Source organism: Arenicella sp. 4NH20-0111 (assembly GCF_040366405.1).
Taxonomy (GTDB): domain Bacteria; phylum Pseudomonadota; class Gammaproteobacteria; order Arenicellales; family Arenicellaceae; genus Arenicella.
In genome coordinates this window covers 807,400-912,195 of record NZ_BAABWF010000001.1, presented here as the reverse complement: position 1 = coordinate 912,195, position 104,796 = coordinate 807,400, and the positions used below count along the sequence as shown (strand labels likewise).

Annotated in this window: 110 protein-coding genes; 54 read left to right on the top strand and 56 right to left on the bottom strand. The window is 45.5% G+C overall.

Annotation, left to right across the window (positions count from 1 at the left end; translation table 11 throughout):
• Positions 1–111 precede the first annotated feature (111 nt).
• The 10 genes from ABWW54_RS04010 to pyrE form a co-directional block, all read right to left on the bottom strand.
• Positions 112–471 (bottom strand): hypothetical protein, encoded by a 360-nt coding sequence (locus ABWW54_RS04010; RefSeq protein ID WP_353410350.1) that lies wholly within the window; start codon positions 469–471, stop codon positions 112–114.
• 98 nt (positions 472–569) lie between these two features.
• Positions 570–890 (bottom strand): hypothetical protein, encoded by a 321-nt coding sequence (locus tag ABWW54_RS04005; RefSeq protein ID WP_353410348.1) that lies wholly within the window; start codon positions 888–890, stop codon positions 570–572.
• A 20-nt stretch (positions 891–910) separates the two neighbouring features.
• Positions 911–1,393 carry a carboxypeptidase regulatory-like domain-containing protein gene (locus tag ABWW54_RS04000; protein WP_353410345.1) on the bottom strand — a complete coding sequence of 161 codons (483 nt, stop codon included), beginning with the start codon at positions 1,391–1,393 and terminating at the stop codon, positions 911–913.
• Positions 1,394–1,452: 59 nt separating this feature from the next.
• Positions 1,453–1,833 carry a hypothetical protein gene (locus ABWW54_RS03995; RefSeq protein WP_353410343.1) on the bottom strand — a complete coding sequence of 127 codons (381 nt, stop codon included), beginning with the start codon at positions 1,831–1,833 and terminating at the stop codon, positions 1,453–1,455.
• 108 nt (positions 1,834–1,941) lie between these two features.
• Complete coding sequence (locus ABWW54_RS03990; protein WP_353410340.1) at positions 1,942–2,337, bottom strand: hypothetical protein; 396 nt, start codon at positions 2,335–2,337, stop codon at positions 1,942–1,944.
• A 90-nt stretch (positions 2,338–2,427) separates the two neighbouring features.
• Positions 2,428–2,838: a hypothetical protein gene (locus ABWW54_RS03985; RefSeq protein WP_353410338.1), complete on the bottom strand. Its 411-nt coding sequence runs from the start codon at positions 2,836–2,838 to the stop codon at positions 2,428–2,430.
• A 79-nt stretch (positions 2,839–2,917) separates the two neighbouring features.
• Positions 2,918–3,322, bottom strand: coding sequence for a hypothetical protein (locus tag ABWW54_RS03980; RefSeq protein ID WP_353410336.1), 405 nt, complete (start codon positions 3,320–3,322; stop codon positions 2,918–2,920).
• 72 nt (positions 3,323–3,394) lie between these two features.
• A complete protein-coding gene (locus ABWW54_RS03975; RefSeq protein ID WP_353410334.1) occupies positions 3,395–3,844 on the bottom strand; it encodes a hypothetical protein in 450 nt (149 codons plus the stop codon).
• A gap of 383 nt (positions 3,845–4,227) precedes the next feature.
• On the bottom strand, positions 4,228–5,454 hold the full coding sequence (locus ABWW54_RS03970; RefSeq protein WP_353410396.1) for a multifunctional CCA addition/repair protein: 1,227 nt from the start codon (positions 5,452–5,454) through the stop codon (positions 4,228–4,230).
• Positions 5,455–5,474: 20 nt separating this feature from the next.
• The gene (gene pyrE, locus ABWW54_RS03965; protein ID WP_353410332.1) at positions 5,475–6,134 is read right to left on the bottom strand and encodes an orotate phosphoribosyltransferase; all 660 of its coding nucleotides are present in this window, start codon (positions 6,132–6,134) and stop codon (positions 5,475–5,477) included.
• Positions 6,135–6,232: 98 nt separating this feature from the next.
• Here pyrE and ABWW54_RS03960 point away from each other — a divergent pair, with 98 nt between their 5' ends.
• The 5 genes from ABWW54_RS03960 to ABWW54_RS03940 all read left to right on the top strand — a co-directional run bounded on the left by ABWW54_RS03960 (position 6,233) and on the right by ABWW54_RS03940 (position 11,482).
• Positions 6,233–6,727 carry an invasion associated locus B family protein gene (locus tag ABWW54_RS03960; RefSeq protein ID WP_353410330.1) on the top strand — a complete coding sequence of 165 codons (495 nt, stop codon included), beginning with the start codon at positions 6,233–6,235 and terminating at the stop codon, positions 6,725–6,727.
• 96 nt (positions 6,728–6,823) lie between these two features.
• Positions 6,824–7,639 (top strand): exodeoxyribonuclease III, encoded by an 816-nt coding sequence (locus ABWW54_RS03955; RefSeq protein ID WP_353410328.1) that lies wholly within the window; start codon positions 6,824–6,826, stop codon positions 7,637–7,639.
• A 128-nt stretch (positions 7,640–7,767) separates the two neighbouring features.
• Positions 7,768–9,342 (top strand): AmpG family muropeptide MFS transporter, encoded by a 1,575-nt coding sequence (locus ABWW54_RS03950; RefSeq protein WP_353410326.1) that lies wholly within the window; start codon positions 7,768–7,770, stop codon positions 9,340–9,342.
• A 3-nt stretch (positions 9,343–9,345) separates the two neighbouring features.
• Positions 9,346–10,923 carry a protein adenylyltransferase SelO gene (locus tag ABWW54_RS03945; RefSeq protein WP_353410324.1) on the top strand — a complete coding sequence of 526 codons (1,578 nt, stop codon included), beginning with the start codon at positions 9,346–9,348 and terminating at the stop codon, positions 10,921–10,923.
• Positions 10,924–10,951: 28 nt separating this feature from the next.
• Entirely contained in the window at positions 10,952–11,482 is a 531-nt protein-coding gene (locus ABWW54_RS03940; protein ID WP_353410322.1) for a glycine cleavage system transcriptional repressor, read from the top strand.
• Positions 11,483–11,517: 35 nt separating this feature from the next.
• On the opposite strand, the gene ABWW54_RS03935 is transcribed toward ABWW54_RS03940, so the two are convergent.
• Positions 11,518–13,791 carry a primosomal protein N' gene (locus tag ABWW54_RS03935; protein WP_353410320.1) on the bottom strand — a complete coding sequence of 758 codons (2,274 nt, stop codon included), beginning with the start codon at positions 13,789–13,791 and terminating at the stop codon, positions 11,518–11,520.
• A gap of 560 nt (positions 13,792–14,351) precedes the next feature.
• On the opposite strand from ABWW54_RS03935, the gene ABWW54_RS03930 reads away from it, so the two are divergent.
• The 3 genes from ABWW54_RS03930 (at position 14,352) to mscL (ending at position 16,657) form a co-directional block, all read left to right on the top strand.
• Positions 14,352–15,158 carry a class I SAM-dependent methyltransferase gene (locus ABWW54_RS03930; protein WP_353410318.1) on the top strand — a complete coding sequence of 269 codons (807 nt, stop codon included), beginning with the start codon at positions 14,352–14,354 and terminating at the stop codon, positions 15,156–15,158.
• Positions 15,159–15,206: 48 nt separating this feature from the next.
• On the top strand, positions 15,207–16,013 hold the full coding sequence (locus ABWW54_RS03925) for an endonuclease/exonuclease/phosphatase family protein (RefSeq protein ID WP_353410316.1): 807 nt from the start codon (positions 15,207–15,209) through the stop codon (positions 16,011–16,013).
• A gap of 206 nt (positions 16,014–16,219) precedes the next feature.
• The gene (gene mscL / locus ABWW54_RS03920; protein WP_353410394.1) at positions 16,220–16,657 is read left to right on the top strand and encodes a large conductance mechanosensitive channel protein MscL; all 438 of its coding nucleotides are present in this window, start codon (positions 16,220–16,222) and stop codon (positions 16,655–16,657) included.
• A gap of 85 nt (positions 16,658–16,742) precedes the next feature.
• On the opposite strand, the gene ABWW54_RS03915 is transcribed toward mscL, so the two are convergent.
• Both ABWW54_RS03915 and ABWW54_RS03910 read right to left on the bottom strand, forming a co-directional pair.
• Positions 16,743–17,948, bottom strand: a complete 1,206-nt coding sequence (locus tag ABWW54_RS03915) for a tetratricopeptide repeat protein (RefSeq protein ID WP_353410314.1) — start codon at positions 17,946–17,948, stop codon at positions 16,743–16,745.
• On the bottom strand, positions 17,945–18,733 hold the full coding sequence (locus tag ABWW54_RS03910) for a glycerophosphodiester phosphodiesterase family protein (protein ID WP_353410312.1): 789 nt from the start codon (positions 18,731–18,733) through the stop codon (positions 17,945–17,947). The genes ABWW54_RS03915 and ABWW54_RS03910 overlap by 4 nt, the downstream gene beginning before the upstream one ends.
• A 65-nt stretch (positions 18,734–18,798) precedes the next feature.
• Here ABWW54_RS03910 and ABWW54_RS03905 point away from each other — a divergent pair, with 65 nt between their 5' ends.
• Both ABWW54_RS03905 and ABWW54_RS03900 read left to right on the top strand, forming a co-directional pair.
• Positions 18,799–19,818 carry a serine/threonine protein kinase gene (locus tag ABWW54_RS03905; protein ID WP_353410310.1) on the top strand — a complete coding sequence of 340 codons (1,020 nt, stop codon included), beginning with the start codon at positions 18,799–18,801 and terminating at the stop codon, positions 19,816–19,818.
• 39 nt (positions 19,819–19,857) lie between these two features.
• Entirely contained in the window at positions 19,858–20,451 is a 594-nt protein-coding gene (locus ABWW54_RS03900; RefSeq protein ID WP_353410308.1) for an HAD family hydrolase, read from the top strand.
• A 26-nt stretch (positions 20,452–20,477) separates the two neighbouring features.
• On the opposite strand, the gene ABWW54_RS03895 is transcribed toward ABWW54_RS03900, so the two are convergent.
• Positions 20,478–20,954, bottom strand: a complete 477-nt coding sequence (locus ABWW54_RS03895) for a hypothetical protein (protein WP_353410306.1) — start codon at positions 20,952–20,954, stop codon at positions 20,478–20,480.
• A 15-nt stretch (positions 20,955–20,969) separates the two neighbouring features.
• Positions 20,970–21,452, bottom strand: a complete 483-nt coding sequence (locus ABWW54_RS03890; protein WP_353410304.1) for a hypothetical protein — start codon at positions 21,450–21,452, stop codon at positions 20,970–20,972.
• Positions 21,453–21,569: 117 nt separating this feature from the next.
• Between ABWW54_RS03890 and ABWW54_RS03885 the strand changes: the two genes are divergently transcribed.
• The 5 genes from ABWW54_RS03885 to ABWW54_RS03865 all read left to right on the top strand — a co-directional run bounded on the left by ABWW54_RS03885 (position 21,570) and on the right by ABWW54_RS03865 (position 26,238).
• Positions 21,570–23,351, top strand: a complete 1,782-nt coding sequence (locus ABWW54_RS03885; protein ID WP_502907752.1) for a GspE/PulE family protein — start codon at positions 21,570–21,572, stop codon at positions 23,349–23,351.
• Positions 23,352–23,397: 46 nt separating this feature from the next.
• Positions 23,398–24,111 carry a monofunctional biosynthetic peptidoglycan transglycosylase gene (mtgA, locus tag ABWW54_RS03880; RefSeq protein WP_353410392.1) on the top strand — a complete coding sequence of 238 codons (714 nt, stop codon included), beginning with the start codon at positions 23,398–23,400 and terminating at the stop codon, positions 24,109–24,111.
• A 112-nt stretch (positions 24,112–24,223) separates the two neighbouring features.
• A complete protein-coding gene (gene hemB, locus ABWW54_RS03875) occupies positions 24,224–25,222 on the top strand; it encodes a porphobilinogen synthase (RefSeq protein ID WP_353410300.1) in 999 nt (332 codons plus the stop codon).
• Positions 25,223–25,245: 23 nt separating this feature from the next.
• Complete coding sequence (gene gloA / locus ABWW54_RS03870) at positions 25,246–25,692, top strand: lactoylglutathione lyase (RefSeq protein ID WP_353410298.1); 447 nt, start codon at positions 25,246–25,248, stop codon at positions 25,690–25,692.
• Positions 25,693–25,722: 30 nt separating this feature from the next.
• Positions 25,723–26,238, top strand: a complete 516-nt coding sequence (locus tag ABWW54_RS03865) for a class IV adenylate cyclase (protein ID WP_353410296.1) — start codon at positions 25,723–25,725, stop codon at positions 26,236–26,238.
• Between the two features lie 45 nt (positions 26,239–26,283).
• Here ABWW54_RS03865 and ABWW54_RS03860 read toward each other — a convergent pair whose 3' ends face one another.
• Entirely contained in the window at positions 26,284–27,249 is a 966-nt protein-coding gene (locus ABWW54_RS03860; RefSeq protein ID WP_353410294.1) for a carbon-nitrogen hydrolase family protein, read from the bottom strand.
• 132 nt (positions 27,250–27,381) lie between these two features.
• Between ABWW54_RS03860 and ABWW54_RS03855 the strand changes: the two genes are divergently transcribed.
• The 4 genes from ABWW54_RS03855 (at position 27,382) to ABWW54_RS03840 (ending at position 31,760) form a co-directional block, all read left to right on the top strand.
• Complete coding sequence (locus tag ABWW54_RS03855; protein ID WP_353410292.1) at positions 27,382–28,152, top strand: AMP nucleosidase; 771 nt, start codon at positions 27,382–27,384, stop codon at positions 28,150–28,152.
• A 209-nt stretch (positions 28,153–28,361) separates the two neighbouring features.
• Positions 28,362–30,809: a M1 family metallopeptidase gene (locus ABWW54_RS03850; protein ID WP_353410290.1), complete on the top strand. Its 2,448-nt coding sequence runs from the start codon at positions 28,362–28,364 to the stop codon at positions 30,807–30,809.
• Between the two features lie 128 nt (positions 30,810–30,937).
• Positions 30,938–31,429, top strand: coding sequence for a DUF6702 family protein (locus ABWW54_RS03845; protein ID WP_353410288.1), 492 nt, complete (start codon positions 30,938–30,940; stop codon positions 31,427–31,429).
• A gap of 79 nt (positions 31,430–31,508) precedes the next feature.
• A complete protein-coding gene (locus ABWW54_RS03840) occupies positions 31,509–31,760 on the top strand; it encodes a hypothetical protein (RefSeq protein WP_353410286.1) in 252 nt (83 codons plus the stop codon).
• A 42-nt stretch (positions 31,761–31,802) separates the two neighbouring features.
• Here the strand turns inward: ABWW54_RS03840 and ABWW54_RS03835 are convergent, their stop codons facing one another.
• A complete protein-coding gene (locus tag ABWW54_RS03835; protein WP_353410390.1) occupies positions 31,803–32,126 on the bottom strand; it encodes a DUF2834 domain-containing protein in 324 nt (107 codons plus the stop codon).
• A 203-nt stretch (positions 32,127–32,329) separates the two neighbouring features.
• Here ABWW54_RS03835 and ABWW54_RS03830 point away from each other — a divergent pair, with 203 nt between their 5' ends.
• Complete coding sequence (locus ABWW54_RS03830; protein ID WP_353410284.1) at positions 32,330–33,025, top strand: hypothetical protein; 696 nt, start codon at positions 32,330–32,332, stop codon at positions 33,023–33,025.
• Between the two features lie 23 nt (positions 33,026–33,048).
• Here ABWW54_RS03830 and ABWW54_RS03825 read toward each other — a convergent pair whose 3' ends face one another.
• Together ABWW54_RS03825 and ABWW54_RS03820 are read right to left on the bottom strand one after the other, a co-directional pair.
• Positions 33,049–34,236 (bottom strand): acyl-CoA dehydrogenase, encoded by a 1,188-nt coding sequence (locus ABWW54_RS03825; protein WP_353410282.1) that lies wholly within the window; start codon positions 34,234–34,236, stop codon positions 33,049–33,051.
• 20 nt (positions 34,237–34,256) lie between these two features.
• Positions 34,257–35,357 carry a saccharopine dehydrogenase family protein gene (locus ABWW54_RS03820; RefSeq protein ID WP_353410280.1) on the bottom strand — a complete coding sequence of 367 codons (1,101 nt, stop codon included), beginning with the start codon at positions 35,355–35,357 and terminating at the stop codon, positions 34,257–34,259.
• Between the two features lie 140 nt (positions 35,358–35,497).
• Between ABWW54_RS03820 and ABWW54_RS03815 the strand changes: the two genes are divergently transcribed.
• A complete protein-coding gene (locus tag ABWW54_RS03815) occupies positions 35,498–35,929 on the top strand; it encodes an Lrp/AsnC family transcriptional regulator (RefSeq protein ID WP_353410278.1) in 432 nt (143 codons plus the stop codon).
• A gap of 33 nt (positions 35,930–35,962) precedes the next feature.
• Here the strand turns inward: ABWW54_RS03815 and ABWW54_RS03810 are convergent, their stop codons facing one another.
• Complete coding sequence (locus tag ABWW54_RS03810; protein WP_353410276.1) at positions 35,963–36,910, bottom strand: MipA/OmpV family protein; 948 nt, start codon at positions 36,908–36,910, stop codon at positions 35,963–35,965.
• A 90-nt stretch (positions 36,911–37,000) separates the two neighbouring features.
• Between ABWW54_RS03810 and ABWW54_RS03805 the strand changes: the two genes are divergently transcribed.
• From ABWW54_RS03805 to ABWW54_RS03765, 9 genes are read left to right on the top strand one after another with little or no spacing between them, the layout of a single operon-like run.
• Positions 37,001–38,182, top strand: a complete 1,182-nt coding sequence (locus ABWW54_RS03805) for a beta-ketoacyl-ACP synthase (RefSeq protein ID WP_353410274.1) — start codon at positions 37,001–37,003, stop codon at positions 38,180–38,182.
• The gene (locus ABWW54_RS03800) at positions 38,179–39,000 is read left to right on the top strand and encodes a beta-ketoacyl synthase chain length factor (protein ID WP_353410272.1); all 822 of its coding nucleotides are present in this window, start codon (positions 38,179–38,181) and stop codon (positions 38,998–39,000) included. Before ABWW54_RS03805 ends, ABWW54_RS03800 begins: the two co-directional genes overlap by 4 nt.
• Positions 38,993–40,564 carry an NAD(P)/FAD-dependent oxidoreductase gene (locus ABWW54_RS03795; RefSeq protein ID WP_353410270.1) on the top strand — a complete coding sequence of 524 codons (1,572 nt, stop codon included), beginning with the start codon at positions 38,993–38,995 and terminating at the stop codon, positions 40,562–40,564. Before ABWW54_RS03800 ends, ABWW54_RS03795 begins: the two co-directional genes overlap by 8 nt.
• A gap of 3 nt (positions 40,565–40,567) precedes the next feature.
• The gene (locus tag ABWW54_RS03790; RefSeq protein WP_353410268.1) at positions 40,568–41,179 is read left to right on the top strand and encodes a COG4648 family protein; all 612 of its coding nucleotides are present in this window, start codon (positions 40,568–40,570) and stop codon (positions 41,177–41,179) included.
• Between the two features lie 47 nt (positions 41,180–41,226).
• Positions 41,227–41,634, top strand: a complete 408-nt coding sequence (locus tag ABWW54_RS03785; protein ID WP_353410266.1) for an ApeI family dehydratase — start codon at positions 41,227–41,229, stop codon at positions 41,632–41,634.
• The gene (locus ABWW54_RS03780; RefSeq protein WP_353410264.1) at positions 41,631–42,377 is read left to right on the top strand and encodes a glycosyltransferase family 2 protein; all 747 of its coding nucleotides are present in this window, start codon (positions 41,631–41,633) and stop codon (positions 42,375–42,377) included. The genes ABWW54_RS03785 and ABWW54_RS03780 overlap by 4 nt, the downstream gene beginning before the upstream one ends.
• Positions 42,378–42,385: 8 nt before the next feature.
• Positions 42,386–43,408: a lysophospholipid acyltransferase family protein gene (locus tag ABWW54_RS03775; protein WP_353410262.1), complete on the top strand. Its 1,023-nt coding sequence runs from the start codon at positions 42,386–42,388 to the stop codon at positions 43,406–43,408.
• 2 nt (positions 43,409–43,410) lie between these two features.
• Positions 43,411–43,881, top strand: a complete 471-nt coding sequence (locus tag ABWW54_RS03770; protein WP_353410260.1) for a hotdog family protein — start codon at positions 43,411–43,413, stop codon at positions 43,879–43,881.
• Positions 43,882–43,901: 20 nt separating this feature from the next.
• The gene (locus ABWW54_RS03765; RefSeq protein ID WP_353410258.1) at positions 43,902–45,164 is read left to right on the top strand and encodes a beta-ketoacyl-ACP synthase; all 1,263 of its coding nucleotides are present in this window, start codon (positions 43,902–43,904) and stop codon (positions 45,162–45,164) included.
• Positions 45,165–45,180: 16 nt separating this feature from the next.
• On the opposite strand, the gene ABWW54_RS03760 is transcribed toward ABWW54_RS03765, so the two are convergent.
• Positions 45,181–46,077, bottom strand: a complete 897-nt coding sequence (locus ABWW54_RS03760) for a cupin-like domain-containing protein (RefSeq protein WP_353410256.1) — start codon at positions 46,075–46,077, stop codon at positions 45,181–45,183.
• Positions 46,078–46,255: 178 nt separating this feature from the next.
• On the opposite strand from ABWW54_RS03760, the gene ABWW54_RS03755 reads away from it, so the two are divergent.
• The 3 genes from ABWW54_RS03755 to ABWW54_RS03745 all read left to right on the top strand — a co-directional run bounded on the left by ABWW54_RS03755 (position 46,256) and on the right by ABWW54_RS03745 (position 48,481).
• Positions 46,256–47,119, top strand: coding sequence for an alpha/beta hydrolase (locus ABWW54_RS03755; protein WP_353410254.1), 864 nt, complete (start codon positions 46,256–46,258; stop codon positions 47,117–47,119).
• A gap of 94 nt (positions 47,120–47,213) precedes the next feature.
• On the top strand, positions 47,214–48,008 hold the full coding sequence (locus ABWW54_RS03750) for a hypothetical protein (protein WP_353410252.1): 795 nt from the start codon (positions 47,214–47,216) through the stop codon (positions 48,006–48,008).
• A 35-nt stretch (positions 48,009–48,043) separates the two neighbouring features.
• The gene (locus tag ABWW54_RS03745) at positions 48,044–48,481 is read left to right on the top strand and encodes an excinuclease (protein ID WP_353410250.1); all 438 of its coding nucleotides are present in this window, start codon (positions 48,044–48,046) and stop codon (positions 48,479–48,481) included.
• Between the two features lie 117 nt (positions 48,482–48,598).
• Here the strand turns inward: ABWW54_RS03745 and ABWW54_RS03740 are convergent, their stop codons facing one another.
• Together ABWW54_RS03740 and ABWW54_RS03735 are read right to left on the bottom strand one after the other, a co-directional pair.
• Entirely contained in the window at positions 48,599–49,300 is a 702-nt protein-coding gene (locus ABWW54_RS03740; RefSeq protein WP_353410248.1) for a hypothetical protein, read from the bottom strand.
• A 58-nt stretch (positions 49,301–49,358) separates the two neighbouring features.
• Positions 49,359–50,729: a S41 family peptidase gene (locus ABWW54_RS03735; RefSeq protein WP_353410246.1), complete on the bottom strand. Its 1,371-nt coding sequence runs from the start codon at positions 50,727–50,729 to the stop codon at positions 49,359–49,361.
• A gap of 96 nt (positions 50,730–50,825) precedes the next feature.
• Here ABWW54_RS03735 and ABWW54_RS03730 point away from each other — a divergent pair, with 96 nt between their 5' ends.
• Positions 50,826–52,013, top strand: a complete 1,188-nt coding sequence (locus tag ABWW54_RS03730) for an AraC family transcriptional regulator (RefSeq protein WP_353410244.1) — start codon at positions 50,826–50,828, stop codon at positions 52,011–52,013.
• 113 nt (positions 52,014–52,126) lie between these two features.
• On the opposite strand, the gene ABWW54_RS03725 is transcribed toward ABWW54_RS03730, so the two are convergent.
• Genes ABWW54_RS03725 through ABWW54_RS03690 form a run of 8 tightly spaced genes read right to left on the bottom strand, consistent with a single transcriptional unit; the run spans position 52,127 to position 59,860 of the window.
• Positions 52,127–53,494, bottom strand: coding sequence for an NAD(P)/FAD-dependent oxidoreductase (locus ABWW54_RS03725; RefSeq protein WP_353410242.1), 1,368 nt, complete (start codon positions 53,492–53,494; stop codon positions 52,127–52,129).
• 38 nt (positions 53,495–53,532) lie between these two features.
• Positions 53,533–54,261 (bottom strand): 3-ketoacyl-ACP reductase FabG2, encoded by a 729-nt coding sequence (locus ABWW54_RS03720; RefSeq protein ID WP_353410240.1) that lies wholly within the window; start codon positions 54,259–54,261, stop codon positions 53,533–53,535.
• Positions 54,251–56,599: an MMPL family transporter gene (locus tag ABWW54_RS03715; protein WP_353410238.1), complete on the bottom strand. Its 2,349-nt coding sequence runs from the start codon at positions 56,597–56,599 to the stop codon at positions 54,251–54,253. The genes ABWW54_RS03720 and ABWW54_RS03715 overlap by 11 nt, the downstream gene beginning before the upstream one ends.
• A gap of 11 nt (positions 56,600–56,610) precedes the next feature.
• Positions 56,611–57,351, bottom strand: a complete 741-nt coding sequence (locus tag ABWW54_RS03710; RefSeq protein ID WP_353410236.1) for a LolA-like protein — start codon at positions 57,349–57,351, stop codon at positions 56,611–56,613.
• Entirely contained in the window at positions 57,348–57,758 is a 411-nt protein-coding gene (locus ABWW54_RS03705) for an acyl-CoA thioesterase (RefSeq protein ID WP_353410234.1), read from the bottom strand. The genes ABWW54_RS03710 and ABWW54_RS03705 overlap by 4 nt, the downstream gene beginning before the upstream one ends.
• A gap of 16 nt (positions 57,759–57,774) precedes the next feature.
• Entirely contained in the window at positions 57,775–58,029 is a 255-nt protein-coding gene (locus ABWW54_RS03700) for an acyl carrier protein (protein ID WP_353410232.1), read from the bottom strand.
• A gap of 60 nt (positions 58,030–58,089) precedes the next feature.
• Positions 58,090–58,875: a lysophospholipid acyltransferase family protein gene (locus tag ABWW54_RS03695; RefSeq protein WP_353410230.1), complete on the bottom strand. Its 786-nt coding sequence runs from the start codon at positions 58,873–58,875 to the stop codon at positions 58,090–58,092.
• 19 nt (positions 58,876–58,894) lie between these two features.
• Positions 58,895–59,860, bottom strand: a complete 966-nt coding sequence (locus ABWW54_RS03690) for a chorismate transformation FkbO/Hyg5 family protein (protein WP_353410228.1) — start codon at positions 59,858–59,860, stop codon at positions 58,895–58,897.
• A 244-nt stretch (positions 59,861–60,104) separates the two neighbouring features.
• On the opposite strand from ABWW54_RS03690, the gene ABWW54_RS03685 reads away from it, so the two are divergent.
• Positions 60,105–60,368 carry a phosphopantetheine-binding protein gene (locus tag ABWW54_RS03685; protein WP_353410226.1) on the top strand — a complete coding sequence of 88 codons (264 nt, stop codon included), beginning with the start codon at positions 60,105–60,107 and terminating at the stop codon, positions 60,366–60,368.
• Between the two features lie 118 nt (positions 60,369–60,486).
• Entirely contained in the window at positions 60,487–61,887 is a 1,401-nt protein-coding gene (locus tag ABWW54_RS03680) for an AMP-binding protein (RefSeq protein ID WP_353410224.1), read from the top strand.
• Positions 61,888–61,904: 17 nt separating this feature from the next.
• On the opposite strand, the gene ABWW54_RS03675 is transcribed toward ABWW54_RS03680, so the two are convergent.
• On the bottom strand, positions 61,905–62,546 hold the full coding sequence (locus ABWW54_RS03675; protein ID WP_353410222.1) for a 4'-phosphopantetheinyl transferase family protein: 642 nt from the start codon (positions 62,544–62,546) through the stop codon (positions 61,905–61,907).
• A 186-nt stretch (positions 62,547–62,732) separates the two neighbouring features.
• Between ABWW54_RS03675 and ABWW54_RS03670 the strand changes: the two genes are divergently transcribed.
• From ABWW54_RS03670 to ABWW54_RS03645, 6 genes are all read left to right on the top strand, one after another.
• On the top strand, positions 62,733–63,908 hold the full coding sequence (locus tag ABWW54_RS03670) for an MFS transporter (RefSeq protein WP_353410220.1): 1,176 nt from the start codon (positions 62,733–62,735) through the stop codon (positions 63,906–63,908).
• Between the two features lie 32 nt (positions 63,909–63,940).
• The gene (gene pyrF / locus ABWW54_RS03665; protein WP_353410218.1) at positions 63,941–64,756 is read left to right on the top strand and encodes an orotidine-5'-phosphate decarboxylase; all 816 of its coding nucleotides are present in this window, start codon (positions 63,941–63,943) and stop codon (positions 64,754–64,756) included.
• A 22-nt stretch (positions 64,757–64,778) separates the two neighbouring features.
• Complete coding sequence (locus ABWW54_RS03660) at positions 64,779–66,488, top strand: SWIM zinc finger family protein (RefSeq protein ID WP_353410216.1); 1,710 nt, start codon at positions 64,779–64,781, stop codon at positions 66,486–66,488.
• Positions 66,489–66,556: 68 nt separating this feature from the next.
• Positions 66,557–66,745, top strand: a complete 189-nt coding sequence (locus ABWW54_RS03655; protein ID WP_353410214.1) for a hypothetical protein — start codon at positions 66,557–66,559, stop codon at positions 66,743–66,745.
• 14 nt (positions 66,746–66,759) lie between these two features.
• Positions 66,760–67,833 carry a hypothetical protein gene (locus ABWW54_RS03650; protein ID WP_353410212.1) on the top strand — a complete coding sequence of 358 codons (1,074 nt, stop codon included), beginning with the start codon at positions 66,760–66,762 and terminating at the stop codon, positions 67,831–67,833.
• Positions 67,830–69,509, top strand: a complete 1,680-nt coding sequence (locus ABWW54_RS03645) for a hypothetical protein (protein WP_353410210.1) — start codon at positions 67,830–67,832, stop codon at positions 69,507–69,509. The genes ABWW54_RS03650 and ABWW54_RS03645 overlap by 4 nt, the downstream gene beginning before the upstream one ends.
• A 9-nt stretch (positions 69,510–69,518) precedes the next feature.
• Here the strand turns inward: ABWW54_RS03645 and ABWW54_RS03640 are convergent, their stop codons facing one another.
• Together ABWW54_RS03640 and ABWW54_RS03635 are read right to left on the bottom strand one after the other, a co-directional pair.
• Positions 69,519–72,110 (bottom strand): M1 family metallopeptidase, encoded by a 2,592-nt coding sequence (locus tag ABWW54_RS03640; protein WP_353410208.1) that lies wholly within the window; start codon positions 72,108–72,110, stop codon positions 69,519–69,521.
• Positions 72,111–72,174: 64 nt separating this feature from the next.
• The gene (locus tag ABWW54_RS03635) at positions 72,175–72,648 is read right to left on the bottom strand and encodes a MarR family winged helix-turn-helix transcriptional regulator (RefSeq protein WP_353410206.1); all 474 of its coding nucleotides are present in this window, start codon (positions 72,646–72,648) and stop codon (positions 72,175–72,177) included.
• Between the two features lie 78 nt (positions 72,649–72,726).
• Here ABWW54_RS03635 and ABWW54_RS03630 point away from each other — a divergent pair, with 78 nt between their 5' ends.
• From ABWW54_RS03630 to ABWW54_RS03605, 6 genes are all read left to right on the top strand, one after another.
• Positions 72,727–73,068: a hypothetical protein gene (locus tag ABWW54_RS03630; RefSeq protein WP_353410205.1), complete on the top strand. Its 342-nt coding sequence runs from the start codon at positions 72,727–72,729 to the stop codon at positions 73,066–73,068.
• A gap of 154 nt (positions 73,069–73,222) precedes the next feature.
• Positions 73,223–74,302: a 4-hydroxyphenylpyruvate dioxygenase gene (hppD, locus tag ABWW54_RS03625; RefSeq protein ID WP_353410204.1), complete on the top strand. Its 1,080-nt coding sequence runs from the start codon at positions 73,223–73,225 to the stop codon at positions 74,300–74,302.
• Positions 74,303–74,325: 23 nt separating this feature from the next.
• Entirely contained in the window at positions 74,326–75,645 is a 1,320-nt protein-coding gene (gene fahA / locus ABWW54_RS03620) for a fumarylacetoacetase (protein ID WP_353410203.1), read from the top strand.
• Between the two features lie 2 nt (positions 75,646–75,647).
• The gene (locus ABWW54_RS03615) at positions 75,648–76,187 is read left to right on the top strand and encodes a VOC family protein (RefSeq protein WP_353410201.1); all 540 of its coding nucleotides are present in this window, start codon (positions 75,648–75,650) and stop codon (positions 76,185–76,187) included.
• Between the two features lie 7 nt (positions 76,188–76,194).
• Positions 76,195–76,833, top strand: coding sequence for a maleylacetoacetate isomerase (gene maiA, locus ABWW54_RS03610; protein WP_353410388.1), 639 nt, complete (start codon positions 76,195–76,197; stop codon positions 76,831–76,833).
• A 34-nt stretch (positions 76,834–76,867) separates the two neighbouring features.
• A complete protein-coding gene (locus tag ABWW54_RS03605) occupies positions 76,868–78,604 on the top strand; it encodes an aromatic amino acid hydroxylase (protein ID WP_353410199.1) in 1,737 nt (578 codons plus the stop codon).
• On the opposite strand, the gene ABWW54_RS03600 is transcribed toward ABWW54_RS03605, so the two are convergent.
• Both ABWW54_RS03600 and ABWW54_RS03595 read right to left on the bottom strand, forming a co-directional pair.
• Positions 78,601–79,260, bottom strand: a complete 660-nt coding sequence (locus tag ABWW54_RS03600) for an HAD family hydrolase (RefSeq protein ID WP_353410197.1) — start codon at positions 79,258–79,260, stop codon at positions 78,601–78,603. The genes ABWW54_RS03605 and ABWW54_RS03600 overlap by 4 nt on opposite strands.
• Before the next feature lie 124 nt (positions 79,261–79,384).
• On the bottom strand, positions 79,385–79,588 hold the full coding sequence (locus tag ABWW54_RS03595) for a hypothetical protein (RefSeq protein ID WP_353410195.1): 204 nt from the start codon (positions 79,586–79,588) through the stop codon (positions 79,385–79,387).
• A gap of 414 nt (positions 79,589–80,002) precedes the next feature.
• Here ABWW54_RS03595 and cysK point away from each other — a divergent pair, with 414 nt between their 5' ends.
• The 3 genes from cysK to ABWW54_RS03580 all read left to right on the top strand — a co-directional run bounded on the left by cysK (position 80,003) and on the right by ABWW54_RS03580 (position 82,891).
• Positions 80,003–81,049, top strand: coding sequence for a cysteine synthase A (cysK, locus tag ABWW54_RS03590; protein ID WP_353410193.1), 1,047 nt, complete (start codon positions 80,003–80,005; stop codon positions 81,047–81,049).
• A gap of 25 nt (positions 81,050–81,074) precedes the next feature.
• A complete protein-coding gene (locus ABWW54_RS03585) occupies positions 81,075–81,728 on the top strand; it encodes an START domain-containing protein (RefSeq protein ID WP_353410191.1) in 654 nt (217 codons plus the stop codon).
• Between the two features lie 191 nt (positions 81,729–81,919).
• A complete protein-coding gene (locus ABWW54_RS03580; RefSeq protein WP_353410189.1) occupies positions 81,920–82,891 on the top strand; it encodes an alpha/beta fold hydrolase in 972 nt (323 codons plus the stop codon).
• Between the two features lie 20 nt (positions 82,892–82,911).
• Here the strand turns inward: ABWW54_RS03580 and ABWW54_RS03575 are convergent, their stop codons facing one another.
• Both ABWW54_RS03575 and ABWW54_RS03570 read right to left on the bottom strand, forming a co-directional pair.
• Positions 82,912–84,060, bottom strand: coding sequence for a DUF2891 domain-containing protein (locus ABWW54_RS03575; protein WP_353410187.1), 1,149 nt, complete (start codon positions 84,058–84,060; stop codon positions 82,912–82,914).
• Positions 84,061–84,236: 176 nt separating this feature from the next.
• Positions 84,237–85,949: a hypothetical protein gene (locus tag ABWW54_RS03570; protein ID WP_353410185.1), complete on the bottom strand. Its 1,713-nt coding sequence runs from the start codon at positions 85,947–85,949 to the stop codon at positions 84,237–84,239.
• Positions 85,950–86,251: 302 nt separating this feature from the next.
• Here ABWW54_RS03570 and ABWW54_RS03565 point away from each other — a divergent pair, with 302 nt between their 5' ends.
• Positions 86,252–87,622: a hypothetical protein gene (locus tag ABWW54_RS03565; protein WP_353410183.1), complete on the top strand. Its 1,371-nt coding sequence runs from the start codon at positions 86,252–86,254 to the stop codon at positions 87,620–87,622.
• Positions 87,623–87,641: 19 nt separating this feature from the next.
• Here the strand turns inward: ABWW54_RS03565 and ABWW54_RS03560 are convergent, their stop codons facing one another.
• Positions 87,642–88,337 (bottom strand): alpha/beta fold hydrolase, encoded by a 696-nt coding sequence (locus ABWW54_RS03560; RefSeq protein ID WP_353410181.1) that lies wholly within the window; start codon positions 88,335–88,337, stop codon positions 87,642–87,644.
• Between the two features lie 307 nt (positions 88,338–88,644).
• Between ABWW54_RS03560 and ABWW54_RS03555 the strand changes: the two genes are divergently transcribed.
• Positions 88,645–90,675 (top strand): extracellular catalytic domain type 1 short-chain-length polyhydroxyalkanoate depolymerase, encoded by a 2,031-nt coding sequence (locus ABWW54_RS03555; RefSeq protein WP_353410179.1) that lies wholly within the window; start codon positions 88,645–88,647, stop codon positions 90,673–90,675.
• Between the two features lie 130 nt (positions 90,676–90,805).
• Here ABWW54_RS03555 and ABWW54_RS03550 read toward each other — a convergent pair whose 3' ends face one another.
• A complete protein-coding gene (locus tag ABWW54_RS03550) occupies positions 90,806–91,132 on the bottom strand; it encodes a hypothetical protein (protein ID WP_353410177.1) in 327 nt (108 codons plus the stop codon).
• A 523-nt stretch (positions 91,133–91,655) separates the two neighbouring features.
• Positions 91,656–92,021: a hypothetical protein gene (locus ABWW54_RS03545; protein ID WP_353410175.1), complete on the bottom strand. Its 366-nt coding sequence runs from the start codon at positions 92,019–92,021 to the stop codon at positions 91,656–91,658.
• A gap of 170 nt (positions 92,022–92,191) precedes the next feature.
• Between ABWW54_RS03545 and ABWW54_RS03540 the strand changes: the two genes are divergently transcribed.
• Positions 92,192–92,848 carry a class I SAM-dependent methyltransferase gene (locus ABWW54_RS03540; protein WP_353410173.1) on the top strand — a complete coding sequence of 219 codons (657 nt, stop codon included), beginning with the start codon at positions 92,192–92,194 and terminating at the stop codon, positions 92,846–92,848.
• 69 nt (positions 92,849–92,917) lie between these two features.
• On the opposite strand, the gene ABWW54_RS03535 is transcribed toward ABWW54_RS03540, so the two are convergent.
• The 15 genes from ABWW54_RS03535 to ABWW54_RS03465 form a co-directional block, all read right to left on the bottom strand.
• Positions 92,918–93,373: a hypothetical protein gene (locus ABWW54_RS03535; RefSeq protein ID WP_353410171.1), complete on the bottom strand. Its 456-nt coding sequence runs from the start codon at positions 93,371–93,373 to the stop codon at positions 92,918–92,920.
• 565 nt (positions 93,374–93,938) lie between these two features.
• Positions 93,939–94,520 carry a tetratricopeptide repeat protein gene (locus tag ABWW54_RS03530; protein WP_353410169.1) on the bottom strand — a complete coding sequence of 194 codons (582 nt, stop codon included), beginning with the start codon at positions 94,518–94,520 and terminating at the stop codon, positions 93,939–93,941.
• Positions 94,521–94,602: 82 nt separating this feature from the next.
• Entirely contained in the window at positions 94,603–94,899 is a 297-nt protein-coding gene (locus ABWW54_RS03525; protein WP_353410167.1) for a hypothetical protein, read from the bottom strand.
• Between the two features lie 158 nt (positions 94,900–95,057).
• A complete protein-coding gene (locus ABWW54_RS03520; RefSeq protein ID WP_353410165.1) occupies positions 95,058–95,351 on the bottom strand; it encodes a putative quinol monooxygenase in 294 nt (97 codons plus the stop codon).
• Between the two features lie 47 nt (positions 95,352–95,398).
• A complete protein-coding gene (locus tag ABWW54_RS03515; protein WP_353410163.1) occupies positions 95,399–95,758 on the bottom strand; it encodes a MerR family transcriptional regulator in 360 nt (119 codons plus the stop codon).
• Positions 95,759–95,845: 87 nt separating this feature from the next.
• Positions 95,846–96,259, bottom strand: a complete 414-nt coding sequence (locus ABWW54_RS03510) for a hypothetical protein (protein ID WP_353410161.1) — start codon at positions 96,257–96,259, stop codon at positions 95,846–95,848.
• Positions 96,260–96,363: 104 nt separating this feature from the next.
• On the bottom strand, positions 96,364–96,675 hold the full coding sequence (locus tag ABWW54_RS03505; RefSeq protein ID WP_353410159.1) for a hypothetical protein: 312 nt from the start codon (positions 96,673–96,675) through the stop codon (positions 96,364–96,366).
• A gap of 102 nt (positions 96,676–96,777) precedes the next feature.
• Positions 96,778–97,203 (bottom strand): PQQ-binding-like beta-propeller repeat protein, encoded by a 426-nt coding sequence (locus tag ABWW54_RS03500; RefSeq protein ID WP_353410157.1) that lies wholly within the window; start codon positions 97,201–97,203, stop codon positions 96,778–96,780.
• Positions 97,204–97,584: 381 nt separating this feature from the next.
• Entirely contained in the window at positions 97,585–97,995 is a 411-nt protein-coding gene (locus ABWW54_RS03495) for a hypothetical protein (RefSeq protein WP_353410155.1), read from the bottom strand.
• A 113-nt stretch (positions 97,996–98,108) separates the two neighbouring features.
• Entirely contained in the window at positions 98,109–98,507 is a 399-nt protein-coding gene (locus tag ABWW54_RS03490; protein ID WP_353410153.1) for a barstar family protein, read from the bottom strand.
• Positions 98,508–98,589: 82 nt separating this feature from the next.
• On the bottom strand, positions 98,590–99,180 hold the full coding sequence (locus tag ABWW54_RS03485) for a hypothetical protein (RefSeq protein WP_353410151.1): 591 nt from the start codon (positions 99,178–99,180) through the stop codon (positions 98,590–98,592).
• 103 nt (positions 99,181–99,283) lie between these two features.
• Positions 99,284–99,580, bottom strand: a complete 297-nt coding sequence (locus ABWW54_RS03480; protein ID WP_353410149.1) for a hypothetical protein — start codon at positions 99,578–99,580, stop codon at positions 99,284–99,286.
• A gap of 384 nt (positions 99,581–99,964) precedes the next feature.
• Complete coding sequence (locus ABWW54_RS03475) at positions 99,965–100,828, bottom strand: alpha/beta fold hydrolase (RefSeq protein WP_353410147.1); 864 nt, start codon at positions 100,826–100,828, stop codon at positions 99,965–99,967.
• Complete coding sequence (locus ABWW54_RS03470) at positions 100,821–102,386, bottom strand: class I adenylate-forming enzyme family protein (protein ID WP_353410145.1); 1,566 nt, start codon at positions 102,384–102,386, stop codon at positions 100,821–100,823. The genes ABWW54_RS03475 and ABWW54_RS03470 overlap by 8 nt, the downstream gene beginning before the upstream one ends.
• 83 nt (positions 102,387–102,469) lie before the next feature.
• Positions 102,470–104,746, bottom strand: coding sequence for a TonB-dependent receptor (locus ABWW54_RS03465; protein ID WP_353410143.1), 2,277 nt, complete (start codon positions 104,744–104,746; stop codon positions 102,470–102,472).
• Positions 104,747–104,796 lie beyond the last annotated feature (50 nt).

Genomic DNA, 104,796 nt, shown 5'->3' with positions numbered 1-104,796 from the left:
GCATATAACGCTCAGCAAACGGGCGCGTTGAAAACGCGTCCCGCGCAGTGAGTGAAACGAACGAAGTAAACTTGGCAAACTTGTTAGCTGTCATTTTCACATGCTGAGTTATTAAAGACCTAAACTCTTCGCGCGCATAGAGCGCGAACACATAGAGATTAATGGCACATTATCGTTAAAACCATAAATCACATATCGCTCGCCAATCTCTATATCAATTTGACATGATGTTCCTTTCATAGGGGATATTTCAACTTCATTAGTTTTAGGTTCGCCTTCTAATATTTTTTCGATCTCCATATATCCTTTATACCCACTGTTTCCATAGCCATCTTCACTAATCTTTTCAGTACTCTTGAGTTCAGCAATGTAAACATAATCGTATTTTTCATTAGGATCATGCGCTATACAGGAGCAAGCGAATAACTCAGATGGAATGCTTAAAATTGCTACTAATATAAAATATTTCATGAGCAGATACTTCGTACAGCTAACGCCAATAACACAGGCGCGGTTTACCGCGTCCGAGCGCTGGAAGCGCGTTTGTGTTTATTCTTGTTAGATGCCAGTTATTTACGTATGACAAGATCACCACCAGAGAATTGTATTTTGCCTTTTTCAAACTCTACTTCAACCCAGTTCTCTGGGTTCGTTGATTCGTTTTCATGGGCAACAACATAACAAAAATTTGGGTTCTCGATTTTAGGCAAGACACTAACCAAAGAGCCGCCGTTAATTCCATGTTTATCACACAGTTCGAGTTGGCTGATAGCGTTTATGACCAAATTTATATTCCCTATGTGTTTCGCCTTTTCTTCGATAGTCTCGAATTCAGAAACACCTTCTAACTCTGATAAGTATTCGGCTAATTTGTCTATTGCAGGATTCATTTTAGTAGTGCATCTAACGCCTAGCGAATGGGCGGCTCGACAGAGCCGTCCATTTCATTTCGCTCCTTGTTATGAATTATTTGAAGCCCGCCTTCGGGGCATTCTGATGAAACGCCTTCTTTTAGTACGACCTTCATCTTTTTGCTAAAACTTAAGTCTCCATAATGCGTATGCTCTGTTTCGTAGCCATTCTTTCTCACACACCAATGCCAAAAATAATACGCGATACCGTGAATATTTAACGATTCAATTCTCCATTCTTTAATTTCTGGAAATTTTAGAAGCCCAGTATTTCTGGTTTTTTTGATCATTCTAAATTCTTCTCTGGGATGAGGATGAGAACTAGCTACAAGGTGTACCTCCGCATTACGAACAGGCTCACCGGCTTCATCAACAACCTCTATTGTGGCTTTAGGTTGGATTCGTTTATTTATGGGATAAGCTAAACATGCGCTTAGAAGAAAACAAAGAACAACCAAACTGACGCACTTACTCATATTCATAACGCCGCGAACATGGGCGCGTGAAACGCGTCCGAGCGAAGCGGCAGTGTTTTGCCTTGTTATATCGTTTTGTCACTCTCAATTTGCGCCCTTCTGTCATTAAGAATTGCTTTGATATAAATGATCGCCCCTATTAAAAAGCAAATAATTCCAAGCAATGTAGAATAAAATAGCCAATAAGTTAGCTTCTTCATTGAGTCATTTAGAACTGCATCCATGTATACAGCGGTTTTACATTTTCCTAAGTAATCTTTCGCAAGCTCTGGAATGCAAACTTCTTCATTTGGCCGTTTACCAATTTTTTCTTCTACCTCATAGATTAGAACTCTAGATTCTTTTCCATAGTCCATAAGAGGAATTCCAATTGATGCTATTGATGCCCCCGCCCCAATAAAGGCAAAAACAGATACTTTAATAAAAAATATTCCTAAGTCTTTCATATTAACCCGCTATCGATATAACGCCTTGCCAAGGGGCACCGCGTCGTATGCGGTGTCCCGCGGAACGACCGCAGGGAGTGGAGTGCACTTTGGAAACTTGTTAGTGATTTAGCCAATTTCTACGTCCTTAATTTGAGGCTCTTCTTCAAAATACTTTTTGAAGAAGAGAAAGCATGGATCATTCTTTGTCATTTTTTCTTTTCCAAATATTACTTCTTTAAACGAACGGGTTTTATCCACTTGGAATATCCAATCGGTATCCATATTGGGATCATCACCTTCTTCAAAATGAGCTATTGATCCAATTAAGTACTGCCTGCCCTTCCAGTTGATATAACAATACCAGCCCCAATCTTCGGTACCGATTTCAGAGAACTCTAGTTCACTACCAAGCTTATCTCGAAGCCAAATTAGCAATGATTGGCCGTAGATAGGGTTTATATCATTTTCATCTTCCTTTGAAGGGTCAAAAAGTGATGTCTTAAAATAAATTGCTTTGTTCATTCAGAACTCTCGTATCACTAACGCCCGCTTAACGGGGCGCGTTGAAAACGCGTCCCGCCCGACCAGCGGGAGGGATATTTAAAGCGCTTGTTAGGCGAATTTAGGTTCATACCATTGCCCCTCATCATTTGAGCCGGGTTGACTAAAAGATATGCCTCCAATTATGTCTTGCATAGTTGAAGGCAAACAACATTGTGGCTCCAATTCATCCCAGCAATAGTACTCACTTTCCGTGGTCGCCCCTTTCTCATGGCCCTCCAGAATCAAAGGTACTCTGTGAACCTTCCACCCGAATAATCTAAACAGTGCTTCTGCGGATGCATCACCTACTCTAAGGTTAGGTTGGTTATACCAATCTCCCCCACTGAGGTGTATGTCTTCGCCTAGTGAGTTAAATTGCTCAGTTGCATTCTTATAATCTATTCCTTCTTTAAATCGAACTACTATTTCGATTAAGGGCACATTAGAGGCCGCTAACTGGTTTAGTAAGGATTCTCCCATGACTTTATGCGCTTAACGCCAAGCAAACGGGCGCGTTGAAAACGCGTCCGAACTGCCGTAGGCAGCGTTTTGGTTCTTGTTAGCTTCTGATTTCATGCAGGACTTCCTTACTGAGACAACCAAACGACTTACCAACGCCATGTAAATGACAAGATGTTTCAATAGATACTTTACCAAAGTTTTCAACATACTCTATGTTCGTTTCACGAACATTAAGGTCAAACTCAAATCCTATGAAATCTTCATCATTTGTGATTAGTATTCCTGAGTATGACATTTGGTATTGTGCTGGACCTCCGTGATATTCAATTAGGAGAGCATTGTCTCTATTAATGCCTTTTTCATTAAGGTATTTCTCTATTGGCTTAGGTAATTTTTCACCGTTGAGCCAGTTCTCAGCACAACAAGAAATTTTATGTTTAAGGACAGCGTTTTGTTGTTGGACGGATTTCTGCCGCTTCCTTTTCAGATACTCGATATCCATCGTGAAGCTAACGCCTCTCAAACGGGCGCGTTGAAAACGCGTCCGAGCCGAAGGCGTTTGTTTTGAGACTTGTTAGCTAGTTTTTCCACGCTCTATCTCTCCTTGCCAAAGACAACCTATTAAAAGTGTATTTGTAGTGTATGGGCATTTTCCATCGCGGGTAAATGACCATTGCCAATCAACCATATCCATATCAGTAGGACATGTTATTGATATATCATTTTCGTAATTTATCTCTAGGTTTTTCTTTGTATCTAATTTTATATCCCGAATCTTTTGTCTGAGACAACAAGACATTATCGTGGATTTAGCGACGTCTCCTTTATCAGCAGTTTTACTAACTACGGGAAAATTCTTTTGATAGAGTTCGTTAAGTAGAGCTTCAACTGGTGAAGCTAGATTTTGCGCCAAAAGCACATATTCACATTCCGAAAATTGAATTGACCACCCAGTCGAACCAACAGAGAAACTGGTAACAAAGTCACCGACAAGATGAGCTTTGATTAAATCGACATCATTCATCTAGCTAACAGCGTATTAGTGTGCATGCGCGTTTACGCGCTAAGAGCGGCCTCAAAAAAGATTCGCAAGCCATTGAATTAGTAAAGTATTTCAAAAATATCTCCTTTTACTTTGGAATGAAAATGAGCATGCTCATTTTTGTCCGAGTCAGCGCACATTAACATTCCCAGCTTCTTTTATAAAGTCTTGTTTATACTGCGTTATTCGGTTTGTGAATGGACAAAAATGCGCGCATAGAGGCGGCAAAGTTAACTAGCCACCGCAGATTCTGCGAAAGTACTGGGTAAACCGGCGCTGTATCAACGTTTCAATTGCGAGAAAAGACTCGCGAATTTTGCCTCTCCATTCACGGCCACACTAGTTGCGATTGAAGCCAAAAATCTTTACGAAGGGGAGGGGTATTTAGCTTTAACGGCCTTAATTGCGTTGAGTCTTTCTACCCGTATTGCCGCTTGGATTTGATCCCCACTTGAATACTTTTTGGCAATCGCACCAGCGTCAACGCTTTTGGCCGCTTGCTGAAAACGGATATACATTTTGGCTTGCGAGTAATCACGGTCTTCAAATCCCGTTCTTCCACGTGCATCGGCTACGCATGCCGTGGCTATTTGTTCTGTGCGATCATCGTCCATGAGGCTACGGGTTTTTTCCAACATTGTTAAAACAGTACTTGCCTTGAGTTCATACATCTTGTGCATGTGCAGGTGATACTCACCCACCGCAAGAGCCAATGACAGATACTTTTTAGGTACTCTTAGTCGTTCGGAGAATTCACGAATGAGCGGCAACCCAGCTTGTTCGTGCCCTCGGTGCGACGGCAAAATGTCCTCAGGCGTCACTCCTTTGCCCAAATCGTGCACCAGTGCCGCGAATCGCACCATAGGATCTTGAGTCAGTTTTGCGGCTTGTTCAACCACCATCAAGGTGTGAATACCCGTGTCTATTTCTGGATGGTAGCTTGCCGTTTGTGGCACTCCAAAAAGCGCGTCAACTTCAGGCATTACTCTTGCAAGAGCACCACAGTCTCTTAGCACTTTAAAAAACAGATGCGGCGACTCAGTCTTAAGTGCCTTAAGTGTTTCAGCCCATACGCGTTCTGGCACCAACGCATCGACTTCGCCTGCGGCCACCATGGACTTCATTAAATCTTGAGTTTCTGGCGCAATTTTAAAATGAAAGCGCGCGGCAAAACGGGCTGCGCGTAATATCCGAACAGGGTCTTCGATGAACGCGTCCGAAACATGGCGTAGTACGCCGCTTTTTAAGTCTGCCTGACCACCAAAAGGATCGATTAAGTTGCCATCATCGTCTTCTGCAATGGCATTGATCGTTAGGTCTCGGCGCTCTAGGTCATCTTCTAAGCTGATGTTCGGAGAAGTAGAAAACGCGAACCCTTGGTAGCCTTTTGCGGTTTTACGTTCGGTTCGAGCCAGTGCGTATTCTTCGCCTGTTTTTTTATTGATAAACACCGGAAAATCTTTTCCTACAGGCTCGTAGCCGAGGCTTACCATGTGATCTGGTGTGGCACCCACCACGACCCAATCTCGATCTAGAATAGGCAGATCCAGCAATCGGTCTCGAACGGCTCCGCCAACAAGATACGTTTTTATTTTCGAACTCAAGCTACACCCTATTTGATGCCGTACTGTGACCGATATGCCATCATTTTAGCGAGGTTCTCTTCTTGGTCGCCCTGCTTTTTCAGGTAGTCAATCAAGTCATTCATTGTGGCGATTGCCACCACCGGCAACCCGAACTCTTCTTCTACCTGTTGAATTGCTGACATTTCGGTAGGTTCGCCGTCCTTCTGGCCAAGCTCTTGTCTATCAAGCGCTAAGAAGACGGCCTTGGGGGTTGCTCCGGCCTGGCTTATCATCTCAAAAGATTCTCGTATCGCCGTGCCCGCTGTGATGACATCATCGATGATGGCAATGTCTCCAACTAGGTCTGCACCAACCATAGTGCCACCTTCGCCATGATCCTTCTTTTCCTTACGATTGAAAGCAAAAGGAACGTCGTCACCCGTGGCTTCAGAGATAGACATGGCCGCGCCGCACGCCAAGGTTATGCCTTTGTAGGCAGGCCCAAAGAGCACATCAAAACCGATGTCGGAATTGATGATACTCTGCGCAAAGAACCGACTGAACTGCAGCATCGTGCCGCCGCTGTTAAACAAGCCTGTGTTAAAAAAGTAGGGGCTAGTTCGGCCAGATTTGAGCGTGAACTCACCAAATCGCAACACACCCGTTTCTAACGCAAATTCGATAAATTTTTCTTGATAAGGCAACATAGTGTTTTCGTCGATGGCGACCTATAGTATTTGATTGTGCGTATGATACTCACAATGTTCTAATGAACAAGGCAAGAAATAGATAATATGACCTGTTTATGAGGCTAACAAAGCGATTCTTTTCAATGGCGTCTGTCTCTTTTTGCTGGCTCGCGGCCATCAGTGCAGCAGAGCCAAAGAGTTTTGGCGACTGGGTTGTCGAGTGCGAACCTAGCTCGGCACTCTGCACCATGTCTCAAGTAGCGATGATGACAGACAGCCGTGAAAGACTGATGCAGGTGGATTTTGTGTTTAGCGAACAAGGCAATGCTCTAAGTACAGACATGATCGTAATCTTACCGCTCGGATCGGCACTGGATATCGACCCAGAACTTTATATCGAAAGCTCATTAATTGGACCACTACAAGCTCGCTATTGCTTAATCGATGGCTGTTATTATTTTAAAACCGTAGACCGCGCTCTACTAGAACGCTTTTTGAGAATGCACTCGGGCTACGTTAAAATTCATAGCCGCATGGGTGAAAGCCTAAACGTGCCTATTTCTGGCAAGGGCTCACGAGCCGCTTTCAATTTTCATTATGAAGGTTTCTAATTGAGCCCCGCATTACACGCTCAGGTGCACGCTGTCGTAGGCTCACCTAACTATAACCAATACGATTAAGCTTCGTATTTACTGCATGAAGAAACAATGAAAGTAGCATCAATTAATGTAAATGGTATCCGCGCCGCCGCCCGTAAAGGGATGTTCGAGTGGCTCAAGACATTGGACGCAGACGTAATCTGCTTGCAGGAGTTAAAAGCACAGCCGGATCAAATCGAAGGTGAACCATTTCATCCGGAGGGCTACCACACGTATTTTCATTCGGCCGAGAAAAAGGGCTACAGCGGCGTTGGCATTTACTGTAAGCAAAAACCCGACCGCGTTCAAATAGGGTTGGGCGAAGGCTTCGAAGATGTTGATTTTGAAGGTCGTTATTTGCAGGTGGATTTTGGCAATCTAAGTGTTGCTTCTCTCTATATGCCATCTGGATCCAGCAAAGAAGAACGCCAAGCGTTTAAGATAGACATGATGGGCCGATTTGAGAAAACGTTGACCGAACTCGCTCAATCTGGTCGACAAGGCATTATTTGCGGAGACTGGAATATATGCCACAAGAAACGCGACATAAAAAACTGGCGTGGCAACCAAAAGAATTCTGGCTTTTTACCCGAGGAACGACAATGGATGGATTGGTTGTTTGGCGACGCGGAACCAGAAACTGAAGGCGGCCGCGGCGGTAACGCCGGTTTAGTCGACGCGTTTCGAATTATCAATGATCAAGACGACGAATACACGTGGTGGTCTAATCGTGGGCAGGCGTGGGCAAACAACACGGGCTGGCGTATTGACTATCATGTAATTACCGAAAACTTAAGAGACAAAGTGATTGCTGGGTCTGACCTAATCTACAAGGAGGAACGATTCTCTGACCATGCTCCGCTGGTAATTGAATACGATATTTAGAGAAATACCGAAACGGGCTTAATAGATTGTCACACGGGACCAATGTCATAAATAGCTTGCTATAGTTTCCGCCCACACTTCTTGCGGGCACGCCATCCAAGCAACAACATACAAAATAGAATCGCACCATGACCAACATTGAAGACGCCAACACCGCTGAGGTTAAGTGGTGGCAAGAAAAGCCCGTGTGGGTCATGCTATTTTTGGGGTTCTCGGCAGGAGTACCCATTCTGCTCATCTTTGGCACTCTGTCTTTGTGGTTACGAGAAGCTGGTGTTAGCCGATCAACGGCCACATTTTTTTCTTGGGCTATTTTGGGGTATTCGTTTAAATTTATTTGGGCTCCACTGATAGACCAACTACCCATCCCGGTATTAACCAAAATGCTTGGTCGGCGTCGCAGTTGGATTCTGTTTTCACAAATGACCGTCATTAGTTCCATTACGTTAATGGCCTTCACCGACCCTAAGACCAATCTTACGGCCATGGCAATAGCGGCGGTCTGTCTTGGCTTTGCCTCTGCCACGCAAGACATCGTTATTGATGCTTATCGAATCGAATCAGCGCCCCCACGCCTGCAAGCGATGTTGGCGACCACGTACATCACCGGCTACCGGATAGGCATGATGATGGCTGGCGCGGTGGCATTATCCTTGGCAGAAGGGTTCGGCAGTACGGCAGATTCCTACAGCTATCTGGCTTGGCAAAAGACTTACCTGATTGTTGCTGCGACCATGCTCATTGGTGTGCTCACCACCTTATTCATCCGTGAGCCGACTATTACAGCCAAGAAAAAAAACTACGCCAACCGAGATTACTTTAGCTTTATTGGTACGTTTATTGTTTCCATTGCGGCCTTTGCGGGGATTTTATGGCTAAGCCCCAAAGCGCCTGAGCTCTTTTCAGGCGGCACCCAATCTCTGTTTAAATTTATCTACAATACCGTCATCTTGTTTACGGGGCTTGGCACCGCCTATGCAATGGCACTGTTATCTTCGAAACGTGGGCTAATCAACCAACGCATGGTTGACGAAAGCTACATTCAACCCGTGCAGGACTTCTTTAGTCGTTACGGTAAGCTCGCGGTATGGATGCTGATGCTGATATTGTTTTATCGAATTTCCGATATTGTGCTGGGGGTGATCGCTAACGTTTTTTATCAAGATATGGGGTACAGCAAAACTCAGATTGGCGCGCTTTCAAAAGCCTTTGGTCTCGTTGTCTCTATTTTCGGAAGTTTTATAAGCGGTATCGTAGCGCTTAGAATTGGAGTGTTGAAAACGCTGCAAGGCGCAGCCGTGTTTGTGGTTGCTACCAACTTACTGTTTTGCTGGCTAACCTTAGTGGGCCAGGATCACACCAATATTAATCTAACTCTGCCGTTCTATGGAACGGTCAACTTCCCTCTGGAACTTGCCGTTGTCATCACCTTCGACAACCTCGCTCAAGGTTTTTCCACCGTGGCATTTATAGCGTGGATGTCCAGCCTAACGAACATTTCTTTCACGGCGACCCAATACGCCATTTTTAGCTCGATCATGACACTGTTTCCAAAAATTGTCGGTGGCTATTCTGGGACTCTTGTGGATACCTTTGGTTACACTCAATTTTTCCTTTTTGCCAGTGCCATTGGCATCCCAGTTATCTTTCTAATTCACTTTCTAAAAGGGCAGTTAGAATACAGCGACAATCAATCCAAATAGAGTATGAAGCTAAATTTCGACAACCGTTTCACTGAAGAGCTGCCAGCCGACAGTCAAACCACCAATCAGCGACGCCAAGTTAACAACGCCTGTTTTTCGTATGTTGCTCCAACGCCGGTAAGCGGCCCAAAGATCGTTAGCGTTTCGGCAGAGGCTGGTCAGCTTATAGGCTTGTCTGATGCCGACCACGCAAGCACGCCGTTTTTGGAAGCCTTTAGTGGAAACAAATTACTCGACGGAATGAAGCCATACGCCATGTGTTACGGCGGGCACCAGTTTGGCAATTGGGCGGGCCAACTCGGTGATGGCCGAGCCATCAACCTCGGCGAAGTTGTCAATGAGAACCGCGCACGCTGGGCTTTACAGCTTAAAGGCGCTGGGCCTACCCCGTACTCAAGAACAGCCGATGGCTTAGCGGTTTTACGCTCTTCAGTAAGAGAGTACATCTGCAGTGAAGCCATGCACCACTTAGGCGTACCAACAACGCGTGCATTAAGCCTAATGACGACGGGTGAACAGGTAATGCGAGACATGCTCTATGATGGCAACGCCGCTTACGAGCCCGGTGCCGTCGTGTGTCGTATGGCACCGAGCTTTATCCGTTTTGGCAGCTTTCAAATTTTTGCATCGCGCAACGAATTAGACGAACTTCGCGCGCTCACCCAATACACTATTCGTCACTATTACCCCGAATTACTAGAGCAATATCCTGCGGATGAATCAGGGTACACAAAAGACTGCATCGTCGCATTCTTTTCTAAAGTATGTGATCTCACGGTCACCATGATCGTTGATTGGATGCGAGTGGGTTTTGTGCACGGCGTGATGAACACCGACAATATGTCAATCCACGGTTTAACCATAGATTACGGCCCTTACGGCTGGTTAGACGACTACAACCCAGACTGGACTCCGAATACAACCGACGCTAACCAAGCCCGCTACCGCTTCGGTGATCAAGCGAATATCGCATTGTGGAATTGCTACCAGCTTGCGAATGCACTCTATCCTCTTATTGAGGAAACCGAACAGCTTGAGCAAATACTCACGGATTTTCAATCCAGCTACTCTGAGCAATGGCAACGGATGATGGCCACTAAGCTAGGTTTGAATGAGGTTATGGCCGGTGATTCCGAACTGCTTAAGCAGCTTGAAAGTCTGCTTGTTGCTACGGAAACTGACATGACTCGGTTTTACCGTGCATTGGCCCACGAAAATTTAGATTACGATCACTTCTGTCGGCATGGCGTTTTCTATCAATCCGAACACAGTTCGGAATACAAATCACAACTGGAAGCTTGGCTAACAACCTACCAAACTCGCACGGACGGCTGTTCCTCGTCAAACGAAACTCGGTTTGCGCTCATGAATAGCGTTAATCCTAAATACGTATTCCGAAACTATTTAGCACAACAAGCCATTGATAAATCGGAGAACGGTGACCATTCTATGGTCAATGAGCTGTTGAACGTATTGCGCAAGCCTTACGACGAACAGCCAGAATTCGAAGTCTATGCACAAAAACGCCCTGAATGGGCGCGCACCAAAGTTGGCTGTTCAATGTTATCCTGCTCATCGTAATAAACGACTACATAAACAAATTATTCTTATGAACGCATCAAATTTAAAAACGGTTGTTATTACCGTCTTCGCCGAAGATCGCCCTGGAATCGTCAGAAGCCTGTCAGATACAGCACTTAAGCACAACGCGAGTTGGCAAGAGAGCAGCCTGTCTCGGCTGTGCGGTCAATTTACTGGCATCGTTCACTTTGAAGTCACCGAAGATAAACGAGACTCACTATCCGCCGCGCTTGCAAACTTAAGCGAGGAAGGCATCAACATCACCGTACATCACGATGCCAGGATCAAGAGCGACGATGATGAAGTGAATGCCCTGTATATCATGGTCGAAGCCAACGACCGTCCAGGCATTGTCCAAGAAATAACCCAAGCCTTAGCTGAAAATAACGTAAACGTTGACAACATAGACACCGAAGTCAGTAGCGCATCGATGGCCGGCTACATGCTGTTCAAAGCACACCTTTCATTGGCCATGCCCGACGACATGAGTGAATCAAACTTGGAAGAAATATTAGAGGACGTATCGGATGACCTGATGGTCTCCGTGCTTGAAGAGTAAGCCAACCAACGAAATCAGGTCATTACTGCGATCGTCTAATAGTGATCTAGTGGGTCTATATCCAAATTCCATCGGACCGATGAGGCTGCTTTTTTAGCCTCTTTGTCTGTCGCTATGTAGTGTAACCAATTCGATAACATGGCGTTTAGAGAAGAGCGTTGCGAAGACATAAACAATAGTTGAGCACGAAACCGGCCTGCTTTTCTCTCCATGGGAGCTGGCACCGCATCCATCACGATGACACCATCTTGTTGACCACAATCAGATTTAGCTCTGCGCAAAAATTGTAAGGCTTTCGCTTGATGCGTTGATTCGGCCCTAAGTAAGGCAAAATACCCAAACGGTGGAAAGCCCACTGATTTGCGTTCAGCAAGCAGGTTATCCGCAAACCCATCAAAGTCATGTTGCTTAATATAGTCAAAAAATGGGTGTTCGGGAAATCTCGATTGAATGTACACTCGCCCGACGTCCTGACGGCGACCGGCCCGACCCGAAACTTGAAGAACTTGCTGAAACAAAGTTTCAGTAGCTCGATAGTCTGTGCTGTACAGACCGTGATCACACTCTAATATTCCAACCATGCCAACGTTAGGGAAGTCATGGCCCTTAGTAATCAATTGGGTACCTAAGATAATGTCGACTTCGCTGTTTCTGGCTTTCTCTAGCACGGCCGTTAATGCACCCTTGCGTTGGGTATTATCACGATCAATACGTTGAACTCTTGCCTCAGGAAAACGCGTGGCCAATGCCGATTCAACTCGTTGCGTGCCATCCCCAACCTCAAGCATCGAATCTTTGGTGTGGCAACTACGGCAATCATTAAGCAACCGCCCCTCATAACCACAATGGTGGCAACGAAGTCGATTAGCACGCTGATGCACAGTAAGGTTACTATCACAACGATGACATTTAGCCGCTTGTTTGCATTCTCCACAATAATGAACGGGAGCATACCCACGCCGGTTTAAGAACAGCATGACCTGTTTACCGGTTGATAACGTATGTTCAACCGCCTCGGTCATGGCAGGGCAAAGTCCGTCAATAACCGGCTGCGTGTTTAAATCAAACAGTTCAATTTTTGGCAGAGCCACATCACTGGCTCGTTTTGTTAATCGTAGGTGTAAATACCTTCCTGCCTTTGCATTGGCGTAGGTCTCCATTGACGGAGTCGCCGAGCCCAGCACTATTGGCACGTTTGCTTGCTTTGCCCGGTACACGGCCAAATCCCGCGCCTGATAACGAACGCTGTCTTGTTGTTTAAACGACCCATCGTGCTCTTCGTCCACCACAATGAGTCCCAGTTTGGGAATCTGTGTAAAGACCGCCGAACGAGTTCCAAGCACAATTTTTGCATGCCCCTGACTCGCGTGCCACCAAGCTGTGTGTCGTTCAGTATCATTAAGGCCTGAATGCAATACGGTCATCGGTTGCTCAAAACGTCGCTGTATTCGCTCAAGCAATTGCGGTGTGAGGCCAATTTCAGGCACAAGCACTAAAACCGTTTTACCCTTTGCCAACGTTTTTCCAATGATGTCAAAGTAGACTTCGGTTTTCCCGCTTCCAGTCACACCGTGCAATAGTGAACAAGAAAACTCTTCGGCGTTCATCAAGTCTGTCAATGCTTCGGTCGCGACACTCTGTTCATTGGTTAACGTAACGCTACTTTTCTCACAAATATCAGAGCCCAATAAAATAGGCTCTTGAGTAAACTCTTCTAACCAACCTTTATCAACAAGACTCTTAACTGGTGAATGCCAATTGCCAGACTCTTGTTTAAACTCTTTAGAACTGAGTGTGCTTTGCTTCATGAAACGGCGAACTATTGCTAGCTGCAAGGGTGCTCTATTTAACTCGTCTACCGCCGAACTACGACCGTGCTCTGAAAGTCTCCAGACTCTTTCGGACGAAGGCGTTAACTCATTGCCTTTTCTAAGAGAAACCGGCAAGGCCGATTCCAAAACCTCGCCTATCGGCGCCAAGTAATAACGAGAAAGCCACAGCAAACTATTCCAGAGAGCATCGTCAAAGAGAGGTGGGTCCCTGAACAATTCAACGATTGGCTTAAGCCTACTCAACGGAAAATCAGACTCGGTTTTCACCTCTACAATGACACCGATCAATGTCCGGTTTGCAAACGACACCTTAACGCGCGTTCTTGCCGCCACATTCACCTCCCCCCCAGGCGAGTCTGACATGGGCGGATCGAGCAAACTTTTAGGCACCAAAAAGTCAAACGTTTGCCTAAGAGGGACAGGAACTGCCACCGAAACTATCAGGTCTTTATGCGGACGGTTTTCCTGCAAACTCATGTTTTATGCGGCTTTAGCGGAGTCAAGTTTTTTTTAGATATTTTACCCACAAAGTTACTCACACAACCTGTGGATAACTTTGTGGGTAAAATGCGTTTCGGCACTGTAACACGGCGTAAACATTGGCCTCACAGAGTCTGCTCATTTTTTAAGCAGTTTAAATTATCGTTTAATATCAATAGCTTATGGTGTTAATAAATATTTCAAAGACATTACAGTGATCAGACTCAAGATTTTTAAGGGCAATTCAAATTTTGTGTATAACTCATATTTTTTGAAAAATATGTTGACAAAAGCACTTGCCAAAAAATTCAATAACTTACGTGATGTTATTAAAATAGACACTCAAAAGTGCAGTGTTAATCTACCCCAAATTACAACGTGAACTTGCAACCAAATTACAGCTAAGCACACATCATAGTCGTTTGTGAAAACAGAAAAAACCACTCATCGGCAAGGAGTGCTAAATAGTAAAGTAAAGCGTCTAATTCATGCCTACTTCCGTGGGCTCTTTTCAGCTAAACTCTTGACATAAATTCATAGCCAAAACAGCCAGCAGTATGGGAAAGAAATTTACCGCTAAAACAGCAGACAAATACGTCTTGTATCAACGCGCTGTGCAATCAGCAGAACAAGATGCAGACTTTTTGTTTGATACATACAAAGAGGTGCGCGGAAAAAAACCCAAACACTTCAGAGAAGATTTTTGCGGCACTTGCCTACTGTCCTCTTATTGGGTCCGACTGGGCAAACACTGTACAACCGAATCTTACGACATTGATCCAGAACCATTAAGGTGGGGAAAAAAGCACAACCTTGCGCCGTTAGGAAAAGACGCTGATAGAGTCCAACAATTTGAAGAAGACGCGCGTAACCCGAGCAGGAAATCACCTGACGTAAGATGCGCGCAAAATTTTTCGTATTGGATTTTTAAGACTCGAGTAGAAATGCTTGACTACTTTAAACGGGTGTATGAAGACTTGGCGGACGATGGCATTTTTATTTGTGATCTCCATGGCGGGCCTGAAAGCATCCAAGAAATGGAAGAAGAGACCGAGCAAGACGACGGCAGCTTTACCTACGTTTGGGACCAAGATTCAATCAATCCGATCACTGGTGAGGCGCGCTTACATATTCATTTTCGGTTTCCAGACGGAACAGAGATGCAAGATGCTTTTACCTACGATTGGCGCCTATGGGGCCTGCCTGAATTACGTGAAATATTAATCGAGGCTGGGTTTGCCTCAGCCGACTGTTATTGGGAAGGCACTGACGAGGATGGCGAAAGCGGCGACGGCATATTCACAAAAACCGAAGAGGGCGAAGCATGCTTATCTTATGTAGCGTACTTAGTCGCCTGCAAATAACCAACAAAACTCAACAAATCTAACTAATCGAGCATAAGAGACTCCGTCATGATTAAAATAATTGCTCTCATTGTCATCTTTGCCATTGCGCTGTGGGCTCGAAAGGCGACGCCAGCGGGAAACAAATCAGGTAAGGAGTTGAGAGGAAAATTTTCAGAAAATTATTCTCCCGATAAACTCCGAGTAGCCACGTACAATATTCAAACAGGCAAGAGTGATGACGGAAAACGAAACATAAACGCTTCCGCCGACGTAATCAAAGACGTCGACTTAGCTGGTATTCAAGAGGTCTATGCTCCCAGTCTACTTAATCTATTTGGTGTAGGTGGTCAGCAGAGTGAACACCTCTCGAGTCACGGCGGCTTTGCGTGGATATTCAACGCAACAAGAAGGAGATGGCTGCGAGAACATCGAGGAAATGCCCTGCTTAGTAAGATAAATGTTGTTGAATGGCACACCATTATGCTTCCAGACCAGTCTGGCAAAAGCTTTCGTAACATGACGGTTGCAAAAGTAGAATGGCAAGGCAGGAGTTTTCATTTTATCAACACCCATTTACACACCAAAAATGGACGTGAAGAGCAATTAGACGTCGTTCTAAGGGAGTTTGCGAAATACCCTCTAGCGGTGTTGGTTGGTGATTTTAACAGCAAAGCCCAAACACAAGCGCTGGCTAGCGCATTAAAAGATATTGAGATCACCGACGCCATCTCTGTTGCCGGGATAGACGCCAATGATCCAGATCGAATCGATTGGATTCTGACTAAAGGTTTTAACGTGCATGAAGGTCGAACACTGGAAGTTGGTGTGTCAGATCACCCGTTTTATGAGGTGTCGTTGAGCTATAAACAGTGAAATTATGTAAACAAAAACAGTATTTTAGCTGTTTTAGTGAAAAATAATCACAAAAAGGACTATAGTGACCTCGCTGATCAAACAGTGGGGTAGAGATCATAGCGGAGAAGGAATACACGCCTGAAGCTCGTCGGTTACCGTAAAAGAACTTTGCCTCTACAACCCAATTTACTACTAAAATCTATTGATTCAACCGAGTCTAGGAGATCCACATGTTAAAAGAGTTCAAAGAATTTGCAATGAAGGGTAACTTCGTTGATATGGCCGTTGGTATCGTAATTGGTGCCTCGTTTAGCACCATCGTTAAATCGTTTGTCGATGATATCATTATGCCCCTGGTGGGCAGCATCACAGGCGGCACTGATTTCAGTAATATGTTTGCCGTTATCAAGAACCCGACCGAAGGCGCCGTCTACGCAACGCTCGATGCAGCTAAAGAAGCGGGCGCAATCACGATTAACTACGGCTTATTTATCAATGCGGTAGTTACTTTTCTCATTGTGGCTTTCGCCTTGTTTTTAGTCATCAAGGGCATGAACAAAGCCAAAGCGGCTATGGAAGAGGCAGAAGAAGAAGCGCCGGCAGGGCCTTCAGACGAAGTCAAATTATTGACAGAGATTCGCGACTCTCTATCTAAGAAGTAACGCCTTAACGCGACACGGCGATTAAACAGAAAAAGCCGCGTTACGCGGCTTTTTTTTGCTCTCTTCTACTTAACATTTACTCTGACTAAGAGGATTTTTTCTTAAATTTTCTGAACTTGGCCAATTTTCTCTGATATACCGCGGACTCTCCTTGAGTTTGAGCGTCGCTCAGTGCTTGATAAAGTCTGGCGTCTGTTTCATCAAGCCTTCCTAAAGCTAGGTTCGCTCTGGCGCTTAGTAAGTGAAGACCAGTCAACTCCGGTGTTATCTTTAGCGCTTTATTAAAATGCTTGATTGCAAGCTCATACTGTCCCTCTCGGTGTGCTCTCTTACCCGCTCGAATCCACTCCAAGGGGTGGTTCTCCTTAACTTGAGCATACATCTCTTCCAAATTTGCGATCTCATCAACGCGCCCATCTGTTTCTAACATGCCTGCATAGTTGCGATAGAAAACCGGCGACTGATTAAGCCCCTTGGCCAAACCGTATTGGTAGATCGATTCAGACACCTCTGAGTCTCCTAAACGACGATGTAAAATTGCCAATGAAATCAGCGCGGAATCATTATCTGGATAAATAGCCGTCGCTTTCTCAGCGAATCTAAACGCCTCGTCATAACGTTTTTTCAACATCAGTTCTACCGCGCGATTACTGTAATAAAGAGATAATTGGTAGACGGGCGATATATTCTGCGCAAACATCATTCCTTCAGTGTCGAAGTAATCGATGGTGATGCGCCCTCTGACTTTAAATAAGGTATCGTTGGCATCCATCCAACCGCTGTTGAGTACCGCTCTCATGTGGTCAGAGGTAACCAACATGTCTTCATCTAGGGCATAGGTTGGATTGTTGTTCAACAAATCATACGACACCTCAACGCCAGCGAGTTTTGCAATCGCCGTAGTCAGAATGGTCAATGACAGGCAATTGCCGCCTAAGTTATCTATCGTTTCTTGAGCCGTATAGGTTTTTTGCGAATAAGTGAATTGATCCATCAGCAGGCCAATATAGGAACTTACTCGGTGAACGTCTGAATAGTTGGCCAGTTCCTTTTTATTATAATAACGATAAAAATCTCGTTTAACGTCATCGGAAAGGCGCGTGATTTCTTCAGCCGATTCAATGTAAACCGACTGGCTGACCAATCCATCATTAAAGGCCGGGTAACTAAATTCCGGCGCTTGAACACCAACGAATTCAGGTTCTATCTCAGCGTAGATCGGCTTTTGAGAAGCGCACCCACTCAATAGCATCGCGCTCAAAAGCCCACTTATTAATCTTACTTTATTCATTGGCCGGACAACCTCCCATCGCTCATCAATGTGCCTATTTGATTGGTTTCTAAATATCGAACACCACGGTTAGCGGCTTTAATAGCCGAGTTTACATCATCCAAATTATACAAAGCCCACTGCCATGGCCCTCGCCACACCTCTGCATCATCGGTTGGGAAAATTTCAACATCACTAAAGAGGAATTCGGGCTTCAATTCGTCCGCGGTTTCCCTCACGGTGTGATTCCAACTTGGCAACACCCACCCTGTTTGCATTGAAGAGATCTTGCGACAGTAGTCAATCACGTCAGGGTTAAATGAAATGATCACGCATTGCTGTTGAATTTCAGACTTGAGTATTCGCCGATAGACTTGATCCATAAACAGAGGGATACCAAATCGGTCGATCGACTCCTGTTTGATTTCAACAAACATGGTGACGTCATCTTTGCGTTTCATCCACTTGCATAGCTTTCTAAAGGTAGTGAAGTTGTTATCCGAAAACTCTGAATCAAAGCGGCCTGCGTAAGACGCTTGCATGGACTTTATGGTTTTGGCTTTCGTATCTCGGATATCCAAGTCGATACCGGCCATCCGCTTTAAACTGGCGTCGTGATGAACAATGGGTACGCCGTCGGCCGACAGCTGTAAATCGCATTCCATATGACGCCCGCCATGTTGATAGGCGGCTTGATAAGCCAACAATGTATTTTCAGGATAGCGCCCAGAATAACCCCGGTGCGCCACTAAAATAGGGGAAGGCCCTATCAGTTCAATGTGGTCAGATTTCGCCTCGTGTGTCATGAAAGATGTGTCACTCCTATAATTCAGCTATCCTCACCATATCATTAACCCATGACAACCTTCCAGTGCTTGACAACTGCTCAACAAACGATAGTAATACCGACCAAGCCTACGCAAATTTATCGCCGGATGAGGTCCTCAACAGTATTGAGGAGTTTGGCTTCCAATGTGACGGCCGTCTTCTCGCCCTCAATAGTTATGAAAATCGCGTTTACCGCGTAGGGCTTGAAGACGAAGGCGGAAAAAGCCTAGTCGCCAAGTTTTACCGCCCAAACCGCTGGACAGACCAAGCGATCTTAGAGGAGCACCAATTTACCCAAACGCTGTTTGAACAAGAAATACCCGTGGTAGCGCCTATGACGGTCGAAGGGGAAACCTTGTTAGTGACAGAGAAATTTAGGTTGGCGCTGTTCGAAAACAGAGGCGGTCGCGCTCTGGATCTTGAGGATTTTGATCAACTCGAACAAATGGGGCGCTTTATGGGGCGAATACATCAAACGGGGAAAGCCAAGCCGTTTGTTCATCGACCGACTCTGAATATTGAAACGTTTGGATACCAACCTCGAGACTACGTCTTGGCTAATAATTTTATTCCGCCAGAACTCATCGAGGCTTATCAAAGCTTGACCGAACAACTGCTGATAAGCGCTGAACAAAGCTATCAGCGAGCTGGAGACATAGCGCTCATTCCATGTCATGGAGATGGGCATCCGAGTAATATTCTGTGGACCGACCACGGACCTCACATCGTTGATTTTGATGATGCAAGAACCGCGCCTGCTGTGCAGGATTTGTGGATGTTTCTCTCTGGAGACCGCCCAGATCAGACGGCAGGTATTGACGCCGTTCTTTCTGGATACACTGAGTTTTGCGATTTCGATGCCAGAGAGCTGCACATCATCGAAGCACTACGTACCCTGCGGCTCATTCACTACTATGGTTGGCTGGCAAAACGTTGGGAAGACCCAGCTTTTAAGCGGGCGTTTCCTTGGTTTAATACACAGCGATGCTGGGAAGATCATATATTGAGTCTGCGGGAACAAGCCGCGCTGATTCATGAAGAACCGTTATCTTGGTTTGGCTAGTAGTCCATTCCATCCAATAATGACGATTGTAAAAATACGATGACCGCGCAACTGATATTACTCGATTTAGGGGGAGTTCTCGTTGAACTCGGTGACGAGTTGTTTCCATCCGACTGGTTTATTGACCGTCAATCATTCGGGCTGACGGAGTGGTTTGATTCCGCTACGGCCACAAAGTTTGAACGAGGTGAAATTAGTGCTTCAACATTTCTGGGTGAGCTAACGAGTCGAACACACCCAAACATTACGGAAGAGTTGCTCGAGAACACATTTAAAGGCTGGCTAAAAGGACTCTATCCTGGAGCGTCGGAATTGGTGAATCAACTAAAGAGCCGTTACCAAGTTGCCGTACTATCAAATACTAACGAACTGCACGAAGAGCGTCTAACCATAGACTTTGGCTTATCTTCTCTGATCGAGCACTTGTATTTTTCCCACAAAATCGGGCTCGCAAAGCCGAACAGAGCATCGTTTGCCTACGTATTGGAAAAACTGGGCTTTCGTCCTCAAGATACAATCTTTTTTGACGACAATGTTAACAATGTAATGGCGGCTCGCGAGCTCGGCATTCAAGCGCACCACGTGTTCAGCCCAGCTGATGTCGCGGCTAAACTGGGGTTTCACATCGGATAAGCGGCAGGAAAACTTTCGCAACGGAATTAATCTGCCGCTTGAACAAGCTCCGATCGCCCCCGATGAGTTGAAGAATACGCTCGCCCTAGCCGGTCAAACAACTCTCCTGTAGTAGGATCCACAAAGCCACCAAACCAAGGCAATCCAGAAGCGAGCTGCGCGGGCACCGAATCACTGAATACGATGTCAATACCAGACCGACTGGCGCTCGCGTCAAGAACGCACACACCCAACGTGATTTCGCATCCAGCGGCAGGGTCAACCAAAACTGACTCTAACGTTGTTAGCTCTGTGAGCTGCTGACCACTGAATCGACTCACCCATACGCGACGCTGCCCATTTCGTCTTAACGCAGTTTGACCAATCGCAACGTCATCAAAAAGCGCACTAGAATCACCGACCTGATTGGTACCAGAAATACTGCTAAAGAGCACATACAAAAAGGTAAGCCCCAAAAGAGCGAACATGGCTTTTATTAGCGACTGAAGAGATCGGCGTTGCATTGAAATTCTTACTGATTAGGGTATCGCTTTTACTGAGACAACCTCAGCAGCCCAAACCACCTCTTTTTCCTGTGGTTGCACTTGTTCGAATCGCAACGTTTCCATCAACTCTACGCTGGTATTTGGCACTATCGAAACGGGGATATCCCTAGACACTTCCTCGACCACTTCACACGAGGCCGCGCCAGTGCATCGGGATGCAATAACCTTAAAGACAATTCGTTTAACGTTGGCGCTACCAGAATCATTTTTTAAACATAGGCTGACGCGGTAATCGCTTCGATATCGATGACTGACTGATAACCCACACTGTTGAATCTCGCTGACGGTGATCAAGTTTTCTCGAGGTTTATGAGAATACGCCTCAAACAATGCCAAGCAAACAGCCAACACCATACTGAATATAGTCAATACTATTCTTGGGCGCTTACCTAGTGGCGAAAAGAGCCACACCCAAAGCATAATTATTCCTAATAGAGCGATAATCAAACGAATCATTATTAATCAACTGTCCATGCAAAACGAATTACAAATTCATAGGTTAGTTGTCATGATAGCATTGAGTGTCATAGACTCGTCAAAATACTCTTAAGAGCAACGGCCAAACCCAACGCGATGAACTCTAGTTTGAAAACTGAAAAACCAACAATAGACCGCCTTTCTCATAAGTCTATTCTCAAAGCTATGTTCAAGGACCAAGTCATATCGGTCAACGAAGCCAAACGCATAGATCAAAATATCAACGAAAGTGCCACACCGTTTTCTCACCCTCTGATTGCGATAGCGCGTAGCTTACCAACGCACATAAAAAGTGGCGATAGAATTGCCATGGACGAGTTATGTGAGTGGTTTGCTGGCGTATTGGGTATGGAATATTTCCACATCGATCCATTGAACATCGATATTTCATCGGTCACCCAAGTCATGGCTCCACAGTACGCTAAGCAAAATGGCTTACTGGCGGTTAAGTCGACCTCTACCAGCGTCACGCTCGCGGTTAAAAATCCACTGGAACTGTCATGGCGAGAAAATTTAGAAGGCTTGTTGCGCAAAGACATTGAGCTCGTTTTCGCCAATCCAAGCGACATTGATCGTTACGTGAGCGAGTTCTATACGTTGGCGAAATCAATCAGTCGTTCATCCATCGCAGATAAGAACCAAGGCGTCTCGATTCAACAAAACCTAGAACAATTAGTTGATCTAGGGCGCAGCGGCCAACTTGATGCCGAAGACCATCATATCGTTCAGGTTGTGGATTGGTTATTGCAGTATGCATTTGAACAAAGAGCCAGTGATATTCATCTAGAACCACGAAAAGACCAAGGTGAGGTTCGCTTTCGAATAGACGGTATTCTGCACTACGCCTATCAAGTTCCACCCAATGTGTTATTGGCTATAACCGGGCGTTTAAAAACACTCGCTCGCATGGATATCTCTGAAAAACGAAGACCATTGGATGGCCGACTGAAGACTCGAACCCCCGATGGCAAAGAGATCGAATTGCGATTGTCGACTGTTCCGACGGCGATGGGCGAAAAAATGGTGATGCGAATTTTCGATCCCGAGGTATTGCAGCGTAGCTTCAGTCAACTAGGGCTAAACGACCGAGAACTGGATCTCTGGAACCGCATGACGACCCACACCAATGGCATCATTCTCGTCACAGGCCCAACCGGTTCTGGAAAAACCACGACGCTTTACTCAACATTGAAAAACCTTGCAACAAGTGAAGTCAATGTCTGCACAATTGAGGACCCGATCGAGATGGTTGAACCGAGTTTCAATCAAATTCAAGTACACAATGCCATAGATCTGAGCTTCGCAGCCGGTGTGAAGTCACTGCTCCGTCAGGATCCTGACATCATCATGATTGGTGAAATCCGAGACCTTCAAACGGCTGAAATGGCCATTCAGGCCTCACTAACAGGACATCTCGTACTCTCAACACTACACACTAACGACGCACCAAGCGCCGTTACAAGACTGCTGGAACTAGGCATGCCGGCCTACCTAATTAGCGCGACCGTGTTAGGGGTGATGGCCCAGCGTTTGGTCAGAACGTTGTGCCCACATTGTAAGGAGCCCGCCCCCATTGATGCCGAGGTGTGGGCTGAATTCACCAACAACGCTGAGCTCAATCAAGGAACGCCGCACAAACCCATTGGCTGCATAGAATGCCGACAGACGGGATTTTTAGGCCGAATCGGCCTATACGAAATGATGGAAATGACAAGGGAGCTAAAACCCTTTGTCAAGAACGAGACTGACCTAGAAGGCTTGAGGGACCAGAGCATTAACGACGGCTTAGTAACGTTAAGAATGAGTGGTGCAAAAAAGGTGGCCTCAGGACTGACCACCATGGCTGAAGTACTGCGAGTCACTCCATTCAGTCAATAGCGGCACCAATCACCACTGCAATGCGGAAAATAGCGTGCGAGACATAATGCGGCCTTACGCGATTGCACCACCCAAGCCCAAACGCTTTAGGCTTTTGAGGTGGTTGCTCAAACTGTTTCTTTTTATCTGTGTGGTCTCGGCCGCTCCCATGATCTACTTGCGCTACGAAAACCCACCCACAAGCAATTACATTGAACTGAATAAGCGAAATAACAACGCCAATATCAAGCACAGGTGGGTAGATTTTGAAAACATATCGCTTTATTTTCCAAACGCCGTCATTGCCTCAGAAGACCAACAATTTCCAACTCATCACGGTTTTGATATCAAACAAATTAAATTGGTGCTCAAAGAAAGAGGCAAAGGATACTCACGCGGTGCCAGCACAATCACTCAACAAACGGTAAAAAACCTATTCTTATGGCCCAGTCGAAGCTTTGTAAGAAAAGGGCTCGAAGCCTGGTTGACGGGGTGGATGGAACTCATCGTACCCAAAAGACGCATACTCGAGATTTACGTAAACTACGCTCAGTTTGGCAAACGGGTATTTGGTATTGGCGCCGCAAGTCAGCACTACTTTGGTATCGAGCCAAGTGGGTTGTCGCCCTACCAATCAGCCCTAATTGCGGCAGCATTGCCAACACCATCGCGTTCAAATCCAGCAAAACCATCGCCTTATCTGGCTGAAAGAGCAGCGTACATTCAAGACCAAATGCCTCGTGTTGGAGGCCGCAGGATGGTGCAGGAGCTCGATGACTGACCAGCCTCAGATCAACGGAGCGACTGCCGTTTATTAAAGCGCCAGCGAGCGTCATTAAAATCCCCGTTTTATCCGGCTGCAAAAAAACAGAATGCGTGAGACACTACCGCCCATGAATAGACAATACCCATCCACACGTATGCGCCGTAATAGAGCGCATGATTTCTCTCGCCGCCTAACACGGGAAAACCAACTGAGCTCAAACGACCTGATCTTGCCGGTGTTCGTCATCGAAGGTGAAAACAAAACAGAAGAAATTCCTTCTATGCCCGGTGTCCAACGTATGAGTGTGGATCTCATCGCAAAAAAAGCCAAACGCATCGCTGCGTTAGGAATACCGGCTATGGTGCTTTTTCCCGTCATCAACGATGGCGCGAAATCGTTGCTAGCCGAAGAAGCCTATAACCCTGACGGTTTGGCTCAGCGTGCAATAAGAGCGATTAAATCCGTCGCTCCAAACCTTGGGGTTATCACTGACGTCGCGTTGGATCCCTATACTGTTCATGGACAAGATGGACTACTGGACGATTCGGGCTATGTCATGAATGACGAGACAATTGACGTCCTGGTAAAACAGGCGCTTTCTCACGCTAAAGCTGGGGCCGACATAGTGTCTCCGTCAGACATGATGGATGGCAGAATAGGCAAAATAAGAGCCGCTCTGGAACAGTCCGGTAACACTAATACGCAGATTCTCGCCTATTCAGCCAAATACGCGTCCGCCTTTTACGGTCCATTCAGAGACGCTGTTGGCTCAGCCTCAAATCTTGCTGGCGCGGATAAATACACTTATCAAATGGATCCCGCGAACTCAAATGAAGCTCTGCACGAAGTAGAACTTGATATATCCGAAGGCGCCGATTACGTCATGATCAAGCCTGGAATGCCCTATCTGGACATTGTGAAAGTAATCAAGGACGCCTACAACGTCCCGACGTTCGTCTATCAAGTAAGCGGTGAGTACGCGATGCTAAAAGCGGCATCACTCAATGGCTGGTTGGATGAAAAAGCCGTCGTATTAGAATCACTGCTTGGAATGAAACGAGCGGGAGCTGACGCCATACTTACGTACTTTGCCGAGGACGTTGCGCTCTGGCTAGACTCACACTGAACACGCACAACTGAATTATTAATATGAGCCTTCAATATCTTCACACCATGGTCAGAGTCAGTGACCTAGAGTCTTCTCTGGACTTTTACTGCGACAAGTTGGGCTTGGTTGAAACCAGTCGATACGATAATGAAGCCGGGCGTTTCACTCTTATTTTTTTAGCAGCACCCCATGACCAAGCGTCGGCTAACGAACAACAAGCGCCATTAATTGAGTTAACTCATAATTGGGATCCCGAGTCTTATACAGGCGGCCGCAACTTTGGCCACTTAGCATTTCGAGTTGATGACATCTATCAAACCTGTCACGACTTAAAGAGCAAAGGCGTCGAAATCAACCGCCCACCACGCGATGGCCATATGGCATTTATTAAGTCTCCCGACGGTATATCCATTGAACTACTTCAACGAGGTGATGCTTTAGAACCTCAAGCACCTTGGGCTACCATGGAAAACTCTGGGAGCTGGTAACGGTCCAGTAGATAAAAAAGCAGATCAAGCATGGCGCGTAATATCGAAATCAAAGCTAGAGCAAATGATTTTAAAAAACAACTGGCTCTGGGGTTAGCATTGTCTGACGAAGGGCCAACCATTCTGAATCAAACCGACACATTTTTCCGGTCGCCTCAAGGACGACTCAAGCTCCGAGAATTTGCTGACAAAGACGCACAGCTAATCTATTACCTTCGGCCAAACAGCTCGGGACCAGCCCTTTCCGAGTATTACATAACAAACACCTCTAATGCAGACGAACTAAAGCACACGTTAGCTCAAACACTTGGCACCTTGGCCGTAGTCAAGAAAACACGAACACTCCTGCTTGCGGGGCGTACTCGTCTACACTTTGATGAAGTAAGCGACTTAGGCGAATTTATAGAACTCGAAGTTGTTCTTACAGACGCTGACGACGTGGAGCAGGCAAATTTAGAAGCTCAACACTTAATCGATCAGTTAGGCATTTCACCAGACGACTTGCAAAAAGCGGCCTACGTCGACTTACTACTTCTACAGCAATAATCGACAACAGCCCGATCTCTTTAAACATTAGGGCGACCATACATGCTAGTCATCAAAGCGAACTGTGGATTGGCGTGTTCTATTGATGCTCAATTGAGTAACATCCGGGCGAGAATAGTGGCCAGCTGGATCAAAGTTTTGGCGCTCCTCTCTCACTCGCTCGAAATCGATTTCAGCAGAAAATACGCCTTCTACACCCACCCTTGGCTCAATGACAAACTGACCACTGGGGTCGCACAGGCAAGACCCTCCGTTAGCCAAATAGTCACGGCCTTCTGCAGCGTTGACGATCTCCTCATAAAGCGGAATATCTTTGGGAATGTCTGACACAGGCATCAGGCCGCTCACGGCCAAAGAGTAAGACCGGCCTTCTTTGGCCAAAAACGGGGTTATATCACGAGTATTGCGATCTGAGCCTGGCCAAATCGCCACATGCAAACTTTCACCTTGCCCGTACAATGCGGCGCGCGGCAATGGCATCCAATTTTCCCAACAATTGAGTCCACCGACGGTAAAATTACCCAACGAATGTGTCACCAAACCGTTGCCATCACCCGGTGACCACACCAAGCGCTCCTCATACGTCGGCATGAGTTTTCTGTGCACGGACATTACCTCTCCAGACTCATTAATGTAAATCATCGAACAATACAAACTCAACCCTGTTCTATCGCGAGGCCGCTCTATTGTTCCAATATACACCGCCATCTTATGCCGTTTAGCGGACTCACAAACGGGCAAGAGATCACCGGCCTCCACGTCAATGGCATTTTTAACGTAGTGAGCAAACATGTGTTTTTGCGCTTGATCATCAAACTTTGCTCCACCCGTCAATTCCACCCAAAATGGATAGCCAGGGAGCAGCGACTCTCCAAATACGATTAAGTTCGATTTGTCTTTGGCTGCTTCATCCATGGCCTCTCGCAACTTATCGATGGTCGCCTTTCTATTTAGCCAAATTGGACTAAGCTGGGCTAACGACACAATAATTTTGTCTTGTTTTTCAGTCATCTGTATCACGCTTATTGAGTTCACCTAGTTTAACGACCCTAAGTTTAGCCGATTTCTTACTTTACAGACGATTGACTCACTTTTGTTAAAAAGGCGCATTAAGCTTATACTGTCCCTGAAAAGGAAATCGCTATGAAAACTAAGAAAGAAATTGTTCGAAATTGGCTACCTCGGTATACGGGTATGGAGCTAGACAACTTTGGAGACTACATATTACTAACCAACTTCAGCGGCTATTTAGAGCTGTTTTCAAAGAAAACAGGCGCTGAAATTATTGGTTTAGATAAGCCAATGCCGTGCGCTACCGCCAATGGCATCACAATGATCAACTTTGGCATGGGTTCGCCAAATACAGCAACAATCTGTGATTTATTGACGGCGATAAAACCGAAGGCTGTCCTGTTTTTAGGAAAGTGTGGCGGCCTAAAGAAGAAAAACTCCGTCGGCGATTTCATACTCCCCATCGCCGCAATCAGAGGAGAAGGAACGAGCAATGATTACATGCTCAGTGAAGTTCCAGCGTTACCCTCCTTTGCTTTGCAAAAAGCCATCAGTACCACAATTCGAGATTACGAGTGTGACTACTGGACAGGCACCGTTTACACAACCAATAGACGAGTATGGGAACACGACAAAGCCTTTAAAAAGTACCTGAGAGCAACTCGATCAATGGCAATCGACATGGAAACCGCCACGTTGTTTTCAGCGGCGTTTAAGAATAAATTTCCTGCCGGCGCATTGTTGCTCGTAAGTGATGTCCCCATGACCCCCTGTGGCGTAAAAACAGACTCCAGTGATGCCCGAGTCACAGAAGACTTTTCTATGCGTCATGTCGAAGTGGGTATTGATAGTCTAAAGCAACTAATAAATAACGCCCTCACCGTTAAACACCTTAAGTTTTAAGAGTTGAACCAACATCAGTGGAGGCCAGCTGGCCTCCTAGTTTGTATTAGCCCTTTGCCTAAATTTTCTGCCATAGGTGGGGGCTTAAATATGAATGCGACGTATCTCGCATAAGCTCGCTATTCTGTGCTAGATATTTGTCAAACTTAGGTGATTAATTATTTAGGGCTTGTCGTACAATCGGGCAAGCCACAATAACAGGAGAGACCATGATTTCCCGATCCATTGCCAGCGTTCTATTGCTGTGCGCTCTGAGCACAAGCCATTCGGCCATTCAACAAACCAAGGGTGATTTTCAAGACAAGTTCCGTCAACTTGAAGAAGTCCTACCAACTCCAAACGACTATCGCAATGCGGCGGGCGAACCGGGGAAGGAATATTGGCAACAAAAAGTTGATTACAATATTGATATTACCCTAGACGAAGACAAACGTCGGATATCAGGCACTCAAACGGTAACCTACACCAATAACTCGCCGTACCGGCTCAAATACTTGTGGGTACAGCTGGAACAGAACCGCTTCAAAAAGGACTCTATTGCCGAGCGCTCAGCCGCATTTGGTGGCATTGGGCGTCGCGGGCCGAAAACTCAACTTCCCTCTGGCGACAAACCGGCACGCATCAGCATGGCCGAACTGCGTCGTAATCAGTTTTATGATGACGTGGAAATTGGGTACGAGTTAAGTGACATCGTTGATTCAAACGGCAATGCCTTAGACTTTATTGTCAACGGCGCGCAAATGCGCATTGATCTGCCAACGCCACTGCAAAGTGGAGAGTCATTTGAATACAGCCTCAAGTATGCGTACAACGTATTGGAAGAAAATGCGGTGGTGGCACGAGCTGGTTACGAGCATTTCCCAGATGACGTACGTAAGGGCGGGAATGATATATTTTTGTTCGCGCAATGGTTCCCAAGAGTTGCCGCGTACTCCGATTACGAAGCCTGGCACAACAAGGAATTCTTAGGTCGTGGGGAGTTCACTCTGGAGTTTGGAGACTACGATGTGAAAATGACGGTACCCGCTGACCACATTGTCGCATCAACGGGTATCTTGCAAAATCCTGATGATGTATTGACGCAAACTCAGAAAGAGCGTCTTAAGAAAGCGGAAACCGCAAAACGCCCTGTTTTTGTCGTTACCGCAGCTGAAGCATTAGCAAATGAAGCTCAAGGAACATCAAAATCAAAAACATGGCACTTTAATGCCGTTAATGTGAGAGATTTTGCTTGGGCATCGTCTCGAAAGTTCATGTGGGATGCGAAAGGATTTGACCAAGGCGGCGACGTGCAACCGTTGGTCATGGCCATGTCGTACTTCCCAAAAGAAGGCGGCGAGCTTTGGAGAAAATACTCCACGGAATCTGTCATTCACGCCATGGAAGTCTATTCTCGCTACACGTTCGATTACCCATACCCGACGTCGATCAGTGTTAATGGGCCTGTTGGTGGCATGGAATACCCCATGATCACCTTTAATGGACCTCGAACTAAATTAAACAAAGATGACACCCGAACGTATACATTGGCTGAAAAACGGTTCCTTTTGGGCGTCGTGATACACGAAGTAGGTCACAATTACTTCCCGATGATCGTCAACTCAGATGAGCGCCAATGGACTTGGATGGACGAAGGACTCAATAGCTTCCTAGACGGCGTTGCTGGTCGCGAATGGGACCCGCAAATTCCGTGGGGCGTTGAACCGAGGGACATCGTTCCTTACATGAAGTCGAACGTTCAAGTTCCTATCATGACACAGTCTGATAGCGTTCTAAAACTAGGGCCTAATGCCTATACCAAGCCCGCTGCTGCGCTCAATATTTTACGTGAAGTGATTCTAGGACGAGAGTTATTTGACTTCGCATTCAAAGAATACTCAGTGCGCTGGCAAGACAAGAGACCGACTCCTTCTGACTTTTTCCGCACCATGGAAGAAGCCTCTGGCGTCGATCTTGATTGGTTCTGGAGAGGCTGGTTTTACACCACAGACCATGTGGATATTTCCATTGATCGGGTGTACAAACTGGAACTGGACACACTGAATCCAGAAATCGATTTAAAACGCAGACGTCAAGAAGAAGCGGACGAGCCGTCATCGTTGTTTGTTGAACGCAACAAGCAAGAAGGAAGAAAATTGTGGGTTGATCTCAATAAAGACATCAAAGACTTTTACGACACACATGACCGCTTCACCGTCACGAACAAAGATCGAAACAAATACGCTCAAATGCTAGAGGACCTAGATCCGAATGAGCGAAAAGCGTTAGAACGTGCCATCAAGGAAAAGCAAAATTACTACGTAATGAACTTTTCAAACCTTGGGGGATTAGTGATGCCTATCTTGCTTGAGCTGACCTACACCAATGGCAAGAAAGAGCATTTGGAATTACCAGCTGAAATTTGGCGGCGCTCGCCTAAAGCCGTTAGCAAGCTACTAATCACCGACAAAGGCAAAGAGCTAAAATCAGTGGTCGTTGATGCTGGGTGGGAAACCGCCGACGTGGATGTGAACAATAACCATTATCCGCGCCAGATCATCTCTTCAAGAATTGAAGCATTCAAAAAAGAGAAAGGTAAAAAGCGTGTTTCTAAAGATTTGATGCACGAGTTTGAAACAAAGCTGAAAGACCCCAAAAAAGGGTTCCATAAAAAGTAAGCTCCTCGCTTAAGCAGCTCATTGTTGGCTTTGAACAATGAGCTGCTTATAACACTCTGCCCTTTCTATCTATTTCTGTTCTTTTCCTGTTTATGCTGAAACGAGTTTTTCTAATTATAATCATGGTCATGGTGCCATTTTGGGCTCAAGCTCACCAACAAAAAGAAGCCTACATCACCCTTCTTTTCAATGAGAACTCTGGAAACCTGGAGATCTCGCACCGTTTTTTAATTCACGACGCTGAGCACATTTTTGCTGAATTATTTGATATAAAAGCACTGGATCTAAGCGGAGATATACTCACTGACGAGCGCACGCAAGCGGCTTTCGCCGCCTACCTAAGCACTCACTTCAGTTTGGCAGACAAAAACAAGAACGAGCTGAATCTAGACCTGCTTGGTTACGAAGTAGAAGGAAAATACTTTTGGCTTTATCAAGAAACACCCGCATCGGAAACTGAGGTGTTGCACATAAAGCACACCGCACTGCACGATGTTTGGGATAAACAAATCAATCATATCAACGTTGAAATAGACGGCTCAGTCACGTCTGTACGACTGCAAAAACGAGAAGGCTCTGCGTGGCGTTCTGTCAAACTTCCCTCGCAAGGGGTAGAATGACAAAGAAACAATGACGTTACGCTAATATTTGCGTTTATCAATGCCGTCATATAACGAGCGAAGCTAGAAAGCCACACAGATGAAAGAACAACTTGAAAAACTCCATGATGAAGCCCTGCTCGCACAATTCAATATAGATAAACAACTAAAAATCACCATGTCATTAACCATGGTAATTCAGCGACAGCTCAGCGTGTTAGCGAAGAAAACGGGCACGCCCGTAGAGGATATGACTCGAGAATTTATCTTATCTAATTTGGCCAACATAGAAGTGACGGACCAAGCAAGTCAAAATGCAGCGGCTGTCGTCAAAAAAGTCCTAAATAAGTAACCTCTCCCTAAAAACCAATGCGGGGCTAGGGGACTGCTTTATCTATTGGCCGTTTAACTTGCGCTCACGCATCAGCAGAAACATTGGAAACGCAACGGCTATCGCCACCAAAATTGCCAACGGAATGTAAAGCCACCAACACCGCATTCCAAGACGTTTTGATTCCTGATAACACCAAAAAAAGAACACCACACAAACAACCGCAATATCATTGGTAATTGATGCCGAAGAAGGATTAACGTAGTTATCGGCGATAAAAGTGGCGTATGAAAAATCGGGGTTCACCTGCATTGCCTGCAAATTAAAATACCAAGTCACCATCAACCCAACTATCGCGGCGACCCCATAAAAAACCTGCTTTTGCATTGAACTCACGGCTTCGATCTCCTCATATAAGCGTTCACATCTTCGTCTCTAACTACGTTGCGTTAGAGGCGACTTTACTATCAACCAAGAAGCCACAGCAAGCCTCTTGAACAATCTCTGTCCGTTGCCACTTTCTATATCGTAATGTTTATTCGATGAAATCGGTCTATAGTTAACGACGACATCAATGGTTAATTCATAACTTGATACGAGATCACCTGCCAAGCTTATCTCCCTCCATGCATCGGGCCGTGCTCGCGGCGTTAACGTTGCACGCTCTGCTCTTACTGTTCTCACCACCCGTCAAAACCTGGTATTTGCCGAGTGTTGATAGCGGCTTTAGACTCAACGTACTACTGGAAAAAAAAGAAAATGATTTCGACCAAAGCCTTAACTACCCGTCCAACGACCCCACACATCAAGCATCGCAAACGAGCTCTTTGGATATTGCGAGCCCAGCACCCGGAGATGATGAGCAAGAAACCAATCAAAGCGACGAGGTAACAGGGGCAAGCAGCGACGCGGTAGAGACCCAAGCCGTCGGTCTTGATGTAAACAACAGCATTAGCCCAAACGTACTGTTTAGTTACTCTTCAGTATTGAAATTTGCCCAACAAGAAGCCGTGCGTTTCGCGGATGCAAATCCAACCAAACTCCGAAGATTCAACCGTAGTTTCAATAGTCGCAGACAATATCAACGACGAAAGAAAACAAATAGCCACAAAAACCAATATGGCGATCAATACGTCCAGGCTGGCTCTTCAAACGGTGATATATGCTTTGTCAAAACCGCCGAGCCTGCGTCCAGTATTCCGGGAACCCTGGACGCCAGCACCTACACAGTTCACTTCTTTCGATGCAAAGAAAAAACTCAGGGCCTAAAGAGCTTAGGCGGCTAAGAACGATACAACTCGCCTTGTTGTTAATAAAACGCCTGAATACCAGTCTGTGCTCGACCTAAGATTAATGCGTGAATATCGTGAGTACCTTCATAGGTGTTGACGGTTTCAAGATTAATCATATGACGCATTACTGGGAAATCTTGAGAGATACCATTTCCTCCATGCATATCACGCGATGTTCTGGCGATCTCCAACGCTTTACCGCAGGAATTACGCTTCAAAAGGGAAATAAGCTCTGGAGCCAACTTGCCTTCCTCTTTCAAGCGCGTTGCTCTTAAACACCCCTGCAAACCAAGCGCTATGTCACTCAACATATCAGCCAACTTTTTTTGAATCAGTTGATTAGCCGCTAACGGGCGACCAAACTGTTGTCGGTCTAACGTGTATTGTCGAGCTGAATACCAACAGTCTTCGGCCGCACCAAGCGTCCCCCACGCTATCCCTAATCGAGCGCTATTTAGGCATGACATTGGCCCTTTTAAGCCCACCACGTTTGGCAGCATATTCTCTTGTGGAACAAAAACACCATCCATCACAATTTCACCCGTGATTGAGGCGCGTAAAGAAAGCTTACCTTCGATTTTGGGTGCCGAGAGCCCCTCGGCCCCTTTCTCTAGAATAAAACCTCGGACCTTACCATCATCTGTCTTACCCCAGACTACGAACACGTCCGCGATAGGCGAGTTGGAAATCCACATTTTACTTCCGGAGAGTGAATAACCACCTTCCACCGTCTTAGCTCGCGTAGCCATGCTCGAGGGATCTGAACCATGGTCAGGCTCGGTTAGTCCAAAACACCCTATCCAATCTCCTGATGCCAACTTAGGGAGGTATTTTTGCTTTTGCGCCTCAGACCCAAATGCATGAATCGGGTACATGACTAAACTCGATTGTACGCTCATCATTGACCGGTAACCTGAATCTACTCTCTCAATTTCGCGCGCGATCAGGCCATAAGATGTGTAGCTCATGCCGGCACACCCATACCCCTCCAACATAGAGCCCAACATACCGAGCTCGCCCATTTCCTTAAAGATTGCGGTGTCCACGGACTCATTAGCAAACATTTCCACAACGCGTGGCTTGAGCTTATTCTGAGCGTATTGACGTGCTGTATCACGCGCCATTTGCTCTTCTTCGGTCAGCTGATCATTTAAGTGAAACGCATCTTGCCAATCGAATTTGGCCCAGTGAGATTTGTTAGTCATGGCTGTCTCAATAGTGTGTGTTAAAGGGTTTCTTGTTTATCTTTATGACGCTGATAATACTGACCGAAGCGATTATTAATAAAGTCATCAAACAAAACGTCTTCTTGGCGAACAAAGCCCTGTTGCGGCAGTTTACCTTCGGCCATTAAGTCTAGCACGCCGCAAATTCCAGATGCGGTAGTAACTTGTATCGCACTCCACAATTTCCCGTTGATTGTTTCGTTGTAGACTTTATTTGCATAGGATTCTTGTACCAACTGCCCATTTTTGATTCCACTGACATTAATGAACACCAAAACAACGTCTTGATAGGTAAGCGGCAGTGCATTCTCAAAAATGTCTTTAAGTTGCTCTCTATTGTCTTTAAAACGCAGGTCCTGCAATAACATTTTCATAATGTCTCGATGACCTGGGTAACGAACGGTACGATAATTTAGGTTGTGGACCTTGCCTTCCAATGTTTCACATAGCGTCCCCAAACCACCCGATGTATTAAATGCTTCATACATAACGCCATCAAGAGAAAACTCTTCCAATTCCTCTAAGGCAGGCACCTGCATTAAACGACCATCGACTATGGCCTCACACGGATTGCAATATTCATTGATTAAGCCATCGGTTGACCATGTAAGATTGTATTTAAGGCCGTTAGATGGATACTTGGGCAAGGCGCCTACCCGCATGTGCACATTATGTAGCTCGTCAAATTCCTTACAAAGATCATAAGCCGCGATCGTTATAAATCCAGGCGCTAACCCGCATTGTGGCATCAAAGCCGCTTTCGCATCCTTAGCAAGCCCTTTGACCAAATTCGTGCATGCCACATCTTCAGTCAAATCGAAATAGTGAACGCCTGCTTTTGCGGCGGCCATGGCCACGAATTTAGTAATGTGAAACGGGCAGGCACTTAACGCAGCAAACTTCCCCTTCATGGCGTTCGCCAAAGCGTCTTCATCAGTGACATCCAATTGCAATGTACTTACATTGTCATTGGTATTGAGTTTACCCAAATTCTCTTCGCTCATGTCAGCAACGGTAACGTGGTAATCCCCACAAGTACTCAGGAGTTCCGTGATAATTGCGCCGATTTTGCCTGAGCCCAACAGTATTATTTCCTTCATGGTTCATGCCCTCTACATTGTTTTTATATATTCGAACTAAAGAATATCGTTCTCTAAGACCATAATGTAGATTTAAATTACGCACATAGAATGGTATAAATGAACAATATGACGATTTTTACGACGTATTGTTCATTTACATGATAATTGATGGCAAAGATAAAGAACTCATCGCTTTGTTAAGCGCAAACTCCAGAGAAAGTACCGCCAACTTGGCTCGTGCGCTTGGTATGTCACGAACGACCATAACAAGCCGTATCGAAAGGCTAGAGAAACGGGGAATTATTAAGGGGTATACAATTCAGTTTAGCCAAGACTATGAACGCGGGCAGATTCAAGCTCACGTGATGATCAGTTCAGACCCTAAATCTTCGGCTCACATTGTAAAGAGCTTACGCCGCAACTCTGCTGTCAGAGCGCTGCATGCTATTAACGGGCTGTATGAAATGCTGGCGATTGTAAGCGCGGAATCAACCCAGCATTTAGATCAGGTGTTGGATGAAATCGGCAATACTGAGGGCATTAGTAAAACCACATCATCAATCTTACTCTCTACTAAGTTTTCTCGTTGAATTGAACTCTAGACAGAGGAGAATCAGAATAATTCATCGTCGAACCGTTTTCTTTGATTTAAACAGAAAACGGCTGTAAATCACTCCGACGGACAAACCACGGCTGGTCTCAACCAAGGGTGAGTCTTCAAAACTCGCTCCACTGATGTTTTCATACCGCAAGAACCAAACCCACAAGCGGTCCTTATCCTTAGAGCGCAGGCTTAGCAATAACCTAGAACCAGAATAGCCGCTGTCAGCCGAAAACTCTGGGCGCGCTTCGGTGGCAAATTCAGAAGCCACACCATAGTATGTATTTTGATAATCCTTACTACCAAACTGAGGCCCCAAAGCAACGCCTGCTCGCCATGGTTTACCAGACCAAGAAAAATAATTGAAATACGTCAAATTAGGCGCAAACGTATAGCCCGCGCTATCAATCCCATCTTGGAATTCTAGATTGGCTCGCAATGGCAAATTGAAAAGCCATTGATGGTCATCATTGTCGGCAATTTTAAACTGAAGAGATGGCCCAACCTGCAATAGGCTTCCTATGTCATTCATCCCAGTTCGCAGATCAACATCATCACTATCCACAGCCAAGTTAAAATCTAAGCTCAAATCTAATTTAAAGCGACTATTCTTTATTAATTCAGCACGCATGCCATCATCATCAGACTTTAGCACATCCCCCCGATACACTGGCACTGGCACTGGAAACGCAAAGGTCCTTGTTTGCTCAGTACCAACGTAATAAGGTTGATGGAGCCCACCAACACCAAGCCCCAGCTCCCACAACGGAAGTTCTTTATCATCGTTTGGAGCGTTTACTTGTTTTACATTGGCGTTATTATTCTCAGAGCCGTCTGCATGGACTCCTTGGCAGATAACTAACGTAAAAAGAAACATCAATGAACGAAACCATCTGACGCGGCACTTACACACTAGCAATAAGTTTGACATATCGGCGTTTGACTTGAAATCAAGTTTTGACTTTGTCACAGCATAACTTTGATAGAATCCGATGGCTATAGAAACATCAACTATGCGGCCATTAGACGCTTCAGAAATTTTTTCATTGCGACAAACGACATGGACATTCGATTATTAGACTATCAATCCACGACCGCAGCTGGTCAAAACATCCACCAGCTGCGAGTGGCCATTGACTCACAAGCCTCAGGCCTTCGCTTGAATGACCTAGATCGTTCTGACATCGACACGTGGATAGGTCGAGTTTCGGGAATCGAAGACATCGACCTAGGCCCCTGGCAGAGCCGCAACAATGCCTTGGCCGCATTAGGTTATCAACAAGGGTCTATTCAAGAAAACATCGATAAACTCGTGTCGCTGTACGGTGCGGCTCGATTAGGTGTGGTGATGGGATCAAGTACGTCCAGTATTGACCGCACAGAGTCAGCTTACCTAGAGTTAGAAGATGGCCAACTGTCGTCAGAATACCAACAGCCTCAGGTACACAATCCAAATGCTCCCAGTCTTTTTATGACTCACCTTTCTGGGATTCGCGGTCCGTCAATGACCATCAACACAGCGTGCTCTTCGAGCGCCAAAGTCTTTGCGACCGGCGCTCGATGGTTAGAAAGCGGCGTGGTAGATGCGGTCTTAGTGGGTGGCGTGGATACATTATGTTTGAGTGTTTTACACGGCTTTGACTCTCTACAATTAGTGGCTAAAAATCAATGCATGCCGCTGGATCAAAATAGAGATGGAATCAATTTAGGGGAAGCGTCGGGTTTTGCGATACTCGTTAAGCCAGACGAAAAACATCAAGACAGTGGCATAACCTTGCTCGGTTACGGAGAAAGCTCTGACGCTTACCACATGTCTCATCCGCACCCAGAAGGTCTGGGTGCTAGATTATCTATGCAACAGGCCTTAACAATGGCCAATCTTAATGCATCACAGATTGACTACATCAATTTGCACGGCACATCGAGCCGAGCTAATGACCTGATCGAAGGCAAACTAATTGAATCTATGTTTTCTTCCAACACTCAAGTTTCATCAACAAAAGCTTGGATGGGTCACACCTTAGGCGCGGCCGGAATAACCGAAGCCTTGATCGCCGTAGATGCGTTACAGCGTGGCGTAATTCCAGGCTCATTGAACCTAAATGAACTCGATCATGAACTCTCTCTGAGTGTTCAAAGCGCAAACATGTCTCGAAACATGAATTTTGTTATGTCCAACTCCTTTGGGTTTGGCGGCAACAATTGCACCCTTGCCTTTGGCAAATCAGGAGAAAAAACATGAAGACCATCGATTTCTCAATCTTGGGCGTCGGTGCCTGGGGTGCTAATTTTAGAAACTCAGCTGATTTACGCGCTCTATTAGAGGGTCAACTACTTGATGATGATGGTGCTAAAGGCCCTAAACCCGAAGTCATTCCCGCTAATGAAAGACGACGCGCGCCATTACCCGTCCGCTTAGCCGTAGAGTCGTCTTGGCAAGCCTGCCAAAATGCATCGATCGATCCCTCAACGTTAGGTAGCGTGTTTGTTTCTGGGTTGGGCGACACCCAGCTAACAGATTATATGTGCAAGGTTCTCGCCGGCGAAAACAAAGCACTGTCGCCGACTAAATTTCACAACTCTGTGCACAATGCGGCGGCAGGCTACTGGACTATCAGCACCAAGTGCATGCAAGCGGCTAATTCAATCGCTGGGTTTGAAGAATCGGTCTCACTCACGCTCCTTGAATCACTGGTTCAAGCAAACATTGAACAGCGACCAATACTCATGACCTTTTACGATGCGCCCGTCTCACCAGTATTGAAGCCTTTATTGAAAAATGACCATTCTTTCGCCGTATCGATGATTTTGTCTCCGATTAGCAGTGATTCACCTACCAATAACCGGTTTAGCGCTTCGTTAAAACAAGGAGCACATAACGGCTGGCCTAAACACAGTTGGCCGGAGCCTCTTAACACTTGCTATTCAACAAACCCTGTGGCGCGCATATTGCCGTTAACAGAGCTGGTTTTAACCAATAAAAACGCCGCCGTAACGATGCCTCTGAGTGAAGAAACCAGCTTGTTAATTGAATCCAACGCCATGAATGAGAATGAGTAACTCCAAAAAAGATGTCATCATTGCGGGGGGGGGATTGGCCGGCTTGTCATTGGCTCGCCAACTGAAAAACTCTCGACCTGAGCTCGACATTCTTGTGGTGGAACGTAACCAATTTCCTGTTCCTGAAAAGACCGCAAAAGTAGGGGAATCTACCGTAGAGATAGGATCCCGCTACCTGAAAAAAACGCTGGATATGGGAGACCATTTCACAAAACGACATTTACGCAAGCACGGCTTACGATGCTTCTTTGGTGAACCCCAGTCTGACTTTTCTCAACAAGACGAATTGGGGGTCAGCCAACTTTTCGGGATACCAACATACCAAATTGATCGTGGTGCCATTGAAAATCATCTAAAGGAATCAATAAGCCAGTCTGGCGTACAGGTTATCGACGGAGCGTCCATTGATGAGCTAAACATCAGCGAATCACAGAAGCGTATTTCCATAGACCACTCGGGCTCAAAGGAGTCATTCGAATCCAAATGGCTGATTGACGCGGCTGGCAGACAGTCTCTTATCAAGAATAAACTAAATCTTCATCAGGACTCTGCCCATAAAGGTAACGCCCTTTGGTTTCGAATCGACGCTCAAATTAAACTTGACGATTGGTCATCCAATCAACAGTGGCAAGATCGTACTACGGACAAGAATACGCGCTGGTTAAGCACCAACCACTTAATGGGGCCAGGGTATTGGGTCTGGGTGATACCGCTAGACAATGGCGCAACCAGCATAGGAATTGTGATGGATGATCAAGCTTTTGCCAGCGGTGACTTTACCACCGTGAACGGCGCAAAAGCTTGGTTAGCAAAGCATCAACCTCGATGTGCTGACGCAATAGCAGGCTCTAAAGTATTGGATTACGTGGTCATTAATGACTACTCTCACGGCTGCCAGCAAATGTTTAGCGATCAGGGCTGGGGAGTAAGTGGCGAATCAGGAGTCTTCGCTGATCCATTTTATTCACCAGGAAGCGACTTCATTGCATTCAACAACACATTTATCAATCGACTGATTTGTGATGATGCAAGCGGCGCGGATATTCGCTTTCAAAGCCGTCTATTTCAAAGTATCAATCAATCTTTTTTTGAAAATACATTGTCCATTTATACAGGACAGTACGGCGGATTCGGCGACCGCCGAATGATGTCCTTAAAGCTTGTGTGGGACTACTCATATTACTGGGGAGTATTAAGCCTTTTATTCTTCAGAGAAGCCATCACGGATGTCTCGCTAATGCGAGAATTGAGCAAACCTCTAATGCGTGCTCAGTCTGCAAATCAGCGCGTACAAGCCGCGTTTAGGGAACGTGCCAAGCGCAGAGTATTGCTGCCTGCGGCTGGCGTATTCATGGATCAATACTTGGTGCCCTGTCTGCGCCACTTTAATACTGTGCTTGAAGACGAATCACGTGATACAACGACATCGCTGCGCGAAAACGTGATGTTGTTAGACAGGATCGCTGATATCACGCTTGATCTGCTAAACGATTCAACGAGCAGCAAAATGTCCGATTCAGAGAAAGAACTGTTTGGCGACTATCGTCACATGGTGCTGGCTTAATCTATGAATATGCGCTTTCCAACTTTCCTATTCGTTATCATCGGTATCGCGACTTTCGTATACCCCTTTATCGTCTATTCAAGTATTCATCAAATTGGGCCAGCGACACTCAGCATCGTATTATTTTTGTTGTTATTGGCGCGCGTCGTATTACGCGGAGAGTTTGACAAGCCTGAACAATACGCGCAATTACTGCTCGTCGGTTCACTATGCCTACTGGCTGCTTGGCAAGACAGTGAGGCAATTTTACGATACTACCCAGTCGCGATGAGCCTTGGGTTTTCATTATTCTTTACAATATCTCTGTGGGCAGAGACCACCCTGATAGAACGCTTTGCTCAACTCTTTATTCGGGACGACATTGAGCAGCACCAACGTGACTACATGCGCGGTTTAACCAAACTTTGGGCGCTGCTACTCCTTTGCAACTCACTCATTGCAGCTTATACGGCCTGCTGCCTTTCGCTAGCACAATGGACGCTTTATAATGGAGCCATAGCCTATATGGTATTTGGTGTTTTTACACTCGGCGAGCTCATCAACCGCCATTTTTACAAGAAACGTTACGCGCTCCGGATACAATCTGAGTCAGGACCTGAAAAAGAAAAACAATAATACGTCCAGAATGTCATTCTGTTAGCGTCAATCTTCACATAAGACCAATGCCAAGTTCAGCAATCGCCGAGTTAACGTCCTATCTTTCTTCACGAGAGACGAGCCTAGAATGGCCCGCGCTCGCTGGTGAACCCTGCATAGCAGATCAACTAATTGAGCTACCTCTGAATATCCGTTCACAACTTACCTACTTCGAGGGCCACTTCCCTAGTCAGCCCGTGCTTCCAGGAGTGGTGCAAATCCATTGGGCGGCTGAGCTTTCCAAGTTAATCTTCAAATTAGATGGGTTCAGCACATTGCAAGGATTGAAATTCAATAGCATGATCCTTCCCGACACCATAGTCACATTGGCGTTGGCGTTCAATCAGGAAAAAAACCAAGTGAAGTTTACGTACTTTATGGATCAGCAACGGTTTTCTCTGGGAACGATTATTTTTTCGGGCATGACATCATGAATTGCTGCTTAGTGGTGCCTCACTACAACCATTTAACGGCATTCGAAGCCTTCCTCCCGAAACTGCTTGAAGTAAGGATGCCGTGCATTGTTGTCGATGACGGAAGCGATGAGACCATAAAATCTTCGTTAAGATCCTTGCTAGAAAAAAATGAAAATACGCACCTGATTGAACACCACTATAACCGTGGCAAGGGAGCCGCAATGTGGACTGGCGCACACGCTGCCCGTGCAAAAGGGTTCACGCACATGCTACAAATAGATGCGGACGGCCAGCACGACGTCCGTGATATTTCTAGGTTTATTGAACTGGCCAAGGAGCACCCACATGCGATTATCTCAGGTGCGCCTCAATTTGATGACAGCGCGCCCAAAGCTCGGGTTTACGGTCGTAAAATTACTGACTTTTGGGTGGCACTTGAAACCTGCACATTAAAAATCAAAGACAGCCTTTGTGGATTCAGAATTTACCCATTGACTGAATTTGAGGTGGTGTTTGACAAATACCACATTGGAAAACGCATGGATGTGGACACTGATATATTGGTTAAATCCGTATGGGAAGGGGTAGATGTAAAATTCGTAGAAACAAACGTGGTCTACCTCGAAAACAGTGTTTCTCACTTTCACTATTTGCGTGACAATCTCCGATTAATAAAATTGCACACACGATTGATGATCGGAATGGTAGTACGTTTACCTATGTGGTCATGGCGACGAATCAGACCACAATCTAAATCCTGAGCTCTGCTGTGCCACACCCTAATCCAGGTCAACGCAGTTTGAAAAAGACCAATAACCATCAAGCAACCGAGCTCAATGAAGAGCTGCAGGAAAAGCAACATTGGTCAGGAATAACGGAAGCAGGCACTCTTTTTGGCATGCAGTTTCTTCGCTTCGTCTACCAATATTTAGGGCGCTGGGTGGTCACGCTGTGTCTGATACCCACGGTGGCGTATTTTATGATCTTTCGCGGCCCCACTCGTAAGGCATCACAAGACTATTTGCGCACGCATTACCAATGCTACCCGCATTACTGGAACAAAACGCCGAGTCTTTTTGATAGCGCCAAGCATTTTTATGTGTTCGCTCAAACCGTTGTGGACAAACTACTATCTTGGTTCACCCACATCGACGCTGACGATTTCATTATTAAGCATCCAGACCGTATCGAGGCGCTTATGAATGACAATCGGGGACAACTAATCATTGGCTCTCACATGGGAAACTTAGAATACTGTCGCGGCTTTATGCACCGCTACAAAGACAAAACAATCAATATATTAGTGCATGATAAACATTCTCAGAATTACAACTCGATCATGCACCAGTTAAACCCTGATTCACGTTTAAACGTATTTCAAGTCGCTGATTTTGACGTTCCCACTATGCTTAAAATTAAAGCAAAGGTGGACGCTGGTGAATGGATTTTTATTGCTGGAGACCGGTCGCCGCTATCCGGTGTCGAGAGAACCGTTACGGTAAAATTCATGGGTAGATCGGCGCAGCTTCCCATCGGTCCGTATATGTTAGCCAGAGGCCTCGGTTGCCCAGTTAAATTAATGTTTTCATATTGCGACTATCTCTCAAAATCTGGTCTAGAGAGAAAGGTTCACTTTGAGGTTGTTGAATTCACTGACAAACTCACCTTCAGTCGAGGCGATAAACAAGCCCAGCTTCAGGCCTATGCTCAGAGATTCGCGAATTCATTGGAAGCTCAGTGCGCAAATGCGCCTTTGCAGTGGTTTAATTTTTATGATTTTTGGGCTGACTAACTATGAATGAACGGTTCGACCCCACGCTATTTACATTGCTGCCACATCGGCCACCTATGTTGCTGGTTAATCAGATCGTTCAACTTAATGAACAGCGTTCTGAAACCATCGTTATCATTGATGCCAAGTCTCCCTTCAGCTCTGACCTAGGCGTTCCTTCATGGATCGGTCTAGAATACATGGGGCAGACAGCGGCTCTGATCGCTGGATATCAAGAGCAAGCCGGCCTCTGCGAACCGCAGCTGGGTTTCTTAATGGGGTCACGCAAGTATACGTCATCGATTGAGCACTTTGCGAACGGCCAAAATTTACGCATTATTTGCGAACAAGGCACTCTGGTTGGCTCCAGTTTAGCTAACTTTAACTGTACGATTAAAAATGCAATAGGCGATAGCGACGACCTAGACGATGGTCAGACGATCGCAACTGCTACGCTCTCCGTTTTCAGAAGACCATTAAATGAAATGGCATAAGAACAATAGAACACACAAATATGAACACACAAATCAATGCTTCATCCAACGGTCCCCAACGTGTCGTTATCACCGGCGCTGGAAACATCTCGCCGCTGGGCGAAAGTTGGGATGAAGTACGAGAACAGTATCTTTCTCTGAAGAGCAGTATTCGCTATATGCATGAATGGGATCAATATCCCGACTTGAGAACACGCTTAGGCGCTCCTATTGAGGATTTTTCGCTACCATCTCATTACCGCGCCAAACAAAAACGCAGTATGGGCAGGGTTGCTCAAATGGCCGTTTTAGCAACTGAGCGAGCCCTAGAACAAGCTGGGCTATTGAATGACCCTTTAGTTACCAGTGGTGATATGGGAGTTAGCTATGGCTCAGCCACAGGCAGCAGTGCCGCAGGCATGGAGTTTTTTAAGCTCTTAGCAGGCCAATCAATTGAGGATGTAACAACCACAACCTACATTCGCATGATGAGCCATACAGCCGCAGTCAACATCGGTGTGTATTTTGGCACTCAAGGAAGAATGTACACCACATCTAGTGCTTGTACTGCAGGCAGTCAGGGCGTAGGTTACGCTTATGAGGCAATCAGGGCCGGTCAACAAGTGGCCATGATTGCCGGTGGTGCAGAAGAATTATGCGTAACCCAAGCCGCCGTTTTCGATACAATTTTTGCGGCAAGTCTTAAAAACGACGCCCCTGAAACGGCGCCCAGCCCGTTCGATCAAAATCGGGATGGTTTGGTTCTAGGCGAAGGTGCTACCACGCTGATTTTGGAGTCTTATGAGCACGCAAAGTCTCGCGGTGCTACCATCCTCGCCGAAGTGATTGGGTATGGCACCAATACCGATGGCGGGCATATAGTTCGACCACGACAGGCAACGATGCAACGCGTTATGGAGCTGGCCATGAAGGATTCTGGCGTCTCTACTGATGAAATTGGTTATGTGTCAGCCCATGCAACAGCGACGGAGCACGGCGACATCTTTGAGAGTCATGCCACGTTCGATGTGGTTGGAAAAAAACCGATCAATTCACTGAAAAGTTACACAGGCCATGGCTTGGGAGCCTGTGGCGCATTTGAATTATGGTCAGCCATTAATATGATGGATGAAGGTTGGTTTGCTCCAACCCTTAATCTAAACAATGTCGATGAGCGTTGTGCCGATCTTGACTACATCACAAAAGAACCGAGGGAAATTAACACCGATGTCTTTATGACCAACAACTTTGCATTTGGTGGCATCAATACATCACTTATTGTTCGAAGCGCCAGAACGGTTTAGCGACCTAGATCAAGGCCTATTGCCCTGATTCACGTTGGCACTCTAGGTTTTTGTGAGTCAGTGCGACCGCCAAACGCTCGTTGCGATCATTCCAGCGCTGCCCAAAGCACTTACGCATAAAACCCTCGACCAATCTCGTAAAGAAAATGTTCTTAATCAAACTCAACCGGCCCTTCAATTTAGTAGGGAACGCTCGTAGTGTCATCGAAAAACCGATATCTTGGTATATCACGTAATGCCAGTATCCCGAGGGAATGTACAGTGCATCCCCATGCTGAAGATCAGCCCATTGGGCGTCAATATGTTGCAGCGCGGGATATTTATCAAAGTCAGGGTTTTCAAAGTTCACATTCGCCAACGCACTGAACGAATAGGGAACCCGGTACATGTACTTTGATTGTTCTGGCGGTACCAACAGCACTCTCTTAGGCCCGCCAAAATGACACAATACCAAATCGGCCAAATCAATATCATAGTGCATCTGCACACGAGCACCTCGCCCGCCAACAAACAAGACGGGCAATCTCTTGAAAAACTTAAGTCCCAGCTTCGGGTACTTAATATCGTTCAACAAAGTTGGGACATTTTCTAAGAGGTTATAGAAAAACATTCGCAGGTCATTTTCACCTGCTTTCAACATCGACAAGTAGTCGCTCAGCTTGATGGTTTGTTCGGCCGCATGCTGATGTTGCTTATCACGCGCCGGTTTACTGCTGTAAACTGGTACGATGTTTTCTCCAGCCACGGCGTCAAGATAATCAACGCTCCACTTAGTACGCGCAGGCCATCCTTCCATCATTTTAGTAAGAATCACCGGCGTCGCTGTTTCTTTATATTTAGCAACAAATTCCTTCTCACTTAATGCACCACAACGCTCCACAGTGGTGTTCCGAATCGCAGCGGCCTGAGTCATGAATGTAAAGATTTTCTAAATTTGATTCCACGTTAGTTAGCGCTAGTTTAACTCAATTTTCCTTTATTCAACACTCAGGTTCGGGTCGACGATAGAAACCAAACTATAGCCATCGCTTAAAACACACAGGCCATGCATTAATATTTATCACTTAATAGCCACATTCTCATCAGCTACCATGAAGATATTCCTCGCACTACTGATCATCGCTAGCACCACTGCATGCACTACCTTCCAGCCTTCAGCGCTGGATTATGGCTCCGTTGAGCTAGACACCAAGCGCACGCCGCTTAATTATGGCGTCTACACTCCACCAAACTGGGATGCCAGCGAAAGACTCCCCGTAATTTTGTTTCTCCACGGTGGCGGGGGCTCGCATCTTAGCTTTGAACGCTATAGGGGCCACCTTGAGTTAGACCGACTCATTACGGCCGGGGAAATTGGTCGCGCTGTTGTCGTGTTCCCGAACGGAGACAATGGTTTCTGGGAAAATTGGGCTGATGGTAGCCGGCACTATCGAGATTGGGTGATCGACACGCTGTTACCGCAAGTGCAACGGCAATATAGAACATTGGAATGTCCGACACATTGTCATTTGGTTGGCATATCCATGGGGGGATTCGGCGCGCTACGTTTCGCGCATTTTAAGCCAGATACGTTTGAGAGCGTCAGCGCAATAAGCGCGCCCATTTTCACAAAGCCAAACGAGCGCCCCTCTCTTTTATTACGCATTCTAATTCCGTTTAAAAGAATTTTCGGTGACGTTGGGTCGACTAACGTGAAAAACACAAACCCCTATTATTCTTGGGTGGAGAATCGCCTAGATAAAAAAATGCGTTTACAGCTGATTTGGGGTGATGACGACCACACTGGAATTCGAGAAGCGAACGAAAACTTCTCTAAACGATTGGAGAAACATAAGATCGATTTTTCTAGTTTGGTCTACCAAGGCGGGCATAAGTGGAAGTATTGGGTGCCGACCATAAAAGAAGTCATGAGCTTTTCCCTACAAAATTCGAATCCAATTGAAACCCAACCATGACTCCCATCATGATCAAAAATTGGCTGAAACTGTTTTGGCGGTGAGCGTCTGTAAACTATACTTGCGTTCTAACTTTAAAAATAAGGACGTGTGAATGGTTCCTCTACAAACTCTCGCCTCAAAGGCTGTTACGTACTCTAAACGCGGTATCTTTCTCGCTGGGTTAGCATTATACAGTGCCGTTGGTTCCGCTACCCAGGAAGACCTAGATGCAGACATCAATCACTATGTTGAAATTTTTAGCGGCTCTAATTTTCAACAACAACGTCGTGCTCTAGAGTCGTTAAGTTGGTCGGGGCTATCCACACCAGAAATTTTTCAAAAAATTGAATCTCGTCTACAGTCGTTAAGTGATGCTAAGAGTAAGCCCGAAGTACAAGAGGCTTCGTGGTTCGCTAAAGCGTTAGGGTATTCCGGCTCTGAGCAGTACAAAGAAACCTTAGTTAGCATCTCCAAAGAAGCTAAATCTAAAAAAGTCCGCAAGTACGCCGACCAAAGCATCATAAACCTAGAACAATACAAAACTTGGAATCCGATCATCTCTGACGGCCTGATTCAAGCTCCAAGCGGAAGACTTCAACAAACAAGAGTGGCCAACATGCTGGCGGCCTCGGACCCTTGGTTGGTAAGGTTGGGAGCCAAACGTGTGTATCATGGTCATAAAAACGACGCACCCTTGATCGCCAAAGCCGCAGCAAGACTTGAATCTGAGTACCCTCAAGCGAAGAAAAGCAATGAGGCCCAAATTGACGCCATCGCCTGGTTAATCAAAGTGTTGGCTGAATCAGGCGAGAAACAATACCAACCTCTGCTTAATGAGGTTGCAAAGCAATCCAAAGTCAAAAAAGTTAAAAAGTACGCCAAGAAATACGCTGGCTACCTAGACTAAGGTTTGACACTCAACCACATAAAGGCATCAACACAATGAAAAAGCTAATCATTATGATCGGATGCGTGTTGTTAACATGCATGCCCAACGTCCACGCCCGCAATGACTTTAAAGAATTTTCGATTGAGTCTGCATTTAACCTGGACGCCTACAAAAACAAACTTGGTGATGACATCAAGTTTTACTTCGGGAAAAAACATCGTGGCCGGGTAGTAAAAACCCATGGCACTTGGCCAACGCAAAAGAAAACGAACGCCTTCAATAAAACCGATGAGTACGCTTGCCAATGGGCCTTGCTCTCGGCTCTTCTTTCATTGAAAAAACGGGCGAAGTCCGAAGGAGGAAATGCCGTTATCAACATTAAGACTAATAACGACCACAATGAGCGCTCAAGTTCGGAAACGTTTCAATGTGAAGTTGGTAACATCATCGCCAGCGTCGCGCTCGTTGGCACTGTGGTGACATTAGACTAAAAAGGAAGGCCACCACATCTATGCGCATTGATAACGTAATGAGAGTTACGTAAACAGCTTTTAGTCCCCTTCGTTTTAATGCCGTCAGGTAGGTTGTATGGCCTTTGCCAAGCATTGCTATGAGCGACCATGGTTAGATACGGATTGACGCCCACCAACGGTGGGCTCAGCGTATTCGTGTAGCGGATGGCCCAACTGACGGCGTCTCCAGACCACGTAAAGGGCAAATACCCAATCGCTCATCATTAAAAAGAAAGGGTACATCAATGTTTCCCAAGTAGGATCAGGTACGGCGAATAGCATTAAAAAATATCGCAAGCCGGCAAAACCATAAGAGATCGGTGGTTCGGTTTCTGGCTTATCATACGACTTACGGATTGTGGGCCAGTAGGTCAGTAAATCAATCCCAATAATGACAAGCAACGCCAAAATAGCATGGTGAGTGGTATGCCATATTGGTATGGCTAAAGCGCAGGCAAACAAGGCTACGAAATCACTTTTTTTGTAGTCTCGTTCGCCAATGAAAAATGCCAACAAGGCAATCAGCAAACAGGTGATGGACACAAAGGCTAAAGCCCAAACCGACGGACCACCATTCAAACTAGACTGCACGAAAGTGCCAATACCAGTGACGGTACCCCACAACAGCCATGAAAATGCATGTGGCTTAGTTTTGCCTTGATAAATTGTATGGAAGTAGGTGCCGTATCGCACGCTGGCAACAAGTACGGCAGCAATCGCAAAGGAGAAATGTTGGTCAAGCATGAACAGTGTGCCGATAAATAAACCAGCGTTTGGCTTTTCAGTGATTAATAACACCCAATGGCTCTCTCCAGAGCCATTGGGTGAGGAAAATACAAAGAAAAAATCTAATTCTCTACAACTGTTCCGTTTTAAGCATGTTGAACAATTGCCGGGTGGTAACCAAGTGACTGGTAAAAATGTTCTCGTTAGTGAAAACCCCAAGCTCCATATCAGGAACAACACCTATTCCTTCCCAGAGCTTACCGTCATTATCTAAGTACGTCATATTCGATAGACCAACTTCCCAACCATTTGACAACGTTTTATCCAATATGTCTGATAACGCGCCGCGAGTGGTCGTGCCAACATGAATGACGTTTGGCAATGCTTTCATGGCCATGGTAAAAGTTTCCGCCGCGCTGACAGTGTGGTCACTGGTGTAAATAATCACTTTACCAAGATACGGTGTTTTACTCGGCTTGGAAAAATACTCTTGGGGCGCCTCGGTGGAGCCAAGTGTACTATGAGAATACAGTTTGACTCTCTTATCTGTGAAGTAATTCGCAATCGCTCTGCCGATTTCGTCGCTACCTCCGCTGTTGGTGGTTAAGTCGATCACGATGCTTGATTTACGGCCAAGCTCACGGAGGATCGTATCCATGGATTTGCTCACAACGTCGATCTCTTTTGACAATGAGCCGTCTTCAATAAAGCCGTACATATTGCGAATCTTGATGTAACCAATATCGTCAACACTGCCCCAAATGATTTGATTATTGGCACTGTAGTTTATTTCGCCGTTTAACAGATCCTCAACATTGGACAATGTTCTCTTGTACCACTCCATTCCAAACTCGCTTCGAGTTTCGATCTTTGATTGTTGGTTAAAGGCCTTGTCTAACGTTGGCTTTAAAATTCTAGAGTCGCCATATCCGATCCGCTGCGGCTCGCCATCTAACGTTGCGTTAATATAAAGATGTCCGTCATTCAAACCTTCCATCATTTCGGAAAAGATTTCGAACAGTTTTCGATCGCTTGTCTTAGCAGTCACCTTTGATTTGGCTTGCTCAACACGTTCTTGCCAATTTACTCCGCGCAAATCAAAAAAGGCGTAATGTTCTTTCATCATGATGGCAAATTCGTCGACGACCATCGGTGGGCTACTCTCAACTGTTCGATTGCATCGACTTGGTAACTGATCCAATCGATTAAAGTAGTAGAGTTTAGAATTGGCCGATTGACCTAAACCAATTTTGGTATTTGAAAACGCTTCAAAATGGGTAAGCAACTCAGAAATATCGTTAGAACTAACTTCCTGTTTTACACAGTATTTTGAATCGATATCGTACAACGTGAACTTTCCTTCAACGATGTTGACGATATAGCCATAACCGGATGACTGCCATGTGCCCCAATATGGCTGCTCAACAGACAGTCTTTGTTTTTCGTCGCATCCAGAGAACAATGTAATAAATAGCGACAATAAGAAAAAGTTTTTAAGCATAATACGCACCAAGTTGATTAATATGAGTGCAGAGTAGGGTGATTCGGGGGGGTGAATCGTCCGATCCTGTTGGATCGATCTTTTTAGGAGGCTTTTTTGGATTTTGATGCGGTCATTGTCGGTATTTTCTATGCGGTTCTGGGCGTTAACCTTTTTTTAGTGGTCTGGGCATTGGCAGAGCAAGGCGAAACACCGCATAAATATTTGCTTGTTTTGTACTTGAGCAACCTTATTTCGGTGCTCGACGATATCTACGACTTGTCGGAATGGTGGCGGCTCGCCCCTCAGCTCTACAACGCGTACATCCCCGCTTGTTTTTTGACGGCACCGGCCATTTACTTGTACATCCGTAGCTTGGTCTCGACGAGTAAACACCGCCATTTCGAGCCTCTATCAAAACACTGGTTGGGTTTCGCTTTGTCTACCGCGCTGTGCGCACCTTACTTTTTGCTTGATGCCGACGTAAAGCTCGAACGCTTATTGACTCCAGCAGGCGCTCTCGAGCATTTAGGTATCGTGACTCTAGGTCCATTTATTTGCTTGTTATTAGTAGTGCCGTTTAGCTTGATTTACTTGTTCGCCAGCTTACGAGAAATCTCGAGTAATAATATTCGTATCAAAGCGTTTTTCTCTGACATCGAAGATAAAACGCTGTCTTGGGTTCGTTGGTCAATTATCATTTTCAGTCTGGTTTTGATTTTCAGTACCCTCCAATTGTTTATGCCCGACAGCATTACGGATAGCAAAACTTGGAGGACAATTTACTCGTTGTTCGGTTACAGTTGGTTGCTGACTATTGGCGTGATGGCTATCAGGCAAAAGTCGATTGAAATCGACCAGCGCTTAAACGTTGAACTGGATGCAGTCGGCCCAGACATCCAAAATCACACTAACGATAGCCTAGCCAAGTCACAGATAAAATATAAGAACGCGCAGCTCTCTGACGGTGAAACGCAAGCTATCGCCGGCAAGTTGGTAACCGCAATGAAGGATAAACAGCTCTTTAGAACGCCAGGACTGACTTTGCGAGACCTCACTGATGAACTCGACATCAGTCAAAACAAAGCATCTCAGGTACTGAATAGTCATTTGGATATCGGCTTTTACGACTTTGTAAATTCATGGCGTGTAGCGCAAGCGAAATTATTGATTGTCGAAGAGCCTAAATCACTTATCGACATTGCTTATGAAGTAGGGTTCAACTCAAAGTCTACGTTTAACGCCGCGTTTAAAAAACACGCAGGTCAAACTCCAAGCCAATTCAAAAAATCAAACCAAAGGTAATATCAAGAAGTAGGGGATATCAAGCGCTGCTCTAACGAAATCAGCAACCCCAGTTTGCCTGCGTAAACTCTCTCTGGCCTTAACGCCGCTAAGTATTTACGAGGGCATTACCATTAAGCCAATCCACATTGTTGATCCACACTCCCGAATTTCTGAATTAGTTCAATATGATCAAGATCATTTTTGGTAAGAACACTTGAGATCTGATTAGCTTGCAAACAGGTCTTGTCCTTTATTAAGTGTTCAGTCGAGTAGTGTAATATTGAATGATTTAAATCTGACCGGGTTCCAACACCAGAGACAAGCTTTGATAATACTCTGCTTACTATCGGTTCAGCATACCGACTCACAGACCAAAATGAAGACTGATCTCGAATATGGTCTCTCATTTGCCCCATGCTCAACATACGCCCGTCGTAAAAATAGGCGATCAACCTTGACCAAGCATCATGCCAGTCTCGCATTTGAGAAAAGTAACTAGCGCATGCTTTATTGAGTTCCTGCTGATTTTTCAACTTATTATTGAATACCAATTGATCCAAAATTACGGCGGACTCAAGTGCCATGAACACACCTGGCGACAACATTGGATCAACAAATCCTAGGCTGTCGCCCAACAACACCCAACCCCGCCCATGAGCTTGATCAGACATAAGTTGATAGTTGCCATAGGTCATCACATCACTGACTCGTTGGCGCTCAATTCCGGCCCTTCTCAATACGTCGTTATGCTCTATCGCCGCATCCAGTCGTCGATCGGCCGTCGCCCCATAGTACTTAGCTGCTTCGCTATTGAAGACCACCCCGACCGACGTTACGTCTTTAAGTGGAATTTGCCAAGACCATCCGCATCGCAACGCAGTCAGTACTACTTGGCCATCAAGCTCTGAGTCAGCGCTGAAATTTTTAAAATGCGCAAAGTGAGCGATATCATTGCGCGGACCTCGACGCGAAGAGATATTCAGCAGCTTGCTAAAGAGCCTGGTTCTCCCAGTTGCGTCTATGAGTAAGTCTGGTTCACTGGACCGATTGAGTCCAGCGGCCAACAAGGATTGAGCTGAAAGTTTGAGTGTTTCCTCATCGGCCACCACCACCTTATCGAGACGCGCTCTTGCATCTACAAACTGCACACCAAGTTCTTTAGCTCGAGATTTTAATACTTGGTCAAACTGCGGTCTGGGAATGTTGTAAGAGTAATTAGGGAATGTCCTACCAAATTGTTGGAACGCAAAATCAACCCGATTACCATTTCCATGTCGCAGTGCCGCACCACGCTTAATCCGTGATATTTCAGCGATCCGTTCTTCTATACCCAGCCTGCGTAATATTGGGATAACGGCTGGCACGAGTGACTCACCGACCATGAGTGAAGGTGATTTATCATTATCAAAAACCACGCAATCTATGCCTCGCATTTTCAAAAAGCAAGCCAATGCACATCCTGAGGGCCCGGCACCTATTATTGCTACACTATTGATCATGGAACAATTCAGATATTAAGCAGACAAACCGCGCATCACTAGCACATACCGCCATTCACACTGATAACCTGTCTCGTGACGTATCCAGCTGAATCAGACATCAAAAATGCCACAGCAGCGGCAATATCTTCAGGTTTTCCAAATTTACCCATGGGAATCATTTTCTTCGCTTCGTCAGCATGAATTCCTTCAGTCATGTCCGTTTCTATTACACCCGGAGCAACACAATTAACGGTGATTTTCCGTTTGGCTAACTCTACGGCAAGCGCCTTAGTTGCCCCAATAATGCCGGCCTTGGCTGCACTGTAATTAACTTGTCCACGATTACCTATCAGCCCCGAAACCGAAGACAAGGTCACAATGCGTCCACCTTTTCGCAACCGAATCATGGGCATGGTTAGGGGGTGCAAAACATTATAGAATCCATCTAAATTAGTGTGAATGACATCACTCCATTGTTCGTCGGTGATGGCGGGAAACGCCGCATCTTTAGCAATTCCGGCGTTGCACACAACCCCATAAAAAGCACCATTCTCAGCTATCTCACTTTCCAAAGCCTGTTTTGTAGCTTCTCGATCGCCCACATCAAACTGCAATAATGAACTGCTCACGCCTTGCGACAATATGACTTGCCGAACGGTTTCAGCAGCACTCTCATTTTGATGATAATGCACCGTGATATCAAAACCCTGTTTTGATAATTCAATTGCCGTCGCCGCTCCGATGCCACGACTGGCTCCGGTAACCAGCACTCGTCTACTTTCCATACTCTATCACTTTATTTTTATCCAACACTGTCTGCTGTGAATACACAAAAGCACCCACCAAATTGAAACTGTTACCCACTAATAGCGCGGTTCCAAAACTCGCTACAACGGGTATATTGCTGAGACTCAATAGCCCAAACGACAAAAGACTCGTAAGGGCGGATAACAAAATCGCCTGTAGTGTCTTAGCTTGATGCTGCCCCATTTCTCTCACAAAAATAGTGTAATCCATACCAAAGCCCAAGACCAAAAATAAAGCCATGATATGAAACAAGTTCAATTGAAAAGAGAACACCATTGCGCAAAGAATGAGCATGGCCGAGGACACCAACGGTACACAAACCATAAACGCCGCTTTAAACGTCTTAAACCTCAAAATCAATAACACCGAAACCAAGATATAAGCCAATAGCAACAAGCTAGTGGCTGATTGACGCTGCTCAGCAAGTGCAGTCCGAGTCTTACTCAGCGTGTTCACGTACTCCGCCCCATCAACCCCAGCCAGGGCGAAGGACAAACGGTTGGCATCCAGTCCTTTTTTTATCAAAACGAATCCCACGAACGCCGATTTGCTGGTAAACCACATTGGCGGTAACGATTCACCTAACACCTTTTGTATCACCGAAGGTGTTAAAGATAAGCCATTGGCATCATGGTATTGCTGACTGATCGATTCAACGACGTCCGCGTCAAGCTGAATCTCTTTAGCAAGTGAGTGTATCGCACCATCTCGCCCATACAGCTTCTCTTGCGACACGTACGCCAATCGTTGCTGTGCGCTACTGGGCACCAAACTCAATACGCTGCTCAACGAAGTTGATGGTATATCAGTGTGGGTAACAATGGCGCGCTGCACTTCACCAAATCGTGCCTGAACCTCATCTATCGAATCACCAAGCAAGAGCACGTACTGTCCCGGTTCATAATCGCTCGCTACCTCAGCAACCTTTTTCTCACTCTCTATTAGCGCTGCTGGAGCGGTAAAGAAAACTCTGGGGTCATCACTGAATATCTTAAATGCAAATCCCGTGGATACCGCCGCAACCCCGATGATTACAACCGCATAGCCGCTGACCCGTTGCGTCAAAGGTGTCACAACGCTGAGCATTCCTTTAACAGCGGCTTCAAGAAAAGCAGGCTTCGATTGGATGCCTTTGCGAACAACCATAGGACCAACGCAAACCACGCAAAGCCACGCCATCATTAGACCACAGCAAGAAAAGAATGCCACTTTCTTGAGTGCCTCAAGACCCGAAAAACTCAATGCGGCGTAACCAATCAAAGACGTACACAAACTTAAAAGCAACGCTCGGAACAGGGCGTTATGTTCGTTCGAATCACCTGAGCTGTTGTCGGCAGCGCAATGGTAAAAAAAGTGCAAGGAATAGTCGATCACAATGCCAATCAAGCTCGCGCCAAACACAATCGTTAACACATGAACATTGCCATACATCGCGTGGGTAGCGACAAACGCAAACCCAACTCCGATCAGTACCGACAGGACTGGCAATAACAATGCACTTACGCTCCTAAAGACAAACAACAGTAAAAGAACAACGCCGGCGGTCGAGATACCACTGATTAAACTGATGTCCTGCTTAGATTCTTGAGCCGCGTGTGCGGCAAAGAAAAAGACACCTGATTTATCTACTGTCACGTCATGATCACGCAAGACCGCTTGAATATGGGCGTCAAGCTCTTGGCTCAATGTGCTCTGCTCTTTCATGCTCATTGCATCACCGATCACCTGCAGACTAAGTGTCTGGTGCGTCAAATCACCTTGCGCGGCATTGTCGGCTGATGACTGTAAAGTCTGCAATAAATCGATTAAGCTGGAACTGTGCACCCCAAACGGGTCCTGATTAAACGGATAAACCCTAACTGAGGACATCGAATGGATAGATCTCGCGGCACCATTCGTTATTGTCTCAATTGAGCTTTGCTCGAGTGTCTCTTGCTGTTGCTCGCTGAGCAAACTAAACCGGTATGGTTCCAACTCAGCAAACAAGCGTTCAATCATTTCATCTTGATTGGGTAGAATACGCACCGACCTACTCTCGTCTAACAATCCGGACAACTGGTCAAGGGCATCAAAAACGACATCTTCATCGGTTCCTGTCACGAGCAGCAACATGCGTTTTTCAATATTGCGCCGAAGGGAGTCTATTGCATCACGCGCATGTTCGCTCTTCACAATATCTGGCGCCACATCAGCCAACCCTGTGTCGATAACAAACCGTCCTTGAATAGACGCCGAATATCCAATGGTAATCAGCAGAAGGCAAGTAAACACCGCCACGTAAAAATGAGCGAGTTCAGACAACTTGAACAAAGACATAATAAACGTAGCTAACTGACTTTAAGAGAACTGAAAAACAAAGCGCATGCTTTCTCTGGAACCCTAACTTCAACGCATGATTCCAATGAACTTGGTTCTAACAGTGGCGTTCTAACAGCCTCGATGACTGTCTTTTCTAGGTTTCTATCGATGATGACAATTCTAATACCCGATTGACCCACACCAAATTGCTTATCAGTGAGCTTAGAAAAGCTAATCTTCTTTATCGCTCGTTTGAGCTGGCGCTTTTTAGGCACTAACGTAGCACTACCGTCTTCATTTTTCTCGGCAGTAAACGAGGAAGCTATCCCTGTTTGATCGGAGCTCATTAAATTCATAATAAGTTCAGTAAGAAAGCGACTCTGCCGACTCTTCAGCCGCTCCACTAAGCCGTCAACAAGCCGATACGCAATCGCTTTACTAGTCGTCGTTTCAGACTTTAGCACTAAGGTTTCAAGCTCCGGAGTGTTCGTACTCCATATAACACCTCGATCGCAAGAGTAAATAAACTGCCCTGCAGACTCGGCCAGCGTAGATAACCCACTTAAGCTCTTTTGCTGCGTGAAGCTGCCTATAAAGTAACAGTCTTTGTTGTCTAAAACATCAGGTGGCTCTTGGTCTGACAATGGCCTAGAGTGAGTTATTGGGCTTAGAAATAGACCCAGAGCAGCAACCAATGCAATTTTTCTACCAACTTGAGCGAGTCCATCGCTGCGGGATGGATTTAACCTAGCAGTCTGCACAATCTTCACGTCAACCAGGCCTCAACAGCATCGATCAACTGCCGAGGACTTTGAAACTGGGTAACTTCTTCAGGCATCTTTACCGCAACTTGACTGCTTTGCGCCTTGGTCAAAATCTCATCAGTTAATGCGTCCTGAATTCGATACTGAATAACTAACTTATTTTCCCATTGCTTGGGCATGCAAACGACCTTAACTTGCTGTTTGAACTTGATTGGTTTCACGTACTTTACTTGCAAGTCAATGACGGGGAAAAAATAGCCCGCCTCTTCCATTTTTTCGTAAGGAAAGCCGATTTCTTCTAACAATTGACAACGAGCGACTTCAAAGTATTTAGGGTAGTGTCCGTGCCAAACTATTCGATAGGCATCCACATCGTAAAATGGGATCTCTAGGTCATATTGAACAAAACGCATAGAACGTAAAACGCCGTTAGGTTTCGGAACTGAATTGGTGCACGATATCAGCCACGTCGCCTAAGGTTTTTGCATCGATAAACTTATCTGCGTCTATCTCTTGAGGGACGAATTTTTTCAATTCAATCAGCAAATCGATAGTATCGATACTGTCGATATCGAGGTCGTCATGAAGCAACGCTTCTGGAACGAGTTTCTCCTCCTCTATTTCAAATAAATCAATCAATACGCCGTTAATATGATCAACTACTTCTTGCTTACTATGAGCCATAACTCTTCAACTGGACAATTTTAATGTGTTATTTGAGTGAACTATATCACCCTATTTAAGCTAATTCGTTTGCGAACCAACCACTTTCTTTACGTGCATCAAGTAATAGTCTCGTAGCCACTCAGTCAACCGGCGATATTGCCGGGTTCTGGGCTGCGTAATATCAATGCAATCCTCAATTTTTAGTACAGGCTTAAACTGCATCACGATTCTAGATTTAACCTCAGGCAAGTACCACCAACTGTCACCTTTACAAAGTGCTCTTGGCATACAACACAAAACAATGGGTAAAATAGGCGCGCCGCTCATAATCGCGATGTTGGCGGCACCTCGTTTAAAATCCAGCTGTAAATCGTACTGATTGCGTGTACCCTCAGGAAAAATAAGAATATTTTCGCCAGCATGGAGCTTTCGAGACGCCTTTTCCACAATGTGTGGATCATCGTTAGCAAGATAGCCTGCTAACCTAACGGGCACACGCGTAAAAGGGTTTACACACAACTGGCTCTTTACAACACAACATAAGTTTTCAGCGAAAGCCAAAGCAAAAATAGCATCGATCAACATGGTGTGGTTTGAAATAACCATATGACCACGTAATCCCTCAATTCTCGTGCCTTCAACGGTGTAGTTCATCAAGCCGATGAATTGCATTATATTGACATACAGTCTGCACAACCATTGAATAGCATCCCTGACCTTTCGTTGCTTCGCAGCACTGTCTATGGGGGTCAGTGCCAATGCAAAGATATACAAACCCGGCAAACAGGCGCCGATTGCAAACAGCAAGTAGCACAAATAGGCCGCGGCAAGACGCCAGTAGTGATTGAAAGATAAGATTTTCATGTGAGATGTGTGCGACTAATTAATCCGCAACGCAAAAACACTCTATCTCAACCAGTAAATCAGACCGACAAATGTCAGCGTGTAGATAAATCGCTTTTGTATTGGGATACAATTGAGAAACGATCCGTTCGCACTCGCGCACATCTGAACGATTTCGTAAATACACACGCAAAGTGCGTATTTGTTCTCGTTCAAAACCCGTCTCTTTTAACAAATACAGAATATTATCGTTTGTGGTGTATAGCTGTAGCTTAAGATCACCTCGATGAACTGAGCTGTGCCCTAATATGCTGGCCGTTCCAGAAATAAAACACATCCGACTTTCGGTTAAGTCCACGGTTGTAGCACGCGCGAATGAGGGGCTGCTGGGGCCGTATTGCCTTGGATACTTAAACGCGTCTACTTGCCTAGGGTTAGCATGATGATCAGCGGGCGCAGATGCAGTCAATGCTGTGACAGTAAGACCTTTGCCATAGTGACCTACCGCAGAGGCGGCCGGAAATTGCAAATCGTGAAAATCACACTCGGAGAACGCCTGCAACCGCCCAGTGCAAAATCGTTTATAGTTTTCTGAATCTCCTGCGCCATGGTTAATGTTGGGCACATAATTCCAAAAACGCACGAGCTCAGGATGAGGAGACTGACGGATAAACTCCAACAAAGACTGATACGCTTTATAGGCGGCTTCTTCTATGTTTCCATCGGAGGCAAGTTCATCGCTGTAGCCAGCAATTTGCAGACTGTTTGAACGCCGCCAGATACAGTCATCTGTCACTCCAGACTCAACTCGTTCATTCTCCACTTGCCAGACTTCATGAGCACCCAATAGCGAATCCTCGCCAAGCAACTGAACACGTATTGATTGAGTTACGTCCGAGACAGCGTCACTCAGAGAACATGGACCATCTAACCTCATAACAGCGAACGTATTGTCTTCTGCCAACGCTTCCTTTGGGCAGCCTGATGAAATAAAATTTTGAAGCATGCAATTACGCCACGTTCCGAGCACTGCTCGGAACTTTGTCTGTGTTGGGAGGCATTTTTAAGGCGTTGCTACAAACTGATATCGCCATCGACAATATAATGGACATTAGCCCACAAAGTATCGATCCCCCTAGTTTATGTTCTGGATTAACCCTGATTTTAGATCAGGTGATTATCTTTTCTAGCAGAATAGTTTAAACTTTCGGCCTTTAAAAATAAAGAAATTAGCCCCTAAGGAGAATCCTTTGTCTGCTCAAACTCCCGCCGAGGCGGCATTAGCCGAATTGTTGGTCGAGGTATTAAATCTCGAAGATGTCGAACCCAATGAAATCGAACCCGAAGAATTGCTGTTTGGCGATGGATTAGGTCTCGATTCGATTGACGCACTTGAAATTGCTTTAGCAATCGCCCAAGAACATGGCGTTGAAATTAAAGCTGAAGATGAAGGCACCAAAGAAGCATTTGCTACTTTGCGCAGCCTAAACGCATTTGTTGAAAGCAATAAGTAAACCATGACCAGTACCCCCCCAAAAGGCCACCGCCACTGATCGATGGCGGTGCTAGAAAAAGGGGCGTTCAAGTATGAGCGTTCGGTTTGTTATCATTTAATTTGAGGCATTTTAAACGATGAGTTCCAGCATCAATGCTCATTCTCTCATGCTGCAAAGGCCTCCACTGGAACCCATAGCGCGCCTGACCCAACCACTGACCGGGTTAACGCTTAGCGGCGACTATCAAGATATTTTTCAAGACGAGTTTATCAATCATGTAAACCGCCTTGCTGCGCTACTACCAGACTCTCAGCACGTAATAAATTTGTGTGATAACCGGTATTTATTTCTAGTCAGTTTATGCGCGGTTATCGTTCGTAAGCAGACCAATTTATTACCACCTAATAAAAACGTTTCAACCCAGATTCAGCTCGGGAAACGCTATGAAAACAGCCTCATTTTACACGATGGCAGCACGGATATAGCGTTAGACCAACCCAACTTTGATGTATCTGTAATCAATTGGTCGCTCGATAAAACTAAAGCCAAGCTGCCTCTTATAAGTAACAATCATAAAGCCGTTATTAGCTTTACTTCGGGCTCAACGGGGCAGTCTAAGCCCAACATCAAACTGTGGCGCACACTCACCTCTAGCTCAAAGATCAACGCCCAATACATGCTGATCAACGCGTCAGTGTGTCATTCTCATGTTGCAACGGTTCCGGGGCAGCATATGTGGGGGTTTGAGACTTCCGTATTGCTCGCCATGTTCGCCAATGTTTGCTTAGTGGATGCCCGGCCATTCTTCGCGCACGACATTCGAAGCACGCTGGATAAATTACCCGCACCGTGCACCCTAATATCAGCTCCTCTGCATCTAAAGACCTTCATCAACACGCCAATGATCGACGAACAAAAGACGATCACGACCCCTTTAGCAAGCGTATTGTGTGCAACGTCACCACTTGATCAACCTCTCGCCTCCAGAGTCGAAAATCGCTTGAAAACTACTTTAATGGAAGTGTTTGGGTGCAGTGAAGTCGGCTCGATGGCTATCCGTAAGACCGCCAAGCAATTAGATTGGACAACATTTAGCGGATTGAATTTTTCTAAGATTGGCACAAAAACCAGCGTTTCAGCCGATCATCTACTCGACACGGTCGAACTCGAAGACCATCTTCACTTTACGGAAAAAGGAAAATTTAGGCTGGCGGGTCGAAGCAGCGACCAAATAAAGATTGCAGGAAAACGGGGATCGCTTGCCGAAGTCAATGCGGTACTCAATACCTTTGAAGGCTTGGTCGACGGAACCGTTTTTTTCCCGCCCCAAAACAGGAATGTGCCCAGACTGGTGGCCTTAGTTGAGCTGAAGGAGTCTTACAGTAAAAAGGGGCTTAGAGAACATATGGCCTTACACCTAGATGCTGCTTTCGTACCAAGACCTATTCTCGTCATCGACCACTTACCCAGAGAAGAAAATGGAAAACTTTCAAAGGCGAAGGTCTTGGAACTCTATAACGAGCGGACCTCATCCTAATGGTACAAATCTAACTTCTAAAGGCAGACCAATTCAAACTTAGGATCAATGTTGCCTAAACAATACAACGAACCCAAATGAAACACCGATAAACCGTTCTCTACCGACAATTCAAAATCAAACACTCCATCATCCTCCAGCAGATCTTTGTTCTGTACCTCGGAAGCGAAAACAGACGTCTGACGTTGTTTGCAAAACGCTTCTTTGCGGACCCAGCATTGAGTGAAAAACCTATTTCTCAGCTCAATAGGCTCAATGCTAATTCCATGATCAACTTCCTCAGAACAACAAAATAGACGAGCTTTATTCGCAGTCCAGCCGCCTCGGATGGTTTCAATATCCACCCCAATTTCAAGTTCGCTGAACGCGACAACGACGTGATGTTTAGTATGACTGATACTGATTTTCACTGGGGTTTCATCGATGCTCAGCGTGGGCCCTAACTCATCGCGTTCGCGAAGCTCAAACGACTCCTTCGATCGGGTACGTGCGTAATGTAGGACCAAGCTACGACCCACAACATACTGGGATTTTCGAGATGGTTTCATCGCCTGCGCACGCAACTTCTGTTGCTCAGGCAGAGAGTCAAACAATCGGGCTAACGTTTCTGCCGTCACTGGCAATTGACTATGGAGGACAATGGGTACGTTAGATCGCATTAACTGTCTCTTTGACCTTAAAAATTCAACGGACGATGTCATTCTACCACTAACTCGCAGACATTCATTGTGTCCGAGCGAAACATCATCCTAACGGCGAACCTAAAAGATCCCCGACACGGGCATTTAAATGGTTTATCAAACCTGAGATACTGCTGATCAGAGTTACACAAGCCCACGTTAATAATGCCCGCTACCAAGATATTGTTCAGCCTATTAGTTCTTGGCACCGTGTTAGGTTTGGCAGGCACTGACTTGGTATTGCCTGCCATACCGAGCCTACCTGCATCACTTACCGGAACCATCGAGCAATCTCAACTGGTAATAGCGACGTTTGTTGCCGGGACCGCGATTGGCCTGCTCATCTTTGGCGAATTAGGCGCTCGCTACGATCAACGGTTATTGATGCTCCTCGCGTTGATTGCCTACGGACTGCTGTCGTTGTTAGCAACCCAAGTCGATAGCCTATCAGAGCTAATTAGCGTCCGTTTCTTTCAAGGTTTGAGTTGCAGCGCACCCGCGGTATTCGCGCCAGGAATCATCAAATCAATTTTTGACGAGCGCGGCGCTCTAAGGGCAATCGGTCTAATGGGAAGCATAGAATCACTTACCCCAGCATTAGCTCCTATCCTAGGCACTTGGTTGTTATCAATGGCCAGTTGGAAATCTTCGTTTTATCTGACCGCCATTCTGGCTTTCACCATCGCATTCATTTGGGCGATGATGTTCTCTCGCATTCCTAAGTTAAAATCTAAAAGCAACCAACAAGGATACGGCTCACTATTGTTAAATAGAGAGTTTATGGTTCATTCACTGAGTCATGCCTGCACATTAGGCGGCCTGCTAATCTTTGTGTTTGGAGCTCCCACCGTCATTATTCGCTCCATGGGTGGAGACTTATCCGACTTCGTAACGATGCAAATCATTGGGATTAGCCTATTTATAGTAAGCGCAAATTGCACTCACTGGTTTGTTGAGAAATTAGGGCGCGATAACGTCATACTATTTGGCTCTTTGTTAACTGCTGCCGGTTGTTTTTCTGTATTTTTATATGGCCTGTCTAGCTACAACAACCCCAAGGCTCTTTGGCTATTGTTTGTTCCAATTAACCTAGGGTTAGGCTTACGTGGCCCACCAGGCTTTCATCGAGCAGTCGTTGCCGCCGGGGAAAACGACGCACGCGGTGCCGCGGTTCTCATATTGGCAATTTTAGCCACCGCGGCAATCGGCACTGCCATTTCAGCCGCATTCATTGAAGAAGGCCTTACGCCCTTAGCGTGTGTGGCGTTTCTATTTGCCTTAAGTTCTCCACTAATTTTACTGCTTTTCAAGTCACATCTGTCTCAGCATGCGCTAAAATAGCCAGTTGACTTGACGCCGTAGGTTTATCGATTATGAATTTTATCACCAAATTGCAGCACGCCTGGGAGAAAAACGACAGTCTTCTTTGTGTTGGCTTAGACCCAAACTGGGAGAAACTACCGCCACACCTAAAAGACAATCCAGATGCTGTGTTTGAATTTTGCAAACAAATCGTCGACTCAACACATGATTTAGTGTGCGCCTATAAGCCTCAGATCGCCTACTTTGCTGGACTAAGCGCCGAAGACCAGCTACAGAAGGTTTGCAATTACATACGCAAAAATTATCCCGAAATACCCATCATACTGGACTCCAAACGAGGCGATATCGGAAGCACAGCCGAAATGTATGCACACGAAGCGTTTGCGCGCTTCCAAGCCGATGCCGTCACCGTCAACCCATATATGGGGCATGACTCCGCGCAACCATTCTTAAACTACGAAGACAAAGGAGTGGTGCTACTTTGCCGCACGTCGAACCCTGGCGCCGGTGACATTCAAGATTTAGACGTTGACGGAGCCCCGCTATACGAACGTGTAGCCAGCATGATCTCTAATTCATGGAACAACGCAGGCAATTGTTGCATTGTGGTCGGCGCTACATGGCCAAAACAAATGGAGCGACTGCGTGCAATTACCGGTGATATGCCGTTTCTAGTGCCCGGGGTTGGCGCACAAGGTGGCGACGTTAAATCATTGGTAGAAGCAGGTCAGACTGCGGATGGCACAGGCCTAATGATAAACAGTTCTAGAGCGGTTATCTTTGCGGGTAACGACGAAAAATTTGCTGATGCTGCTCGTGCGGTTGCCATTGAAACAAGAGACTTGATTAACCGCTTTCGTAAATAGAGTTCATAATTCAGCGATAGCCATGAAAGTAATAAGCGAAGCCGAAATAAAAACACTTGGGGGAAAGCAGGGTTTCGCCCGGGGCTTAAAATACTACAACCAAGGGCGTGTAGGCGAGCTTATACTAAGCGGCACAACAATCGTTGCCACGGTGTCTGGTGGCTCTGATTATCTGGTTACGCTGCACCACACAGCCCGCCAATTCGAAGGGTCATGCGAATGCCCAGCCTCAGATCGATTCGATTTTTGTCACCACTGCGTGGCAACCGCACTTGCGTATTACTACAAGACACAAACCAATCAAGAGATTTCTGAGAAGCGCGGAGAAGATAGAGTCAGTGCCTATCTGGAAACCCTTACTAAACCAGAATTGGTCAAAGAACTCGCCAACCTTATAGATCAAAACCCGAATACAAAAGACGTTTGGATCCTAAAAGCTGAAATCGCGAGCGGTGGGCTGTCGCCAGCCGAAATAAGAAAACGAATTACGAAAGCGATCCCATACAAGGCAAGTGGATTATGGCGATTTAAAGAAGTGGCTGACTACTTCAAACAAGCGTCATCAAATCTGAGCTTACTAGTTAATGCCATTCAGATCCAGTCGCCAAACTCAGCAATTAAGTTGGCAACCTACGCGATCCAAAGGCTGGAAAAAACACTCAAAACAATTGACGATTCAAATGGGTATCGAGATGACACCCAAGCGTTACTCATGGGTCTCTTCAATGAGATTATCAACAACGAACACTGGGAATTGAAAGGAAAAGTGCATTTCCTTACCAACCTTGTCTTGGACCCTGATTTTAACTATGACTTTCTAAACCTTCCTTATGCCCAGCTCAATGCCATTGGCCAGGATGGGTTTGATGACATTTGCAAAACCGTGGAAAAAGCATGGCAGCTATTGGATTTACCGGAAGATCGTTACAGTGATGATTACTATTACTACGTAAGATTAGAGCAACTGTTGGTAGAACAGGCTCAAGATAAAAATGACCAAAACAAAGAACTACAAATTCTTGAACGTGCCGCTTTGCATATAGAACGTTGCCTAGAATTGGTTTATTTATGCATCGATTACAAGCAAACGGAGCGCGCACAAAGTTGGCTTGATTTTTCCACACAACTTAAGCGACTTTCAGTCAATGAAATCCATGACGTCGAAACCGCACAAATTGCCCTTTGGCTAGCCTGCGGTGAGTCAGAGCCCGCAACTAATGCGTTATGGACTCGGTTTGACGAAAGCGAATCCCGCCGAGACTTAGATAAGTTGCTCAAGGTAGTGCAAGACGACGACGTGATCTGGTTAGATCGCGCGATAAAGCTCTTGGGTTCTAGAATAGAGCCCAATGATAAACAAGCGAAAACTCAACAACGCGCTGAAACACTTGCGTGCATTTACATTGATCATTCGCAAGTAGAAGAGGCCAAACAGCTACACAAAGTTTTTCCATTAAGATCTGAGGTGCTCTTATATTTAGCTGAACACGCAGCCCCATCGGTAAGCACCCTCTATTTGATTGAAGAAGGAATCAATAAGCAACTTCAGGGTGCCTACCAAAACGTCTATACTGACGCCATAGACACCCTGGAAAAACACTATCATGTCTGCCCAAGTGGGCTGTTAGATGCGTTTCATGAAATGGTGTTGAGAATCTATGATCTGCCTGTGAATAAACGCAAAACCAACTTCATAAAATTACTTAAAGCCTCATTTACACATTTATTTTGAATGTACTTTACGAAGAGTTTAAGTACACTTTGTACAACGAGCTTTATGCAATTTAAACAAACTCAACTATGGATGAATCCTCTCTATTACAAAAACGCAACGCGGTTAAGCTAACAGCCACGCTAAGCGTGCTTGCTGGTGCAGGCTTTGTCAGTGATCCAAACATAATGCTCACCGACGGCCCCGGTTTGTTAACCGGAGCTTGCTTACTTATTACCGCTTTCTGTATAGGCTATTTAGCGTATAACAAGGCGTAATCGTCTTTCATTCTATGGAACGTTATCGGCTAATATTTTCTGGAAAGCGTTGTGGGAATTACGCTAAGCTGCCCTTATCCAAGCACCTTAGCGTATTAAACCTATCTGACAGCGCAAAGCATAAAATCACTAACGGAAGTAAAGTATCGTTACAAGCAGGACTGTCTCTTGAGAAAGCCCAAGAACAACAATCTCTGTTTGAGAAAATGGGCTTAGTAACAAAGCGCAGATTGCAGCTAAATAGCGCAATTTTTGAGCAAAATATAGTCGACGCACAAACGCAACCTAGCTCAATAGACGATACCCTACCTGTACACCTACTGGATCGCTCACTTGCTGCGCCAAGCTTATTTAGCTTGCCGAGCTCCGGTAAAATAATCGATGAGCGAGGTAAGAATCTACTATCGTTAAAAACTCATAACTATCAACTTGGTGCGTTAGCTCTGATTGTTATATCGGCAGCGCTTGGACTCCATTTACAATCCTATGTCGTGATCTTAGTTGGCCATCTAGAGCTCGCTAATATCTTCGCGACCGTGATTGGCGTAGTGTTTCTGTTGGCAACTGTGTTGTTTTTTCCAAGGCTATTTCAACCCTTGCTCGAACTGGATATAAAGCTCAATGAGCAAAATGTTTTTCTATACGAACAAACTGAGCTGTTTTTGGGCAAACGTCGATTTTTATGGGAAACTCCGAAAGAAATAGGTGAAATCACCATAACATCATCCAAAGGCGAGGCTATGTCTGCGGGCCTTCGTTACGAGTGGCACTCCTCCTACACATTAGAGCAAAGCGGAATAGAAGCCATAGAAAACATCCAAGACGCTATCATTGATGAAACCATCATTGGCTCCGCTAAAAGCGTATTAGACCATGCAAAACAACTATTAAACTTTTTGCGCTCTAAAAACCAAGAGACCGACTGGTCCGTAACACCCGCGTCAGTGGTAACTCAGGCCGACGGAGAAGTCGTCGCTTTGATTTACCAACAACCACAGGCAGCGTATAAAATTCTCCGTAAGCACTTACTGACTGACCCAGTGCTCCATTCGTTTTGTATCACTGTTCACCGAGCAGGCCTAGCATGACATATAGCTTTCGCTTTGGAGGTGAGTATAAAGAGACTCTAACTCTGGAAAAAGCCAAGCGGAATTTGGCACGTATCTTTAAAGTTTCTGAGACCGAGGTTACTCCTTTATTCAACGGAGTTAAGGAATTTATCCGTAGCGATATCGATGAAATCACGGCTAATGACTATCGAGATTTATTCGATAAAGTGGGTCTTATAGGCCACGTATCTCGCACTGAATCGACTCGTCAAAACAGCAAATCTGGCACGTTAAATGCAGATCTTTCACAGGATTTTGAACGACCTATCCATCAAATCGGCTCAGGACCAACCACCGAAGCCGACCCAGCGACAATGTCAATGGAGGCACAAGCTGAGTCACTCTTTTCCAATGAATTAGACAGCGACCACTCAGCTGAGCCCAGTCGCGCTTCCACGCCCAATTCAACACTCAAACGAAATTCTCGCACCTCAAGGCCGACAATCAACAAGGCAGAACGGAGTGCAGCCGCGACCTGGATTCGCATTGGCGGGCTAGCCATACTCGCATCGTTGATTGCCGATTCACAACTGAAATCCGCCCTAATCGTAGATCAATATGGCCTAGATCTGGGCTACTGGCCATTGCTATTGGCCCACATACCTTTGGTTATTGGTTGCTATTTATTGGCGGTAGAAAAGAACTTGTCGCCTATTTTCCGCATCATGGGCCTCCTAAGTTTTGCTGGGCTGTCCATTCTTTTAATGGTGCCGGAAGACGGAGACAAGAACCATAAAATCGGCGTTAAGGCTATCGCATCGGCGGTATTGGGCTGCGGACTGCTAATATATTGGGTTGGTGGTGCAATGAACAATATTTCTGCCACTGAAGAACTTCTTACGCGTTTGGCAAACACCTTCGAGAATCGACAAGAGTTCCCTTCTCAAGAATATCAACTGCAAACATCCACCTACCAGTCAGAACAGACTGAAATGGAAGAAATCATCAAAGAGGTCATCGAATTATTAAACAATGGAGACATTCGCCCGAATCAAGCAACCGAGTTAGCAAACGCTATGATGCAGGAACTTGGACGGTACATCGCCTGGCGCCAATATCAAACATACCTTAGAAAAGTCGCTAAAAAATCCTTGCCTGAGGGGTTAGGTGAGGAATTTCAAAGCGCTGACCAAGTCCTATTCAATACCTTACTAAGTAGCATTACACCGCAATCCAATAAACGGTTATACGAAGCCGTAATGAACTGGACCGTTGCCCCGGTAGATGACATCGAATACGCGCGAAGCCATCCAATTAGAAGCCGTATCGATACGCTCTACGACTCCGTCAGGGTTCAGTCTCTATCGATAATCGGCATGCAAAAGAATCAACAAAATTCACAGTCTGAGAGTACGTTTTCTAACGTATCGTTAGAAAACGAGCCAGTACTCGATGTTTCAAAACTGGATCTGCCGCGAATAGACAATGCAAAACTGACTCTATCAAAACACCATGCTGAGTACCTTTTCACCAGTGGAGATCTTGCTGGTAAAACCCTTGCTTTGGGTATTTACCTAGAAAGAAATACCGTCAAACGAAACAATAAAGTATTTTACAGACCCGTTGTTAAAGTTTTAAACCACGAGGTTCCGGCCACGTACATGTCAAACATTGTAAGTGTCTTTGCGCATTACGATGCGGATACAGACTTTTAATATAGTTAATTAAAGCGCCAACATTTCATCAAACTCCGCTTGAAATCGGATCTTCAAATCTAGGCATTGCTTCGAATCAGTCATTGCAACTTTAACATTGCGTGCTAAGCCCTCTTGAGCACGAACAAACTTATTAAAGAATCTGGCCGCCAACTCCATGTTATGTTGACTGCAGGAGACACCAATAAATCTAGGCATTTGAATTCTGTGATATTCAGGCATTTTACTCATTACGGCGGCGGCGTTCTTATCCAACCATCGATAAAACGTATCTTGTTTTTCTTGGGCTTCACTTGCCACATACAAAATACCCATGACGTTGGCCGGCGTAACCTTATCGGTAAGCGAAAAGTCCAACGCATCAGTAAGCGCCTGACTGTCTTTAAAACTCATACCTGCTCTGAGTGCCCGTTTTATATTAGCGTCCGTGGTAGACGAGTAAGCCGCTAGAATTCTCGTTAACAGAGGCTTCCCTTGTGTCTTTGCGAGGCTTGACAGCGCATTACGCGCCATTGACCGAGAGACTGAATTCGGATCAGCTAAAAATGCATCTGCTATCTCTACCTTCGCTTTCGCGGCCATGTCACTGTCAGAATACATACTTAACAACAAAAAGCTCGAATGGCGAAGTCTATTGACTTCATCGCTATCGTCAGCGCGATCAATCGTTCCCAACCGGGCTAACCATGCGCCAAAGTATCGCTCTACAAAGGCCCCAAACATTGCTCGATTGGAATCATTTACCAAATAAGTTAACCCGTAAACCGCATTAGCGACGGATTGAGCTACCCGCTTATCTTTATCTTTAGCTAACGCATTCAATACGGTCATATGCTGTGTAAATCCAATTTTCCCAGAATCGAGAAGCGCCTGCGAGTTACTCAACAATGATTTTCGTTCACGCACATTCAAGACATCAAGATCGTCCAATAGCTTACTCAACTGCTTACTGCTGATTTGCCATCGCAAATACCCTCTAGCATCTTTGTTCGGAAACACCCAGTCAGCGCCCTCAATGTCACTCACATGCATCTCAGATTGATCAACAAGCACGTTCACATTTTCAACAACGCCGTCTTTGCTCACCAATAACGACAAAGGCACTACCCAATTCTGTGCTTTAACCTTGGCGCCAATCAATCGGTACCTCTGCTGTTCGATTTTGCCATCTTCATGCAACGTCACAAGCGGGTAAGATGGTTGAGTGAGAAGGCTTCGCATGATTGAAGGAATATGCTTATTTCCAGCCCCCGCCATGGCTTCCCATAGATCTTTCGCTTTGGCATTTCCAAATGCGTGCTTGTTCATGTATTGCTTAACCGCAGATTGAAAGGCGTCCGGCCCCAAAATAGATTCGGCCAGTTGCAAAATCGCTTCGCCTTTCGTGTAATTAAGCCCCAACCCGTCAAACACATCCGCGCTGGTACGCACCTTTTTCTTGACCGGACGGGTGGTGGGTGCTGCATCTGTGGGAAAGGCCCTTTCAGCCACCAACTTTTGTGCAAAATTATGTTCAGGGTATAGGTCCATCATCACTTTTGACGCCATCCAGGACGCAAATGCTTCATTAAGCCAAAGATCATCCCACCATGTCATGGTTACTAGGTTTCCATACCACATATGCGCCAACTCATGAGCAATCACGGTCAATGGGCGGGCCTGATCACTCAATCGAGGCTCGTCTTCCATGAGTAACAATCCACTGCGAAATGTCACCAGCCCCACGTTTTCCATAGCGCCGTGAGTGAAGTTAGGTACCGCCACAAAATCCAACTTTTCATAAGGGTAGGGAATACCAAAGTATGCCTCCAAATGCTTTAATATTTTTGGCGTGTTCTTGATGGCAAATTTTGTTCGCCCAGATTGCCCCTTAGGGGTATAGATACGTCCGGGTACCGACAGGCCAGTTATTTCAGCCGAATCAAACTCACCCACTGCAAATGCAATTAAATAGGTCGGCATCGGTTTGGTTTTCTTAAATCTAACGGTTTGCCAACCTTGCTCAACAACTCGTTGCTCGACAACGGTATTCGACAAAACGACATGCTTTTCCGGTGCTCGAATCGTAATTTGGTAGGGTATTTTATTGTCGGGTTCGTCAAAGCTAGGAAACGCCTTGCGTGCATGCATATCTTCGAATTGCGTCGAAATATAGTTCAATCCTTCAAACGTAGAGCGGTATGCCCCATCAGATGTACTGTTCAACTTGCCACTGAACATAATTCTTAGGGTATAGCTTCCAGGCTCAATTAACTTACTACCCTTAGCATGCTGAATGTCATATTTTGCAGGACTTACAGTAAGAGTCTGCGCCTCTTCTAATTCTTCACCATGAACGCGTTTCAGCAATACTGCCTTCTCAATACTCAAGGATGATTGATAAAACTCTACGTGTTCAACGGTGTTCGATACAACGATTTGAATATCCGTGTCACCACGAAATACCACTTCATCTGGATCTAGCACCAACGTTATCGATTGAAATTCTGGCGTGATGAGTTTGGACAAACGGTACGGCTCTTGCTCTTTACTCTCGTTAGCAACGCATAGAGGACTGCCAACAAAAAACATCAGGATTAGAACACAGAACAACTGCTTCATAACTTTTCTCAAAAATAGGATAGGGGGGCGCAGGCTATTTTACACACCATTACGCGGTTTAAGGTTATTGATCTTGCGGATCAATTTCGCCAGCGTGTTTGTACAGTTTTTCTATCAATGAGTCCAACTGCTCTACCTCTGCACTACTTAAACAATCGATGAGAGCGTCTTCATAGTCGTATGAAACAGGAACAATTTGGCGATATACGTCCTCACCAATGTCGGTGAGGACCAAGTTTTGTCGCCGGCGATCCGTTGAATCAACTTCTCTGTGAATCAAATGGCGGCTCAATAACTTTTGAACAGCACGGCTGATAATAGATTTTTCTATCTGCGTTTTATTAGACACTTCATCGGCCGAAGCCCCCGCATACTCGCCGAGAACCGCCATGATACGCCACTCCGTAATAGAGAGCCCAAATTTATCTTTGTAAGCCTGCGCAATCGTTCGGCTCACTCTGTTCGAGAGAATCGATAAGCGATACGGCAGATATTGTTCTAATGTTAGTACACTTGAACGTGGTGATTTTGCACTCATAATCTAACTTATAGTTTTAAACTAAATAGAATCCATTAATTGCAATAGCAACTATTCTAGCATTACCCATCTATCTCTATGAAACAATTAAAATCACTGGCCTTGATCGGCTTAATCTCGCTCACCGCTTTTTCTTGCACGCAAGAAACACAAAACAAATTGGGACGAGCAGTCCAGAATTGGACCGGCACCAACGGGGTACTCGAAATATACGCAGGAAACAAACTGGTTAAAAGATTCTTGAAAATAGACAAGCTCTCAACGGCAAACTCAACTCAAGGAAACCAGCCTCGGCCCTATCGCTTTGGCTACGGAGTTCTGGACGCAAATCTCAATGGTATAGCCGACGCTAACGAACAAAAGGTGTACTTTGAGTTCAGCGACTATTCCACTTCTTACGTTTTCTTTGAGCAACCTTAACACCACACCAATACACCACTTATTAGCTACGTTAAGCCGAGTGGTTTGTATCGCGTGAGGGTGCGGACCGCGTTCTAGCGTTCTTACTTGACGGTTGCATTTAGTTGCTTTAACAACTAATATAGTTGTTAAAGCAACTAAATTGTATTCTGTCATGTCCGATCTATTTGAAAACCCTATGGGCCTTTGTGGCTTTGAGTTCATTGAATTTGCCGCTACGGAAGAGGGTACCCTAGAGCCCATCTTCGAGATGGCAGGCTTCACTAAAGTCGCCGTTCACCGCTCAAAAAATGTACATCTTTACCGACAAGGTGGCATAAATCTTCTCATTAATTACGAAGAAAACAGCAATGCTTTCTACTTTGCCCAAGAGCACGGACCATCAGCTTGCGGCATGGCCTTTCGAGTAAAAGATGCGCAGCACGCTTACAAGCGCGCTCTTGAGTTAGGGGCACAACCAGTAGAGATCCCAACCGGTCCGATGGAGCTTCGGTTACCTGCGATCAAAGGCATCGGCGGCGCGCCCTTATATTTAGTCGACCGGTTCGAAGAAGGGTCTTCGATCTATGACATAGATTTCGAATTTATTGATGGGGTTGACCGCAACCCTGAAGGGTGTGGATTTGAAGTCATTGACCACCTAACACACAATGTTTACCGTGGGCGAATGCAGTACTGGGCCGACTTTTACGAGCGCCTATTCAATTTCCGCGAGATTCGCTTCTTTGATATCAAAGGCGAATACACTGGCTTGTTGTCTAAGGCACTCACTGCGCCAGATGGATTAATCCGAATTCCATTAAACGAAGAAGCGTCAAAAGAAACCGGACAGATAGAAGAATTTTTGATGGCCTATAATGGCGAAGGAATTCAACACATCGCCTTTTCTTGTGACAACTTGCTCGAATGCTGGGACAAGCTCAAAGCACGCGGCATGCCTTTCATGAGTGCACCGCCTGAGACCTACTACAAAATGCTAGATGAGCGTTTACCAAACCACGGAGAACCGGTTGATGAACTTAAATCACGCGGCATCTTATTAGATGGCTCTACTGAAGATGGAAACCCAAGACTGTTATTACAGATCTTTTCAGACACATTAATTGGGCCCGTTTTCTTTGAGTTTATTCAAAGAAAGAAGGATGATGGCTTTGGTGAAGGCAATTTTAAGGCCTTATTTGAATCCATTGAACGCGACCAAATTGACCGTGGCGTCATCTCGGTCGATGCTTAAACCCATCAATAATTGAGGCTGCTATGCTAAATTTGAACGAAACGCATAATCCAAGTTTGCGCAGTTGGGTTGCTTCCGCAAACACCAATGACACTGATTTCCCGATCCAAAACCTCCCGTTCGCGATCTTTCGGCGAGCTGGCCATGGCGAGAGTTATCGTGCTGGCGTCGCCATAGGCGAACACATTGTTGACCTGCGAGCCGCCCATAAAGCCGGCGTATTTCCAATGGAGATGACTCCAGCACTTAAAACGCTGTACAAGCCTAGACTGAATAAGTTTATGGCGCTGGGGAAAGAAACTTGGTCAGCGCTACGATTACATTTATCTAACTCACTAAAGGAAGGCGCACCTCAATCGGCTCAACTTGAAGCTTGCTTAATACCGCAGGCCCAGGCTGAGTATAAGATTCCTGCTCGCATTGGCGACTACACTGATTTTTATACCTCGATTCATCACGCCACGAACGTGGGCAAGCTTTTCCGTCCAGACAATCCGTTATTACCCAATTATCAATGGGTTCCAATTGGGTATCATGGCCGAAGCTCGTCAATTAAAGTGTCTGGCAGCGATTTCCACCGACCACATGGACAACTAAAGGCACCGGATGCAGACGCTCCAGTACTCGAGCCTTGCAAGCGCCTAGATTACGAACTCGAAGTGGGCATCTACATCGGAGAAGGCAACGAAATTGGATCTCCGATCAAATTAGATCAGGCGGAAGATCATGTGTTTGGTTTGTGTCTATTTAATGACTGGTCTGCAAGAGATATTCAAGGATGGGAATATCAGCCTTTGGGACCATTTCTTTCAAAGAGTTTTGCCTCCACCGTCTCACCTTGGATTGTCACTATGGAAGCGTTAGCACCCTATCGGCAAAACTGGGACCGCCCGAGCGACCACCCTCAACCGCTGCCTTATCTGGATTCTCATGATCTACGAAATGGCGGGGCTGTCGACATGCAGCTCGAGGTGTATATTCAAACGGCCGCCATGCGAGCGGAAGGAATGGAACCAGAGCGCATCGCACTGAGTAACTTTAATCAATCTTACTGGTCAATTTCGCAAATGGTCGCCCACCACAGCGTAAACGGCTGCAATCTCAAGCCTGGCGACTTGTTTGGCAGTGGTACGATGTCGGGGCCCAATCCAGAAAGCGTGGGCGCACTTCTTGAAGCCACCGTCGGTGGACGCGAACCGATCATGCTTGGGCATGGTGAGAAACGCACCTTCCTGGAGGATGGCGACACCGTCATTCTTAAAGGTCATTGTGTTAACGACAACGCACCAAAAATCGGTTTTGGCGAAGCCAAGGCAACGGTTTTACCGGCAAAAGAGGTCTAACCATGAAGATCGAGCACATTCATCATGTCGCGTATCGCTGCCATGATGCGAAAGAAACCGTTGAATGGTATGTAAAAAACCTAAAGATGGACTTTCAATTAGCCATTGCCGAGGACCAGGTACCTTCAACTAAGGAACCTGACCCCTATATGCACGTGTTTTTAGATGCAGGGCAAGGTAATGTGCTCGCCTTTTTTGAGCTACCAACCAAACCGAAAATGGGCCGCGATGAAAATACACCGGAATGGGTTCAACACATCGCGTTTAAGGTTAAAGACATGGCCACGTTACTTGAATACAAAACCCATTTAGAGGAAAACGGCGTAGAGGTTCTCGGTGTCACTGATCACTCAGTCTTTCATTCCATCTACTTCTTTGATCCCAACGGCCACCGATTAGAATTGGCCGCCCCGGATACCGAAGAGCGCTCAAAATTGGAACGCTTGGATGAGGTTAAATGGGCAATGTTAGAAGAATGGTCAGAGACCAAAAGGGCACCTAAACACGCCGATTGGATGCATAAAAAAGCCTTTGAAGGTTAATCGCGTGATGAAACTGAGAACCTACTTTAGAAGCACCGCAGCCTACCGGGTCCGAATTGCTCTGCACATTAAAGACGTTGAACATGACTTGGTTCCCATTAATTTACTCAGTTCAGAGCATCAACAAGACGCATTTTTAAAACACAATCCTGAAGGGCTCGTACCAACGTTAGAAGTTGATGATCACACTTTAACTCAATCAATTGCCATTCTAGAATACCTTGAAGAGGAATTTCCTCAACCCGCACTCCTGCCATCAACGTCATTAGATCGGGCCTATGTGCGCAGTCTGGTTCAGATCATTGCAAGCGATGTTCACCCTATTAATAACCTAAGAGTTCTTAAGTTTTTAGTGAACGACCTGGGGGTCAGCGAGCAAAACAAAATGGTTTGGTATCACCATTGGATTGCCAAAGCATTTACCAGCCTTGAACAAAAGCTGGCAGACGGCGCTCATACTGGCTTGTTCTGTTTTGGTGACACGCCCACCTTTGCCGATGTGTGCTTAATACCGCAAGTGTACAATGCGAAAAGATTCGATTGCCCCATGGCTGATTACCCTACTATTCGACGCATTGAACAACATTGCTTAACGCTGCCAGCTTTCGCTAACGCCAGTCCGGAAAAACAACTCGACGCCCTCTAGCCAACTTTTTACCGTTCAATTAAGACCCCATCGCATGATTTCGCAACAAGACGTAATTAACCAACTCCCCGAGCACCTGCAACCCTTCATTGCAACGCAAAACTATGATCAGTATACGCCTCGAGATCACGCCATCTGGCGCTTTCTATTACATCAGCTGAAATTCAGCATGCGTGACAGCGCGCATCCAACCTATTTTGAAGGGCTCAAAAAAACAGGTATTGGTTTAGAGGCCGTTCCCAAGATAGAGGAGATTAATGCTTGCCTAAATAGACTTGGCTGGCAGGCTGTTGCCGTTGATGGGTTCCTACCTCCTGCGGTATTTATGGAATTTCAAGCGCGAAAAATTCTCGCCATTGCGCTGAACATTCGATCTTTTGAGCATATGCTCTATACGCCAGCACCAGACATTATTCATGAGTCAGCGGGCCACGCCCCGTTTTTAGTAGACATCGACTACGCTGAGTTTTTACAACGCTTTGGCGAACTTGGAATGCAAGCGGTTTCCAACCAGCATGACATGAATATCTATGAGGCTGTAAGAGAACTCTCAATTGTAAAAGAAAGTTCGAGTTCGACAATTGAAGAAATCAAGGCCGCTGAGGCGGTCATAGATGACCTGCAAAATAAAGAGGTGGCGCCATCTGAGGCCAACCTATTAGCCAGATTACATTGGTGGACTGTGGAGTACGGCTTGGTAGGAGACTGCAGTGACTACACCATTTATGGTGCTGGCCTATTGTCGAGCTTGTCCGAAAGCCAAAGCTGCTTGGATGATGAAAATGTTAAAAAGCTGCCGTTAACCTTAAATGCAGTCAGAACCTCGTACGACATCACTTTGCCGCAACCGCAGTTGTTTGTTACAGAATCATGCCGACATTTAAGCCAAGTGTTAGAAGAGTACGGCAGACACATGTGCTGCCAACGAGGTGGGGCCAGTGCGTTGCAGGAGTCATTGAAATGCAGCAGCATCAATACCTCTCAATACAACTCGGGATTACAGGTAGCGGGAAAAACCAGCCGGGTAATCACTGACGCAGTCGGAAACGCCATCTATTTTAACACCGAAGGGCCGACGCAACTGGCCTACCAAAATAGTGAACTGACTGGGCATGGAATAGACTACCATTCACAGGGCTTTGGCTCTCCAATCGGCAGACTTCGAACCATGGAGCGATGCTTATCAGCCTATACCGTGGACGAACTAAAACGGCACGAAATCGAGATCGGGACCGTCGTCACATTGAACTTCTTGTCTGGCATCAAAGTGGTGGGGGAACTCACTCACATTCTGCGCCGAGACCAAAAGAACATTCTTTTTACGCTGCTCAACTGCACCGTCACCGACATTGATGGCAACGTGCTATTCGACCCGAGTTGGGGCACCTTTGATATGGCCGTTGGAGATTCCATCACGTCAGTCTCTGGCGGGTCAGCCGACCAAACAGCGTATCCAATGTACGAAGCGCCGTCTCAAAATGTAACAGCCGAACAAGACTATGATAGTGCGGCACAGGAACAATTTAGAATTTACGCACAAATCAGACAGGCTCGCGATCACGAACAAGGCATTGCCAAAGCAATCGAAGACACCGTTAAATTTGCAGACGCCGACTGGCTGCTCAATTTCGAAGCCTTGGAACTTTGCCAACACCGCTCCGAATTTTCTTCACAATCGCGCATACTTATATCCAGACTGTCTCAAGAAACCAATGATGCCAAAACTCTGATCACCAACGGTCTAGCGAGGCTAAACGAACACGTAAACTAGCCCAATTGTTCAATGACATATCGATAGGCCTCCATCAATGAGATACACAACTGGTCCGCTGAGCTCAGGTCCTGTTGCTTCGAATAGTCATTGGGAATAGCGATGCATGTTAACCCTGCCGCCTTTGCGGCGGCCACGCCTGCCGCCGTGTCCTCGAACGCAAAGGACTGTTGAGGCGCTACTCCTAACCGCTCACACGCTAATAAATAGACATCTGGCGCAGGCTTACCATTAGGCACTTCGCTGCGCGTCACAGTGACGTCTAAACACTCCGAAAGCCCATGCGCCACGATGCTTCGGTCCAAGTCCTCTCGACCAGCACCGGTCGCAATACCCATTTTAAAACCGCGAGAGCGTGCCAGAGCCAAAGTATCCATTACCGTTGGCATCAATTTAGGGGCACCGGTCACCGACCGTCGTTTGAATAAATCTTGCTTCCGAGCTGCAAGACTCTCCGGCGTTTCTGAGAGACGATATTGGCGAACAAACACCTCAGCATTTTGCAAAGTCGGTATGCCATTGTGGCCCTGAATGTATTCTTGCTCAGTGATGTCAATATTAAAAAGCCCCATGACCTCTTGCCAACATTGAAAATGCAGGGACTCGCTGTCGACCAACGTGCCGTCATGATCGAAGATAAGGGCTATCGATTCCATACTTACTCTGATTTAAGGGTCAAAATTTAGTACAGACTGTACCGAAAATTATCCACCCTTAACAGCGAACGATTGCTGGCCTGAGGTTTTACCTAGGATTTTACCCAAGGTCTTACCTGAGCTCTTAATCAAGAATAGCTTCAGTCGACCTATCTTCCTCTAGGCAGTGAATTTTTGTGTAGGAGGTAAACGCTTGTTTTACCCGTGCTGCGTTAATTACGTAGTTAACCTCTTCTCCTACAAGCTCAACGCAAAAGACTTCCAGTTCTGACCCGTCACATAAATTGTACACAGCCGAACTGCATTCGGCATCCATAAATCGTTTCAAACCCGACTCCCTGTCAGCATTTCATGATAGTTAGAATTGCACTCAGTACCCCAGTACAGACAAGTGCGTAAATAAGATAAAAGGCCGCCCAACATCCATGCTAGGCGGCCCAAAACCTGCAGTGCAAACATCCTGTTTAATTCCTAATCCTAAGGACACTGCTATCAGCAACCCAACATCCTGTTAGTAGGTTCATCCTGAACTTCGCTGACGAAAAGAATGTTAAACAATGTGACAAAGTGTGACCTCACCCGTACGGGTGAAATTTGGTCAGACCAATTAAAGCTACCCCATTAACGCCTAAAAAGCCTGTGATTACCCCCTTAACTTCGTACCACTGGATAACCGGTTCGACGCCATTCCCAGTTTCTTGCTATTCTTTCCATAACAATATAATCCTTCGCCACAACTCTCATGAATAAACTCCACAACAATATCTTAGAAACGATTGGCAATACGCCCATCGTGAGGATCAACAAACTGGCTCCTGAGCACGTTAACCTTTACGTAAAAATTGAGGCCTTCAACCCAATGGGGTCAGTTAAGGACCGCTTAGCCTTAAACGCCATCGAAGAGGCTGAGAAATCAGGAGAGCTAAAGCCAGGACAAACCATCGTTGAAGCGACCAGCGGAAACACGGGAATTGGTCTTGCCATGGTCTGCGCTCAAAAAGGCTACCCATTGGTTATTACCATGGCTGAGTCGTTCAGCGTAGAAAGACGACGACTCATGAGATTTTTGGGCGCCAAAGTCGTGCTTACACCCGCGGCTCTCAGAGGGAATGGCATGGTAGCCAAAGCGAAAGAGCTTTCAGAAAAACACGGTTGGTTTATGACCCGCCAGTTCGAAAACCAAGCTAATGCCGATATGCATTCGAAAACCACAGCTCCAGAAATTCTTAGCGCATTCGCAGATAAGCCTCTAAACTTTTGGGTAACCGGGTATGGCACCGGCGGAACCTTAAAAGGAGTGGCTCGCGTATTGAGAGAGCAGAACTCCAATACCAAAATCGTCGTTTCTGAACCTGATGTCGCCAGTTTAATTTCATCGGGCAACAGACAACAAAACCATGAAGACGGATCACCAGCCGAAACACACCCCAACTGGGAACCGCACCCAATTCAAGGTTGGACTCCCGACTTTATACCCAAACTGACCGCTGAAGCGATAGATAGCAACTTTATCGATGAAGTTAAAACCATAGACGGAGCAACCGCCATAAAGTGTTCAAAACAGTTGGCGCAACAAGAGGGAATTTTTGTTGGTATCAGCGCTGGCGCTACCTTCGCAACGGCATTGGAAGTCTGCCAGTCAGCACCCGAAGGCGCAAACATCCTGTGCATGCTGCCCGACACGGGAGAACGATACCTTAGCACCCCTCTTTTCGGTGATATTGAAGAGAATATGAACGCCGATGAAATTGCGGTATCACTATCAACACCGACTGCTCAGCTGAGTTAGATCATTACTTTTTGGACCTATCAACATGAAAACTTCTATTCCCAGTACACTGGCTTTGTCTTTCGCGCTATTGTTTTGTTACTCGAGCTGGGGCCAAGTAGAGGGTGTAGAATATTCATGGAAGGAAAAACGGAACAAAAAGGGTATTGTGATTCAAACCAGCGACGTTGCCGGATCATCATTTAAGGCCGTACGCGGTGAAATGACGGTAAACGCAAGCGTCGAAAGCTTGTATGGCCTTGTAGATGATCTTGCCGCCTGCCCAGACTGGGCGGACCTTTGTAAGGAGGCCCGTCTAGAAAAACGGGTCTCGCCTACCGAGAGCTATGCCTATATATACAATGACGTGCCCTTTCCAGTCAGCGACAGAGACGTTTACATTCACGTAGTCTGGAGCAAAATCAATCAACGAGTCACCATGACCAGCGTGGCTTCCGAAGGAGGCCCACCAAAACACAAAAAAGCCGTGCGCATCCAGAACGCGATCTCACAATGGCACTTCACACCAAACGAGGATGGAACCACCAAAGTTGAAAACTTCGCTCACATAGACCCGAATGGGCCGACGCCGGCTTGGATTACCAACATGCTACTCGTTGATTCACCCTATAAATCGATGAGTAAAATGCGCAAACTGGTCGAAGCCGGAAAATATGAGAATGCCGTACTACCTTTTTGACCTTGGAACTCCAATGGATAGAGCCTTAACCACACCAAAAGAATGTTCGCGATGACTTTCCTCCAGAGACGACAAAACTTATAAGCCTAAACCTTCAGCTAGTACCCACGTCCAACAACAAATATCATTTTATCCTAGGGCGTTTTCTTGTCTAATAGAGCGGTTCGTCATACATAAATTTAGACTTAACTATGATTAAAGACAGCTCTCACACTTTAGCCATTACTGACCTAAAAAAGGCCGTGATTGCGCCCCCACAGTGGTTGGTTTCGGCGCTTTCTGAACCCAGAACCGAGCACCATATTCAAGTAGAAGGCTGCAACATTAAGGTCTACGAATGGGGTGATTCAAGCAACCCCCCTCTGGTTCTAATGCACGGATTCTTGGCGCACTCTCATTGTTTTGCATTCATCGCTCCCTATCTAGCAACCCAATATCATGTTGTGGCGTTCGACCATTCAGGCATGGGTGACTCTGGCTGGCGCGAGCAGTATTCAGAGAACATTCGTGTTAAAGAACTCATGGGCGTATGCGACCAGAAACAATTATTTAGCCATGCCCAATCTCCGATCATCATTTCTCATTCCTACGGGGGCCGTATAGGAACAGCGGCCGTCACCGCTCATCCAGACAGTTTTTCTGGTTTGATCATCTGCGACTTAATGATCATTCGCCCCGATGTTCTGAAAGCCAATATCGAAAAATTTCGCCCTCCTGGTGGTGGTAGAGATCCCAATAAACCGAATCGCGTATACCCAGATTACGACACAGCAAAAGAGCGATTCGTTCTGGCTCCGCCGCAATCCGTCGAACTGCCATACTTGAAAGACTTTATGGCTTACCACTCGCTCAAACCCGTAGACGGAGGGTGGCAATGGAAATTCGACCCAAAGCTATTCATCAGCACGCAAGAAAAGGAACCGTCGTGGGGACGCGTTGGACAAAATCTCGTGTCGGCACCAGGCAGAAAGGCCATCGTTTACGGTGAACAAAGTTATCTATTTAATGCTGATTCGGTCAGTTACGTCGAAGAGCTCATCCTTGAATTGGAGAGCCCTCAATTTCCGATCATCGGCATACCCAATGCTCGCCATCACTTAATGCTAGATCAACCGATGGCGTTTCTAACGGCTCTGAGGTCAATCTTAGCAACGTGGACGTAAGCGACTATTCGCGCCACCACCTAGTCCGACAACCACCCTCGGTCCGTCATTAAATAAGTCGCAAAACTCGCCAGCCAATGTGATCCAGAGTAATGCTCATCTGAGACCGCGGCAACGCCTGTTTTGGCGTGTACCTGCGCGGCTGAAACCAAGCTATTTACGCGCAAATCGCCTTTGGGTAAGGCGCGTGCGACATTGAATAAGTTCCAAGCGCGAGAGGAATTGACACCATCAAGATGAACCAGTTTTCCATCTGAAGCGTCTTTCACAATGCCGGGCTTCAGCCATTCGTGTGAACCATCATTGGGTATGGATGGAAGAAAGTCGGTTAACCATTTTGAAAACTCATCGCTTGGTAGTATGCGACGCATCAAGTCCGCTTCCATTAAACACGGTGACAAAAAGTCTTCACCACTGGGTTCGTAAGCTAACGGGCAATTAACGTCTTTTAGGTGAAACGCCATTGACCGCGAAACGATCAGGTCTTCCATCTCTTTATCTTTAATCTCGCGAGCCCAATCAAGCATCAAACCAAAAGCAAATGCACTCTGATTATGGGTGCCTAATCGAATTGGGTACGCTAGCTTGGGTAGCCAGTCTTTCAAACTCTGAGCAATATCTCGCTCCAATGGCTCCAAGATCGACAACCACTCTTTCGCTTGCGGAGTATTCCATTGCCTTAACTCCGTGGTTAACTGCAAATACCATGCCAAGCCATACGGCCTCTCCCACGACCCACGAGCGGGGCGAGAAAAGTTAGCCACCTCACCCTCGAGTTTTTCTCGTGTAAAGTTCTCGTTCAATTTATTAAAGGCTTCATCTCTCCATTGAGCATCCTGAGGACCGACTCTCAGAAGTCGCACTAGAAGCCAATGCCCGTGAACCGAACTGTGCCAATCAAAGCAACCGTAAAAGGTTGGAAAGATCACTTTGGGTCGTCCAATTGCTTCCGCGGTGTCGGTGGTTCTGGAAATCTTATTTGGGAATTCTTGCTGAACACACGCCAACGCTAATGCCGAAAAACGATCCGCCAGTTCCGGCTCAATGCTCTGAGGATAACGACTTTGCTTGTCTTGTTGATACGCAACTGCCTCTACTGAAGTAAGAACCACAATGACCAACGCTGACAATAGAAATAATTTGAATGTTTGCATTTTAAATACTTTCATAAAATTCAATTTACGCCAATGTTGTCACTTCCCCTCCTTATTAGCAAATGTGCATTGCTCGAGTTCGCCTGCCCAGGTTTCATAATCGCCATCTGTGAATATACAATCTTTACGCAATCAGCCCTACGTCGATAATCGGGCTGATCACGTTCAGAGCTCACTCAGGGTGTCGGTGTCTAGGGACAACTCAATCCTACGGCACTCAGGATTGCATTCTTCTCCACCAACGTGAAATTCTTGTTGGTGATTTTCGCGTGCGGCATGCTGTTATTTGCATTACAAATTAGGTTCTGCAAGTCCTGAGAGTTTGAGAATTCATTATCAAAATTCGCTTTGTTATCCCAATCATATTCAGGGTCCAAGGCTATGTGACACGTACGACATGCTTTTGCTATACCATCCTTGTACGCTTGTGGCTCGGCACTCCATGACTGCGGAACGTAGTTTTCGTCAATCGCATTAATATCTGAATTGGCTGGTGGATTCGCGTACCAACCATTAATCAAGCCCTCAATACCGTCCGAGGGGTCGGTATCGAGTACCAACTTGTTCAAACGGTGGAACATAGCATGTTCAACTCGGTTGGGTTGATCTCGGCCACCAGGATACTTGAAACTCGCCGTATCAAACTCACGGAAACTCGCTTTGCCAACCAGTCTAACGTCTTGATTCGTCCACACCGTGCGAGCACCACTCATAATGTCAGAAGGGACATCGCCGCCATGGCAATTTAAGCACAAGCCTGGCTGATGCTTGTCACCACAACCATCAAGGTCAGCCACCGTAGTACGCGGAAAGTCCGCGTGCTCTTGGGTTGAATTTGATGGTGCGTATACATAGAACTTGACGGTCGGCTTCAGGAAAAAGTCATAGATGACCTCGGGTATGGTGTGTCTCGGATTAAGATACGCCACCTTTTCCAATTCAATTTTTGCCTGCTGAAGTTCCTCGCCCTCTAACTTCAACTCTTCTAGATTTGAAGGCAAATACCAATCGGGAAAGACCACACGCGTAAACGTATCGATGGCTGAAAACTCCATAGTCACCGTAGGTCCGGGCGCGTCATACGCCGCAGCTGCGTCCGCATTACTCAATTTTTGATCACCTTGACCATGGTTAGCCACCCAGCAAGCAATCGCGTTGGCGTTTTTTCTCAGGCAATGCATGTTACGCCCAAACCCTAAGTCGTTGTGATTCAAGTAGGCCACAGCGGCCGCCTTATAACCGTTGTTTTCAGCCGGAGCACGCCCAGTCAGCGGATCAAACCCATTAGTTTGCCACCAATCGCCTAGGGTGGTTCGTTTACGATTTGGATCGATTTTATTGTAGTAAGCCTCTCCTACAGCTTGTTGCCTTTGGACGTCAAAACTGTTCTGCTTTCGACTTAGGTATCGAGTTGAGTTAACCACTCCTAGGTTGTCTTTACACTCATAGCTGGGAGTTGCCAACCGGAACCTAGCGATCAACTCCAGCAAATACTCTCGATCGAATATCTTCTCCGCCACCAACGGTTCTTTACTGATTAATAGGTTTTTGTAATCAACGTTTTCGTTCTTAACCTCAAACTCTTGATGACACTCTTCGCCTAAGTATTTGTTTTGCCAACACAGCTGGTACACGCCTGGATTAAGAGCATTGAACTCAAAACCACCATCAATTGATGTCAAGCTTTGCCTCGCCTTTTCGCCACTCTTCAGATCGAATAGGAGTACTTCTAGATCATGCAGCCCCATTGTTTGTGACCTATCATTTTCAGGCAGTATTAAGTCAGCCACGATTTTACCGCTGACCTTTGCGCCTAAATGCAATTGAGCTCGCTCCTCTTTAGCTATTGATGTAAAAGACATAAGCAGCAGACCCACGAGGGCCGCACATTTTTTAAAGTACATTGAACACTCCTTAGTTTCCTTGTAAGTTGAGTTACTACGACACACTCGATGCCGTCGTTAACTATCCACCCATGGCAAAATTCTCAATTTTCCATTGCCCTTTTAGATAGAGACGACTCAATATCAATTAATACGACACGACTCTCCAAATCTATTTTTCTATCTAGCGTAGACTGCTTCTTGATTTGATCAACATCGGCACAAACCGTTGATCATGGGTATTCATAGATCGCTGTTTCAAGCGTCGAATACGACGACTCAGCGTGATATGGTTAGGATGTTACAAAGGACTGAGGGTAAAAATGACACTTCGATTTTTAATTGTTTTCGCACTGATACTAGGCTCATTTTCACCGCAGCTTGAAGCAGGCATCTTTTCTTCCATAGCCAAATTGGGGAAAAAAGCCGAGGCGCCAACAAACACCACCTGGAAGGCAGGTGATATCGACCTCAAGCATCTTGATCTGCCGGACGGGGAAAGCACCAAACTAGTTAAAGTAACGTTAAATGCCAATAAGGAATGGCAGTTTTTTAACCCTGACGGTACCCCCATCGTAAAGAGTGATGCAATGAAAAATGCCGTGTTGTTCATAGAGAGGGCACAGGTACCAAGAGACCTTTCCAAATTGGGCTCAATCCCCAAAAATAATCGCTTACTGGTTCGCGATGGAGAAACGATCTTTGAGCTAGGACGTTCGCCCAGTCTAAGCCTTAACGCAGGCCAAGCCTCAATACCAATAAGAAGCCACCAACAATTAAGCAACGCGATTAATCACTTTAAAGGGCCTTGGAAAAGCGGCCCGATTAGAGTGCTTGGCCTAAAAGACCAAGCCAAAAACTCACTGAGCCTACGCACTGGCGTTGATGCTCAAAGGTTGCTCACCAATCCAGCACAATTAAAAGAGCAAACCATCGTACTAGCTGGCCCAATCAAGGACGGAAAGATCAAAGTCGACGGGCAAAATTTGTCGCTAAACTCACTACGAACGATGAGTGACGAACACGACATTAGCCTAGTCGTACTTGAAACACCAAGAACGGTATCGCCCAAACGCGTGGCGAATCGTTTGCGAGACATTGGAGCATTTGATGGTGATGTTTCCACCGGTCAGTTTCTGAGTAAACTGCAGCCTCCCGGGAACACGGTACAATACCAAGTATCACAGTCCGGAAGAACACAAGTCGCCATTAGCCAGCTTCCGCGCCACACGAACGTGGTAACTCAATCATCCAAGGAGTCAGCACTTCTTCAAAACCTTGCCATACAAACGGTAATCAGAAGCGCTTCCATTTATCGCCCCAATTCAGAGCGACAAAAGGAGTTAGACCAGCAATTACCTTTCGGTATTCCGTCTTGGGCTCTGGGATTTTTTATCGTATCTTTAATGCCTGCTTTCTGGGCATGGAAGGAATGTAAATGGGTGTGGAACAAAGTTTGGCCACACCCGGTATTACTTCACCCAGATGACGCCACGCCATGGCACTCAATCGTAGGCGCTCTTCGCTTTCTGATCTTTTTGTGCGTTGTTCTTCCGATTATTGGCATTTGGGCGGCGGCCTTTAAATTACTCAAAATGGTATTCGACGCCATTAGGTACATTGTTGAACGATGTGACACATTTATCCGTTGGTTTTTTGATATCGGTGGTTACAGAAAATCCAAAAAACCCTAATTGCTACAATCGAGTTCGCCTATTGAATCAAATCAACCTGCAAGTCATAGGTGTATGTTTGCAGCCCGAAATGTCCGTAGTTAAGCGTGTATGTTTGGTCCTCAGTGGCGATGCGGCTTGAATGTATTCCGTAGATCAAGCATGTCCCCGTCGCGCATACGACCTGGTCAATCCAGCTTTTTATTGAAAAGACTCTATCGGCAATTTGCTTACCATCAAGCCAAGACAAAAATGGACTGGATACCGATAAACCATACGCCCCGCAAGTCGGTGTCCAGACATTAAATGGATAAACGCCACAACTCAAAAGCCCTCGATTAGCGCCGGCTATGCCCACGAATGCGTCCACGTTTTCTTGTTCGCTTAACTTGATAATTTGTTGCGCGGCTAAGGTAACCCCCATCGAATGACCGATAACGTCGATTTTTCCGCTGCAAGACGCCTCAATCGCATCTTGTAGTGCGGCACGAACTGGGGACTCCTCGGAACCGCTGTGATTGTTTAGACTGGGGTTAGAAGACACTCCCCAACTGGGTACGAAGATTTGGCTATCAGCGTAGCCTCTTGCAATGAGCTCATTATACGTTGGCTCCCAGCTGGCCGGGCTAGCGGCGTTTCCATGCACCAACACCACGTTATCGTTACACGCCATCGATGGATTCGCGGTAATTAGCAGCCCTATAATGGCAGCACTCCTTAGGATTAGATTCTTCATTAGCTTATTCTCATTTGGTTAATTTACATCTCAAGTCCACCAATACCGGCCTTTCTCGACTAATAGGTGCATCGAAACTTTCTTATTTTTTACTGAACAGCCACTAACAATTTGACACTTCAACAATTGTTGAGTATGGTTTTCTCATTATTCAACAATTGTTGAGTAATTGCAAATGCGTCGATTCCAGTCGTTCAAAGAGACACGCATGCGGTCAACCAAAATTAATAACAAGAAATTTGGATCACTGAATTCAAATCATCGTCACGCGTAATTAGTGACCATCAAAACCAAAGGAGCAACACTCATGATTACCCTTTCTTCGCGAGTACTCGTTACCCTCGCCTTATGCTTCGGTATTTTTCCGCTAACAACACTTGCTGGCAGTTGGCAGCAAAATGTGTCCATAGGCGGATTCAATTCCGTGAATATCTACACCCCCGATAGCAATTCACCGGTTGGAAATGGCAAAGCACTATTGCTGGTGCTGCATGGTTGTGTTCAACCAATTAATAACTACCTCACCGCCAACCTTGAAGACGCTGCCGAAGCACACGGCATGGTGATTGCGGTTCCTGACGCCGCTAACAAAGCGGGGTTCAGTTGCTGGTCGTACTGGCAAGGCGCGATTAATCGAAGCTCGGGCGACTACGCAAACCTGATCAATCTTGCGAATGGATTAACTGGAGATTCAGCTCGAAACATCGACTCTGATCAAGTTTATATATCAGGCCTTTCTTCTGGCGCGGCGTTTGCATCCCAAGCCGCGTGCGTTGCACCGGACATTTTTGTTGGCGTGGCTTCCAGTGCAGGCCCGACATTGGGAACCAGTTCAAATGGCGCCATCTCTACCTGTGAAACCGTAAGTCCATCGACGTTTAAATCTCGTTGTGAATCCTACGCTGGCTCAAATTACCAACAATACCTGTCTAGTCAATTAGCGGTGATAGGCCACGGAACTGCCGACACAACGGTAAACACCTGCTACAACCAACAAAACGCCAATGGCTACGCGAACCTTTTCGGTGTGTCAGAGCTTGCAGGCACTACTACAATTAACGAAGGCCCGAGCAACACTGCGCAACAAACACTGTGGGACGACAATCGCATTTCAATGCTCTGGTTTGATGGTTTAGATCATTCCTGGTCTGGTGGCGCTGGCGCTTCTGGCGGCTATGTTGCGGGTAACAGCATTAACTTTGCTACCTACCTGGGTGAGTTTTTTGCACAAAACAACTTAAGAGTTAATCGCAACGAAGCGCCAATCATTTCAAACTACCAAGTCACGGAAAACAATTCACAATTGAGCATTTCAGGCATTGCCATTGACCCCGATGGCACTGTTGACTCTGTGACCTCGAACGTGGTTTCTGTGACCAGCGGCAATCCAGTGCTGATCGAAACCATTGTGGGGCAAGCAAATTCGAACAGTGGCGTATTTTCAAATCAGAGTGCGGTGCTGGTCGATGGTTTGTATGAGATTAAAACCCACGCTACGGATAACCAAGGTGCGGTAAGTGAATCGCAAACGTCCACAGTTCGTATTGGACCAATCCCGCCAAACAGTGCGCCAATGATAAGTAACGTAAATGCGAGTATTAATGAGCAATGCGCCACTATTACTGGCTCCGCAGTAGACTTAGATCAGAACCTAGCCTCAGTCACGGTACAGTTTGATAATGCCCTTGTGACCGCAACCCAGAGCGCAAACGAGTTTTCCGCTCAACAGTGCAATCTGGCTGGTGGAAACAACAGCGCCATTATCACAGCAAACGATTCAGCTGGCTTAAACAGCAGCCAAACCATCAACTTTGTAATTGATGCGGGTATTACAGGGGACTACAACTTGCATATTAATGAAGGCCACATCAGCTGGGGGGTTGGCTATTCAGCCTGTTACCTTGAATTTGGCACATCGAACTTCACGATGAGGGAAACCCCATCAGCAAACCAATGCCAATGGGTAGCCGACGGTGCCCCGAGCTGCGCCGGGCCGATACAAAGTTGCCAATCAAATTCCGGCACTCTAGATTCAGACAATGACGGAGTAGATGACGCACTAGACAACTGCCCAAACACCGCAAATTCAGATCAGGCGGATAATGACAACGATGGCCTAGGAAACGTGTGTGACAGCACGCCCAACGGTCCAACAACCACCTGCACAGAAACCAGAAGCAGTAATTACGCACACGTCAGCGCCGGTCGCGCAGTAGTCAGCGGCTTTAGTACGTTTGCAGTGGGTTCAAACGACCCCATGGGGTTCTATAACATTTTCACTTTCACCACATTGAAAGAAACCAGCGCGGGCTACTTTGAAACCGGTAACTGCGACTAGTACCGGTTGGTTGAGATACCTAGGAGGGGATTAATAGAGCCATGTCCGGGTAAAACTACGTGGCTCTATTCTCAATTGATCAACGGCACAATAACTTAGCGATCACGACTCCACACAACTTTTTGTTAGTTTACTTCAGGATAATGGTTTTTACGTCTTCCCCATCGTTCCATCTATTACACGCATTTGTGCCTGAGACAGTTACCGTTTCGCCAGACATATAGGCAGCGAGTAATAGTGCGTATTGCGACTGTCCCGCCACTGAACTTTCGTCGGCAATCATCCAATACGATTGATTTTGTGCGCATGAGGGACGACCGGTAGCTGCTCCTGATAAATAAAAATAATGCAACCCATCAGTAGCTCGAACTTCGAGCTGGGTTACCTTGCCTTCCTGGGTTCCCGCAAAAGCAAATGTACTCACAAATAATGGAATTAACCAAATTACCTTTTTCATCAACGCTCCTTAATCAAAATAATAATGACTACCACCTCGCTAGAGGCAAATAACAGCTGGCTAAAATAAACGAGGTAGGTAAAAAAGCCAACTACTAATTTGCCCTGACCGAAAGCTCAGAATTACCCGTTCTTTCTGGAACTTTGAAGCATGAATTCAACCGCATCAATCAACTGTTTCCGATCATAGCTTTCATAATGAGGATTTTTCTCGTCCATTAAACACAACTCCAGCATCACACTAAAGAGAGCAGGTTTTAAGTGCCGTCACATTTGTATTTGCATATGCGTCTAGCAACATAAATCGGCTTAGACTCAAATACCCATATTACGAAGGGGCTTGCTAATACAAAAAAAATCATTGCAGCTAACGCGACAGTAGAATTAATAATGTCATTACGTTATGAGCGGAGCCAGTCTGACAGGCCAATACTCACAAGCAAGCTCAGAAAACCGAGACCATATCAAGCCAACACTCCTAGCCAGAGAATTCGAATAATAACGGCGTCAAGTAGTGAAAATTGTTATGTTTTTTCGTTTATATTTAGTATGTGTAATTTTAAATTTCTTCCGCATATTTGAAGAACCGTAGATCCTTTAAACTTAGCGGTATATGTTACAGCGCCATCTACAAAATAGCCTTCAGGTAAAAAGCAGTATCTCGATTCTAGCTTAGCCTTAACTTCGAATTCATCAATCTTTGTTGCCGAAGAAATCTCGTTTGAAATCCATTGACCATCTTCAATATGTATTTGGCAATGACACATTACATCACCATACTCGGCATGACCGTAATAGCATTGGCTGGGGAAGTCGATTACAGCTTTTCCTTCTTGCATAGCTACTTCTCCGATTAAGGCTGGCTCGAAATCGACTTTATTCAGTTCCATGCTCTAGATCTCTGACCTGAAATGCGCCGTGGCAAGGGGCGTTTACGGCGCCCCGCTTGCTTGACGTGTTAAATGCATTGCATTCTTAGCTATTCACTATAACCTGTAGACTTTCGTTTTGTCATTTATCCTTGATAGCTGGCTGAGCGCTCAATCATTGAGGCGACCAAATGACAAACCTACGATTATGTTACCAAACCATTGAGTTTGGTAACATAGACATTCATCTTTGCACACTCCGGAATAAACAAGAATTCCACGACCCTGAAGGCATTGCTGAAGAATTGGGAATTTCTTCAGCTGCTTGGCCTATTTTTGGAATTGTGTGGCCGTCAAGTTTGGTACTGGCGCACCATATTTCTAACTATGACATCGGCTATAAACGTGTTCTGGAGATTGGATGTGGTACGGCCCTCAGTAGTTTACTGCTGAATAAACGGCAGGTGGATATTACGGCAACTGATCACCATCCAGAGGTAGAGGCCTTTCTAACCAGAAACTCAGAGCTTAATGGGGACGCGCTTATTCCCTTTGAGAGAACAGGCTGGGGGGATGGCAATGATAATTTGGGTCGCTTTGATCTAATAATTGGCAGTGATCTATTGTACGAGGACGAGCATATAGGATTAGTTTCAAATTTCATTCGAGAGCACTCAAACCCAGAATGCGAAGTGATCATTGTCGATCCTGGTCGAGGAAGGAAAAATAAACTCTCGGAAAAACTGCTAAAAATTGGCTATATATCTACGTTTTCAAAACCTCAAAATACAGATTATCTAGATAGTGATTTTAAGGGTTATATTTTAAAGTTTGTGCGTGCCGAATAAGCATTTAACGGCTTGCCAAGGGGCACTGAAAACGCGCCCGAACTGCCGTAGGCAGCGTTTTGGTTCTTATTAAGTATTTATGCCCAACCAATATTCTATTGTTTCTAATCGAACGATTTCTTCACCGGTAAGTGAGCCTTTTATTTCTTTTGCCTTTAATTCTATATTTTCTTTTCCGAACTGCTTCGATAGGTAGAAGACAACCTCCTCGATGCTAATATCCCATTCAAGCAAAAGTGAATCAATTGCCTCTTCTAGAGATATCGTTGCTTTCGGATTTAGCTCATTCAAAGCGTACGCAGAAAATGCCACACCTTTGCCAGGGCTCTGTCTCCTAATACTATTGGGAAACAGCGTATCGAATAGTTCGGACTCATTGAAAACACTCAACTTCTCCACAATACTTGGTAGATCTCGGAGGGTATTTCCAGAACGAACTATTTCGAGAACCTGATTAGTCATCAGTATGCATAACGCTGTGTTCTTTTGAATTTCTGGAATGGATGCTTTTGTGTTATTAAACACAATAGGAGCAACGGAAAAATTTCAACAGGAACACTTTGTTAGGTGCTAGCACTTTCACTACTACAGTCCGTGCATAATTTGGAACTCTTTGGTAAGAGCGCATAGAAAACTATACAGCCAATCAATATTGCAAGAATCATTGTAAATATAGATTGAAATGAGTAGAAGCATACTGCTGCATAACCACCCAACAAAATCATGGTGATCTCAAAGCCAAACTGCATACCAATTACGCTACCTATCGTACTTGACACAGACACCTTAAATTTTTTACCGCATTTTTGACACTTAGTCATTTCGCTTACCTAACGACGGTGTAGAAAAACTAAAACCAGAGTTTCGAAAGAAAAGTTGGCATACAAAATACGTCTCTCTCGTGAATATTTGTTTGATAAAGGTGTCATATACATCTCATATTTGAGCTACAACGTAGATTTTTAAAAAAGATAGTGGACATTTGATTTTTTCTACACCTTCAACGCCTCAAACACCGACTTGGTGAAGTTGGCGGCTTTTTTGGAACAAAAAAGGTGACAGCTTTTCCAAGTCCGCGTGCTTTGACTTGTTAGTAGCGATACTCGCAGAATGGCAAGATACGCTGCCATTTTTGTTGCTCCGATTCATTATGTTTGAAACCATATTTACAATTCTTATAAGCATCAATCATGAATTCAACTGCATACTCATAACGTTGTTCAGCGGCCATTCGAATATAACTGAGGCCGACTTTTTCATTTCTATCAATTCCATTGCCGCGCAAGACATCTAAACCGTAACACCATTGTGCTGGCGCATAATCTTCTTGAGCAGCTTTCAAATAGAACTCTATAGCTTCTCTTACTTTCCCAGAATCATAAAGATTACAGCCATGTCTGTATTGCGCCTCCGGACAGCCTCCTTCTGCAGCCTGACGTAGAAGATTTTCGTACATTTCATCTACCTTTTGATCTTCAAGAGACAGTGAATCTTCAGCAAGGTTCGGCATTCCAGATTTTAGCCAAAGCGCTCTCGGGTGTGATTTAACCCAATACGGCTTCAAAATCGCTTTAGCCATACTAAGTAAAACGTCGTACTGTTCTTCATCAGAACACCAGCCAAGTGCATCAAGAATGGCCTCTGCCTGTCGTATTTCGCTTTCTATTTCCATAGCTCAATATCTAGGTGCTACTAACGCCTTGCCAAGAGACGCGTTGACAAACGCGTCCCGCGGAGTGACGTTGGGCAACTTGTTAGGTGACATTGATTTTCTTGTAATAGGCATCGCCTTTTCCGGGAACGTCTTTTATTTCAAAGCCTGTTTTCACAAGGTGAGATCTTAGTTTTAAATTTGGTTCTGCACAATTAATTGCATGAACAATGCAATCAATTGTTTGGATTGATTTTATCTGAGCTACTCTCTTAGCGATTCTAGATATCGCAGGGAGAACACCCTCACCGCCACCATCGATTTGCGCCAGCTCTACAACTAGAACATCATCTTTTACCGCAAACTGACCTAGAAATTCAGCGGAACCAATATTTAGCACTATGGAATCCTCGATAAGAACTAGTTCGTCGAAGTAATGTTCGGGCTACGCTACGATTTCTTTTAAAGATTCACCTTCAATATTGAAAGATTTCATCTAAGTACACCTAACGCCTGGCTAAGCCGAGCGCGCTTTTGCGCGTCGGCTTAAGCTTTTTGTTAGGCAACAATGTCTGTCCTAAAAAACTGAACAACATCTGTAAAATCTTGAGCCAAATAGTTTTTAGTGTGTTTTAATTCAAAATGTAATTTAAAAGCCTTTTCATCTTCAAATCGTTCCCAAAGTAAAAACCTAGTTTCATCATCTTCAAATTGATGAAGTTCAAAAATCGAGCAACCTTCCTCCTTTAATGTTTCTGAGCAAAGCTTAACTAATGCCAATTTAGCCTCTTTAATTCTTGAAGTATCTTTAACTTTCAGTTCTGCGGTGACATAACAACCTTTCGTAAACATTTTTATACTCCCAACTTAGATAAAGTTAGGATTCTAAGAGATAGAGTTTACTCTAGGTCAAGTTTTTCCGTATAAGCTTCTACTTTATATACGACGATTTCTAGCTCACTATGCAATCTACCAATTTCATTTTTTAAATAAAGCGCATGTTGGGAAAGCATTTGTTTTCGCTCTTGCAAAGTATTGTCACCTTGTAAACGTAAATCAGCAAATTTTTTGATATTTGCTAATGACATTCCAGTAGACTTCAAACGCTTAATCCAGACCATCCACTCCAAGTCAGATTGTTGATACTGACGTCTGCCTGAATCATTCCGGCGTATACTTTTCAGCAGTCCTTCTTTTTCATAATAACGAACTGTATGTATTGAAACACCAGATCTTTTTGCAAACTCAGATATTAACAATGATACCTCTGTGTTTTTATGCCTAACGCCTCTCAAACGGGCGCGTTGAAAACGCGTCCGAGCCGAAGGCGTAAGTTTTGGTTCTTGTTATGACTCATACGCGGTTAATGTTAGATATTTCTTACATATTGATATTGGGAATTCACCAATTTCTGTAAGTTTACTTTCAATATTTTTAGAACGCTCTTTGCATTCTATCGTAGCTCCAGTTCGTGTATTTCGCCGTTTTTCTATAATCGGGGTTCTGATGGAATATATCTGCGAATATAGGCAAGGCCCGCCAAACCCTGGATCTTGAATATGGTCTGATTTGATCTGAGTTTCTTTTGGGAGACTATAACTGTGAAAGTTTTCTTCTTTAATGAAAGCAACTTCTATCTCGGCTTTATGCTCAATCAAAACCTCAAGAGCTTTACGCCACTTCGTATTGTTCATTAATGATCCGGAATAGCATTGAGCCTTCTTTCTCACATTCGAAGCCCAATCATTCATCGTAGTCATAACGCCTTACTCAGCGGAAAAATGCGAGCGCGAGCGAGTAGTTTTTCCGATGCAGCAACTTGTTATATTTATAAATCTCCTTAGTTAATTAATTCCCTTCGTATTTATTTAAGCTTCTTTATAGATAAAAAGTAAGTAGATGAAAAAACACAAAGCCCAATATAAAAAAAGATAAAACCAATTTCTCTAATTACAGCTGCCCCATCTGAAATTATGAATAAAAAAGCACCAATAATGAGAGTTACCAAACCACTTATTTGACCAACCCCTTTGCCAATTACTTTAGCTTGATAGGGTTTTTTAATTATTTGGATAGAACCGTAGATAAATAAGCCTATGCAAATAATTACTATAAACAAGCATATTAAAAGCACTATAGCACTTAAGGGTGTAAGAAAACTTACAGATACTCCCATTTCATTCTCCGTTTATATAACGCCTGCCTTCGGGGCAATTTGAGCGAATTGAAAATTGTCCCAACCGCGAAGCGGTTAATAAGAGGCACTTGTTAGAAGCAATTACCACGAGTATATCTCACCTTCATCAACCACAATTTTTGCTGACAGTTTTTTAGCTAATGAAGCTGCTGCTCGATGAACTGGGTTATTACTATTTTCTATGTCTTCTGTTGCGTTGAAAGTACCTTTTCCTTGTGAAAAGTAGATGCATTTTTCCCAAGAGGAATTTTTACCAAAATCGAGAAAGCCGCCACTTTCAAATAACACAGCAATATCGCCTGGATTGCCCGAAATTGAAATACATTGGCCTGTGCTAGGGTTGATAGCTTGTGTAGGCTCACTATCTAGTTTTATACCTTCGATGCTTAATACGGCGAGTTCCCATTCTTCAATAGAAATCGGCTCGTCTCTCTCAATGTGAAGTGCGTATCCCATTTTTATCCTTCTAACGCCCAGCAAACGGGCGCGCGTTTTTTGCGCGTCCAAACGAACGTAGTGAGTGGTAGTTTTGGTTCTTGTTAGGTCTTTTTATCTTTTTCGATATCATACGTATAAAATAATTTTTCAATGACTTTTTTCTAACGTTTGAAAAGTATTGATTTAAATATAAATATTAAAATTACAAATATTATAGGCATTGAAATTAACATAACGTACATAAAGGCAAACCCACTTGCTCCTTCTGCTTTACTAGTAATCAATGACGCTATCCAGCCAAGAATTCCACTAAGAATAGGTGAAACCACTAGCGATACCAGAATTGACAAAAACCAGGAAGTTTTATTATTTTCAGATTCCATATAGACCTAACACCGCGAACATGGGCGCGCAAAGCGCGTCCGAGCGTAGCGGCAGTGTATTGCCTTGTTAACTCTTTTTATCGCAAACATCTTGGTTATTAGCTTTTAATAGGCGAATAAGTTCTTCATTGTATGCTTTGGCGTAAGCCAATGCATGCGACTCAGTGCTTTTACGATCATTGCATGTTCCCAAGACATCACCACCAACCCATAGAAGTTCCCATTCAAAAGCGTCCATGTAGCAAATAAGCATATTTGTATCTATTACTAAACTATCTATACCAGGCCTTTCCGGGCCAATTCCATTTGCGACACCATAAGCTTTGTTTTTACCGTTAGGCTTAAAGCTATTCTTCGCATCTGATTTGGCGTTCTCTACTTTAAATTGATCTATTACGAACTCAAAGTCACAACTGGACCGTGCTGAGGAACTAAATAATAAGATGAATGCAACGACAATTACTAAGCAGTGATTCATAGAGATATTCATAGAGTTAACGCCGCGTTAAACGGCCGTAGTGGAGGCGCGAAGCGCCGCAACGAACGTCCAAGCAGCTCGCTGTGCTGATGTTTGAACGCTTTGTTATGAGTTTACATTTTAAATGTGGCACGATTTGGTTCTACCAATATCTCGGAGCTGTTCTCGGACAATACATCGTATATAAAATCAAATAGCGTATCACCTTTATGGCTCCTCAACTCTGCAATTTGATTCCTTATATATTGTCTATTGTCTTCCTGGGTAAATAGTTTAGCTTCATACCAAATAATCGTTTCCCTTGCTCCAAGATCATTTTTGGACTTCTCTATATTTTCCCAAACTATCTCAAATGGAGAATCGGGTATATTAAAGCCTCCTGAAAGAATGTCATTTAACGCATCCAGATTCTTCCCCCAAAATTCATCTGGTAGCAATAACTCCCCTATCAAGTCATAAAACTCAATCAGATTCGAAAAGTCATTAGCGTTCAAGACATAAGTATTGGTCATGCTTACTCATAACGTCTAGCCAAGGGGCGCGTTGACAAACGCGTCCCACGGAGCTGAAGGTGAAGTGAACTTTGGCTTCTTGTTAGGCATTACCGAGTAATTTAGATTTAACTTCTTTTATCGGCATTTCTATAATTTGATATCCATCAAGTGATTCATAAAATTCAAAATTCAAAATGTCGTGAGATTCAAAGTTGTTTATATCTGTTACTTTTTCGCCCAAGCACTGAAACCCATAACAGTTTCCGGTATTTTTGTTCATGAAAACACGCAATTTAGTCGAAGGAAAAAGCAAATTTTCCTCGAACGGATAAAGATACTGTCCAATAATGCATAGAGTTTTGTCCTCACTTATCTCCAATAAATATAAATTACCCTCAACGTCGTATTGTTCGACTTTAACAATTCGTCTTATTCGATAATCATAAACCTCTAAATCACCCAAAAATAGTGCTTCTTGCATATCAATAAATTCAGTCTCTTTCCGGAACGGACTGAGAACAAAATCAGTTATCGCACCAAAAACAGCTCCCAAAACTAGAGGAGTAACTATATATCCAATACTAAATACTAAAAATAGCAATAGCACTTGATTTGATATGTAGCGATCAAGAGTTATCGATAAAGGAATTAATAGAATTGTTGAAACAATGGCTAGTATTAATATACGCATCGGTACGTTTATCTGCCTAACGCCTTACAAACGGGCGCCGCGTTTTATGCGGCGTCCGTGCGCTTGCAAAGCGCATTTCGTTTTGTGACTTGTTAGGTGTTTTTTAGAAATATTCATGTTCTTCTAGAACAGGTTTTGAAAATATATTTAACTCTAGTTTTTCTTTTAATAAGCCAATTACTGAACTTAGTAATTGGCTGTTTCGATTGCTACATTTAACTTCAAACAGCATTGACGAAAAGGTATCTATTACAACTTTGTCATCAGATTCTTTTACCCATATCCAGCCGTCACTCTGTAGCCCGGATTCAACATCCTCAAATTTTTCTCTAATTATTTCATCTACAACTTGAAAGAAATCGTTGTAATGTTGATCTGTAACTATTTCCGCAAAAATCACAATACACCTAACAGTATGATATACGGGACGGCGTCCCAGATATCATTATTATCAGGAATCCTTGTTTTATTTTTTCGATTGTTTCTTTCTTCATTTAAGTAATTGTTTTTACTAATTTATTTTAGAATATAGCGATCTTTCTATTTAGTTAACTGGGAAGCCATCCTTGTTTTTTTTGTTTGCGCTGAATTGGTGTGGTGAACTCTACTTTCTGGGGAGAAAGTATTGTGTAAAACACCGTTTAAATGCCATTAGAGAATACATGCTGGCTTGCCGTGGTAGCAAGGGAACTTTTCGCTCGTGTTTGGGCTGTGAGCGCTAAGGCCTATGTTGATTCATCAATAGGCTCACCCAATAGCTTTGGAATGTGTTTGGTGTTGAGGCCTAGTTCAACGAACTCAAAAATTGCTCTATTGCAGAGATTGAGCATGGTTCGCTAAGCAAAGGGGCATGCCCTACGTTTGGTATTTGAGCATAGGCCATGGCTGGCCTGCGTTCTCTCATTTTTGCCACGCAGTTGGTTGAAATGATGTCTGATAACTCACCGCGAATGAGTAATAGCGGAACATCACCCATGGCATCAAAGACTGGCCATAAGTCTGCGGGTTCGGTGCTCTGATTGTCTGTAAATGGTTTGGCTATCGCCGGGTCATAGGCTAATACCGGCTCGCCATTTTCGGCTTCACGGTAAATACGTTTTGCGAATGCGGTCCAGTCTTCCTGCGTTGCATTGGGGAAGGCATCTCCATTAATCACTTTTGCTTGCACGGTGGCTTGATCCCAGTTTTGTACAACACTGGTCTTGCCTACGTAACTGTTAATACGCTCAATGCCCCGTGGGTCTATTTCTGGGCCAATGTCGTTAATAATGAGCGCACTGAACATAGTGGGCTTCATTGAACTCATCATCATGCTCATAATTCCTCCCATCGATGTTCCCATTAAAATCACGGATGTTACATCGAGCTTTTGCAACAACACAAACATGTCCTGCACATAAATTGAGGGGGCATAGTTGTCGGAATTATGATCGTACGTGGATCGACCTCGACCACGTTGATCCACGGCAATTAATCGATAGTCTTTAGCGAGAACCGCTGAAATATCATCAAAATCTGCCGAGTTTCTAGTTAGGCCATGCATGCACAGTATGACAGGGCAGCCCTCACCGCATTCAAGAGAATAGTCTCGTGCGTACAAGGGCAGGCCGTCGTGACCTTGATACCAAATGTCCACATAATCAGTCATAGGAAACCACTGAATGTACCTTTTTAAGTTCGCGCTTTAGTATCTTACCATTAGGGTTTCTAGGCAGTTCATTAACCGCTATGGCCGCGGCTATGCGTTGCTGCTTTCCCAAACGTTGGTTAGACCATTTTGTTATTTCGTTCATGGTCGCGGCGGATTTTTCATCGCACACCACAATCGCTATTGGGGTTTCGCCCCAACGATTGCTCGGCGCTGCGATTACCGCAACGTCATTTACGGCAGGGTGTTCGAACATAACAGCTTCAATGTCCTGTGGGTACACGTTTTGGCCACCTGTTAGTATCATGTCCTTTTTACGGTCAACGATGTAGATAAAACCTTCGTCATCAAAATAACCAATGTCGCCAGTACGCAACCAAACTTTGCCGTCTTCGTCGGTATAACTGGCTTCGGCATTCGCGTCTGGCCTATTTAGATACCCAGGCATGGTAATGCGGCCTCTGGATACTATTTCGCCGCTTTGGTTTGCGGCCATCTGAACATCATTGTCATCAACAATGCGTATATCGGTGCCGATCAACGGTTTGCCCACAGACGACCAACGGCCCTCTGACTGCTCGGGTTCAATTGTGGTGATCACGCCTTCCGTCAGACCGTAAAGTTCAATGATCCCGCAAGGCATATAGTCAAAAATGCTTTGTTTTAGTTCGGCGTGTAATGGCGAGCCACAGCTCATCATGGCGTCGAGGCTGCCTAGGTCATACTCGTTCTTTGATTTTTCCAGACACTCGATAACTCGCTGAAATTGAATCGGCACCATTGCTGTGTGTGTGATTTTTTCATCTTGGACGATGTCGAGAAACGCGTTAGCTTCAAACTTTTTAGCAATGACCAAGGTGCCTCCGGCTAGCAGCGTTGTTAACATTGCTACCCAGGAAATGTTGGAATACAAGCCAATTGTCAATAGAGTTTTGCTATTGCAGTGGTAACGCAACGCGATAGCTAAGTCGTAAGCCCAATCTCTACGCCCACCCTGTGTGTGAACTATGCCCTTCGGTAGACCCGTGGTTCCGGAACTGTAGATAATATTAAGCCTGTCTGTTGCCTCGATGCCGACCTTTGGCAGTTGCTCTCCTGCGGTGGCCACTAATTGTTCGAAGCTAACCCAATCATCATCTGCGCCTTGGTCACATACCATTAGCTTGAGGCTCTTTGGCATCGACGGAATCAAGCTTTCAATGCGCGCTCGCTGGTCGGCAGAAACAATCAGTGCGGTGACACCCGCATCGTTAAGCATACTAACCAATCCGTCATCATTGACTGATAGATTTATTGGTACTGAGACCGCGCCCATGGCCATCAAACCCATCATCGCTTGAAGCATTGGAACGCCATTTGACATGACCACACCTACCGCGTCTCGGGGGTTAACACCTCTTGCTAACAAGCCATTAGCTAAACGATGATTGCCGGCGATGAATTGTGCCCACGTCAGACGTTCTCGCCCACAAATAACGGCTTCTTGCTGTGCCCGCCACTTTCCGTGCAAAGAAAATATTTCGGGTAATAGGGGTGAATTTGATTCAAAAATTTGCATGCCTTTCCTTAACTGTATTTCGACATCGATGCGGGTTGCCGCGCCGAAATTTATCCGGCGCGCCCGTGCTTCAAGTTATGTTTTTAGAACTCGTACTCTAGAGTCGCTGTAATGGTTCTTGGTGCTGCATAAAACACCGTGGTGTTGTCCTCTAGGCCTAAAGATGAAGGGCATCCACCCGAACCAAAACAGTATCCTGATGTCTTAATGTCTTCGTCCGCTAAGTTCTTACCGTGCAGCCCAATGCGAAGCCTTTCGTCATCACTGGTCCAAACCACGCTGGCGTTCAAAATGTCGTGCGCTTCTTGGTCTAGTACTGGCGTGGGCAATTCAAACTGGAAAATGTCGTCTTTATAAGACCAGTTTGCCGCAATCATCAAGCTGCCCGTGGACAAAGCGCGTAGGTAACTGAGGCCAATATTCGCCATTGTCTCTGGGGTGTTTTGAACTTCTCTGGCACTTGCGACGTTTACGCCATTGACAATCCATTCCTTGATCTCGGCATCCAAGAAACTCAGAGCGATTTGAGCCGTAAGCGACTCGCTCAACAAAAAGCGCCCCTCGAGTTCGATGCCTTTGATGTCTGATTCACCGGCATTGGTTACCGTTCCGACAAAGCTGTCGTTATTGCCATCCCCAGTTGTATCAACACCAACGGAACCCGGAATTTGAAGGTCTTCATACGATGAGGTAAATACAGCAACATTGGTTGTGGCACGGCCGGCCCACCACGTTGATTTCAACCCAAGTTCAAACGAATCGATGGTTTCCGGCTCGAAGCCTTCTTCCACCGTCGACGTAAGAAAATTCGCGCCTCTAGGGTCAAAGCTCCCGGCCTTCCAACCTTGGCTAAAGCCACCGTACACATTTAAATTATCATTAAATGCATAGCTCAAGTTAATTCTTGGTGAAAAGTCATCGTAAGTACGGCTAGCTTCAAAATCACTGGTTGCCGCTAGAAAGACGGACGCCGTATTTCCAAAGCTGGGGGAACCAGAACCTAAATAATTAGCTCTGAATATGTCCGCGGAACGCTTGTCTTCCGTGTAGCGCCCACCTACCGATAAACTCAGTTGATCAGTGATGTCGTAGGTTAGATCAGCGAACACAGACCAAGCTTCGGTATCGACGATTCCCCCTGTAAACGCCGTCAATGGCGCTCCAAAGGCAAGTTGGCCTAACTGACCTAGTACCACATCAAAATCGTTGGAAGCACTTGCGTCAAGATAGTACACACCGGTTACAAGGTTTACTCTGTCCGAGTTATACAGCAGCTGAAATTCTTGGCTGAACTGCTCATTGTCATAAATAACCTGAGCATCAAAATCGATGGCATTTAGACTGTCAAAATCAATCACCGACTCCGTGTAGTCTTCTCGCTTTGCGGTTATGGATCGCAAGGTCACGGCGTCGCTCAGCTGCCAATCAACACTCAGGTGAATGCCTTCACTTTCTACGTTGTTGTTACCATTAATCCCGGCTGTAGATGACTGCTGACTGGCGCCAGCGCTGGTATCACGAACGTCGTCTAGTACGCCAAGCCCACTCAATGTGGCCGGAAACGGGCGAAAGCCAGCTACCGGGTTTGAGTCATCTTCGGTCTTATCAAAACTAAGTCGCACAAACACGGCATCGCTGGGTGAGTATTCCGCACTTAATCGAACGCCTAATACGTCCTTATTGTAGTTGTCTTCACCGGTACTCAGATTTTCTCCATAGCCATCTCGGTTAAGCGATGCAACGGTGGCGCCTACTCGAAGAGAGTCAGAAATAGGAATGGCGGCCGTGCCTACGAAATCGGTCTGACCATACGACCCTACGGCGGCCTTGATTCTAAACTCGTTTTCTTCACCGAGCTTTTTGGTCACGTACTTAATCGCACCACCAACCGCGTTACGCCCGTACAGCGTACCTTGTGGCCCACGCAACACTTCTATTCGCTCTACGTCATAAATATCAAGCAGTGCCCCTTGAGGTCTGGCCATGTAAACGTCGTCCAAGTACAAAGCGACGCCTTGCTCAAACCCAGCCAGCGGGTCCTGTTGACCAACACCACGAATAAACGCAGTCAGAGTCGAATTGGTCGCGCGAGATGCTTCCAGAGTTACGCTGGGAACCGATTGCGCTATCTCTGATATGTCGGCTGCACCCCGTAAAGAAAGTTCGTCTCCTGAAAAGGCGGTTACCGCAATCGGAACACTCTGCAAGCTTTCTGATCTTCTTCGCGCACTGACCACAATTTCTTCTAACTCAAGCGATGGTTCTTCGGATGAATTCTGACTGAACGATACTGAGGCCGCCGATAGACACCCTAGTGCAACTAACGAAAGTAAAGGCAAACGCCGCGTGCGGTTTTTCATGATCGAGACTCCTCTGATTGACTCTTAATTATTTTAGTTATAACGATGTT

Bases quoted from the DNA above. Each gene is read 5' to 3' on its own strand.
- ABWW54_RS03695 (WP_353410230.1), bottom strand. From the start codon at position 58,875: ATGAAAATCTTATCTTTCAATCACTACTGGCGTCTTGCCGCGGCCTAT.
- ABWW54_RS03700 (WP_353410232.1), bottom strand. From the start codon at position 58,029: ATGGCTCATAGTAAGCAAGAAGTAGTTGATCATATTAACGGCGTATTG.
- ABWW54_RS03885 (WP_502907752.1), top strand. From the start codon at position 21,570: ATGAACTCTAGTTTGAAAACTGAAAAACCAACAATAGACCGCCTTTCT.
- gloA (WP_353410298.1), top strand. From the start codon at position 25,246: ATGAGCCTTCAATATCTTCACACCATGGTCAGAGTCAGTGACCTAGAG.
- ABWW54_RS03940 (WP_353410322.1), top strand. From the start codon at position 10,952: ATGAACGCATCAAATTTAAAAACGGTTGTTATTACCGTCTTCGCCGAA.
- ABWW54_RS03800 (WP_353410272.1), top strand. From the start codon at position 38,179: ATGAAGACCATCGATTTCTCAATCTTGGGCGTCGGTGCCTGGGGTGCT.
- ABWW54_RS03655 (WP_353410214.1), top strand. From the start codon at position 66,557: ATGGATGAATCCTCTCTATTACAAAAACGCAACGCGGTTAAGCTAACA.
- ABWW54_RS03900 (WP_353410308.1), top strand. From the start codon at position 19,858: ATGACCGCGCAACTGATATTACTCGATTTAGGGGGAGTTCTCGTTGAA.
- ABWW54_RS03895 (WP_353410306.1), bottom strand. From the start codon at position 20,954: ATGCAACGCCGATCTCTTCAGTCGCTAATAAAAGCCATGTTCGCTCTT.
- ABWW54_RS03845 (WP_353410288.1), top strand. From the start codon at position 30,938: ATGGTGCCATTTTGGGCTCAAGCTCACCAACAAAAAGAAGCCTACATC.
- maiA (WP_353410388.1), top strand. From the start codon at position 76,195: ATGAAACTGAGAACCTACTTTAGAAGCACCGCAGCCTACCGGGTCCGA.
- ABWW54_RS03950 (WP_353410326.1), top strand. From the start codon at position 7,768: ATGACCAACATTGAAGACGCCAACACCGCTGAGGTTAAGTGGTGGCAA.
- ABWW54_RS03540 (WP_353410173.1), top strand. From the start codon at position 92,192: ATGACAAACCTACGATTATGTTACCAAACCATTGAGTTTGGTAACATA.
- ABWW54_RS03955 (WP_353410328.1), top strand. From the start codon at position 6,824: ATGAAAGTAGCATCAATTAATGTAAATGGTATCCGCGCCGCCGCCCGT.
- ABWW54_RS03755 (WP_353410254.1), top strand. From the start codon at position 46,256: ATGAAGATATTCCTCGCACTACTGATCATCGCTAGCACCACTGCATGC.
- ABWW54_RS03660 (WP_353410216.1), top strand. From the start codon at position 64,779: ATGAAAGTAATAAGCGAAGCCGAAATAAAAACACTTGGGGGAAAGCAG.
- ABWW54_RS03560 (WP_353410181.1), bottom strand. From the start codon at position 88,337: ATGAAGAATCTAATCCTAAGGAGTGCTGCCATTATAGGGCTGCTAATT.
- ABWW54_RS03715 (WP_353410238.1), bottom strand. From the start codon at position 56,599: ATGTCTTTGTTCAAGTTGTCTGAACTCGCTCATTTTTACGTGGCGGTG.
- ABWW54_RS03745 (WP_353410250.1), top strand. From the start codon at position 48,044: ATGAAAAAGCTAATCATTATGATCGGATGCGTGTTGTTAACATGCATG.
- ABWW54_RS03975 (WP_353410334.1), bottom strand. From the start codon at position 3,844: ATGAATGATGTCGATTTAATCAAAGCTCATCTTGTCGGTGACTTTGTT.
- ABWW54_RS03850 (WP_353410290.1), top strand. From the start codon at position 28,362: ATGATTTCCCGATCCATTGCCAGCGTTCTATTGCTGTGCGCTCTGAGC.
- pyrE (WP_353410332.1), bottom strand. From the start codon at position 6,134: ATGTTGCCTTATCAAGAAAAATTTATCGAATTTGCGTTAGAAACGGGT.
- mtgA (WP_353410392.1), top strand. From the start codon at position 23,398: ATGCGGCCTTACGCGATTGCACCACCCAAGCCCAAACGCTTTAGGCTT.
- cysK (WP_353410193.1), top strand. From the start codon at position 80,003: ATGAATAAACTCCACAACAATATCTTAGAAACGATTGGCAATACGCCC.
- ABWW54_RS03790 (WP_353410268.1), top strand. From the start codon at position 40,568: ATGAATATGCGCTTTCCAACTTTCCTATTCGTTATCATCGGTATCGCG.
- ABWW54_RS03675 (WP_353410222.1), bottom strand. From the start codon at position 62,546: ATGCGATCTAACGTACCCATTGTCCTCCATAGTCAATTGCCAGTGACG.
- ABWW54_RS03570 (WP_353410185.1), bottom strand. From the start codon at position 85,949: ATGTACTTTAAAAAATGTGCGGCCCTCGTGGGTCTGCTGCTTATGTCT.
- ABWW54_RS03615 (WP_353410201.1), top strand. From the start codon at position 75,648: ATGAAGATCGAGCACATTCATCATGTCGCGTATCGCTGCCATGATGCG.
- ABWW54_RS03465 (WP_353410143.1), bottom strand. From the start codon at position 104,746: ATGAAAAACCGCACGCGGCGTTTGCCTTTACTTTCGTTAGTTGCACTA.
- ABWW54_RS03820 (WP_353410280.1), bottom strand. From the start codon at position 35,357: ATGAAGGAAATAATACTGTTGGGCTCAGGCAAAATCGGCGCAATTATC.
- ABWW54_RS03490 (WP_353410153.1), bottom strand. From the start codon at position 98,507: ATGACCAATACTTATGTCTTGAACGCTAATGACTTTTCGAATCTGATT.
- fahA (WP_353410203.1), top strand. From the start codon at position 74,326: ATGCTAAATTTGAACGAAACGCATAATCCAAGTTTGCGCAGTTGGGTT.
- ABWW54_RS03835 (WP_353410390.1), bottom strand. From the start codon at position 32,126: ATGCAAAAGCAGGTTTTTTATGGGGTCGCCGCGATAGTTGGGTTGATG.
- ABWW54_RS04005 (WP_353410348.1), bottom strand. From the start codon at position 890: ATGAATCCTGCAATAGACAAATTAGCCGAATACTTATCAGAGTTAGAA.
- ABWW54_RS03795 (WP_353410270.1), top strand. From the start codon at position 38,993: ATGAGTAACTCCAAAAAAGATGTCATCATTGCGGGGGGGGGATTGGCC.
- pyrF (WP_353410218.1), top strand. From the start codon at position 63,941: ATGAATTTTATCACCAAATTGCAGCACGCCTGGGAGAAAAACGACAGT.
- ABWW54_RS03470 (WP_353410145.1), bottom strand. From the start codon at position 102,386: ATGCAAATTTTTGAATCAAATTCACCCCTATTACCCGAAATATTTTCT.
- ABWW54_RS03960 (WP_353410330.1), top strand. From the start codon at position 6,233: ATGAGGCTAACAAAGCGATTCTTTTCAATGGCGTCTGTCTCTTTTTGC.
- ABWW54_RS03865 (WP_353410296.1), top strand. From the start codon at position 25,723: ATGGCGCGTAATATCGAAATCAAAGCTAGAGCAAATGATTTTAAAAAA.
- ABWW54_RS03980 (WP_353410336.1), bottom strand. From the start codon at position 3,322: ATGGATATCGAGTATCTGAAAAGGAAGCGGCAGAAATCCGTCCAACAA.
- ABWW54_RS03725 (WP_353410242.1), bottom strand. From the start codon at position 53,494: ATGATCAATAGTGTAGCAATAATAGGTGCCGGGCCCTCAGGATGTGCA.
- ABWW54_RS03555 (WP_353410179.1), top strand. From the start codon at position 88,645: ATGATTACCCTTTCTTCGCGAGTACTCGTTACCCTCGCCTTATGCTTC.
- ABWW54_RS03580 (WP_353410189.1), top strand. From the start codon at position 81,920: ATGATTAAAGACAGCTCTCACACTTTAGCCATTACTGACCTAAAAAAG.
- ABWW54_RS04000 (WP_353410345.1), bottom strand. From the start codon at position 1,393: ATGAATATGAGTAAGTGCGTCAGTTTGGTTGTTCTTTGTTTTCTTCTA.
- ABWW54_RS03495 (WP_353410155.1), bottom strand. From the start codon at position 97,995: ATGAATCACTGCTTAGTAATTGTCGTTGCATTCATCTTATTATTTAGT.
- ABWW54_RS03565 (WP_353410183.1), top strand. From the start codon at position 86,252: ATGACACTTCGATTTTTAATTGTTTTCGCACTGATACTAGGCTCATTT.
- ABWW54_RS03545 (WP_353410175.1), bottom strand. From the start codon at position 92,021: ATGGAACTGAATAAAGTCGATTTCGAGCCAGCCTTAATCGGAGAAGTA.
- ABWW54_RS03760 (WP_353410256.1), bottom strand. From the start codon at position 46,077: ATGACTCAGGCCGCTGCGATTCGGAACACCACTGTGGAGCGTTGTGGT.
- ABWW54_RS03805 (WP_353410274.1), top strand. From the start codon at position 37,001: ATGGACATTCGATTATTAGACTATCAATCCACGACCGCAGCTGGTCAA.
- hemB (WP_353410300.1), top strand. From the start codon at position 24,224: ATGAATAGACAATACCCATCCACACGTATGCGCCGTAATAGAGCGCAT.
- ABWW54_RS03650 (WP_353410212.1), top strand. From the start codon at position 66,760: ATGGAACGTTATCGGCTAATATTTTCTGGAAAGCGTTGTGGGAATTAC.
- ABWW54_RS03680 (WP_353410224.1), top strand. From the start codon at position 60,487: ATGAGTTCCAGCATCAATGCTCATTCTCTCATGCTGCAAAGGCCTCCA.
- ABWW54_RS03475 (WP_353410147.1), bottom strand. From the start codon at position 100,828: ATGACTGATTATGTGGACATTTGGTATCAAGGTCACGACGGCCTGCCC.
- ABWW54_RS03530 (WP_353410169.1), bottom strand. From the start codon at position 94,520: ATGGAAATAGAAAGCGAAATACGACAGGCAGAGGCCATTCTTGATGCA.
- ABWW54_RS03575 (WP_353410187.1), bottom strand. From the start codon at position 84,060: ATGAAAGTATTTAAAATGCAAACATTCAAATTATTTCTATTGTCAGCG.
- ABWW54_RS03890 (WP_353410304.1), bottom strand. From the start codon at position 21,452: ATGATTCGTTTGATTATCGCTCTATTAGGAATAATTATGCTTTGGGTG.
- ABWW54_RS03930 (WP_353410318.1), top strand. From the start codon at position 14,352: ATGGGAAAGAAATTTACCGCTAAAACAGCAGACAAATACGTCTTGTAT.
- ABWW54_RS03485 (WP_353410151.1), bottom strand. From the start codon at position 99,180: ATGCGTATATTAATACTAGCCATTGTTTCAACAATTCTATTAATTCCT.
- ABWW54_RS03785 (WP_353410266.1), top strand. From the start codon at position 41,227: ATGCCAAGTTCAGCAATCGCCGAGTTAACGTCCTATCTTTCTTCACGA.
- ABWW54_RS03770 (WP_353410260.1), top strand. From the start codon at position 43,411: ATGAATGAACGGTTCGACCCCACGCTATTTACATTGCTGCCACATCGG.
- ABWW54_RS03585 (WP_353410191.1), top strand. From the start codon at position 81,075: ATGAAAACTTCTATTCCCAGTACACTGGCTTTGTCTTTCGCGCTATTG.
- ABWW54_RS03630 (WP_353410205.1), top strand. From the start codon at position 72,727: ATGAAACAATTAAAATCACTGGCCTTGATCGGCTTAATCTCGCTCACC.
- ABWW54_RS03915 (WP_353410314.1), bottom strand. From the start codon at position 17,948: ATGAATAAAGTAAGATTAATAAGTGGGCTTTTGAGCGCGATGCTATTG.
- ABWW54_RS03855 (WP_353410292.1), top strand. From the start codon at position 27,382: ATGAAAACTAAGAAAGAAATTGTTCGAAATTGGCTACCTCGGTATACG.
- ABWW54_RS03935 (WP_353410320.1), bottom strand. From the start codon at position 13,791: ATGAGTTTGCAGGAAAACCGTCCGCATAAAGACCTGATAGTTTCGGTG.
- ABWW54_RS03750 (WP_353410252.1), top strand. From the start codon at position 47,214: ATGGTTCCTCTACAAACTCTCGCCTCAAAGGCTGTTACGTACTCTAAA.
- ABWW54_RS03780 (WP_353410264.1), top strand. From the start codon at position 41,631: ATGAATTGCTGCTTAGTGGTGCCTCACTACAACCATTTAACGGCATTC.
- ABWW54_RS03925 (WP_353410316.1), top strand. From the start codon at position 15,207: ATGATTAAAATAATTGCTCTCATTGTCATCTTTGCCATTGCGCTGTGG.
- ABWW54_RS03910 (WP_353410312.1), bottom strand. From the start codon at position 18,733: ATGACACACGAGGCGAAATCTGACCACATTGAACTGATAGGGCCTTCC.
- ABWW54_RS03765 (WP_353410258.1), top strand. From the start codon at position 43,902: ATGAACACACAAATCAATGCTTCATCCAACGGTCCCCAACGTGTCGTT.
- ABWW54_RS03550 (WP_353410177.1), bottom strand. From the start codon at position 91,132: ATGAAAAAGGTAATTTGGTTAATTCCATTATTTGTGAGTACATTTGCT.
- ABWW54_RS03690 (WP_353410228.1), bottom strand. From the start codon at position 59,860: ATGCTTCAAAATTTTATTTCATCAGGCTGCCCAAAGGAAGCGTTGGCA.
- ABWW54_RS03605 (WP_353410199.1), top strand. From the start codon at position 76,868: ATGATTTCGCAACAAGACGTAATTAACCAACTCCCCGAGCACCTGCAA.
- ABWW54_RS03600 (WP_353410197.1), bottom strand. From the start codon at position 79,260: ATGGAATCGATAGCCCTTATCTTCGATCATGACGGCACGTTGGTCGAC.
- ABWW54_RS03735 (WP_353410246.1), bottom strand. From the start codon at position 50,729: ATGCTTAAAAACTTTTTCTTATTGTCGCTATTTATTACATTGTTCTCT.
- ABWW54_RS03720 (WP_353410240.1), bottom strand. From the start codon at position 54,261: ATGGAAAGTAGACGAGTGCTGGTTACCGGAGCCAGTCGTGGCATCGGA.
- ABWW54_RS03995 (WP_353410343.1), bottom strand. From the start codon at position 1,833: ATGAAAGACTTAGGAATATTTTTTATTAAAGTATCTGTTTTTGCCTTT.
- ABWW54_RS03510 (WP_353410161.1), bottom strand. From the start codon at position 96,259: ATGACTACGATGAATGATTGGGCTTCGAATGTGAGAAAGAAGGCTCAA.
- ABWW54_RS03520 (WP_353410165.1), bottom strand. From the start codon at position 95,351: ATGTTTACGAAAGGTTGTTATGTCACCGCAGAACTGAAAGTTAAAGAT.
- ABWW54_RS03840 (WP_353410286.1), top strand. From the start codon at position 31,509: ATGAAAGAACAACTTGAAAAACTCCATGATGAAGCCCTGCTCGCACAA.
- ABWW54_RS03505 (WP_353410159.1), bottom strand. From the start codon at position 96,675: ATGGGAGTATCTGTAAGTTTTCTTACACCCTTAAGTGCTATAGTGCTT.
- ABWW54_RS03990 (WP_353410340.1), bottom strand. From the start codon at position 2,337: ATGAACAAAGCAATTTATTTTAAGACATCACTTTTTGACCCTTCAAAG.
- ABWW54_RS03645 (WP_353410210.1), top strand. From the start codon at position 67,830: ATGACATATAGCTTTCGCTTTGGAGGTGAGTATAAAGAGACTCTAACT.
- ABWW54_RS03815 (WP_353410278.1), top strand. From the start codon at position 35,498: ATGATAATTGATGGCAAAGATAAAGAACTCATCGCTTTGTTAAGCGCA.
- ABWW54_RS03640 (WP_353410208.1), bottom strand. From the start codon at position 72,110: ATGAAGCAGTTGTTCTGTGTTCTAATCCTGATGTTTTTTGTTGGCAGT.
- ABWW54_RS03635 (WP_353410206.1), bottom strand. From the start codon at position 72,648: ATGAGTGCAAAATCACCACGTTCAAGTGTACTAACATTAGAACAATAT.
- ABWW54_RS03860 (WP_353410294.1), bottom strand. From the start codon at position 27,249: ATGACTGAAAAACAAGACAAAATTATTGTGTCGTTAGCCCAGCTTAGT.
- ABWW54_RS03985 (WP_353410338.1), bottom strand. From the start codon at position 2,838: ATGGGAGAATCCTTACTAAACCAGTTAGCGGCCTCTAATGTGCCCTTA.
- ABWW54_RS04010 (WP_353410350.1), bottom strand. From the start codon at position 471: ATGAAATATTTTATATTAGTAGCAATTTTAAGCATTCCATCTGAGTTA.
- ABWW54_RS03670 (WP_353410220.1), top strand. From the start codon at position 62,733: ATGCCCGCTACCAAGATATTGTTCAGCCTATTAGTTCTTGGCACCGTG.
- ABWW54_RS03705 (WP_353410234.1), bottom strand. From the start codon at position 57,758: ATGCGTTTTGTTCAATATGACCTAGAGATCCCATTTTACGATGTGGAT.
- hppD (WP_353410204.1), top strand. From the start codon at position 73,223: ATGTCCGATCTATTTGAAAACCCTATGGGCCTTTGTGGCTTTGAGTTC.
- ABWW54_RS03945 (WP_353410324.1), top strand. From the start codon at position 9,346: ATGAAGCTAAATTTCGACAACCGTTTCACTGAAGAGCTGCCAGCCGAC.
- ABWW54_RS03825 (WP_353410282.1), bottom strand. From the start codon at position 34,236: ATGACTAACAAATCTCACTGGGCCAAATTCGATTGGCAAGATGCGTTT.